Genomic DNA, 100,465 nt, shown 5'->3' on the forward strand with positions numbered 1-100,465 from the left:
TCACCAAACCACCATCTGCAGAGCTGAAAGAAAATCAAAAAGATGAAGATAATTTACCACCCTATTCTATATTAGATGAAATTTTGCATCTTCGAATAGACGAAGGTTATTCCCCACGTGAAATAATCGCCATGGGAAAAGATCCAGAACTAGTTCGCCGAATTGAAGAGATGTACACGCGAGCAGAGTTTAAACGCGCCCAACTTGCACAAACAATTAAAATAAATAAAAAGACATTCGGATCAGGCAGAAAAATTCCAGTTCTTAAGCGATCATTCTATTAAATGTTCTATTCTCTTTTTTTAAATTAAATATTAAGAGTATTAATGAATATTGCAAACTTATTCGCACCAGTTGTTTTTATTCCAATTGTCGAATTAAATGAGATATTATGGTCTCAATCTGTAGTCGCGTCAAGAAAGTATATTGCTGCGATAATTCGGAGATTATCTGAGAACGCATAATTTTACTGGATGATTTTGATTGTTGTTGAAGACTATTAATATATTCCTCGACTTTAGAAACTATTTCATCCATAACTTTTTCTGAAACATAGAGGTATTGCTTTTTAATTAACAAAACTAGGGGAGAAATCATCCATGCTTTTGCCATCTCATACAAAGCTTTATGAAGTTTCAGCTTATCAATTGTTATTTTGTTTTGAATTTCTGATTCAGTAATTGAAATTTGCGTTTTTAATAATTGTATAATTCGTCTATATTTTATTTTAACTAACATCCCTGGTGTTGTAAATAATAAATATACTAATATTAGAATAGTTCCCGCAAAGACGGTAAAAATTCCCCAAAAATTATTTACAAGAAGATATAAATAAAGACTAAGTCCTACCACAACTGCATAAAGAAGATAATCAACAATAGATTTCTTGATATTCAAAGTATTTACCTCAAGTATATAATAAATTATTATGTATTACTCTACTTTATTCTTTTTATCTGCATTAGTGATTAAGTGCGAATAAATTCAGAATGTTATTAATCAAGATCAAAGAGATTAAGATCAAGAGAGATCTATCAATCAACCAATCTATCAATCAATCAATCTATCAATCAACCAATCTATCAATTAATCAATCGACCATCAATCAAGATTTTAGAATAACAATATTATTCAAACTAGATGGTTGTTTTTTATGCAATTTAATCCATAATATAACACCTAATACTATAGGTATTGACAGCCCTCCATAAGTTAAAATTGCAAGCAGCTGCCAAATTACAGGTTTCTCCACAGAAATATTAAATATCAGATTAGGATATGAGCAATACCAATTTCCCACACGATCCAAAACAATAATCGCCGCTTGGTAGACAGATATGTTTGTGAAAACCAAAGATAAAGTATATTCACTTGAATTCGGTGTAGCTTGATGCATTATATAACTTTGCCAAGATTTGGAAGAAAAATTATCTGAACTAATAAAAATCCAAACTTCATGTACACCTGAATCTGAATCATATGGAGTTACAAAAAAGGAAGTTGATCTCCCATATTCAACCTTATTGGGATTTGTGCGTAGACTTGATTCCAATTTAGGCATTTTTGTATCCACCTTTAATGTAATTGTTCCATTTTTCATCTGCATGTTATGACCAACTAAGCGATAATCTATAGATGAAGTATTAAAAGGAAAAATAACTTGAACAGTACCATTTTCATCAGCAGTAAAAGTTTTATATATTCCATTGGATTGAAATAGGATTATCCGCCCATAGGGAACTGGGACACCTTCTTCATCTGTAATAGTAACAGGAGATACTGCTCCAGCATAAGGAGATTCAACAGCATTTGTTTCAATAAGTGAACTAAAATGGTGTGGAAGATCGGTGTAAATATCTACAGATGGATCCCCCAAAAGCATGTATGAAAACAATGATTTCCGTTCCATTTCAAAATATTTAAAATCAGATGATTTATTCACTAATTGGAACCAATCGCTGTTCACATATGCCACTTTTGACTCATATAACGCTTTACCTTGTTGATACATATGTTTTTCAAACATTTGCTGCATGAATAGCTTTAGTAAACCACGGTTATCTTGTGCTAATGCAGTATCGTTAGGATAATACCATGATATTCGCATAGATCCAACATATCCGATCCCACCAGTTGATGGTGCTTTAATAAATGCTTCTCCTAAGGATAACGGCGAATCAAAATCAAAAGCATTTGTAGAACAAGCATCAGCATATAAAAATGATGTTTTATTAAAATTCGTCAAATTGGGTATATCACTTGTCGTAAGCGCTGAAGCTGAAAAAAATGAAGTGGGACTTCCATGTCCAGCATATGCAATAATCGATTGACCTTGATTAACTGCATCAAGCACTGCTGCTTTTGATAATGGCTCAATTCGGCTATCATTAGGTGGAGTATAAGCTGAAGTATGCTCTTCTAAGTGGCGCCAATCCATTTGATCTTGAATAAAATTATCTAAAATATATTGATTCAAAATTGCTTCATCTTCACCATCTCTATCTCCTGAAAATTGACTAACGGGATCAGAAATACCTGAAATCGCCAAATATCTCTGCATCCACTCTCCAGGATTTAATACTTGTTCATAAATCATCGTTTTTTTAACAAGATCTTGTAATTCAGTGACATTATCTACGGGAAATCGCCCAACATATAATTCAGGAAAATAATCAACTTCAGGTATACCATTGTAATCATTATGTATTCCATCTTCTCCCCAATATTGATCTCCGTCAATATTCCAATCACCAGTTAAGTCTGCATAATAAAAATCTGTGGGTTTTAAATAGGCATTTCCTACAGCTTCGTGATCATTAACGATAATTCCATCAGGATTGTAAATATACCGAATGGGAATCAACTCTGTATCTCCCATCAACAACAACCATTTGATCGAATACTGTTGAGCCAACGAAATTAATGCATTACGAAGCTTCTCTGGAGTATCACGACCAGTATAAGAAGTATAATTATCTAAAATTATTACATGATATCCTAAAGTAGCTTTCCAATCTGCAAATTCTTGCGCTATGGGTAAAAATTCAGGATGCTCCGGAGGAATGACAAAAACCATATCATAATCCACCGTTTCCCATGGATTAGTGGATTGATTTATACTGGTAATTAACTCAGAAGCAGAAATTGGAGAAGAAGCACTATAAATACTTTGAGGTATTTCAAATTCCATTATTTTATTAGAATCAGTCGATATGGTGTCAATATAATTCACAATAATTAAAAAGAAGACGAATCCAAAGACAAACACTAATTTTTTTCGATTTTGAGCACTTATTCTATTAATATTTCTTTCATTCCACCATACCATCTTAAGTAATTCATTTCATTCCTTTCTTATAAGTTCAAGCCTTATATTGATCAACATTCTGCTTTTAAAAAGACCGGCATCTTATTGCATTTCGCTTTCACATTCAGCATTCATATCGAAAATTTTTAATGGTTGGGCATGTTATGAATTCTTGGTTTTAGCTAACTTATTTTAATCATGCCAGTGTGGCTTAGTGGCTATTGCCTTTTGGTAGCTTAAGCGGCTGACTTGTAATCAGCAGGCCAAGGGTTCAATCCCCTTCACTGGCTTAACTTTACTCTATTTTCTGAATTCTGATGATTTTAGTAAAATCTTTGAATTATTTATGATATAGTGTAATAGATCTCAACGTATTTTTATATGAAAAATTATATTTAAATAAAAAACTTATTAGCACAATTAAGAATGATCAAGATAGAGCGAGAGATCTTTTCGAACTTGTTCCTCTTCAAATAAAGCAGATAATACGTACTTTAAGACAAATTCTCTAATTCCTACTTGCAGCGGGATACCACTATAATATCGAGATCCTATCCAAAGTTGGGGAAAAATTTTAATAATATCTAAATATCTGGCCGCTAACGCTCCGAAAAGTAAACGATTTTCCCAATGAATAAAACGACGATTATGATTAAAGATATTCTGGTATTTTTTTATTGAATTTGATAGCTCATATTTCTTCCATTCGATTTCTCTGTATTTTATTGAAACAATACGAGATGCTAATGCAATATTTTGGTCAATTTGCGAGAGAAAAAACTCCGATTTTTGAGAAACAGTTAATTCCAAAAATTTTTGTAATCTATACTTGAATTGAAGATTTATGGAAGAATTTGTGGAAATTGGGAAAAATATGAATGCAATACGTATATTAGATAATTCAAACAATTCAGAAAGTTCAGGAATATCTTGAGAATTAAAAATATCGAGAAAAACACGAGACAAATTCCATGATTCAGCATTCAAAAATGATCCAAACACCCTAATTGGAAAACGCACTTCCAGAGCAGTTCCTTGATGATTATGCAGCTGGTGCCACTCACTTAATAAAAATATTTCATAATTACGACTATTTATCAAAATTGATGAAAGCTTATCGTTTTTCTTTACCACCTTTTTCTCCCTTAGGAAGACATAAAAACTCCGCATATTTGAAAATGCACACCCTAAAGATTTTTTGCTTCATTTGTCAATCTTTGATTTTTGTCGATACCAAACAGATAAAATAACGATATATCTTATTCACTTATCTATGAAATCCATGAAACTTTAAAACTCTTAAAAAAATATTCTTTTGAAAATATGGATTAGCGACGAGAGTTTTCTTGAAAATTGGCAATATATTCTTGAATCTGTTCCCATATTGCCTTTTTTTCTGAAAATTCTGGTAAAGTTGCATAAATCATCTCCAAATACTTTCTTTCTTGGCACATTTTTAATGAAACAGCAAAATTAAAATCAAACACCCAAGCTAATTGCAGGATTTTAAAATCCGTCATCGACCGTATCGCCGAAAATGGAATAGGAATTTGCTGTAAGAATGATGAGACAACAGAAGAAGATGGTTGACCTGTTGAAGGTAAATGTAATTTCAGTCTCTCACCCAATTCTTGGGGATAATCACGATAAATTGGACATGCTAAGTGAAAAACATCCAATTTATCTGCATCTCGAATCATTTTTGTAAAAAATAGTTCTCTATCATGCAAATCTGAGGGAATAGAAATTTTGTTGTGATATTTCACAGCAATGCATATTTCTCTTTGAATTGATTCTGGATAATTTTTCACAGGAGACTCAAATTCAATGATGTTTGCACCTAAATCTCCGTGATCTTCAGAAAGGGAATCATTCATAGTATGGTATTTGATGTATTGAGAAAAACGCGCCACATCATGCAATAATCCAATTATCTTTGCCTGCTCAAGATCATTAGAATTAGTTCGATTTGATTTGGCTAAAGATGTCGCAATTATTTCCATTTCTTTCATCACGCGATAAGAATGGGCATATTTAAGTTGAATAGCATCAAGATCATCCCCATTTAGAGGGTTGTCATGAAAAAATTGTTGATAATATCCATCAAACCATTCTTGAATGATATGAATCGAAAGGATATCAGATGTTTCAATACTTTTATTCTGTGGGTGCAATTCGTCTATACTAATCTTATCCATTAAAATAATTAAGGAACCATTCACCAAAAAGTTAACCTTAAGAATAAATGTAAATATCTGCAAAAAGCAGCAATTAGAAAAAAAAGTAATTAGCAATAAAAAGTAGTAATTACAAAAAAATGCGTTATCAACATCAAAAAGCGCGATTAAGAAAAATGACAATCAAATTTCGACTGATGAAAAATTTAATAATATAGAATTCTAAAAAGAATTAAAATCCATATAAGGAAATAGAATCCCAATAGGGAAATAGAATTAAAAAAAGAGAACAACATGTGTGTTTTTTAAAAATCATCCAAATCTAAAATCATAATTCCAATCATGGAAAGGATCAAGATAACTTTTTGCATTGGTGGTAACCATGACTCTACACCAAGAAGTGCCAACACCAAAAAAGTGATCGAAGCAGCTAAAATTAAAAAGACAAAATACTTATCAAATGTGATTGGTTTCGATTCTCCTGTATCAAGTGTAATTTTTCGATTCTTAAATCGCATGAATTGACAAAAGAAAGTATACAAATCCAATCCAACAACAAAAAGCGTAGCACCAAGTGGATGGATAAAGTGATTCTGAACTAAATCGTATGGATTCATTATCCCTAATGTACCTACTGCAATTGTAAGTAAAGATAATCCTTTGATAATATGTAAAATAGACTTTTCATTCTGAATGAAGTAAATCAGCGCCATAATAAATGCAATCATGCCACATCCCATGATACCTAATCCAAAAATATACATTGATGTGATATTAGGATGTCCTAGTAAAGTTTCTCGAGCACCAAATTCACTGATGAAATACTGCCAAAATTTATACTGATCAGGATAAAATACCCATGCTAAACCAATGGTAATAATAAAAACAATCATTATCAACCATATTAAGACTCGTAACAATTTCCGATTTATTGGTTTCATATTATAAACCTCATCACTATATTACCCGCTTTCTTGAAAAAGATTTCAGTTCTAAAAACATTTTTCTTGTTAATTTCCCTATAATGTAGTTATGGATTCTGAATTAGGTTCATGATTGCAAAGGCATCAGGTTTATTTACATCTCTTTTCGTATCTTTTTATTTTTACATCAATACAGTGATTTTATTCACCAAAAATTATTCAAATACATGGAGATTGTTTTATAATCTTTTGTTCTATGAATATTCCACTCTTTTGGAAACAACTCGGCATAATATGGAGCAGCAAATCGTTCACCGATCAACACTATTACTCCTCGATCTTGTGAAGAACGAATAATGCGTCCTGCAGCCTGTATTACACGAGTCATTCCGGGATTTCGATATGCATATTCAAATCCTTTATGTAAAGTTTTTTGAAAATAATCTTTTATCAATTCTTGCTCGAAATTATAAGAAGGGAGTCCAGGACCGATGATAAAAACACCTATTCCCATATCTCCTTCATAATCGACTCCTTCACTGAAAATCCCTCCATGAACCCCACAAAGTAGGATTCCAAATTTACTACTATTTTTTCTTAAATGCTTCTGACTTTTTTTAAAATTTTGTATTGAAAGCTTAATCAATTGATTTTGAGCACGTTTTTGAAGCAATTTTAACGTTTTTTTACGTTCACGTTCAGTCATATTCCTTCCTTGTTTTATTATTTCTACTGGAAGATTTCTATTTTCTAAAATAGAAAAAACTTGATCTAAATAAGAAAAGCTAGGAAAAAATGCCAAATAGTTTCCTGGATGAATATTCACAGTGGTTATAATTAATTCTGCGATTTTTTGTAGTGAGTTTTTTCGATGTTCATAACGGGTTGACAATCCTGTATAATTCAAGATGAGCATATTTTCTGGAGGAAAGGGAGAAGGATAAATAATTTTTTTTGTTGTTTTTGGTAAACCAAGCATTTTCTGATAATATTCAAATGGTGTTAAAGTGGCAGATTGCATAATCACTGCATAAAATCCCTGTATTTGTTGAGCCAACTTACGATGTGCAGATATGCAAAAAATTTGAAGTCGATACTCTTTTGGATAATATAGTAGTTGGAATTCGGGCTTCTGACGTTCAGATAATAAAGAAGTAAAGAAAGTGAATGAACGAATGAATATTAAAAATGGATTATCAGGTAACAGTGAATGATCGGAATCTTTCGACAATTCTTGCACATATTGATATACTAGCTTGTCTAATGATTTAACCCAACTAGAAAAGCGCTTATTATCAACCTTTACAGGAACCACACGCTGATTAAATCCTGATAATTCATGTTTAAGCATTGAATGCATTTTTTGAAGATAACCTAATATATCTTTCAATTGATCTTCAAGTGTTTTTCTTGTCTCGAATGATATTGGCTGTTCATGAATAAAAACAATTATTTCTTCAATTTCTTCCTTCAATAGGGAGGGAGAATAATACTCCCGAGCTCGATCAGGAAGATTATGCGCTTCATCTACAATTATCAAACAATCATTGTGAATGTCATCAAAATATCTTTGCAGACGAATACGGGGATTAAATACATAATTATAATCACCCACAATTACATCGCACTCTAAAGAAAGATCCAATGCTAACTCAAATGGACAGAGGCGCTCTTTTTTTGCAATTCGTCGAATAAATGGTGCTTCTAAAACAGAATTTTTTAATAAATGTACAACTGCACCAGCAACCTTCTCTTCAGAATAATCCGAAATATAAGGACAGAAATGAGAATCACACAAATAGGTGTCGTTGATGCACATTTTCTCTTTGGCTGTTAGCACAACGGCATGAAATTCGGCCTTTCGTTTACTCATAATTCGCAACGTATCAGCATAGATTTTCTGCTGCGTGGTTTTGGAGGTTACAATAAACAAACGTAAGTTATTTGCAACTGCATGGCGTAGGGCAGGAAATAAAGATCCTGCAGTCTTTCCCAAACCAGTCGGTGCAACCAACATAACGGATTTGCGATCGCTTAGTGCAGAATCAATTTGCTCAATCATTTCTTTTTGATGCGGTCTATAGGTAGAAAAAGGAAAAACAATTGAAGATTCGCGACCACGCATTTGTTCCTTCTTCATTTCGCCTTCTTTCCAAATATTGAGAAGAATATCGCACTGTTTTTCTAAATATTTAGTTTGAGATTCGAATGGAACATCAATAATCTTGATTTGAACACTTCCTACCTCCATAATAACCAATTGGGGCAAAATTTCATGAAAAGGATACTCTTGCTTAAAATAATGAGCATAGAGAAGTAATTGCTGACAATATCCCACAAAAAGCGGTGAATTTAATGAGTATTTCTTGATATTTATAATTGATTTAATTTCTTGCACAATAACCTTTTTTTGCATTATCTGGACAGAATCAGCTCTACCAGTTATAATGAAATGCCAACCCTTATGAAATACTGATAATTTTACAGATTTTTCATTTATAACAGATATTCCTGGAGTTGAATCTAATTTCATGACCAAAGATTGAAACTGTTTGTGTAATTCTTGTCCCTTAATTGCGCGTGATTTCCTGGAAATAAGGGCCACTCTTGGTCGCTCTACTTGTTGTTTAGAAATAAAAACAAGATCTTTCACTGAAAGATAAAATTCTTTTTTTTGTGGATCAGTACGTATACCCATTTTCTGCCAGCTATAATTATTGATAAGGTTATAAATGGAATATTGTTCTTAAGCAGATTGGATGAATAATTTTCTAAATCATACTAATATAGTAATAAAAGCCCTTCTTTTTGAAGAAAGTCTTATAAATTTCTCAAATTTGGAGATAATTGATGAAATCTTTTAAGCATATAATTGTACCATACAACAAACTGAGCCATTTTCGTAATTTTTTTATTATATGACACTTTATCATTTTTAAGGAATAAATGAAAAAAAATTTCAATTTATTCATATCTTGAAAGTTAACAGAAATTTTTGAATCATTTTATCCATGGGAGATTGGTCTAGCTTGGTATGATAGCTGGTTTGGGACCAGCAGGCCGGGTGTTCAAATCACTCATCTCCCACCAATCTTTATTTTTCTTTATTCTACATTTATTTGAAACAATTTTTTTATGACTTTTGATTTTTCATAATTTAATTAAATTCACTTCTAAAGCTTTTCATTACTTATTTCTTACTTCTTCTCTTTTATAGTCGAATTTCTACAATAAATAGAGTAATATCAAAATATAAAGTAAAATCCTTAACTATAATACTATTAGTGCGAATAGGTTTGAAGATAAGATTGAAAAATAATCAAAAACAAAAAATTGACAACTTATTAAGAATTGGGTAATCATTTTCTTTTTTTTCTTTCAGATTTAAATACTGATAAAGGATCTTTATGTTCTTTGTAAATTGCAACGACTTTTTTTAATTCTTCAGGGATCTGAATACCTTGGGGACATTTTTCTATACATACCATGCATTCTACACATAACTGTGCTGCGCCATTATTCGGTTTTTCTGCTAATTCTTCTGGTGTTTGGGCAAAAGAATCAAACCAACTTTTCATCGAATCAGCTGAACCTGTCCATGCAGCTTCATTTAATACCCGCAAATTCATAGGAATATTTACTCCAGAAGGACAGGGCATGCAATATTCACATCTTGTGCATGGAACAGCAAAAAGGTCTTGAAAAGTAGAACGCAGGTTTTCAATAACTTCAAATTCAATGGGGTTCATAGAATTTGGACAAGATTTATCCGCACTAATTACATTTTCTATGAGTTGTTCTTCAGTGTTCATCCCACTTAGAACAACTTTTACTTCTGGATAATTCCAGACAAATTGAAATGCCCATTCGGCGAGAGTTCTATGAATTGGGGCTCCAGCAATAATTTCTAAAGTTTCCTTTGTTTCTCTAACCAATTTTCCACCTAATAATGGTTCCATCACAATTACAGGTATATTCTTAGTTCCAGCATACAGCAATCCTTTTTCAGTAGCTTGTGAATTGATATCCATATAATTAAACTGAATTTGGCAGACATCCCAAGAATATGCATCTAATATCTCGCAAAATACATCATAATTTCCGTGAAAAGAAAATCCAATATAATTAATCAAACCTTCTTCTTTAGCTTTTTCAGCTGCTTTCAACACATTTAAATCTAAAACACGTTGAAATCTCATTTTGTTTAAGGCATGAAGCAGATAAATGTCGATATGATCAGTGTTCAATTTTTCTAACTGTTTTCTTAAATATTTCTCAAAATCTGCAGGCTCTTTATACTCCCAAATCGGAGCTTTAGTAACCAACACCACTTTCTTTCTATATCCATCTTGCAGTGCCTTTCCTACTACATACTCGCTTTCTTTATTATGATACGGCCATGCAGTATCAATGTAATTTATACCCAGATCTATGCCCTTACGTATTAATTTGATTGATTTTGCTTCGTCAATATGTTTTTCATCCCCTTCACCAATTGTGGGCAAACGCATGCAACCAAATCCCAACACTGAACATTTCTTGTTCATCGTCTGTAACATTCGATACTTCATTATAATCATGTTTTAGTAGAAAAAGCAGTTCAAAAATTTTTTGCTTTCAATAAAATAGACATTGAATAGCAAATGTGGAGCACATGGAGCTAAATTCTGACAAAAATTCAATGAAAAAAAGAAAATATGATAAGATCAAATAATTACAATCAAAAATAATTCTTTTAAATAAAAATGTATAAGTACAAATCAGTTAAAGAAAAATAATAATATTTTTATTTAGATCAAAAATTAATTAAAAAACTTATTCGCACCAATTTTTAGTTATTAAATCTGAAATTAATAATTTAATCAAAAATTTCAATATCAAGGTGATATCTCTCTTTTACAAACTTTTCGATTGTTTGGGCAGCCTCCATAATATTTTCAAGGGCACCTGATATAAATTTTCGCATATCAATTACAACTCTTTCACCGAGACGTTTGACAATTAAAATTTCTAACCAATATTTATAGTCTTGTATCTTATGTTTTGCATTAGTATTATTAGCTTTACTGCTATCATCTGTTTCATTAGCGTTTATTATAGATTTTCGAATATATATTTCAAAATTATCGATGTCATCTAATAATATTACATCTTTTGGCATAGCGGATTTAGATTTTTCTAAAAAAATCCCTGCTTTTCCAAATTTAATTCTATCATAAGATCCATACTTTAACACTTGGGATGTAATATAGATTAATCCAGCACCTCCTGTTAATAAAGCCCAAATCTGGAGTTGAGGATTTTTTATAAATATTACAATTAAAGCGACAATGATGATTACTCCAATCGAAGCTAAGTAGTAATTTATATTTTTGAAATGTGAATCAAATGATAAATCTGCTGTTTCAATCTTATTTTCCACGCTGATTACACCAACTTAATTTTCCTAGTGCACCATATGAATATAAAAATTCATAATTTTTCAGTTTTGAGATTCATTTAATTTAGCTCGAAGGCTTTTTTTTTATTTTTAATAACAATAAAAAATATATAGTTAAGTCCGTACTTAATCTTATGAAGATTAATCCTCATACCATTTCCTCTTTCTTTTCGGTGCTTGGAGATGAAACTAGGATCAAAATTTTGCTACTTCTTTTCGTTAGAGAGAGATCTGTTAAAGATATTCAAATGAACATTGGTGAAATAACACTTCCAGGAATAACCTATCAATTAAACATTTTAAAAGAGAACCATTTGGTAAAATTCCAAAAAGATGGACAACATCGATACTATTCACTGGCTGATACTCATGTTTTGCACATATTGGCTGATGCGATTCAACATATCCGTGGAGGAGATGGTTGTGATAAAACACTATCATGTTTGGAAGAACATCTTCACATATTACAAGGAATTGAGATAAAAAATGAATAGACAATTGCATAGTGAGCCGAATGAACATATAGATGGAAATTCACACGAACACTCACTTGAACACTCACACGAACATTCACACGAACATTCACACAAAAATTCACATGGAAATTCACACAGACGTTCGCACGGACATTCGCACGGACATTCACATACTCAAGATTCTGTTGATTCATTAGGATTACCCTTTTTCCTAAATCTTTTCTTTACAATATTTGAATTTGTTGGAGGTTGGTTCACAAACAGTATTGCCATTATAACAGATGCTTTTCATGATTTTGGAGATAGTTTATCATTGGGCTTGTTATACGGCTTGGCAAAATATAGTAAAAGATCGCCCGATCGTCGTTATACTTATGGATACCAGCGTTTTCAGACATTAGGAACAATATTTACTGCAATTTCATTAATTGGAGGCTCTGTATACAGTATATCAGAAGGAGTTAAACGTATATTCGCACCTGAAGAAGTTCTACCAACAGGAATTTTCATTATGGCAATTGTGGGTGTGGCAGTAAATTTCTTTTCAATGTGGCGACTGCGAAAGCGAAGTGGATATTCAGAAAAAATAGTGACACTTCATCTTTTAGAAGATATGATTGGGTGGATTGCAGTCTTAATTACTGGTGGAATTATGATGTTTATCTATATTCCCCTTCTCGATACCATCCTTTCATTTATCTTGGCCGCTTTTATTCTTTATCAAGCTGCTGGTTATTTAATTGAAATTTTTCGCATAATTTTAATGAAAAACCCATTCGACGAAGAATCTGCTGAAATAATTGCAAAGCTTAAGACCATTCCTTTAGTTTCAGATATTCATGACTTTCATATTTGGTCGCTTGATGGAGAAAATCATATAATAACACTTCATGCAGTTACAACATTGTGTAATCCAGAAGAGATAACAACTTTGAGAGAAACTATTCGTAATAAGCTTGCTCCATACAGTCAACATTGCACAATTGAGATAGAACAAGAAGGATATCGATGCATTTTCGTAGATTCATGTTATAATGCTTGTGAAGATGAAGAACCAACAAATCAATTTACAGTTTAAAGATGAAAGTAAAAAATTAAATTTTTTTTCATATTTTTCTTTCCAAAAACCTTTGAATTTTAAATCTTTTAAATGAACACGATTTTTAAAAAAACTTAATTATTTATTTATGAAATTTATGTTATTTATGATTAACATAATCATTTGTTTTTTGTTAAATATATCTAACACAAAATTAGAAATTATGTTAACTATAAATAACACAAAAATAAGAATTATAAAACCAATAAATATTCCGTTTGATTAAAATGATTGAGATCTCAGAATATATGATAAGAGCAAATCCTTGGTGGAAAGATCCATCCAATTTCAATATTGAATTTAAATACAGAGAAATATTTCAAGAAATTGAAAAATTCCTTCCAATGAAGCAGATAATTGCGTTGATCGGTCTTCGTCGTGTTGGGAAGACCATGATAATGAAGAAAATAATCCAAAATGAAATTTCTAAAGGGTTTTCGACTCGGCATATACTGTATTTCTCGTTTGATGAATTTCAAAACAAAAGCTTAGAAATAATTATCTCAGAATTTGAAAATTTAACAGAGATTGATTGTCAAAATGATAAAGTTTTCTTAATCCTGGATGAAATTCAGAAAATGAAAAATTGGGAAAATCAAATTAAAACATTCTACGATCTCTATCCAAATATAAAAATAATTCTATCAGGTTCAGAATCTCTATTTATAAAAAGATCATCAAAAGAAACTTTAGCAGGGCGACTTTTTTTATTTAAGATTGAACAATTATCATTTAGGGAATATTTAGCTTTTAAAGGAAAAAAAGTAGATGATTATTCTCCAATTTCTTTATATTTTAATGATTTACAATCACTATGGCAAGAATTTATGCTGTCACAAGGATTTCCTGAACTTGTGGGAATTACAGATAAAGACATAATAAAAAAATACTTAGAAGAGAGTTTGTTAGAGAAAATTCTGTTTAAAGAAATACCTTACTCTTTCAATATTCGAGATATTTCTCTTTTAGAATCATTACTAAAGTTAATATATTACAACCCAGGTCAAATAATTGAACCAAGTAACTTGGCAGCAGATCTTGGACGAACAAGACAAACAATTTCCCAATACCTTTCATATCTCGAAAATTCCTTCTTAATTAAAAAAATTTACAATTTTTCTCAAGATCAACGAAAAATCGAAAGAAAAAAAAAACGCTATTATCCCAGTATAGCTTCTGTTGATCTTGTTTCTCGTAAAGATATCTTATCAAAATCTAGAGTATTTGAATGGATCATAATTAAATTGCTTCAAGCAGAATTTTTCTGGCGAAATTCACAACAAAATGAAGTTGATGCAATATTAATTAGCAAGAATAAAGAAATTATGCCATTTGAGATAAAATTTGGGAATATTCACACCAAGGGAATAGAAAAATTTATGAAACAATTCAATCTTGATAAAGGATTTATCATATCATGGAAAGAAGAAAGAACAATAGAATTGGCGCAAGATAAGAGCCACAAAAATGGTAAAAAGGAGATATTAATTATTCCAGCAATTAAGTATTTTCTTTTAAAGGATAAATATCATAGTTCTGAATAAATTCTTATTTTGAAATGCAAAAAGGAATTAAAACGAAATGTTTTTTTCATCTTTTCAATTATAGAATGTCATGTACCAATCAAAATCAGTAATAATACGAAATGGAAAGACTTTAATTATTAGGCCAGCAATTTCTGATGATGCTAAAGCAATTCTCGATTATATTAATCAAATTGCTGGTGAATCCGACAACTTAACCTTTGGACCAGGAGAATTTGATAAAACTATCGATGATGAAAGAAAATTCATTTCAAAAATAAATATAACACAGAATAATATCTTTGTAGTGGCATTAATTGATAATGAAATCGTGGCTTTGGCAGATATTCATTGTGGAAATCGACCTCGAACTAAACATACAGGAAATTTGGGAATTTCAGTTAAGAAAAAATACTGGCGTTTGGGAATTGGCGAAGCTTTAATGAAATATTTGATAAAATGGGCATATAATAGCAATATTGTTAAAAAAATCAATTTAGAAGTGCGTGAAGATAATACTGCAGCAATTAATCTCTACAAAAAGATGGGATTTATAGAAGAAGGTCGAATTTCACGTGTTCTTTATATTAAAGGAAAGTTCTATTCAACCATTAGCATGGGCTTAGAAATTGGAGAATAATCTTTATCTTAGAGAGCCCTTTTTTTAATTCTCTACTGATAATACATATAAATTTAGAATTTTCCAAAGAGATTTATGCGGCGTGTAATTAATAATCATATGGTTGAACCCAAAGATGTCTCAGATGTTGACGATATCGGCTTAAGTCGAGATATTTTAAAAAAAATTCATGAAGACGCAGCTAAACTTAATCGATCTATCACTATAATGCATATCTGCGGAACGCATGAATATACAATTGCAAAAAATGGGGTCCGCAGTTTACTTCCTTCTAACATTCGTGTTATTTCTGGTCCTGGCTGCCCTGTTTGTGTGTGCCCTGCATCTGATATTGATATTGCTGTTGAGTTATGTAGGCGTGATAACGTTATTTTAACCACTTTTGGTGATATGATGAGGGTTCCTTCATCAAATTATTCACTTCTTGAACTTAAAGCTCAAGGTGCCCAAGTAGAAGTAGTATATAGCCCTCATGATGCTGTAGAGATGGCCAGACAGAACCCATCAAAAGAAATAGTGTTTTTTGCAATTGGATTTGAAACAACTGCTCCACTAATTGCTTTTGAAATTGCAATGAAACCGCCTAAAAATTTTAGTATTATTTGTGTTTACAAACTTGTACCACCAGCCATGGATGTTATCTTGTCAATTCCTCATTTAAATATTGATGCATTTATTCTTCCAGGTCATGTGTGTGCCATAATTGGGGCAAAACCCTTTGTTCATTATGCATCAATGTATCATTCCCCAATGGTGATAAGTGGATTTGGTGTGAATGATATGCTCATATCAATCCATGGAATTCTTCAACAAATTTTAGAAAATCGAGCAACTGTTGAAAATACATACACACGGGTTGTAAAATATGAAGGAAATATTAAAGCTCAGCAATTTCTATCTCAAGTTTTTCAAGTAAAAGACAGTTTTTGGAGAGGTATAGGCAAAATACCACAAAGTGGATATGAACTACGCAAAGAATATCAAGAATATGATGCAGTGCGTAAATTCGGAATTAAAGTGGAAAGTAACCCTAAAATGCCACTTGGATGTTCATGTAATGAGGTATTAATTGGAAAAATACCACCAAAAGCATGTTCATTATTTGGGAAATCTTGTACTCCACAACACCCGATCGGTCCATGCATGGTTTCCCATGAAGGCGCATGTAAAATTGCATTTACATTTAAAGAATTATAACACGATCAATATATATTGAGAATTCTCAAGAAGTTAATAGGAATTTAAAGATTATTTTAATGAAATTCTTTTTTTTTTGAATCTTTTGCTTCTATAGGGATAAAACCCCATGGATGATCAGCAGGATTTCCCAATCCAAAATAATCATTAGAAATAAAAGCAAGTGTTCTCGACTCTGCTACATTAAGCGAATTTCGACAAATTATGGGTTTTTTACTAAGAATTTCCAAAATACTTTTTATATGAACACCAGATTGGTAAGTTTCTTCAGCCATTAGCTCTGCTACGCGCTGACGTTCCTTTGAATAATTTGGTAACAGCAAATATTGCTGAAATTTTGCATCAATAAAGGTATTTGAGGTAACAAACCAGGATTCTATATCATATCGATTATGTTCTTGAGGTAGTGTTTCACATACTACTAATTGCCGAAAATCACCAATCATTAAGTTGTATCCATTAGAAGCAGGTTGTTGATAAGCCATTTTATATGCAGATTCAGTATCAAAGCAATATGTGAAGATAAGACGAGCTAAAACACCAGAAGGAATAGTATACCCTGCAGAAACGGTAGATTTAACAACATTTATACATGTACGGAGTCCCCATTCATTCAAACCAGTTGGCAATGCTAACATGCCTCCCATCCTTAAACTAAAAATGCGTGGATGATGAGCCACCTTATGCAACACAAAAGAAAGGGTTGGTTTGAAAGTAAGGTTGAAATCAAAGTTCTGACCAATGAAAATAGAAGGTTGCTCAATTATTTGCTTATTTTGATAAAATCCAATAGATGTACAACCAAACTCGTAATCTTGAGGAATTTTCGCACCGAATGGAATCAATTCTCCATAAACAATATCAATAAAGCAATTCTGTAAAAAAACATCTTCAAAGGTAATACCTTTGAGTGCGTCAGCCATTCCTTGAACTTCATCTATAAAAGTACCGATTTTTTCACTGTCCCTCAAATATTCATCTGGAATAGAATTTTCATATTCGTGCGCCATTTCTAAGAATCGATTATAATCATAGCCAGAATGTCGGGTTTTTGCAGCAATTGCCTTTATTATAATTTTTAAAGCGCGAATTTTAGAACCTAATTCCGTTCCTTCAATAAGACCAAGAGAATAATAATCAGATGCTTTAATTTCCAAATATTTTTGACTATTGCTCTCGTGCCATTCTGCAGAATTGTGTTTTTCTTTAGAAGATAAAAAAGATTTAATAAGCAGTTGATTTAATTGCGCGTGAGTATGCCGCCATCCTCTACGAAAATGACGTTTTCTTATCCGAGGTGGCTTTTCGGCTTTTTTACGCATCTAATCACCTTACATATCTCTTTTTTTTGTTTATTTGATTTTATATTTTTTATTTTAAAATTTTTTAATTTCTGAATTATCTTTTTTCAAAATTATCTATTTCATAATATTTTTGAAAGAGTTCAGCAAATATCTTCACCAGATTATCACATATTTCCCTCATTTCTTTAGTCAAATTAAAATCATAAAAGGGAATATTTGGATTTGCTTCTTTTTCATCCAAATCATAGATATCTTCTTTAAATAAAGAGTAATGATCTAAAAATTCTAAAGAATAAGGCTTAATACCTAATAATTTCATTTGAATCTCTGGAATATATTGTCGACATCTATCTACAAACACAGGAAGTGGCATACTGTGGGATGAAATTGGCAAATAGTTTTGCATTCGTGATTCTTCAAATAAATCTACAGTTCCGGCAGGTGCAGGTAAATCAATGACATCCAAAATCAACATGAATTCGGGTTGAAATTGAATAATTTCATCCAACCGTTCTTCTGGAGTAATACCCCCATTTATTATTGCAATCTTGGAATATTTGTTATATTCATCAAGATAAAAACTAATATACTGTCCTGCACCATCATCTCCCATCCTATTCTCTCCGATTCCTAGTAACAAAAACTTGGGCTTGTTCTCGAATATAGAAGATAATTCTTGGCGAATGTGGGAATATTTTTCAGATATATCCATAGTTAATTTTAAGGTTATGCCATTAATAAAAATGCGGTTATCTGATAATAAAACAAGATATTAAGAAAATTTTTTCATGAGTTAACTTTATCTCTATTATTAACATAAGGTGTAAAAAACTTGGAAAAACAAAAAATAGACGAGATTGTTCAACTCGGACATGGGGGTGGTGGAATTATGCAAGACCACCTTATTCATTTTATTACTGATAGAATCCTCATTAAGAAAATTGATAATGGAATTGGTGTTGATTCATATGATGATGGTGCGACTATTCCTTTAAAAAATTCAACTGAAGAGATTGTGATCACCGCAGATGGTCACACAGTAGAACCACTTTTCTTTCCTGGAGGAGATTTGGGAAGTTTATCTGTGGCTGGCACAGTAAATGATTTATTAATGATGGGAGCCCATCCATTAGCAATAACATCAACAATATTCATTGAAGAAGGAACAAAATTTAGATTACTGGATAAAATAATCAAATCATTTAATCAGACTGCAAAACAGGCAAATGTTGCAATTATAGCGGGAGATACTAAAGTATTACCTAAAGGTGCGTTAAAAGATATTATTATTGCAACAACTGGAATTGGAATAAAACCTAAAAATCGCCATATTTTTGATGCAAATTGCAAACCAGGATCAAAAATAATTCTTACGGGCAGCATTGGGGACCATGGAGCAGCCCTTATTGCACAACGGCAAAATTTTGCATTGGAAACACCTCTTGAATCAGATGAACGTTGTCTTATTGATCTTCTTCCCATTATTGAAACAACTTCAGGTATTCAAGCCATGAAAGATCCTACACGTGGAGGATTAGCAGCAGCATTAAATGAGTGGGCATATAAATCGAATGTAAGTATTTGGATTGAACAGAATAAAATCCCCATAAAAAGGGAAGTTCAATCTATTGCAGACATTCTTGGCTTAGAACCACTAGAAATCGCAAATGAAGGAAAAGCTATCATCTGTGTAGAAGCAGAATACGCTGAAGAAGTCCTTACAAAATTACAGCAAACAACTTCAGGACGTGATGCTGTATTGATTGGAGAAGTTAAAGCAGAGAAACCAGGTATGGTAATTATGGAAACCCCATTAGGGGGTAAACGTATTGTAGAGAAACCCATGGGCGAACTAATACCCCGTATTTGTTGAGTGTGAATAGAATACTATGAGCACAAAAGCATTTTCACAAGCAGATTTTGTTGATATTGTAATTTCAGGGATAGTACAAGGTGTTGGATTTCGACCCTTTCTTTTTAATTTTCTTTCAAAATATCCAATTGCAGGAACGATTCAGAATACTGGCAATCTTGGGATTACATTACATTTAAAACGATTGAATAAAAATGTTCAATTTGAAGAATTATTCCAAAACCTTAAGAAAAATATTCCACCAATTGCTTTTATCGAACAGATTAAACTGATGGAAGCAGTTCCACATCCAAATATTGATTACTCACAATTAAAAATTATTCCAAGCAACCCCGGAACAGGAAAAGGATTGACTTTACCTCCAGATATCGCAATTTGTACATCTTGTCTAAAAGAATTCAAAAATTCCATATCTACTAGATTTTATGAATACCCTTTTATTGCTTGTGCAGAATGCGGACCTAGGTTTACAATTATGCGCGCACTCCCCTATGATAGAGAAAATAGCACGGTGGATATATTCTCTTTTTGTGATTTTTGCAACAAAATATATAATGATCCAGATAATCGAAGATTTCATGCACAAACTTTCAATTGTACTGAATGTGGTCCATTCTATTATCATTATTTTCCCAATACTCCAATCGTAAAGATCTCGCAACAAAAAATAATGGATGAAATTGTGGAGCATATTAAAAACTCGAAGATAATTGCTTTAAAAGGAATCGGCGGGGTTAATTTAATTTGTCGTGCAGATGATAAAAATGCTATTGCTTCTCTAAGAGAACGAAAGCGGGATCGCAAATTTAAACCGTTTGCAGTCATGTTTCCCAATGAATCAACAATTCACAAATATTTTAATGTTTCATCTTCATCTTTACAAGCACTTAGATCTTTTCGACGACCAATCGTATTACTACCTAAATTATCATTAAATACACAGACACATCATCTTCCTGAAAATATTGCTCCAGGTTTGCCAAATATTGGAGTAATTCTTCCTTATATGGGAATTCATTATTATATATTTGAAAAGATAGGAAATATCCCTCTGATTTTCACAAGTGGTAATGTAAGTTCACATCCAATGGCTATTACAAATGAAGAAATAATTCAAGAGATAGGAATACTTGCGGATGAAATTTATCTTCATAACCGGGAAATTTATCAGCGTTGTGATGACTCGGTTATCCGGCCTGTAATGAACCACCATCTTTTAATTAGAAGATCGAGAGGATATGTCCCAGAATACTTTAAATTACCCTTTCCAACAAAAAAAGGAAGTATTTTAGCACTTGGTGCAGAATTAAACAGCACTGGAGCAATTTCAAGGGGAGACCGTATATTTCCCACTCAACATATTGGTAATGTAAATAATTTGGCAACTTTTGAGTTTTTAGATAAAGCTCTCTCACATATGCAAAATTTACTACAGATAAACCCAGATGAAATCCACACCATTGTTCATGACCTTCATCCATTGTTTCAATCCACTAAATTAGCAAAAATTTACCATAATAAACTGAGTAATTCAATAATTTCAGTGCAACATCACCACGCACATTTGGCTTCATTAATGGTTGATCACAAATTACCTCTTAATGAAGAAATAGTCGTAATTGCTGCTGATGGAATTGGATATGGCATAGATGGCAATGCATGGGGGGGAGAAATACTTCTTGGAGGTTATCTTTCTGTTTCTCGAATGGCTTGGATAAATCCAATTCCAATGATCGGTGGAGATCTCTGCGCGAAATACCCAGATAGAATGTTAATGTCGCTTATCTTGAATGTAGCTGCTAAAAGGGGAGAACTTGATAATTTAAATAAATGGGAATCCCGTTTTCCTTTCTCACATTTTCTTTCACATGGAACTATGGAAGCAAAATATATATTTCGACAAATTGAACAAATTCACCAAACAAATAAGAATAAAACTCAAGATTTCAGAAAAGTACCACTTACTTCCAGTTTTGGTCGCTGCCTTGACGCTATTGCCGCTGGATTCGATGTTTGCCACTTAAGAACATACCGCGGAGAACCGGCTATGCGTTTAGAAGGTTTCATTTGGGATAAAAACGAAGGACATGCAAAGAATTTCGATTTTCTTCAAGATCTTTCTAAATATACAGATGGGAATAAATTAAATATAGATGAAATGATTTACGATACAATGTTGTTCGTCTGGAGTCAAAAAAATAAGTTACATGAAGCAGATAAAAGAAAAATTGCTCGATATCTGGTTGAAATGATTGCTCGTATTTTTGCTCGAAAGGCAACCAAAATAGCCTTATCCAAAGGTATAAATAAAATAGGATTTACCGGAGGAGTTGCTTATAATGAAATTATTACCCGAATATTAAATGAAGAAATATTAAAAGCAGGTCTGGAATTTTTGATGCATAGGATGGTTCCACCTGGAGATGCAGGAATTTCTGTTGGTCAAATAGCTATTGCTGCGGCAAAATACCAAAAAAAATGAAATTAGTAAATTTAGATCGAATTTAATAAAAAAGAATCAATATAAATCAACATAAATCAGATAAAATCAAATATAATCAAGCTGAATTAATTAAAATCAGACATAATTTGATTTATCTATAAGACCATCAGAGATCATATTTCGCCAAAGCGCAATGGATTCCGCCGCGGCCTCTTGGCTGATTGTTTCAATAGCATAGCCCGCATGGACAATTACATAATCGCCCACTTTTACTCGGGGTAACAAGGCAGTAACTATCTTTTTTTGGGTACCATCAAAATCCGCAAGCGCACTTGTACCTTCTAGTGTTAAAATTTTCCCGGGAATAGCTAAACACATATTATATCAAATGTTACTATATATGATCTCTATTAAAAATTAGGAAAAAATACAACATGAATTTTTCTTTTATCTTTTTTAACATTCAACTGATTAGATTTCAACAATAAAAGGATGATAGAAATCAAAGACTAATTTTTGGATTACATCTTCAGATGGAATTCCATCATCAAAATCTTCAGGTTTTAGAGGAATTAATGCATATGAAAAATTACCATTTAGAGTTTTAAAGAAATTCTTTTCAACATTAAAAATTACTTTAGAATTTTTAGTGTTCTTAGAATTTATTTTCGATAGATCGATAACTTTTTTGATGTTTTCATGTAAAAATACTAATCCTCTTTGAAGATCTTTATTCCAAAATATTGCATATTTTTCTTTCAATAAATATTCACATGCAGTAAATGGAATTGGATTAAATACAGTAAATTTAAGTGAATTCACCAAAAATTCTTCTGGAATGGTGAAAACAAAGCTAATATAAGGAGATTCACCCTTTTGAATCGAGAATTGCATTTTTATCGGAATAAGACGTTCATTAATATTTTGATATTTATATTTTACTTCAATTTTTCCGACAAAATCGCTCGCTTCGATTAATTTTGAATCAGTAAATTCTCTTATCGCCATAGAATTTATTGAAAATTGGTTCATTTGCAAAAAGTTATAAAATGATTCACCAGCCCAAATAGATCCCTCAGTTAATTCTTCTCCCATTGCATATATTTTTTCAGCAGACTCACTATCATCTGACTTATCTTCTCGATGCATTATGGTAATATATCCTTCTTCTTCAAGAACCACGCGCATAATATCATTTTCTAAATAATAATCATTACCATCAAGTAATCCTTCATCAGGAGGTAGAAATATTGCAGATCGATCCATAGGCTTTATAATGTAATTGATTGTTGAAAGGGAAGGGATATTTTCAGCGACAAATCTAAAAAACCACCTATTTGGTGATTGTTCTTGAATTTGTGCCGTAATTTCTTCATTATTTTCGGTATATACTTGAAGATTTTTTAATTCTCCATCCCACTGGATGACACATTGAACAATAGCAGTTCTTTCCCATTTGCTTGGATTAAAGATTTTTAATACGATATTTTGGGAATTATTTGAAAAAGAACGATTTGATTTCTGCTTGGATGAATTTTGCATATATTATATAATATTCAATTTAAAAAAAAGTGCACGAATCCAAAGAGAGCAAAAGATCAAGAATAATACGATTGAATCTGGTGTCATTAATCTTGACCTTTTAAGTGAAAAAAGATCTTCGTTTTTTTAAAGCGCTCCATGAAAAGAAAATAATGCCAATAATACTGATTCCACCTATAACATAGGCGCGTTCTGGAATTTCAGATATAACAGAATTAGAAGGATTGTTTGTAGTTCCTGTAGTTTCTGTTAAATCATCATTAATAGGATCTTCTTGTAATATTTCTTCACCTTTTACAGGATATATTGTGATATTTACTATGCCAAAGCCTTGTATTGAAGATAAAGTCAAATAAGTTCCTGCTGGAAAGCCCGTACCCAATTCAACCAAACCCAATTCTGGTTTATAAGGAAGTAATCCTGAGATATTTTCAAAATTATTAGAATTATTTACTGCAAAATCAAGAATTGGTTCAGAAAATGCTGATTTCTGACAAGCCCATTCTAATGTTTGCAAACCAGGGTATTTTTGATTATTTACTTTTACTAAATCTGTTGGATTGGTAAGTTCATAAGAGTCTTCATATACTAAAAATGAATAAAAATTATCGCGTTCTAAGTATCTGGTACTATGAAAAATAGTTAGGTTTTGAAGAATTAATGAATTAGGATAATCTAAACAGATGCCCCCAAAATCTTGATCAACTCGAAAGTATAGCGTAGAATAATTTTCTGATGTTGCATTCATAAAAAATTGCATTTTAGTTCCAGAAAATACCATATTTTGCCGTATATACAGCAATCCTTGTGCGATTTCAGTGGAATCTTCTATAGGATGAATAATTTTAATCACAATATTCTCATTTTCATTCGGAGTAAATGTGATGAATTCATTATACCCAGCATAATTTGAAGAATTATATAATAATTCTCCAGTTGACGAAAGAATATAAAGATTCAAATCACCAATTTCTACTTCTATGTATACATAAACTTGTCGATCAGCTAAAACACCAAAGGTAAAAGAACTATTTTCCGCTTTATCGAGTAAAATGGGAATTCCAGCAGAATTTAAAGGGGGTGCTTGTTTTAATCCAGGATGTTCAATCCAATTTGAATCATTATTTAACCGATCTTTAGAATTCCAATATTTCCATGCAATTTTTGGTGAATCATCTTCTGTTAATTCTGAAATTGCAGCCACGGGATAGATTTGTGGAATTAATAACATCGAGATGAAAAAAATATACCAATTCTGGTTTCTTTTTATAATCATCATCGCCCAATTATAGTTATGTATTTCTTATATTTTTGGTTTCTGATATTACTATTTTATATCAAAATGATTTTTTTATTGTTATTATATACTAAATCATGAAAATAATGAAAGATTCGTATTTTTATTTAATAACGAACATTAGCTAATATTGAATCAAATTGAACTTTTTGAGAAGTTTTTAATGCCAATTTTAGAAGATTTTCGTCATACCCATATTTTTGGAAGAGGCATGCAATTCTACTAATCCGATCCATCATTCTACGAAAGAATAAAGAAGAAAGCTGAATTTCTAAAGGTACAACATTAAGCTTAAAATCAAAAAAAAACACTTTCTTTACATGTGGATACATATCAGGACCGTTTTCCCAAATATAACCCGCTTCTCGAGATTCATCTAATGTTGTTTGCGATTGAATATAAGCAACTTCAACTTTCATATCTTCAATAATCCAACGACCCATATGCCACATTTCATTTCGTTCTTTGTTATCAAATACAAATACTCGATTTTTGCAAGAAGACAACCATTGAGTCGAATCTAAAAATGATTTCTCATTCATTTCAAAGCAAATCAATTGATCAGCAATAAAATTAACAGATTCTGGATTTTTAACAAGAATATCAATGTTTTCAGGTTTTAAGGAACAATTTTGAAGGGCTGAAGCCGTAGAACCAGTGATTATCCATTCCACATTATGTTTTTGACATGGCTCATAAATCTTTTTGGTAATAATATGAAGTACATTTTGCCAGTGCTCTAAAGTTAGATTAGGAGAGGAATGTGACACGATTCGTCATTTTTGTAAATAAAAGGAAACATATTAGCTTTACTTTCAATAAATTTCACTTCGCTAAACAAAATTTAAAAAGATGAAAAAAAGGTTTTCAAACCAAAATTTGATTTTTTCGCCCAACTTGGACAAGTCTCTTCTTCTTCTCCCATGTTTGTGAGAAAAATGCATTGAGTAGGGCGATTAATGTTTTATCCACAATCCACTTCGAGTTTCCGAATAACACGTTCAGTGCCATCAGAATCTACAATGGTTATATGAGCTGCACATGAAAGTCAGCAATCATAGCAGCGAATTACCATTTCGAGCAGATTGAGAATGTTATCAGTAACTTCTACCATAATATTACCTCATTTTATAAGTTTATAAAAGATCTGAGTTTATTTGAGCCAAGGATCAGGCAATTTTATTTTAGATAATGCATCTTGCTCAAAGATCTGCTGGGCGGCGTGTTTCACGCTCTTTTCAATACCCGCAATGTTGTGATTTGTGGCTACAAGAATATTCAACTTGCGACAAATTCCTTCTGCATCTGTAGTCATGTCATAAATTAAATTACCACGCGGTGCATCCACCATTCCAACTCCACGCCCTGCTTTTGGTTGCACGTCAAGAGTTTTAATGTCAGTACTTAATATTTCAGGATCCTTAAGATATTGAACACATAACTCAAAAGCTTCGACAGTTTCTACAATACGTGCCCAATGGTAAGCAAATGTATTGTGGATAACCTTTCCATTATCTCCTAAACATGCTTTTATCATTTCCTTTCGAGCATCTTCAGCTATAGGTGTTGCCATTCGATCACATGCATTAATCATAGCTAAAGAATTCGTTCGATAAATCCCGTCTGGATACCCAACTGGTTTATAATAGGTATGAGTAGCATATGAATGGGAAGGAACATGTTCTCCAATCGCTTCAAGATAATTTTGAGGATCATATACTTTTTTCTCACCTTCAGGGGTAACAAAAATCAAGTCTCCATCATAAATCTCATGAACAAGCTCACCATTTACCTTTTTTGCTACACCACAATAATATGTCTCAGTAACAGCTAAATTTGCAATTACATCCCAATAATCAGTAACTACCTTTTTAGCAATTTCTACAGTTTTTTTAACATATTCCAATTGCTCTGGAATCTGTGCAATAAAACCATCTCGCAGATCTGACGAAAGAGGATTGCGCATACCACCAACAATTCCAGCTATTGGTCCAACAGCTTTTCCTCCAATTGCAGCACAAATATTTTGTCCAAAATCCATCATTTTCAATGCCATAGCACCAACTTCAGGCATATCCTTAATTACTGAAACAACATTTCTTTTTGCTGCAGGAGCAAATGGGCCATATAGAAAATCTGGAGCGGCTAATGCATAAAAATGAAGCAAATGTGAACTATATTGTTTAGCATTGATAAATAATTGCCTCAATTTATATGCTGCAGTCGGAATTTCTACGTCCCATGCTTTTTCTACGGATTTGGTAGCGGCTAAATGGTGTGGAACGGGACATATCCCGCATATCCGATTTGTAATTCTGGGAACATGCTCAGCAAAACGACCTTCACATAGTTTTTCGAAAAATCGGGTGCTAGTAATATTGAATTGTACATCTTTTACTGTTTTTCCATCTTCTGACATTACTAATCTTAATCCACCATGGCCTTCTAACCGAGTAACCGGTTCAACTTCATAAACTTTATCTGGACTCATTATAATCCCACCTTTCCTAATGCTTCTTTTCCTTTATTTCGGTGAAAATTCACACCAATTTCTTTTGGACTTTTTCCCATAGCCATTGCTAATAATTCTGTGATATAGAACGTGGGAAATTTATATTCTTGACCTTCTTCTGCTAATTCTTTCAAATTACGCTGTTCAGCATCCATTTGCTGGAAACATGCAGGACAATTAACAGCAAAACAATCTGCACCTGCTGAAAGTGCCCCATCTATTTTTGCTTTAAGCATTGTATTTGCAGTATAAGGATCTGAGTTTCGAACTCCATTACCACAACACAAGTCCTCTTGTGGATAATCAACAACTGTAGCACCTGTTGCTTCGACTAAATCGCGAAGATAAGTCAGATTGAATGGATCTTCACCATGCAAAATATGAGAAGGTCGCGCGTAATGGCAACCGGGGTGAAGTGCAACTTTTAACCCAGTTAATGGACGAGTTATTTTACTTTTAATGAGATCTAAACCCGCTTCATCATGTAGAACTCTCACAAAATGCTCAATTCTCGCAGTCCCGCGATATTCTTTTCCAATTTCAGCTAAAATACCGTTTACATCATCTTTAAGTTTAGTATTGTGTTTTAAATCATGGTCAACAACAGATAATGATTGATAACAACCATTACATAGCGACATTATTGGTTTTCCTTCCATTTCTGCTTCAACAATATTTCTAGCGCCAAGAGCTGCCCAAGTTTTTTCATCCACAAATCTTAATCCGACAGGATTGGGACAGCACCCAAATTTAGCAGCAGATTGTTGAATTCCTAGTTGTTCAAAAACAAATTTAGCCGAAGCTTCGATAAAAGGAATTCGATTTTGAATAAAACATCCAGGAAATAGTAAATATTCTGTCATTATGCACTTTCCTCCTTTTTTACAAGTTTTTCAATCCCAGTTGCCTGCATGATTTTCTGAACCTCAGAAACAGGGATTTCTGGAGCAACACCAATTCCTAGCTTTTCTCTTCGTTTTTCAACTGCAGCTTGTACTGGAATTGCCATACCATGTTCCATTATTTGCAAGGTAGAACTTGGATAAAAATCAGGAGTAACACCAAGAGATACTGCAAGATTTTTCAACATAGAAATGATATCTGTAATTGGAATTTCTGCTGGGCATTTTTCATCACATGTCTCACATGTAGTACAGCCCCAGAGAATAAAGGGATCTTTGACGACTGCATTGACTAATGCCTCTTTATATCCTAATGCTGAAAAAAGAACTATATCGCGAGGATTGTATCTAGAACCCCAACGTGCTGAAATCGGGCACACATCATTGCATTTTCCACATTGAAAACAATAGCCTATTTTGTCACCATCAACCAATTTATCCAAGACGGCGCGTTTAAAATTAAGATCAACTTTTACCATGAGAATTTCACCTTTATCTATTTATCCTCCATTTTTGAATCAGATATTTTATGCCCAAGTTTGCTGGTTGGGATACAGAAACGTCCAAATAATCCGGCAGTATCTTTAAAGAATGCAGTAATGTTTTCAGTAGTATCTGTACAAATTGATGGGAAATAGCTGGTAGCTTTACTAATATAATCATCAACATTTGCAGCAGGGCCATAACATCCCAAACACGGTGAATTTGCTCGAATACAAGTCGCACCACACCCTGTTGTAGTTAACGGCCCCATACAGACATACCCCTGTAATAAGAAACAAGTTTCCTGATCAGGAAAACCTTCATAATCACGTTTATAACGAACAACTTCTTTATCCTTTAAGTTTCTTTCACATGAACTGCAAACTGTTTTTGCAGAATCATCATATTCTGGATTCTGTTTGAGATCAGCCATAACAGCCCCAATAATATGGTTAACAATTTCCGGATAGCCATTTGCAGTGAAATCAACTATTTCCTTATCTAAAACTGATTTCATGGAAAGACTTTCAGGATCTAATCGGATTTTTCGTATAGGATCTGCTTTTTTAGCTAAAAATCCTAAAGGATTACTGCCAAGTATGAACATAAGCGCTTCAACAGATTGACGAACTTCTGAATGATCCATTGGTTTGCTAATAATTCTTGAAAATAATTTTTCAGCGTTTGCTTGATGTACAGCATGGGTCAGGCCAAATTCACCCAAGACGGGATATCCTTCTGCAATCCGTCCAATTGGATCAGCTGCAGCTGTAATTGGCCCATAGCATAACTTGTTTTCATTTAATAAACAATTTTGTAATGGACAAACATCGCACATATTTTTAGAAGTATCCACTTTTGTATCAATTTCTCCCAATACTGCTGCAATAAGGCCAACAATATTACCTGTTTTAGGTGGACAACCAGGTAAATCAATATCAACTTTTATAACATCATGTGTATCAGGAATTGCATCTAGTATTTTAGGAACATGCTCTGTTGGAACCATTGAACCTTTATCTACAAATTCTTCATCCATAAACTTTCGGGCTTCTAACTCTTCTCGAGAAAAGAGATTTGCCATCCCTGGCGCTCCTCCCAATACAGCACAGGAGCCCATCGCCACAATAATTTTACATTTTTGCCGCATTAATTTTGCATTGGCAACATCTGCTTCAGTCCGGCAAAACCCTTCTAAGAATCCAACATCTACTGAACCGTCAGGATATCTTTTCAAATCATCTAATTTGAAATCAACCACTGCAGGCCAATAAACAAATTCTAATTCAGGAAGTACATGTAAAAGGGTCAAGTGGGCATCAAGTAGTGACTGATGACAGCCCCAACATGAAGCGAGTTGCATGAAAGCTACTTTCGCCATAATTCTACCTCATTTTGCTGATAAAAAAGAATATATCTCTTTAGACACCCCTAATTAAAGGCACTAAAGTCAGCTAGTACTGTTTAATAAGGTAATATGCTATTAAATACCTTTTTTTCATTCTTTTACACAATATGAATAATTACGCAAAAAGAATATATTTCTACGAAAAATGACGAATTTCTAACTTTATTCTTGATCACTCATTTAAAAATTCTCTGTTATCTCTATCTTTAAGGTGCCAATAAGTGCGGATAAGTCTAAAAAATTTTTAAATGATATTTCAAACCTAATAATTACCATGAATGTATTCAGTCGATCGTGGGAATTTACAAAATTAAGTTTCCGCGTTATTAAGAAAGATAAAGAACTACTTCTTTATCCTCTACTATCAAGCTTTTTCTCATTATTATATTCTGTTGCACTTTTAGTGCCATCTATAATAATACCGATCTTAAAGGCGACAAATCCTGACTATTCCGCTTTAATTGGAACAACTCAATATATTTTCGTTTTTATCACGTATTTGGGTTTGGCATTCATTTCAACTTTTTTTAATGTATGTGTTGTGTATACAGCAAAAGTTAGATTTGAAGGAAAGAATGCAAAATTCGGAGAAAGTTTAGGATTTGCAATTAAACGAATACCAACAATATTTATGTGGAGTTTACTTTCTGCAACTGTAGGATTATTCTTTTATTTTCTAGATAATCTTGCTCAAAGCTTAGGAAAAGCAGGCCAAATCATAGTATCTATTTTAAGAGGTATTTTAGGTATGTTATGGAGTATTTTAACAATTTTTGTTGTACCTGCAATGGTGTATTACAACCTTTCACCGTTTAAAGCGATTAAAAAGTCAACTCAAACATTAAAGAAAACTTGGGGAGAATCAATACTTCGATACTACGGTTTGGGAGCATTAAGATTCCTTTTTGTCTTTTTAGGAATAATTATTGCAGGCGTTTTATTGTTTCTCTTTTATCAATTAGGAATTACTATAATTCTTATAATTGTTGGTGCGTTGTTTGTTTATATAATGATTGTGTCATTAGTCTTTCAAGTAGCAGAAAAGGTATTTAATACAGCATTATTTGTATATGCAGATAAAGGAAAAGCCCCTACTGGTTATAAAAGCAGTGCACTCCGAGAAGCAATCAAAATAAAATAACAATAGAATTATTTTTGTTATCTTATTTCTCTTTTTTTTCTTCCATGTTGTATATTACTTTTTATGGCGTAGATTTGTTTTTTTATTTCTTGATCTTAAATATCAATAAGAGTACGCATATCTTCTTTTGATTTTGCCATAACAATATGTGTTTTTAGATCTTCAATTCCGACGATTTGCTTTATACGTTCAAGTACCTCAATTTGATGCATTTTATCGCTGCATTTCGACATACAATATATTGGATAATCTCCTGAAATTTGATAAATTACATTTATTTCTTGAATTTGCAATAAATCATCAAGAATTTCCTTTATTGGGCGATTAAAATGAACTTTGATAAAAATAAGAATCATTTCTCTATATCCTAATTTAGAGCAATCAATTACAGTTGTTGGATATAATATTATACCATTTTCCTTCATAAACTTAATACGTTTACTAATTGTAGAAACACTTGGAGGATTTTTGTTATCTCCAAACACTTGAGGGAAATCTTTTTTATATTGTTCTAATTGTGCTTGAATATTTCGTAAAGACATTGAAACAGTATCAGGATTATGAAATTGAATTACTTTTAAGATCAGTTTATCTAAATCTGTTAATATTGGATGAGAAGAGGAATGATCATAAGCCATATTCATCAAATCTGGGAATATTTGAAAAAATTTGAATTTTGAGAAAAAAGGATTTTTAAAATTAATATGTTCTATATAATATTGATATTATAAAGATCATGAAATCAACTTTTTCTAAGAATTTGAGCAGCTATCCTTTCCCAATATGGAGTTGTAAAGTTTGGATCGGTTAAAACAACCTTCCCTACTTTCAATTCTTTAAATTTTGGGAGAATACCCCCTTTTACTAATTGTAGATCTTCTTTCTCGATGAAATTTTGATTTATTTTTAGTTTTATCGCATTAAACGGACACACATACATACAAGTTCCACAAAAAATGCATTCATTCGCATTTTTCATTTGGGGTAAACGATCTATTTTCATAGTTGGAGAATTACGATTGAAAACACCTTTTTCAAGCACTTTTTTTGGACAAGCTTTTATACATTGATTACAAAATTTGCACTCACTACTATCAAATTCAAGATAAAAAATTTTTTGAATATATTCAACACATGTAGATCGAATAGTTCCCCTTATTGTTGTCTTAATAATTGGCCACTTCATTAAGATTCCTCCATGTTTTCAAGTTTAGGTGTTTTATCAAAATTATTTATTTGCGATTTTATAAAATAATTAAGTTTCTTTAATTTCATAGGATTGGGTCCAAGCTTGCGCAAATGTGAAACATATTCTTTAATTTTTTCGGTAAATTCTGCACCTTCACTGGCTGAAATATGCCAAAGTTGAATGCGATCAGGATGAATCCCAAATTGCTCTAATAATCGATGAACAACTGCAAATCGTCGAACTGCTTTATAATTTCCTTGTAAATAATGACAATCTCCTAAGTGACAAGCCCCGATAACGACACCATCTGCACCTTGTTTTAAGGCCTCAATTGCATATTCAATTTCAACTCGACCGGAGCACATTAATCGAATAATTCTAACATTTGCGGGTCTTTGAAGGCGACTTCTTCCTGCTTGATCGCTTCCTGTATAAGTACACCAATTACAAGCAAAACATACAATGTATGGTTCAAAATTCGGAAAATTTTTTTCTGAAGAACTCAATATTTGATGATTTAATTGATCAGTAGATTGGTTCACTTTTTTTTTCACTCCAAAAGATAATTAATTGTTGATTCATTATTTTCCTCCAGAAGATGAAATGGTTTTATTATTACTTGATAAATCTAAATTCCATGGATGTAATGCTTGTAATTCGGCCATGATTTGTTCTCTACTGAAATGATTCTGTAGAATTGCATTTGAAGGACAAATTGCTGCGCAAGCCCCACATCCCTTGCATTTTACTGAATTTATTTCTGCTTTAGAGACAAGCTCATTAAATGTTATAGCATCAAATGGACAAACTTTAATGCACGATCGACAACCAGAGCAGTACTCTGTAAGGACTTGAGAAAAATACGGGACGATCTCTACTTCTCCAGCACTCATAAAATTATTTGCACTTGAAGCAGCTGCTTTTGCTTGAGCAACAGAATCAGGAATATCTCGAGGTGATTGGCAAGTACCTGCAACAAAAATTCCATCAGATAATGAATCAACTGGGCGCAATTTAGGATGTGCTTCCATGAAAAAGCTATCTTCTGTTTGCTGAACTCCAAATAGGTGCCCAACTTCGGAAGCATCACGCCGTGCTTCAATTGCTGTTGAAAGAATCAGCATATCAACCCTAATTTCAAATTTTTCTGCTAATAATGTATCTGTTCCTTGTAATAATAAAGAACCATCATAATCTTGGAATACTTCACCAATTCTACCTCGGATAAACCGAATTCCATAATCTCGAGAAGCAATTTCATAAAATTCTTCATAACCTTTCCCAAAAGCGCGAATATCAATAAAAATAATTGAAACATCAATATTCGGAAATTTCTCTTTTAATTGTCGTGCTTGTTTAATAGCATACATACAACATACACGAGAACAATAATGATGTGCACCTTCATGGAAGTCTCTGGAGCCGACACATTGAAGGTAGGCAACACTTTTTGGAGGTTTATGTGTTTGTGGATTGATAACTTTCCCTAAAGTTGGACCTGTACTGGATATCACTCGTTCCATTTCGATACCTGTTAAAACGTTCTTATATTTTTTATAACCATAGCGTACAAAAGAAGTTGGATTATAAATATCATTTCCTGTTGCCAATATCACCGATCCAACCGTGCGTTGAACCAACTCGTCTTTTAGTGACAAATCTATAGCCTTAACCTCACAATTCACAACACAAAGTCCACATTCAATACAAGACTTAGAATCAATTGTATACTGCTCTGGTACGGCTTGTGGAAATGGAATATATGCTGCACTTCGATATCCAAGATTCATGTCCCATTCATTTGCGGTTGTGACGGGACAAACACTTGCACAAACACCACATCCAGTGCAAATTTCATGATTTATTTTTCTAGCCTTTTTTCTAATGGTGATTTCAAAATTTCCTACATTTAGATCAACATTTTCTATTTCACTATATGTTAATAGTTCAATATTTGGATGTCGACCGACTTCAACCATTTTAGGTGTGATAATACAAGCAGAACAATCCATTGTAGGAAATGTTTTATCCAATTGAGCCATGTGACCCCCAATTGTTGGTAATCTTTCTACTAAAGTAACAGGATAATTATTTGCTAGATCAAGAGCAGCAAACATTCCAGAAATACCTGCCCCAACAACAAGAGCTCTTTGTACCACTGGAGCTTTTTGACGAATAAGAGGTTTATCATGAACCACTTTGGCAATTGCCATTTTTGTATGATCTAAAGCAACCTTGAGGGCTCCATCTTTATCAGCCATATTAACCCAAGATACATGTTCTCTAATATTAGCCTGTTCAAAATAGAATTCATTCAATCCTGTATTTTTTAAAACTTGCCTGTATGTTTCTTCATGCATCAATGGACTGCATGCAGATACAACAATGCGATTAACTCGGTGTTCTCTAATGTCTTGAGCAATTAATTCTTGGCCAGCTGTACTACACATAAATTTATAATCTCTAACGACAGAAACAAAAGGTAAATGTGAAATTTCTGAAACTAATGCATCAATATCAACTACATCGGCGATATTTTTTCCACAATGGCAAATATATACCCCAACTTTAGGTTCTTTTAAGCTATTCATATTAATCATCTTTTTCCATAGACTTCTTTTCTATTTGATTTGGGGTTTTAATTCGGTTTTCATGATACAATTTTTGTAAAAGGTTATCAAAAGGAATAAAGGGAGAAATTCCTTTCATATCAAGGGGCTTTATCATACCTAAAACAATAGGATCTAATCCCATTGCAAGTCCAAGTAATTGGCTGATATATATAACTGGAATATTGAAGGGATCTTCATCCGGATCTAACTCATTTTTTACTTCCAACTGTCCCAAGTCAAACTGCAGCTGGCAAAATGGACAACAGGTTACGATACAATCCACGTTTGCTTTTCTTATACTCCGAAGTTTTGTTAAGGTAAATTTTAAACTGTTTTCTTTTGAGCCTGTTCTCAATGATCCACCTGCACCGCAGCACATTATTTTATTTCTATAATCAACTGATTCTGACCCGGTAATTTCAACTAATTCATCAAAAAAATGAGGATCTTCAGGATCTTCTGTAAAAGGTTTAATTGAAGAAGGTTTAAGCAAATGACAACCATAATGTACCGCTACTCTTAACCCCAGGGGATTTGTAATCAATTTTTTAAGATTTTCAAGCCCATAATCATAATAAAGGACTTCAACAATCTGTTTAACATCAATATTACCTTCAAATTTTCTTCCAATTTTACTTAAAACAGTATTAATTCTGTTTTTTAAAGTATCATTATGCTTTATCTGATGGTTAACTTCATGTAAAGTACCATAACATCCATTACAAAGACTAATAATATCTGTGTGATGTCTTTCTGCAATCGAGATATTTCGTGCTCCAACAGTAAGCCATAACGCTTTGTCTACTGAGCGAAATACACCTGGAGCGGGACAACAAGAAGCACCTTCCATTTCATTAATTCCAATATTCAAATGGTCGAAGAGCTTACGAGAAGCGCGCTCAATCATGGGATAACGATTTGGAATAACGCAACCTAAAAAAAGTGAATAATTTAATTCAAAATTAGGTGTAGAGAATGATAATCTATCTGGTTTTTCAGTCATATTTAAAACCTCAACTTAATCGCTTACCGAAATGGTATCCTCGTTGTAAAACGGATTTCGGATAATATTATAGATATTTCATTAAGTGCTTCAGGAAATTTAGCAATTGTTGGTGGAATTGGATCTAAGCCTAATTTATCTCGCAGTATACTCCACTTTGTGTCAAGAGGAACAGCGTGTCCTTTTAAAATCAGATTATTTATCACAACTTTGAGTGGATCAATTAAATACCCTTCCTTCACCGCCATTTGTCGGAGTTTTAAAATTATTTCAGTAACAGGAATTGTTCGAGGACAACGTTCTAAACAAGTAAAACACGTACTACAAAGCCAGATATCTGGGTCTTCCAACACCTTATGTATTCCAAAAAGCGCTTTTCGTATAACATCACGCGTTCGTAAGGCAGTGAAATTGCCAGAAGGACAAGCTGCTGTACATTCCCCACATGAAATACAAGCGCGAATCTTGCCTAAATTTTCTTCGATCGAAATTTCATCTACTATGTCAGTAGAAAAGTTAAGAAGTTGAGAATAATGGGGCATAGCAAGCCACTTTTTATAAGGAAATAATTTTTTTCCTATTTTATGAGAGATCAAATTTGGTAAAATCATCTATTGTAAAATGATTTTTACCTAAATACTAATGTTCCTTTTTAGTATATATATCTTAACATTCATCACCATCCTTTTTATATGATCAAAACAAATGCGAATTATTTAATACAAAATAGAAACAAAAAGCAAACAATTATAAAAGCAAATACCTATTGTTAATTATCCATTGGAAATTTGGAGATGGGTATTTTATAATGGTTATTATTGCAGATGGAAGATTTAATCTTCCAGATCATCTTTATTATACAAAATATCAACACATCTATATCGATCCAGTACAAAAAATTATTGGAATTGATCAAATTGGGTTTGCTTTTCTGAAAAACCCAGTGGAATTAAAATTACTTACAGAAAAAGAACTTAAAATAGGGGATCCTTTTATTGCAATTACAACTGATTCAGGAATCGCCACTTTAAATTCTCCATGTTCAGGTATCATTGAAGAAATTAATCATGATGCCCTTAGTAAAATGGCAACAGATCCATATTCAGAAGGATTTATTCTTAAATTAAAGCAAATTGATGAAATGGAATCAAATTTAATTTCAGGACCATCGATTAAAGAATGGGCAGAATCCGAAGCACGTGCATTAATTAGGAATAATTATTCATGGAAAATTATCGAAATTGGAGATACTACTGTTGGAAAAACCGCAATCAAAGTTCGTTTCACAGATAATTATTTTAAAAAAGATTTAAAGACCACTTTAGGTGTGGATTTCGGAAGCAAAGAGATTAAAGGTCAATATATATCAAGTGATATACTTTTTGGAGGAACATACAGATTTACCGCTAAAATTAACGTTTGGGATGCTGCAGGACAAGAACTCTATGATCGAATCAGAGGTATGTATTATCGAGATGCCCGTGCAGCAATTTTATGCTATGATGTTAGTAATAGACGAACCTTCGAAAATCTGCCAAAATGGATGCAAGAATTAGACGATAACTGTGGTAAAATCCCCACATTACTTGTAGGCAATAAAATCGATCTTGGTAGAGAAGTAAGTAGACAAGAAGGATTAGACTTTGCTATGAAACATGGTTTCTTATTCATGGAATGTTCAGCTAAAACAGGTGAAAATGTTGAAGATATGTTTTATAAACTTGCAGTGGAGATTTTTAAACAAGAAGAAGGATTGTAGAAAGAATGGAAAAATCAACACCTATCTTAATTTTTGATCGATATAAAACAAATATTCCGAAAGAACAATGTAAAATTATTAAAGAAATTTTAAAAAAGTATGTTCTTGGCATTGTTATCTCACGATCATCCGGTGATGTGTTGTACAATTTCCAAGTCGATCCAGGAATTCGTGTAGATTTAATTTCTCAGTTCATTGCAGCTTTGGCTTTATTTGGTGAAGAAAATGTGGGGCAAATCAACAGAATCTTTATTGGGGGGTTGAATATTGAACTTAGTATAATTCAACGAAATGAATTAATATTAACTACGTTTTTTCGACCCAACATGGTTAAAAATTATCTAGAAGAAGAGGCAATTAAAGGCTTGGATTTATTTTATAAAAAATTTAAAATCCCACTTGAACAAAAAAAAAGCAATCAAGCAATTTATGAATCGTTTGATGAAGAAATCTGCCATATAATCACAGAATACTTAAAAAAAATAGGTGTTTTGAAAGAAAAAGACCTAAGATAACAGAAGTTATTATCATTTAAATATAGTGTAGATTAGTTTACTTGAGCATATTTTTTAATCGAATTTTTCGATTATCTTTATTAATTTTATGTGCTGATTGGCTCGTCTAGAAATGATGGTTGCTGAATTGATATTTTTTTCCTGTTTGGTATATTAAATTTTCTCTGAGCGAGATAGACAAAATGCTTACCATATGAATAATAAATAGTATCATTAATTACAGGCATATAGCTGGTAACATAAACTCTTGATGATATGTATTCAACCTCTTTCAATGAAACATCCCAAATTACAGCAAATGGTGGTCTTATCTTAAGCATTTTATTAATAAAATCTTCTAAAGCAATTTCAGAGGGTTCACCTACTACTCCAGGAGCATAAAAACGAATTTTCTTGAATTTTTCGCCAGCAGGAAGATATTCTCTCCACTCTTCATCAGATTCAACATAAACAATTTTTTCAATACTGAATAAAGCTTTAGCTCGAGTGGCATAATGCCGAGCTTGAGAATAGTATACAGTCTGGCCTTGTATAACTACATATTGTGTAACCCAAACGCGACGATTAAATTCGATTACATCATCTCCAGTTACATCCCAAAGAACTGCATATTCTGGTCGTTTTTTCAGCATAAGCGCTAAAAATGTTTCTTTATCTGTTTCTTGAGGATTATCCATAAGTTGAGGGCAGAAAAATCGCATGTTGAAATCACTTCGTAAGTTGAATATGAATATACCTTTTATTTTTTTTATGTCTTTTTAAGAGAGCAAGACATTAACAATTAATAATGACCAAGAAAAAATCAAAATTGTTTTTTCAATTCATTATTCCATTAAATATTTTTTCGATTTCTTCGACAAGTTGGGGAATTCGATGAGTTGAGACCAAATTTCCATTTTCAATTGCTTCAATTAGAAGATTCCATATATGTTTGCTTTTTTGAATTAATTCAAGCAGTTGAATAAAATTTTGCTGTGCAAAGTAAGATTGACCTTTATATATATAACATATTAAAAAAGGAGAGATTGTCTTTAAAAGGATTTTATATTCTCCAAATTTCGCCCGTTCCAGCATTCCATTAAAAATTTCAGTACTAAAAGATTCAAAAGCTGCTAAAATCCCACCAAACAGTTGCTCATTAAACTTTAATTCTCGACCGAATGAATGGGAGAACAACGTTGGTCCGTTTTCATTCATAATAACAATCATAATTGGTTCTTCAGGCAGCACAGGCGAATTTTCAATAATTCCTTGTCTTTTTATTCTCTCCAAATTTTCATGTAATCTAGCCAGTTCAAGTCTTTGATCATATTTCGGAGGGTGACTTTTGAATTGTTCCCATATTTGTTCTTGTTCTAATAAATAATCATGTTCATTGGAAATTTTAATTGCAAGCTGGCTTAAACCTTGTTCTTGGGCCAACATTTGAGCTTGGCTGAACATTTTCCTGGCTTTAACGATATCAAAATTCATTAATGCCAATTTTGCTTTAAGGAAGTTAATTTCAGCCCATAAATAATAGGAACGAATTTCTTTAGCAATAGAGAGAAGATTTGATATGCTACTGTTAATTTCATCTAAAATTTCTGGATCATTAGAGATTTTTAATTCAAAAATTAATAAATCGCAAAGATTAATTAGAGCTTCAACAGTTAATTCATGTTTTACTATTGCATCATGTGCAATTTCACGGAAAATATTCTGGGCTCGATATACATTTTTAATTCGTGGATTTTTCTTTAGATATAAAGCATAACAGAGCAAAAATCGTTGATGAATTTTTTCATTTCCTGTTTTTTCGCTTAAAATTTGTAATTCATCAATAAATTTTTTGACATCACTGATTCTATTTTGATCCAGCATTAAATGAATAATGTAATATAAAAATATTGCAATTTCAACAGGATTTCCTACTTTTTTTCCTAATAGTAGAGCTTGTTGAAGATTTCGCTCAGCTTCTTGAAATTTACCCATTTGATGTAAAATAACACCAAGATTAGCAAATTCAATTCGGAAATTAATATCTGCCCCAAGATCTTTTCTAATCTTAATGCTTTCTTCTAAATAATGTTTGGCTTTAATCAGATCACCTTGAAGTCGAAACACCCATCCAAGATTGTTATACAAAATTCCTAAATAATGTATATTATGTAATTCTTGTTGAAGAACTAATGATTCCTTTAAAAAATTTATTCCATTTATGATATCTCCCATCTCACAATAAATCATCCCACCTAATGCAATTGCATTTGCTATTTCTAAATCAGATGAGAATTTTTTGCGAATTTCAATAGATTTTAATATTGAATATAAAGCTTGTTTTAAATCTCCAATATGCCACAAAATAGTTGTTCTAACTAAAAGAATATCACTAAGAAATTGCTGAAAAATACATTGATTTGATTGAAAATGAGATTGATTTAAGATTTCAAGATCTTCTAAAAGATCCATACTTGATTGGAAATCACCCATTCTATCTAATATATTTGCAAGTTCAATTCCAATTTTAAGACTTAAATAAAATTCCCCTAATTCAATAGAAGATGAATAAGCTTCATTAGCAATTCTTATCCCTTCTTCAAAATCTTCAGTAAATCTTAATAATTTGATTTTTGAGAGTATAATTCTTAACTTATTTTTCATTGAAAGAATGGGAACAATTTCAATTTCTTTCATCAATTCTTGTGCTTTAGGAAATTGCCCTTTATTAAGAAGTTCATCCATTTCAGTCAAAAGTCTTTCTATCTTATCTTTTGCTTTTTCTGGAAAAATTTTCGGAAGATTTGACATGAACATTACCTTAAATGAATTGATAAAAACGATACAAAAAAGTATTTCAAACCAACTTTTTTGTTTATAATTATAATCAATTTATGTATTTCTAATCATACGATAACTAATTTTATGAGACAGTCTAACTTGCACATCAATGCATCATTAAATAAAAATTAGAGTAATTTTATAAGATTCTAGCAATATTTAAAAAATGGACTAATTTCTGAAAACTTATTCGCACTGGCTGAAATTGCTCCCAACTCCATCATTTGCATTCATTTCTATTCTGTTGTACCAAAATTTTACAAAAAGATATTAAAATATGTTAAGTATCCTACGACATAGATATAAATATGAGATAATTACCAGATCTCAGATTATTGAACATATCCACTCATTTAAATGTAGTAAAAGCAATGGATAAAATAGTGCAGATAAATTTTTGCAAGAGAATTAGTGAATATTATTAGAATTTAAGTTACCAATCTATACAAAGGTGCAAGATACTCCTATATAGATTTAAATTTTAATTTTCAACAAAAGAAGTAGATTTCGAAATAGAAGAATATTCCGATAACAGAATATTATCACAAAGACTATCTACAAATCTTATATGTGAAGCTGTACTTGGCACGATATCTTGGTTATCTTCAAAAAAACCAATTAAAATATCTTTATGTTCGATAAATTCTTGGGAAATTTGGTGGATCTTCTTTTGAGCATAAAATGAAGGCCCTTGATAAACATAACCTAACATAAATGGGGTAATTTTATTTATGATTACATTAAAATCTCCAAATTTTGCACGTTCCAAAGTCTGAGAAAAAACTTCCCCACTCATTGTATCAAATGCAGATAAAAATCCTGCTAACATCTCTCTATCGAATTCCCAATATGAAGTAAAAGACCTAAAAAATAGCACTTTTCCATGATCATTTAGTAAAATAAAAGCAACTGGAATATCGTTTGTCATTTGAGGGAGATCGATCCCTTTTTGATGAACTATTGTCTGCAAATAATTATCAATTTCTGCTAACTCAACTCGTTTTTGAAGTGGGACTTCATTTATTTGATAAGAATTCCAAATTTGCTGTTGTGCAATAAGTTTATCGTGTTCTTCACTAATTTTCATTGCGATTCTTAATAAACCACTATTTTCTGCATAAATTTGAGCTTGACTTAAAAAATTGCGAGCTTCTGAAACATTTAACTTTAGCAATGCAAGTTTTGCTTTTAACAAATAAGTTTCTGCATACAGTAAATGTGAGTGTTGATCTTTCGCTTGGAGTAGTAATTTTTCAATAACATCATCTAATTCTTGGTAAATTGTGTGATCATCTCTTAATCGCAACTCTACCAGAAAAAGTTCACATAAATTTAATAAAGCAATTTGGGAAATTTCTTCTTCAACGATAGGTTCTTTGACAATAGATGAAAATAGATTTTGTGCTTGAAATAAATCTTTTGCTCGACCTTTATATTTTAAAATCAAAGCATTAGCTAATCTATATCTCAACTCAATTTTCTTATTTGCTGTAATTAATTGTAAATTATAGAGTCTTGCTAATGTAATCTCTGCATTTTCAACTGCATCCATTTCTAAATATATTCGCAACAATTCGAGCAAAAATCGAGATAATTCATTAGGATTGCCAATTCTTTCTGCAATGGCCAAACTGCGCCTAATATAGTTCAAAGCTTGATGATAATCCCCTTTTTGCCGATAAATTATTCCTATATTTACTAAATTAAAACGAATTTGAGAAAAATCACCTAAATTTTCCCAAATAAAGATTGATTCCTGCAAATAGTTTAGTGCTTCATCCAGATGTCCTTGTAGGTGTGATATTCTTCCCAAATGCCCTAATATATTGGCAAGAGTGACATCATCTCCCAGATTACGCTCCAATTCTAATGCAAGTTTTAAGTTTTCAATACCGCCTTTATAATCTCCCTTTTCGCACAAAATCATACCATAATTTGTAAGAACTTGAATATATTGATCTGATCCTTTTTCATGAGGAATTAAGCTTAGTACTTCTTCTAATTTTTGAGCAGCTTCATTTATATTTCCTTCATACCAATGTTGAATACCTTCAAGAAAAAGAATTTTCTGTATAAATTTCTGATAAATTTGAGAATTTTTTGCTTGATTTAAGTGAATAATAGTTATATCATGGGCTTCATTTAACGCTTTATCTGCTTTCTGCAAATAACCGATTTGTTGCTGAAATTGTGCTTCTAAAATTAACCATTCTATTTTTAAATCAGGAAACGAATCAATTTTACTGCTTTTTCTCAGCTGTTCCAATTTTGGACTAATATCCTGTAAAAATCCTGCTTTTAAAAGAATTTCTATATGAAGTAATTCTACTTCAATACTTTCTCGAGCAGTCAGTTCTTTTTTTCTCTTATATAAAATGATATTTTGGAGAGCCTCATTATAACGCCCAAAACTTAACAATTGTCGGATTTTATCTATGTCATAGTATTCCCACATCTTGTTCGGCTCCCTTCCTTTAATAATATTTATCCTTTAAATGTAATAAAATTATGGCATTTTTGTAATTTGTTCATGATGGATAGTTCATTCTAAATTAAAAATCTTTAAACAAAAAATTTATTTTAAATCGTTTTATTTCAAAATAGGGATTATTTTAAATAATTCCACGCGATTTTTGGTTACATCTCGCCATTTCTGGTAATTAATGTTGATAATTTATAGTGTAGATTAGTTTTTGGTTATTTTTTTTCATTTTGTTAGTGTAAAAAGTTCCTCATTATATATTATTTTACTTTTCATTTGATTTTTAAGGTTACCAAATTTTATTTGAATGTAATATTATTAATAATGTGCCATCCCGTGTTATTGGAATAAGAATTACTCCAGATGAAAAATTTTTATGGGAAACATTCGCCCGAACTCAAAATCGACCTATCGGACAAATTATCACTCATGCAATTTCGTTATTTCTCAATCCATATTCCATATATAGTCATGATTCCACTATTTCAAGTTTTATTTCATCAATTGAGACTCAATTAAAAAAAAAAAAATCGATTTTAAATAAAAAAAAAGAAAAAAATACAGAAAAGAATAAAAAAAAAGATAATAATTCGAACAAAAACTTAAGTAAAAACTTAAATAAAAACTTAAATAAAAATTCAGATAAAAATCTAACATTAATTCCTTTTACATTTCGAGTTGATTCAGGAGAATTGGCCGAATGGGATGCATTTGCTAATCAAAATTTCTATACGCGCTCCAGTCTCATTCGTCAAGCAATGCATGCATATTTCTCACCTGAAATTCAATTTCAAATAAAATCAATTCAAAAACCTCAATTAAATGTTATTAAAGAACTTCTATATAATATAATTCACCGCTTAGGACAAACATCATACGATGAAATTGTTGATTTGTTTACTCCTATCGATAAAGCTATAATTCGACAACTATTACAACAGCTGGAAAATGAAGAAAGAATTTTCAGGACATGGCATGATGAATATATTACCTATGCAAAGCATGAAAATGTAGAAAATGAACTATTTGATTAAACATAAATAAAATAAAGAACTTTTCGCAGTAAAGATCAATATTCTTATAGAATTTATGATTTTTAATCCAATTTTTGATATTTATCTTTTTTTATTTCTTTCTATCTCGTTTTTATAGCCATTTATTTCGTTTTTTAGCCATCTATTTCATTTTTATAGCCTTCTATTTCGTTTTTATAGCCATCTATTTCGTTTTTTAGCCATTTATTTCGTTTTTATAGCCTTCTATTTCATTTTTATAGCCTTCTATTTCGTTTTTATAGCCATTTATTTCGTTTTTATAGCCATCTATTTCATTTTATTTTTTTAATCTTCTATAAAATCTATGATTAGATTAATACGCATAACTGATTTTTGAGAGTGAAAAGGCAATAAATGAAGAAAATTCGCAAAAAAACATGAAGTTTCACGATAATCTTTCTCCCTCATCTAGCACTCTGACATAATATCACTCATTTAGATGGTGAAGATTAATGTGAAAGGTCATGAAAAAAAAAGAATAATTAAACAAAAATGGAATCAGATTGTTTAAATCTTTTAATTTTTTCGATATATTGATATAAGAAAAAACCAAACAAAACTATTCCATGCAATCGCAAATAATCCAATAAATATTCTTCCAAATAAATCCAATCCCCCCATTGAAGGAATGGCATTGAATACGATAGAGATAAGAAAAATTCCAACTGCAATGAAAGGTAAGAGAAATATAGTAACAATTACTCGTTCCCTAGAATTTCTTCTTATAAATGGCCTTACTTGATTCTCTGGGACATATTGTGAATCATTTCGATACATGCTATCATAATCATCCATTTGATTATATTTGTCAGTGTTATCATAATTATCATCTTCACTCCAAGCATTTTCTTGATAATCTAATGAAGAATTATCCATTGGATTATCATTGTTACTTAATTCAGGATTATAATCCATTGGTGGTCTTTTCTTTCGAAATATTGCTGAAATAAATATAAAAATAAAACTATTCCACAAGACAGCAAAAAAGGCTATCGGGATTCTTGCAGTATAATCCATCTCTATGTTAGGAATTTTATTAAAAGCCAGAAGAATTAAATAAATTCCTACACCAACAAATGGAGACATAAAAAGTGCTATAAAAATCTTAAAAGACTTATTATTTCTAGCATCTTGACTTCTAATAATCATAATAGTGAACAAAAATGGTACGCTTAAAAATTTTTTATATAATTTATAAACGAGACCATTTAGATTTCTTTCACATACATTGATTTCACACACGTTTCACTCTTCAAACTTATTAGCACTGGCAAATAATATGATTGTACTTGTGCTTAATTGGCAGACGGAGGTATTTACAGGGAATGTTCGGTCTTTTCGGGCGCAATGCGGGATAAATCAAATCTTAGCCTTAGATATTTTGCAACGATACAGAATTAATTACTCTAACGAAAATTACAAGTCTGAGTTCATTGAAGAGAATTCAGAATTAGAAAGTTGGTGGAAAGATCGTGAACAAATCATTGAAGCACTAAAAACGGGTCAAGTACCTTCTTCTGAATTCAATCGTTATTACAAAATTATGATGTGGTCAAGCTAAATTGAAACATAAACTTATTCGCATTAATCTCATATTTTTGACATTTCTACGAAAAATTTTTTTATTATACAATAATAAAATATTTGAAAAAAAAGTGAAAACAAATGGAAGATAGTAGAATAACAATCGATTTTAGTGATGATTTCTATGAAGAAAAAGAATTACGGAGAATACTACGAAAACTACGCCTAAGACCTCCTTGGGACCCTGATATGGGTGTGCCAGAATATCCATTCGGATATCTCTATCGCTTTCCTCTTCCATATGACTTAGAATTGGACGAAGATCGAATTCCTGTTGATCCGTTTTGGCGGGTTTTTTTTTATCGTCGCTTATTCGAACCGAGTTGCCCTCTGCCAGAATATTCAGGAGGTTTTGGGGATGAATCAATAATGCTGTATTCGAGTGTGGCTAATTATTATCATATTTTAATGAAATTTTATGAAGAAACAGGTATAGATCTGCGCCAATATCGATCAGATAACTCAGGAACATCATTTAATATACCATTACCACCAGCTGAATATGTACCTCGTGATAAAAAAGGATTCCCGATAAATAATTATTGGTTACTTTTATATTGTATACGTATGAACGATCCAAATTTTCTCATACCCCCGTATGATCGCCAAGGAATTCCTTTCAGGAGCCGAAAAATCGAAATTTATCAATTAATAAGTAATATCGAATTCGATCGAGTTAAATTTTTAAAACTCTGGGCTCGAGGTATTCCAATGGATCATCCAGACATGATAGTCCGTTCATATATTCATTGGTGTTTCGATTCAGAGATAAAAAAATACGAAAGAAAACCCTACGCAGTTTGGGAGTCTATAGCATATAAAGCTAAAATGCCTTTGGCAAGCCCAACCCTTCCTGATTTAGCGCTCGCTTACATTGAAACAAAAAACTCTCCGCATCCCAAATTGCCCGAAGATAAATTCCCAAATGGTTTTACCGCATTTCATCACAAATGCTTAGTGAAATGTGCAACACCCCGCATATTACGACTGCTTCAACATAAACTTCCTTATTCAGACCCATTAATATCTGAAATATTGCTAAAATTCAAGAAAACATTACCAAATTCCCCGTATTTTCTCATCTAAAGCCAAGATAATTCAAGAACTTGTTGAAATTTTACATTTTTTAATTAATATATTAGAAAATAAAAATAAATTAAATAAAAATACTAATTTATATCTCTGATCTCTTCTATTAATTTCATAGCAGTCGCAACCTTTGAAAAATATCACTAAAAATAGACTTGAAGCCCGCTTATTGATACATTTCATTAAATAATAAGTAAACTTATTCGCACTATTGAGAATGTTGAAGAATGAACCTATCGAGAATTTTCAATTACAATTTAACCATACAATGCTTACATCCAATATTCCCTAAATTTAGCCACTTACCACTATTTTGTTTTCTATTACCTTGTAAAAACACTATCCATCTTCTAAACCACCCTGTCAATATTGTGATACAAATTCTTTAATATTATGATTCATTTGATATCATACTGTCGAGGAAATAGTTTCCATCAGGATAAAGGCGTTTTTGTTAAGGATTTCGCCATATTCCCCTCGAAGTTATAAAATATTAATAGAATGATTATTATGCCAAAAGAAAAAGAACATATGAACCTAGTTATCATTGGTCATATCGATAACGGAAAATCAACGCTTATGGGCCATTTATTAATAAAAACAGGTGCTGTTTCAGACCGTGAAGCCCGTGAAATGGAAAAGATGGCAAAAGACTTAGATCGAGAATCTTGGAAATTTGCTTATTTCATGGATCGATTAGCCGAGGAACGAAAGCGTGGAATTACCATTGATTTGGCTTTCCGCAAATTTGAGACGAAAACCAAATACTTTACTATTATTGACGCACCTGGACACGCTGATTTCGTTAAAAATATGATTACTGGAGCCAGCCAAGCCGATGCAGCCATTTTAGTTTTCTCTGCAAAAACCAGTGAATTTGCAGCAGCAATTTCTGACAACGGTCAAGGTCGTGAACACGCATTCTTAGCCAAAACTCTTGGTGTAAAGAAAATTATATTAGCCATTAATAAAATGGATGATGCTTCTGTAAATTACTCTGAAGAGCGCTATAATGAAGTAAAAGGTGAAATCGAGAATTTATTAAAAGTAGTCGGCTACAACACCGAAAAAGATGTCACCTTCTTACCAGTATCTGCTTTTGTTGGAGATAACTTAGCAGAACGTTCTGAAAATATGAAATGGTGGAAAGGTCCAACTTTAGTAGAAGCATTAGATCAATTACCTGTTCCAGAAAAACCAATCAGCAAACCCTTACGCTTACCTGTTCAAGATGTCTACAAAATTAAAGGTGCAGGAGTTGTACCTGTAGGTCGAATCGAAACTGGAATGATGAAAGTTGGAATGCAAGTTGAAGTAGCCCCAACTAACTTTAAAGGAGAATTACGATCAATTGAAATGCACCACGAAGCTTTACAATCAGCACAGCCTGGTGATAATGTTGGATTCAACATTCGTGGTATTACCATGAAAGATGTTTATCGAGGTTGTGTGGTTGCTGATGCAAAATCACCATGTACAGTAGTTACTCCAAAAGACACTATGACTGCTCAAATTATTGTTATTTGGCATCCAACAGCATTAGCTTTAGGATATACTCCTGTTATTCACTCTCACACTGCCCAAATTGCTTGTAAATTTGTGGAACTTTCCAAAAAGCTTGACGGAAAAACCGGACAAGTTTTAGAAGATAATCCTCAATTTATCAAGAAAGGCGATGCTGCTATTGTTAAACTCCAACCAATCAAGAAATTCCCACTTGAAAAATACAAAGATTTCCCTGAAATTGGTCGGATTGCAGTACGAGATATGGGTAGAACCGTATCTGTCGGTGTAGTTTTAAATATTGAAAAAGGTGCATAATTCTTTAATAATGTACTTAATACTTTTTTTTATTCTTATTTTTATATGCGAATAAGTCCTGAAGAAATTCGTTATTTTGTGTTAATTTAACTACAAAAATGAAGAATATGTTAAAAAAAAGGACTCTTCATATTTTTTGTTTATAAAGACAAGAAAAAAAATATCGTATTAAATACAAATTTATCCAAAAATTCCATAGAATCTTGATTATTTAATTTGACGTTATTTTATAGTATTTTTTTTCTTGATTTACTCCAAATTACTCCAATATTTATCTAATTAATTCATAGAAACAGGAGATAAATTAATAAATATGTATTTATATTTATATAAATAATTTTAAGGCACATTGGCAATGACAAAAAACACATAATGGAAATATATGATTTATCAAAATTATTGCATTAAAAATCAAGAATTCAAACAAAAATGCGATAAATAGATACACAATCAAATCAAGAAAAAATCTTCAATTTTTTTAATTCTTTACGAATGATAATTATTTAGGCAGATATCTATTAATTTATATTGGTGATTTGTTGAAAAAAATGCCAATAAACGAATCATTTTCACCGACATTAAAATTTTAGAAATTTGTGATTTAAATGATAAAAAGACACAAGCGTCAACGTTCATCTTTTCATAGTATTTTTTCTAGATTGCCATTGATGGAACGTTTTGTTATTTTTGGATTATTACCAATTCTGGTTACAACTCTATTGACTCAAATTTTCTATATTAATAGAGTCCAAGATTTAACATGGCAAGGAAAAGAACAAGAAATCAACGAAGTATTGGATAATTATGTGAAATCAATTGATGAACTGTTGAATCGTGTTGGGAAAATTTCTAAAAATTTAGCATTAAATCCTTTAATAATTAATGGAAATGAAAGTATGTTTCCAGATTGGTTTCCAAAAATATTAGAAATTAATCCTGAGATTCATAATATCTATGTTGCATACAAAACAATTGGTAATTTGACAGTTACATTTCACAATAATTCTGTAATTACCACGCAAATTTATCCAAAAAGTGTGTATCAAAACACCAATCAAAGTTGGTATGATCTTCCATTAGAAAGAGGAGAATTTTCTATCACAAAAGCATATTTCGATCAAGATTTTATGCAAATATGGATGATTTCTTTATTGTGTCCTATTTGGAATGAATCAGGAGAGATAATAGGAATTGTGGGTACAGACATTGCATTAAGTCAGATTAGTTCATATATTTCGCAAATTGGCGTAAATTCCAGTCGATCTGCATTTGTTATCGAAAATATCGATCACACTCAACGTATTATTGCAACTGATAATAATAAATATATTGGAATGACATTTTCACAATTTACTAATGAAACAGGTTCTCAAAGCTTAAAAACATTAATTGACTACAATATATTAAATTTCTCTTACCAAAATTCTCAAAATCATTTTGTTGGGAATTATTATAATAATCAAAGTAATTCTTTTTTTTTAGTATTTGGTAAAATAATATCTGCATCAAATGTTAATTGGTCCTTATATATTCAAATACCCTATTCAGAAATTCAAAATGAAATTCAAAGAATATTGCTTATAACAATTGGAATTAGCGTATTATCTTTACTTCTACTCACCTTTCTTTTTTTAATTTCAGCAAAATCAATATCACGTTCAATAAATTCTTTTATCGAACAAACAAATGCTATTCAGAAAGGAATTTACAAACCAATCGCTGTTTCATCAGGTGGAAGAGAATTACATCAACTTCGAAAGAATTTTAATTCCATGATTAGTTATATCCAAGAGCAAATTATGGAATTCCGGGCTCTTGCTGATTTATTACCTTTTCCTATAGCATCTGTGGTATTACCAAATAAAGTGGTTTATATCAATCAAGCATTTCAACAATTATTTGGATATGACAAAACAGAAATCAGCACAACTGATGATTGGTTTCATTTAAGTATTTCAGATGAGGATTTTCGAGAAAAAACTAAAAAATATTGGAAAAATATACTTTCAAGTGAAATTAAAGAAAATAAAGTCAAAAAAGGTCAAAAAACCATTATAATGGAAACAAAAAAGGGTGAAAAGCTTGAAATATCCATTCATTTAATTATGGTGAATGAAAACACCTCTTTTATTATTTTTAAAAACATATCAGAACAAAAACTTGAAGAAGAAAATCGCCTTCGCCAGCAAAAACTCGAATCTCTTGCAATCATCGCAGGTGGTATCGCTCATGATTTTAATAATATTTTAATGGGCCTACTTGGAAACATCAACTTACTGCAGATGGAAGAAGATTTGACCCCATTTTTAAAAGAAACATTAGCAATGCTTGAGAAATCAGTCATCAGAGCACGTGGAATAACAAACCAACTGCTAACATTTTCAAAGGGTGGCGATCCAGTAATAAAATTTACAGATATGGAAAAATTAATCCAAGAAGTAGTAGATTTTACAATGCATGGAAGCAATTGTCAAGCAATAATTGAGTTGCAATCACCTCTTCCTTTAGTTAAAATTGATGAAAGCCAAATTTCACAAGTTTTGAATAATTTTTTAATTAATGCCCAACAAGCGATGCCATCTGGAGGAAATATTACGATAAAGGCATATAAAGAGATAATAAATGAAAAATCAAAAAAACCTCTTCCTGCAGGAGATTATTTAAAATGCGAAGTAATTGATGAAGGATGTGGTATTAATCCTCAATATTATGAAGAAATATTTACTCCATATTTCACTCTAAAACCAAGAGGAAATGGATTAGGATTAGCAACATGCTATTCTATTATCCAAAAACATAATGGTCACATTGGATTTACTTCTGAAGTAGGAAAAGGTAGTGTTTTCTATTTCTATTTACCATGTAGCACTTCAATTTCACTGAATTCTATTTTTGAAAATGAAACTGAAGATTTTTGTACCTTTAACATCCTAATTTTAGAAGATGATTTAGCCATTAGAACCACATTGAGTAAAATATTGACAAAATGGGGTTGTACAATTAGTATTGCCAATGATGGTCACGAAGCAATTAAACTTTTTCAAGAAGCATGGATAGAAAAAAAGCCATTTCAATTAGTAATTTTGGATTTAACAATTCCAGGAGGAATGGGAGGTAGAGAAACTCTACCACACCTTAGAGAGATTGATCCAAATATTATTGCAATAGTCGCAAGTGGATACTCAAATGAAAGAATTCTTAGTCGATATTTAGAATATGGATTTAATGAAGTTCTTCAAAAGCCATTTACCATGACAGAGTTACGAAAAACGATTCATAATGCAATAAAATCCACAAAAAGCAATCAAAATCCCGCCAGTTCCAAAAAGTCTGAAAGTAGATAAATAGTATTGACTAAATTCAAATTTTTTAAAATTTTACTTTTAATTTACTTTCCCAAAAATTTTTTCCATCAATTATCAGACTTATATGAAGAAAAATCGGATGGAAATTCATGTATTGCCTTCTTTGCGTATTTCTGGGCTGCGCGTTTTGCACGATTTAGGGGTGCTAACGTTCCAGGCCCCCCTATACAGCCATAAGGACATGCCATACCTTCTACTAAAAGTGGAGCAGGATTAAGACGATTCTGCTTTATTTTTTTTAATATAGCCATGCATTCTTTTAGTGTATCAACTGATACATGAGGAATGTTAATATCTGCTTCAAGCATCTTTTTTGCTTGTTTAATAACTGCTTGTGCTACTCCTCCAGCTACTGGAAATCCGCGACCAAGAGTAGATGCATCTTGAAGATCATTATCTGGAGAAACTTTGGTAGGATCTATCTGAAAGGCTTGAAAAACTGCAGCCAATTCTTCAAAAGTCATAACAAAATCGACAACTTCAGCAACTTTTGGAATAAAACACTCTTCTTTTTTTGCTATACAAGGGCCGATAAAGACTACAACGGCTTCATGGTCTTTTTCTTTGATTATTTTAGCTGCTTCTACCATTGGTGCAAATGATTCACTGATATTTGCAGCGGTGATTTCAGGAAAATTCTTTTCTGCTGCCAATGTCCAAGAAGTGCAACAGCTTGTTCCGACAAAAGTCTTGTTTACAGTATTATCTATTGGTGAATTCATTATTTTTTTCGAATCTTTATTTAAATTCCAATCTACATTAACCGGTAGATTCTGATGGAGTTTATTGCTTGTTTCTGCTCCAGATGATTCATGCCTCTTTATAAGTTCTACTAATTCATGCGCTTCTTGTAAAATAACCCTATCTGCACCCGCAGCCACTTCAACTACATCTATAAATCCCATCTTTTTTAAAGAACCTACAATTTTAGGAGGAGTAACTAACGGTCCAAACTGATTGACGAAAGCAGGTGCAATTTCAGCATAAACTCTTTTTCCAGCTTTTAAAGATGAAATAATCTGAGCAATTTCTGATTTTTCTGCAATTGCTCCAAATGGACATGAAACAATGCAAAGACCGCATGAAACACATTTCTCATAATTGATTTCTGCATAGCCTTCTTCATCAGAACCAATAGCATTGACACCACAAGCAACAGCACAAGGTCGTTCGCGATAGGCAATAGCATTATATGGACATACCTGTGCACATCTCCCACACCGAATACACAAATCTTGATTAATAACTGAACGACCATTTTGAATTGAAACTGCATTTTTAGGACATACTGTTACGCAAGGATGAGCAATACAACCGCGGCAGAGATTTGTTACCCAGTAGGATTCTTCCGGACAGCGTTCGCAGCCTATTTTGATCACATTAACAATGGGACGCTTAAGGATTTTGATGGGTTTCATGCATTCAACAACTTCATCATCATGAATTGGTCCATGCGCCCCGTATTCTTTTAAATCCATTCCAAACGCCAATCGTACCCGCTCTCTAACAATTGCCCTTTCTTTAAAAACAGACTCGCGATAAGTTGGTGTTGATTTAGGAATTACTCGGTAAGGAATTTCCTCAATGTAATGTGGAGGTCTTCCTTCAACAACCATTCTTCCAACTTCAGAGAGAACGTGACGCCTAATATTTATTACAGGGGTATATAATCCCCGCATTTTTTCAAAAATATCCAAAGACGGTAAAGGCATAAGAAAGCAGCTCCTATATGGTTAAATTTAAGCATTATGTTTGATTTTGAATCAATTATTTAATTATATTAGATTGGATCAATTGATCAAGCAGCTCCATTAGTTTTTCAGCAGTTATATTTGAGTAGATCTTGCCATTTAATTCCACAACTGGTGAATTGTAGCCGCAATCTCCACATGTATTTAAACATTCAACACATGCTAATTCAACATTTGCTGTGTAAGTAGGAGAACCTTCCACTAAGTCAAGAAGTTCTTGTCCTCCGTGTGTCAGACAATTCATTCCACAGCAAATTTTTAACGAAATTTTCGCCATAGATTACATTAAAAAAGAAGCAGAAATAAAAAAAGATTTGTAATATCATAATCATAGATAGATAATTGTTTTATAGAAATACGAGGATTAAGCCTGCTAATGAAATTCCCACTGCTAATATCAAGACAGGAATCGCAATTCTATCCGATTTGCTTGAAATTAACTCTTCATTATGATAAATATCTGCCCTAAGTCGATCCACAGTGGCAAAATATTTCTTTTGTTCGATTCGATTTGACATGGCTGTTGATAATACAATTGCTACTGTGGTTACAGAAACACCCAAGGAAACTTTATTTAATAAATCCTTTGCAAGAATAGATTGATCTCGATATAGAAATGCTTTTTCACGTTCATTTAAGAATATATCAAATAACAAGTCATGGAGCTTGCCTATTTCAAAACGAAAAACATATTCTGGGGCATCACTCAAAATTCTCTGTAACATATTTGTTTCAGGAGGAAATCCACAATCAACCAAAGTTGTGTTTAAAAATTGTTCCATTGGCTCAATAGAATATAAATTTTTGCTTAACCAATCAGAGTATGGAATAACAAATTCATATCCTTCCACAATTTCAGAAGCGAGATAATAATCTTCTTCAGGTTCAAGAAAGGTAAAACTCATATAAAGATCATGAACTAAAGAATCATTCAAGTATCCTATCGCTCGAAATAGAGCCGTCTGAATAGGAATAAGATGAGTTGTATTTATTATATACATTTGTTCACTGCTAATATTTAATGCAGGATTAAGCAGATCGAGCCATTCGAGTGAATTAACATATACTTCCTCAAATGCCCTAGATGCACTATCATAAAGCGCTCTATCATGTTCTATCCAGTATTGCATCAAATCATACATTTGATCCGAGTTTTGTTCAGCTTTCGTCGCTAAATCATTATAATATTTTACTTCTTCTCCGTATTGATTTTGAAAATAACCAGCTATAAATCCACTTCCTGATATAATGATAATTATAATTACTGCAAATAAATCAGCCTTACTTCGGTGAACTTTGTGATTATTCCCACTAGAAGAGATATTTGGTGGTTTAGATTCAAAAGGAATTCTATTTCCATTGTGAATGTTTTGTTCATTCATTATTTCTTTTACCTCGTATCATATTTTACAATATTTTGATTATCCACTTTTTTAATTGAAATACAAGTAGGTAAAAAAGCTAAATAGTCCAAAGAATTAATTCACACCAAGCACCTAAATATTTGTGCGAGTATAAACTTATTCGCACTAATATACACAAGATGATCTGTATATCATCTCGATCATAACTGTCACTTTATACTCGTTTTTAGAGTTTTCTCTTGAGAGTTATGAATATAATTTCAGATAAATTAAATCGGATTGAACAAATCCCAAAATCCATAAGATCCAATAAACAAAGCCAAAATGTTCAATCGAAAAAAGAACTTTACCTTCAAATTAAAAATGCATTAGATAATAAAGCGAAAGAAGAATTTATTGCAAAATCTTACGCTTTTACTCGCTCGATCTTATTAAAAATCGGTGTTCTATGGAATTAGGAAAGATCTGATTACCTTTTATTCAGATATTAATATAAACTAATCTACACTTTCATTTGCGAATAAGTTTAGGATGTAGTATCAATTTTTTACAGATTTACATAATTTAAAATTCGAAGAAGTAAAAGAAAATTTCATTATCAAAATTAAATCCTATGGTAGTTGAAAAAATAAAGAAAAAATAAAAAAGAATAAAAATAAAAGTGGAAAAAAAGGGTTTTGTTTGTTGGTTGAAGAAAATTTGCTTTTTATCGCTTTTTGTTTGTTTTTTGTTAATTCCTTATTTTGGATATATGGAGGGTATTATTTTGGTGATTATTTTTGGATTTTTTTTTAGTAGTGCGAATCAGTTTTTTTTCCGATTATTTTTGAAGATTATTAAGGATAAATTTAGGATTGATTGGAAATTAGCATTTACAGGGCAATTTGGGCGAATTGTGTTCCTAAAACTTTATCAATTCGATTTGAAACATAACGAACTTCAGATGTTCTCTGCATTAATAATTCTTTTGTCTGAATAAAAAGGGTGGTTGCTATTTTACGTAATTCGCTAATGTTTTCATTATCATCAGCAAAGAAGACAAAATAAATTTTCTTTTTTACCTGCAGGAGTTCTTTTGATAAAATTATTATGTTATTCAAGTTTCCGTGCGACCCGAATGAAATTGAAGCAACATCTTTATTAAATAATAGATGACTCATATTTCCTATCGCAGAAATTAATCCAGATAGAATTGTCCCTTCAAATTTACCCAGATCAGATCCAAATTTTGTATAAAACGGAATTCCGCTAGAGTCAGAAATCTGTATTCCTTTAATCATATATTACTCAATAAAGAACTTCTGTTTATTTAAAAATAAGCCCAACTATATCTAAAATTTCGCATGAAGAACGGGAACATATAACATTTTCTACCTTTTCACACGAAATCATGGAAATTGGGGAATTATTTTAATATTCAGTTCACCAAAAAAAAAGTCGATTGGAAAAAAATACTTCTCACTCATTATTTTAGTGTATATTAGTTTATCCTTTCCTTCATTCTGAACTAAAGAGAACAATTCTTATTAAATAATATTAAAAAATGCAAGAAAATGGAAAGAATGAAAAATTAATCATTTTTATATTGTAATACTAATAATCTGATTTACATTTGAAATGGGCATTTCCTCTAACACTTCTCCTTGATTTTGTCAAGATTTATGAAGTGTTTTCATTGATGTAAATCAAGATCTTTTTATGAATGACATTATTTCTATAACATGGACTTATTTACACCAATAGACTGTTTTTTAAATTGAATTCAACCAATTTTTCAAGAACATTTATTTATCCAACGCTTGACGCTGAATTGCGATTCAAGGAACATCTCCAAAAGTACAATAGATTCAAGGTCATCCATGATGATTCATATGTCCTTTAATTAATTTCCCACAACTTTTACACAGGATTTGTTGAATTCAAACAGATTCTGAAAGTGCAAAAGTTTCATTTGCTCCACAGTGGGGACAAGTGACCGTGCTTCGCATAATGATTTCGGCCATAAATTAATCTCAGAACTAACAAATAAATATATTCCGCTTATTTCAAGTAAATAAATGTATGAAACTCAAAAAACTTTAATTTAATGCCATCTTGATTTTTAATATTAAGAAAATATCTGAACTTATTTTTATATACCAGGGATGCTCGTCTAGTGGCTAGAAGTTTCTTAAAAACTGGCTTAGATGAAGGGCTCCAGACCCTTTGATCATGCGTTCAACTCGCATGCATCCCACTTTTTTTCGATTTTTTTACTCTTAAAATATAAAAAAAAATACTAAAAAACTTAGCGCTTTTTATCACTGTTAATTGCCAGCGATTCAATTCTCAAGCACCAGAGCCCTTACTTGTTCCATATAATCATTCCACGTTTTTAGTGCGTCGGGATTGAAACTTTCATAATATTTCTGAAAATTGCCGTTAAGGTTAAGAATAGTATTGATGCATTCGCAAATCATCCTGAATTTACTGGGATCGGCGAAATTCTGCATGGAGTTTTCGATGTTTTCATACCATTGGTCGAGGAGGCTGTTAAACATTATTTCGCCGTTTTCGTCTACCATTGGAACTCCTTCTTCATCGAACATTACTCCGAACGCATCAATTATGTTTTTTATTCGAGTTTGGCTGGCAATATTGGCAGGTTTATTATCTTTATATCTTTTAATGTGATATTCTATTCCTAAAAAATTTGTTCTTTCATGTCCTGCTAATTTTTCAGCCCTCAGCTATTTGGCCATTTTTGTGATCGATTCTTTTATGCTTAAACCTTTCATTTCAGGTTGATTTCGCAGAAAGAAGAAACTGCGGGCATCGTCTATCAATATTCGGACCAACATTTCGGGAATTCCTTTGGTTTCCTTTTTATTTTTAATTAAATTGAATTTTCTTAAATTTTTATCAAATGCTTTTTTTTCAGTGCTACTAGGAAAAATGTTGATAATAGACAGCCCATTTTTGAAGGAGATCCAAATTTTGGAACGTTTATTCTCCTAATAGTTAGCATCTATTGCATCAACACCGTGTACACCGATCCCGTAAATGCCTGGAAATCGCCAAGAATCCCCTTGCTCTGGAGAATTATGCAACCAAGCCATGTTTTCCATCACCAGAAAATCCATTAGATAACCTTCAATTTGCTCAGTTTTTTCCGTTTTGAAATATTCATTCGTGACCGGATTCCAAAGTTTCATCAAAAACTGCGGCAAAATCAGAGAATAAGGCGAACTATAAGAGCCTTCAGTCCCAATTTTATTAAAATCAAAAGTGTTATCCCCTGTTAACACAGCTAATAGGGATTGAACCACTAATTTTTCTAACTTTGAATCTAAAACAGAAATTAGAGCCATACCAAACTGTATGAAACTCACAATATTACTTATTTTTTTGGCACCGATGATTATTTCGGGGTCGGGAAGCATATTCACAGGCTGATAATAATAAGAATTGCCGATCTTATAGTTTATGTATGAATTTCTTGCATCTGTTTGTCTTTTTGAATTTACAGCATCAACTTGCATTTTGTTCTCAATAAGAAAGTCTATTTCTGCAGTAATGCATCATTTCGAGATATCACACCGAATTTCACTCTTTTCTTCCGATTGTTATTCTTTTTAGAAGACTTAGGTGGAATCTTGAGGGATTTCTCAGTGATTTCGGCTTGTGACAATTTTTTACTGCTTTCATCAGTTTCTCCTGCATTTATTTCTTTTTTTCGAATGGAAGATTTTTGGTTTAAACTTACAAGTTCTCCACACAGATTAGTGGTCCAATTAATTTTCTGCACCGATTCCCCTTGTGTTAAAATTAACTGCATTTTGAACTTCTTGCGATGGCGCACTAGCTCAAATTTACTTTGATCAGTAGTTTTCAATTTAATGTAAAATTTTCGCTCTCCTACTATACATTTAAAATATTCTCTGTCAAAAATCTCTGCAAATTTCACAGCTTTACCAAATATCAAAGCATATTCATGATTGAAGAGTAAATTTGCAAATTCATTTAAGCTTTTAAGAGGATCGATCATATATATCGAGTAGTATTCCAAGTAATCTTCCTGTAATTGTTCTAAAACAGTAGAAAAATTCTGATTATTGTTTTTTTTGTTATTTTCTTCCAAAGAGTAAATTTGTTTTGTGTTTCGATCAACAATCTCGGCTGCTTTCCCTTCATAACCATTAATTCGGAGTTCAAATTTTGATGTAAGCATTCGAGAATAGCGTTTGGTTGGATGAGTCATTAATTCTGCAAAATCTTGGACTGCATCCTTAATTTGCAAATCTCGACTATGTTGAATAAATCCTGCCCAATTTTGCATTTTGATATCAAAATACAGCAGTTGAAGTGCTTTTTGTTTATGAATGCGATTTGATACAGATAATGCCCATGCTTCTGGTAATGGGTCTTGCAGAATTGGAATGCAATTTCGTCTTTTTGTAAGACTCCATCCAGATAGAATGTTGATTGAAAGATAAATGGTCAATATTGCAAATAATATTGGTTGTGTTAACAAATGATGAAAAGAATCCCAGTAAAACAACCATGCTAAAGAACTAAAAATAAAAAGCTGTAATATGAAAAAAATACTTTTTTTGTGCTTGTATTTGGGCATAATATTATCTTCGAGACAAACTTTTTAAATCTCCATTTGAATTTAAATGGTGCTAATCAAATCAAATATGAGCATCTTTATCACTCATTAATTTCTCGTTGAATGGTACAATTCTTGCATTTAATTTCACAAAATTTTTATGAAATCCGTTATTAAATTACTTGTAAAGATCTGTGAGTAAATGTTTTTAAATCATCATTACTTGCATCTCCTTACTCAAATGCCTCCGTAGTCTAGCGGTTATTACGCCACCTTGGTAAAACGATGAAATTTTCACCGTTCTATACAGGTGGATGTCGGGAGTTCAATATTATTCTGGATATCCCAGATACTGAATAAATCTCCCCGGAGGCTCTATTTCCTTTTCAAGTTAATTATTAAGAACATCAAGAGAGATATTTTCATTTCCCTCTTAAAATATACTTTCATATCTTCGTTATATTTAGAAGCCTTGCTAAGGATAATTATAATTCTGATTTTCTGATTGCTATATAAATATTAATTTAAAATTTTCTTTTAAGGTTAATCTACATTCATTTTCCCAATTGAATGCTAATACCATATAATCTCCAGAAATCTAATTAACACATAATAGAACAGAAAATTAATTATTTTTCAGGAAAAATTCAAAAATTAATCATTGAAAGGAGTCATTTTTAATCGCTTTGAAAAAATTTAATAAGCTTTTATTGATTCTATCTAATTATGGAAGAAAATATGCGATTACAATTCAAAATGATTGTCTTTGCAACCGAAAATGGGCTTCCATTAGTGTCTGTTAAAATAGATAAAAATCTAGACGAAAAATTCCTAACACCCTTCTTTTCATCGATACATCAATATTCAGATCGAGGAGGATTAGAAACTAATGAAACCCGAATTCTTATTAAAGATTTAGAAATAGTGGTTAATCGACGAAATAAAATAATGCTAATAGGGGTTTTTAGTGAAGATCTTATAAAACTTCCTTCTATACAAGAGAATATGTATCGAATGCTTGAATTATTTGAGGAGATGTACAAAGAAGAATTAATGGCTATAGATAATGGTGAGGCTGTTGATATGTCAATTTTTAAAAAATTCGAGGTTTTAATTGAACATCAAATTCAAATGTATATTGATGAAGTTAAAAACACTGAGAATAAACCCCAACTATCTATTTTTGGAAAACTTATTAGTATTATTAAAAATCATGCAAAGCGTTAACAATAGAAGCATTTCTAAGGCCGAATTTTATTTATATTTCATGAAGTGACAATAAATTCAATATTTTTTTTTACTAATTAAGAAAGTTACTTAAAATCATATTCAATAATCGAAATAAAATCAACTATTAATTCAACTGTTGGATATATGATTCCATTTTTAACTGAAGCGCTTGAAACTGTTCTGCAGTTAATTCTACATTTGATCGGATATTCTGTTCACGAAGATATAATTGAGCAAACAAATTTGCATAAAGTTGTTTTATTGTAGGCTTACGACCCTTTTTTAATATTGTTTTTAATCGAGAAATGTGTTTTTTGAAAAAATCAGAAAGTAAAATAGGCACAAATCCATAAAGACCATAAGTGTGCTCTTGAATTCGCTTAAATCGGTTATATGTAAATCCTCTAGAACCAACAAGCTCCTTAAAAATGCTTTGGATGATTGAATATCGAAATTCGACAATATCTTCTTCTGCAATTGCGGCTTTCATAATTAATTTTAAATGTAAATCTACAATTGGGTTCCCAAGTAAATTTAGAAAAAAGGATAATTCAGGACCTTCAGCAAAAAGAATTTTCTTACATATCTCTCGGGTTTCGTCGTTAAGTCTATGTGTGCTGGCAATTAATTTAGTTCTTAATTCTTTATACATCAATTCCGAAATCCCTGAAGTACTTCCGCGATAAATATGTTCTAATTCTTCTTTGAGATGAAGTGCCCCGAAAACAAACTGAAAATCAATACATTGCTTAATGGCTAAGGATATTCGTCCACCAGGAACATAAATTCCGGAGTAAAATTCAGTTAAGACACTCCATGGAAGAATGTTAGAAATGACTTTGATTCCCTTTTTTACAAGTAAAACAACTTGATCAGGCATTAAAATTAATTGGGGATAGGTTTTCTTTTTATTAGGAGATAAGGCAATAAAATTGGGCGCACAAAGAGTCATATCAAAGGGTTGTAGAGATGATGCAATTGGTGATTCATTATCAATGATCAGCATGATATTATTTTCAAATGCAGCTAAAAATTCAGAATGATGCAAAGAAGCGTTCACATCCCATTGAACAATTACACCTGTAGCGGGCAAAACGGAATCCAAGCAACGTTCCCTGGGTTTTTCAATCCATTCAGAAAAAGAATTTTTATCATGATTTCCTTCTAAATTATTAAAAAGAACGAAATATGCATGATATTCATCATATGTTATATATTCTCTCCCACTTTGTTTAATATGGGAAAAAATATAGTCCAAACAAGGGTTTCCTTGAACGGTTTTAGTTGAATAACGAGAATACTCTTCACCATAATCGAAATTTAAATATATTCGATCAGTATTTCCAGTTGATTTTAACAGATATATGAAAAAAGAATTCACTTTCTCCAGCCGTTTTTGATTATGAATAGAATTATCAATTGCTGATGATGATTTAACCAACCAATGTAATAATCCTTTTAGTTCACTGTTGTGATATTCCAACATTCGATGAAGAATTAATTTACGTTTATGAAGAATGGGAGAATCTAAAAGAATTCCTTTAAGGTATTTTTTAAAATTAGAATTAACTTTCTCGAAAATTACTTCCTGGTTGGAACCAAATGCCAACTCGCAAAGAATCAAAATGTCGAGTAATTCAACAGAGTTAACAGATGATGGCATTTTAAGAGATTTAAAGGAGAAAGGTTTTTGTAAAAGATTTGATGCACGTACGAGATAATGTAGTAATTCTAAGCGGTTTGTGATATGAGAAATCCAAAATGTGGATAAAAAGTGGTTGAGTGCGATTTTAAAAGCATTATTAAAAGGTTTAGAAACAACTTGAAGGAATTTCTCTTTAAGATCTTTGGATACAAGGGACATAATGTCAAAAATGCGAATTAACTTAGCAGTGGGAGGTAATTCGAATAACTCACCATCGATTTGAGAAATAATAGATGGAATAATCCGATTTCGATGAATTTCAGAATCAAAATTCTGGCATAGCAAAAAGATACGATCTTTAAGTGAAATTGACTCATTATCTGGATTCTCAAGTAATATTTGCTGCTTTACTTCATTTAAATAATCATCAATATTTCGATTTCGAATTTTTTGGAGCTCGTTGCGAACTTGATATATACGATCAACTTGTTCGGATGATAACATAAGAAGTAATTTGGCAATATGTTTACAATTTCCATATCCACTCGCATAATCATAGCACCAATGGGCGATATACATCTCTTCGCAATTGATGATGATGATGTAGGGTTTGCTTTCACTACCTTGAATAACACAGTACGCAATTACAGGATTGTCTTTTACAACTTGAAATTCGAGAACATCTTTAGATTTTATCCGTTTTGCTCGAGATAGTCTCGCGGAATCAACGAATCTTCTAACCATAATATTTGCCTAATTTTCTTTTTATATATTTATTTATTATAATTTTTATTTGAGCAAATAAGTGACTTTTTTTTTATTGATCAAACTCTACTTAAAATTTTTGAAACAATATTAGGAAAATTTTTCCAATCTTCTACTGGAATTAGAACTGCATTAGCAGATTCAACCAAAGCTTGAACATTTCCAAAATTTCCCATGTTTGGGGGGACAACTAAAGCGCTACTCGCACCCATATCAGAGATTTTAACCAGACTTTTTTCAGCTTTCAGAAAATCTCCAAGCATTGCATCAGTGACCATTATAAAAACTCGATCTTGACTTCTGGAGAGTTCAAATTGTTTTTCAGCCCATTCTAAGGCACGACTCATTTGAGTTCCCCCTTGAGCAGTGAGTTCTAAAATTTCATCAACAACTTCATCTAAATCAATTGATTGGCCAATTTCACAAATAACATGAGTATTACTTTCAAAAAGTGCAACACCTAACTCATCCCGAGAAAAAGCAAAGAGTAACATCGCTGTAGCTAAAGCAGCACTAGCTAAAGGAGCTCCAGACATTGATCCCGAAATATCAACTAAGAAAACCACACAACGTCGTCCAGAGACTTCCTGCCGGACAATGAAATCATCTGTAGTAATATCTGCTAAGCTTTTTCCTGTATCGAGAATATTCTCAACAGTTTCATCCAAATCTATCGAATCAGGTTCATCACCCAATACATATGGTCGAGTTGTTCCTTCAGGTAAAGGTCCTGCTTCTGAGGATCCGATTAAGCTGGCGGCACGCGCTTTTGCCAAATCAATTATAATTCGCCTGGCATGATCTTTAATTATCTGCCTAAAACGATTAGGAATATGCCTTCCACTTAAAAACCAATTAAAAAGTAAATTTTCACCTGTACCAGCACCTAATGCTTGATCAAGAAGTTCTTCACCTTCATCATTATTAGGAAGTTGCGTTAAAACTAATTCTAAATTGATGTGTGCAATCGCTCCTAAAGCATTAGTACGATGCATTTTAATCGCAATTGGAATCAGATCTTGAAGTTCTTGATCTGAAAGCATTCCCTTTTCGATATACGCTTGCAATTCATTAAAATTTATATCAGATGCTTTCATTTGTGCTTTAATGTAATCAAAAATACTACCAATTAATCTGGCAATTTCAGTTGATGTCATCCCGAATTGTTTTCCCTTAGTCCGTACAAATTGCAGATCAAATTCAAGCTGATTATCACGGGCAAATTCAACACTATCTTCTAATTCTTCTCTTATTTTTGAATTTGCAATCAATTGATTATTTAGCTTTTGCAGTAGCTCTTGAATCACATCTTGAAGATTTGGTTCAGAAATATTATCAAAAGTTTGTGCGAGTTTATTCCTTAAACGTATTTGATCCAACCAATCAGGATAAGTTTCAGATGAAGAAGAGTCAACTGATGAAGAAGAATCGACTGATGAAGAAGAATCGACTGATTGAATCAATTCAGCATATGAAGATCCATTATCATCAATAGAGAAGGGCAGTTGAAAAAAATCTTTTAATGTATTCCTTAACAATTCTTCCCATTCTGCACTAGGAATTGGATTATCTAATAGATCATCGTAATTTAATTCTTCAAAGAAGTCAGGAAATCTATCAAGACCTTGGCGTAAAAAATTCGTTTGCAATCTATCATCAACCGCTTTGGACTTCTGTAAAAACTCTTGAGCGTCAAATAAATCTCGGGATTGTTCCAGAATTTTATCAAAAAATTTTCTATCTAAATGCTCTGTAAAAAGTTCAGGAAATCGAAGAAGATCATCAATAGTATGAGTATTTTCTCGCAAATATGATTCAACTTGGGAAATTACATTTTCAAGATTTCCTGCTTTTGGATGTTTTTGAAGATCATAGCGATCCACAAAATTTCTGTATTTGTATAGAAGTTCAAGATTATTTGATAATTCTTTATGAGATATTTGATTTAATAAATTATCTATCGCTGATTGATGCGAAAGGAGATCACTTGAATGTGATGATTCTGATTTTTCAGTTAGTGATAAAAGATCCAAGGCATTATGCACTCTGGATTCATGAGATAGTTCACGAACTTGATCATTCAAATTTAAAATATGAGATTGAATAATACCTTCATCATCAATATATGGAACAGATTGAAGAATGCTGTTTCGCGCCAATTCCATTAATGATTTTTCAGATGAAATTTTTCGATTTAATATCTCCGACCTTCCACCTAATCTTTGGTAAGAAGTAAATTTTTGAATTCGCTGAAGCCATTGATCTTCTTGTTCTGAAAGTGCGGATGATTTTAGTGAACTCAATGATGAATAAGATTTTAAATCAAAAATGGATTTTTCAAATTCATCAATGAATTTAATTGAATTCAACTCTTGATTTGCATCAACTGATTGATTCAATTGAAGAAAATCCAATATATCTTGTAATAATAACGCCTGTTGAGAAAGATGAACTGGAATGGAACTTTGGCTATGATTAGAAATTGGTAAAGTGTCGATAGTTTCTTTGGTTTCAAACTGTTCAAAAAAGATTTCTTTTGAGGGATCAGGTATATCAAGCAAAATTCTTAATGCAATCATCTCAGCATATGATTGAGCTTCAGGAGGAGTAGTTATAACTGCTAAATTTACCAATTGTTTTATTTCTAAAGGTTTACCTTGTCGTAAAATACAAGCAATCCCCATAGAACAGATGGCTTGAGATTTGCGTGAAGTAAATAATTCACGCTTAATTCCTGGGGCCTCATCAATACAATCACGGGCAGTTTCTACAAATTCTGCTGCGAATTCAATTAAATCGATCGATAAACTCATTTTCCATTACTCTATCTTGATAATTTAACCTTGTTAGTTACTATGCTTTATTTAATTAGGTTGCTCTATTTTGCTACAGTTGAAACAATATTTTTTATTATTTTTTCAGCATCTTGGCCAGGTCGTGGTTTTATTCCTCCAGAAAGAACTAATTGAGCAATTTCTTTGAATTTCTTCATTTTCAAATTTTTGTTTTTTTGCTGATGCAGACCTGCCATTTTTGCAATAGCAATTGCAGATCGAATTGATGCAGGACGTTCAATATCACGATTCTTTCTAGTTGCTGCAATCAATTCATATGTGAGATTCAGATAATCTTTGCTTAATTTTGAATGAGGAATATTAGCATGAATAATATCCATCTCAACAGCCCTTGAAGGATAATCTAATTTTATCCAAACCTTAATACGGTCTTTTAAAGCTTCAGATAATCGATGAGTTCCTGCCATATCGCTTGGATTCGCAGCACAAATAAGAAAGAAATCATCTTTTGCCTTTATTCGTCCTAATCTAGGAAGAAGAAGACTGCGTTCTTCTAATGGTTCTAAAAAGGAGTTTTGACAATATTCAGTAGCTCGGTTTAATTCGTTTGCAAGAAAAATACCCCCAACAACCATCATTTTAGTCAACGGTCCAGGTAAAAATGCTTCTTTAACAAATCCACGCTTTAAAGTTTCACCCGGATCAAAAGAACCGACAAAATGTGTCGGTTTAGTGGCTTCATCCATAGTCATCCATTCAAAATCGCGATTTTGTGCAGCTGCAAAACTGCGGGCTAACAAGGTTTTTCCAGTTCCAGGAGGGCCGATTAATATTGGCGTTAATTGGCATGCTTGAGCATCTTCTAACAAATCAAAAGCAATTTTATACTGCCCCTTATTAACCAATTCCACATCAGGGCTATGATCACAAATAAAAGAAGATTGAAGCAACTTATAAAAATCTACAGATGATGGAGCAGATTTCTTATTACCAGACTTCGTAGTTGATTTTGTGGTTGATTTTACAGTTGATTTTGCAATTGATTTTATTGATGATCTTGTTGTTGATGGTTTTACAGTCGAAGTTTTCTTCTTTTTAGTTGATTTTACTTTTTTTTGCGTAGTATTTTTAGTAGGCATAGAAATTATTCCTCAAAATTTTGTCACTAAGAATCTAATGAAAATGAACTAAAATCATTCCCACTTGATGATATTACATAACTCCTACAAATATTTTAAAATATCGAATGTTGTAAGGTTTTTTAAAATTATCAAACTAATCTACACGAATATACACATCCATCTTTTTACTTTATTATCTTCAAGATACATAATCTCGCAAAAAATGTAAAAATAAATAAAGCTTCATGTTTTTATTCAATCTCGATTTCAATATTTTGATAATGGAAGAAACGTCCTCAAATAACACTTCATCATTATTTCCCACAGATTTTGTAGGGGAAAAAGAATGGTTCTTTCTCTATTTGATCGCTCTTCAAGAAACTCCCCAGCAGAAAAATGTTCCTACTCCTATATTATATAAAAATCTTCCTTTTAGTCAAACAACTGTATCTCGCCGTATAATAGAATTAGAACAACAAGGTTATCTCAATCGTTCATACGGAATAAAAGGAGGAACTGTTTCTTTAACCCAAAAAGCCTACTCTGCACTTGAATCAGTTTATTTAAACCTTCATTTAATATTTGAAGAGAAAGAAAGATTCGATCGTTTTTCTGGAAAATTACAATCAGGAATGGGTGAAGGTGCACACTATATTAAACATCCGAAGTATTTACCCCAGTTTTATCAAAAAGTTGGTTTTTTTCCATATTTTGGAACTTTAAATCTTCAAATCCTTCCTGTTTACGCAAAATTGATCGAACAACGCTTGGAACATTTCCAATACGTACAAATAGAAGGATTTACAGACAAATCTCGCACATATGGTCCCGTAAAATGCTACCTTGTTCATTTGTGGTCAGAAAAAGAACCACAAAAGCGCGTTGAAGGTGCTTTTTTACGAATACAAAGAACATCTCATAAACCTTTTACTTTAGAATTCATCTCAGAACAATACTTGCGCGAATTTTTTCATGTTAAAGATGGAGATACAATATATTTTGAATTTAAAAGAAATTCTAAAGAAAATTGATTACATGAAAGGATCATATTTTCTATTTCCTAACATGTAGCAATGATTGGAGATATCCAATTTTCAATATTATCTTGCTCCATTTTATACTCTTGAGTAAATCGATCTAAAGATTCGTATCGCGCAGTTATAGATAGTTGATTGAGCTTATTAAAAGCACTTCTTAAATTTAACATTGCAGTTCGTTCTGATAATGATGAATTTGAAATAAGTTCATTTAAAAGTGCGAATACGTTTAAATCTCTCTTCATGATTTTCTGGATCTTTCTTTGATAAAAATGTTGAGGTTTTCCTAAAAAAAGAATCTATTGCGTGAACACATTCATAAAATAAAGCAACAATTTGCCAATCTTCATAAGAATGAGGATTCTCTGCTAATTCAATATATTTACTAAATTCATAATTTCTTTTGATTTTTTCTCGATGTTTATCAGCAGAAGGAATTATTATTCACCTTTTTGAATTAAAGCAAACTTAAGATATTATTTTTCTTATTCGGTAAAGAATCTCCTTTTATTATCTTAATATTGTAATTTATCAGATTATATTGTGATTCTGTAATGATTGATAACAATTTTTCTTCAAAAAACATATAATTTTCTTTATTTTTTTTTGGATCTGATGAATATTTTAGCAATACAACAATTTCTAAAAAATATGGTTTTAAATCAAAATATATATCAACAATCCTTTCATCTTTAAGAGATCTAAGTCTTTTTATGAATCTTTTATTCGAATCTTGATTTAGTATTTTTTTCAATTTTTTGCTTAATTCCATTTTAATAAAAGTGTTAGTAAATTTATTCAAATTTGAAATTGTATCAGAAAAGAGATTATTAAATTCTAAAATTTCTGAAATTGTACTTACATCATCTAACTTTTTTGAAGCTTTTTCAATTTTATCATAAAATTCTTTATACTTTTCCGGCTTTGTAAATTTAATTTCTTCGAGTACCCATTTAAATTCATTTAAAATTTTAATCAACTCAGTGATAGATTCAAGAACTATATCTGGTTCGGATTCAGTTTGGACTAACCTTTCAAATGATGACTTTGAGTCAATTATTTCTTCATAATTTGAATAATGGGGACACATAATTAGTTCTCCTGCAATAAAACGTCAGTAATTAATTTTTCTTTAATTGATTTGAAAAAAGTTTTTTTTTCTATTTTATATAAATCCTGAAGTATATCTATCATTGAAGAACTATCAAATGTAGCAGAATACTCTGCTTTTAAGTCAATAAGATAATAAAAGTCTGGTTTTTCTTGATGATTGATTTTATTTTGGTCATACACTAACCGTGTAATTAGAAGATATTTATTTTCAATGATTTCACGAAAATCAAGTAAATAAGATTCCAGGATTTCAAAGTCTTCTAACTCAGGATTAAATTTTATACTGGAGAATATCATTTGGTAATTCATGATTATTTATACCAATTTGCTCTTTTGAAGTTGGTTTAACGCATCTTTTGCATGATCAGAGATACTTGAATATAATTGCGATTTTTCAGATTGAATCCATGAAAGAAATTCACGAATTCCCTCTTTAAAAGGTATTTTGGGTTCAAATCCTAATTTTTCCGAAATTTTTGAGATATCAGCAAAAATATGACGAACATCACCAGCTCGAAATTTATAAAGAATTTGATTATCAACTTGAATATTTAAAATTCTTTTTATCGCATTTGCTATTTCAATAATTGATACAGGAGTGCCAGTCCCCACATTAAAGATTTCATAATTTGCTTCTTGTTTTTTCATTACGAACTGTAATGCTTGACAAATATCAGAAACATGAATCAAGTCTCGAGATTGATTTCCATCTTCATAGATTAAGGGTGAATTTCTTGCTAATATTGAAGTAGCAAAAATAGCACAAACACCTGTATAAGGATTAGAAAGTGCTTGATGTGAACCATATGTTCCAAAAAACCGAAGAATTGAAACGGGAATACCGTATGTTTTTCCAATTAACATACATAAATTCTCTTGCTGTAATTTTGTATATGCATATACTGTACTTGGATTTGTGGGAGCTCGTTCTGAAGTAGGTTTAGGAATGAGAGATTTACAGCATATTGGACAAACAGGATCCCAAATATTCTTATGATTGAAGAAAATTTTTGATTTTGATCGATTTTCAGGATATACTATTCCATGATCCTCACACCAATAAGCACCTTCACCATAAATTGACATAGAAGAAGCAATAATTAATTTTCTGACATTATTTGGTTTGTTTACCAAACTATCCAATAAAACACTTGTTCCTGTCGTATTATTTTGAACGAAATCGGCAATTTTATACATGGATTGGGCAACTCCAACTTTAGCTGCCAAATGATAAACAATATCAACATTATTCAAAACTTTTTGAAGAGTAGAGGCGTTAGTTATATCACTATGTATAAATTCTACACGTGAATCTAAAAACGGAGGTGTTTGTGGTGAGTAGGAATGAACTTGAGGATCTAAATTGTCAAAAACAATAACATAGTGCCCTTGGTTAAGGAGTTCATGAGCTAAATGACTTCCGATAAAACCTGCTCCACCTGTGATGAGAATTTTATATGTAACCATTAGAATAATTAAATATAGAATACTCATCCTAAAAAAATCGTTAAATTATTTCAAATCAAATAATAATAATAAAAAGGTTTTTAATCTTGATAAGAAATAGGTAATATCGGATCTCATGACCCCAATCAATTCCTATTCTCTAGAAAAATCCGCTTTTGGCCGACATTTTCAAAAAGCTCAATTAACTCAATTTGTAATGTTTTTATTTTTAACAGTTACTATTCTTATTTCACTCTTTTTCTGGAATCAAATTTCTAAGTATTCTTATTTGTCTGAAGATGAATTGATACAATATATCCAGGCAAATAATCTTTTGAGTTATATAATAATGCTCTTAATTTTATTTCTTGGTATTGGAATTTTAGGGTTATTCAGTTCTATTCTTTCAATAAAATATATTATTGCACTAGAAAAGGTTAGTAGAATAACTGCAAGTCGATTTCTGCATAATATATTTTTGATCCAGACCGTTATCCATATTTATTGGTTCTTTGCATTATTTCTGATAGATGCAAATAATTCAAGATCGATTGCTCTTATTATTTTAATTTCTAATTGTTTACATATTCTATATTATTTACAAATGAAGAAGTGGGTAAAAGACTTTCCTTATCAAGGCGTAAATTTAAATATTGAAGATTCTTTTCAACAATTTATTTGTTTACGCCAATTATTAGCATTAATCTCTATTGCCTTACTTGTTTTGACTTTAATTTCAAATTCTGCTCCACTATGGAAATATCTACTTCTCTCAACCATCGGTTCAACAATGACGGGAATATCTTGGAGAATTGGAATACAAATTGTTGAAATTTTTACATAACTAAATGAAGTGAATATGTATCTAAATTGTACTAACAAAATTTTTAATATATGCCAGATTTATTTTTTTGAATTTGAATCGATTGACGGTGGAGTTTACCCCCATTTCTACCCAAGATTCGTCCCATTTTTCATGCCGGAGTAGCTCAGTTGGTTAGAGCGCAGGACTCATAATCGCCATCCTAAAATAGGGTCAGATCGCGCATTTCGCGCTCGTTTTGTAATCCTGAGGTCGGGAGTCCAATCCTCCCCTCCGGTACGATTTATTTTGGAAAAAAAAAATAACAGAAATTTGTTTTCAAATAAAAAAGATCGACTCAATTTTCGGGGAGAAAGCAATTTAATCTTCAAATTAGGATATTTCTTTTCATTTTTCTGAATTAATTGAAAAGAACTTTTTTCCTAATCTCAAATTTCCAAAACTTATTCGCACTTATTCACACCAGGCAATAACATTCATTCAATTCCAATTAATTTAAATTCTTGAAAAAGAGTATCTTAAGAGAATTTATCTTTAAGCTTTAATTCATTAAACTGTTTCTCAGAAAGCTTAGGCTGTTTTTCCAATAATTCAGGATTTTCCATAAAAAGTTTAAGCAGCTCAACCGCTTTAGCCAAGTAAATTTAGCTTCTTCAATTAATTATTTCTTTTCAACAAAGGAAAACTTATTCGCACTCTAATTCGCATATGAACGAATAAATAAAAAAAGTGCAATTTTGTGCAATTTTTTCTTGTTCTTTATTTAACCAGAAAAAATTTGCAGAACTTGTATTTTTCATTTGAATTTTGGTAGAATATTCTTCAAAATATAAAAACGAAAAATTTTTATACAATTTTCTGCAACTAGGAGTAACCTTTTCTTGTGGTTCAGATCATAAGATCTCGGAAATAGAAAATGGAATGTGTGTTGTGATGAAAAAAAACTTTCGTTATGCAATTCTTCTCACCATTGGTGTGCTGATTGCTGGTAATATAGCAACATTTGCTTCAGCCTATCCAAGTTCATCCGTCTATGAAGGTGAAATTACATATCCCCTTGAAATCACAAATGCAGTTTATGCAGATTTAGATCAAGATGGCTTAGAAGATGATGTAATAGTCGATTTTGTCTTGAAATCTCCTACCGGGGAACTCTGCTATTTTGATGCCAAGTTTGATATGTTTTTAACACTTCCCTCAGGTTATACTTACTGGATGCAATTTAGGATAACTGAAGTATTTACTGAATTGCCAGTATCCTTATCACTCTATAACACAGCAACTGAATCTGGTTGGTATGATCTCGATATATTCGCAGATGTATGGGGATATGACGTTAATGGAGTAATCTTTTCAGGTACAGTTTCTGATTCATTAACTTTTGATCCTCGCGAATATAAAGATGGCGGATTACCATATGGAGTAATTTCCTACTAAAAAAAAAACTCTGTCAGAAATGCATGGAAACCAATGAAGTCAAGGAGTGAAGGAATTAAAGGGAGACAATTTATTTGAAATAAGATTGAAGGTGAAGAACATCTTCATTTTTTTCTTTTCATTAATAGTCAAAATTTAATTGATAGTAAATTTTCTATTATAAATGTTCTGTAAACCACAAAACCAAAAAAAAGTTTCAAAAAAGAACTAAGAGAGCTAAGGAAAAAGTTAATCAAAGTAATATTAATTATTTAAATCTTATATATTCGCAAATTGTTGTCAGAAAAAGAATAAAAAAGGGGAAAATAAAGCGATTGTAGTAATGGGGGGAGCAAATTCTTTGAATATGACTATTTCGCAAAAGAAAATATCAACACGAGAAATGCAAGTTTTAATGGCGCTAGAGCAAAAACCATTAGGCACATATGAAGAACTGGCTAAAATATCAAATATTTCAAAATCAGTGGTATTTGGAATTTTACGTAATCTTGAAAATCCAGAAAATCTTGAATCTCCTTATTTTACAGTTACTGCACATCCTAACTTGATCAATTTAGGTTTAGAAATAGTCGATGTCATAGCGACAATTAGCAATCGTCGCCAATTAGTTGATTTAATAAAAATTGGAATCGCCCATCCTTATACAGTTTATCAGGCATTAATTTATGGGTCTTCAAATGGAATGTTAAATCAATTTCGTATTCCGATTGGAAGTCATCAATATATAGATAAATTATTTAGTAAATTAGAAAAAGAAAGAAAAATTGAATCTTATTCTTATCATAGATATAATCCTAAAGCGCTGTATAACGCAACAAAAGTTTCAAGTTGGAACCCTGAAACAAATTCATGGGATTTTTCATGGAAAAATTGGTTTGAATCAGATATTTCAAAAATAAATAATGAAAAAATAGATCTTTCATCCCAATATCCCCCGACACTTGGAAGATCAAAAAAATGGATAAAACGAAGTGATCTTGCCATATTATCTGAATTAACTGCAAATACACGACGTAAAAATATTGAAATCATGGAAGCTTTAGTAAAAAGAAATCCACAATACGAGTTTACACCTCAGACTTTTGGACGTCATTTAAAGCGTATTAATGATGAATGTATTTCATATCATAGAGTTTTCTTTCATGCATTAGAAAGCGATCAAACCAATGCAATCTTGATTCAAGGATATGCCACACAATCAAAAATAAAACAACTTATTCGCAGGATACGTTCGCAATCTATTCCATTTAATTCTGTTTTTAAATTTAATGAAAATGAGATAAATTGGTTTGTAAAACTTCCTGCTTCGAAAATTCATCCATTATTACCCCGTTTACTTTACTATGTTAAAGATTTACAATTTTTCATGGTCGATTCCAATAGTGCTTATGCCTACCAGCTCTATCCTGGAACATTTGATGAAAGTAAAAAAGATTGGATTGTAAATGAAAAATTTATGGTAGATAATGTTATTGATGATATAAATATAGATAATTTCTTCCATGATAAAGAAAAGCAAAAAATCTATGAAATTTTTGGGCGCCAACGCATGTTTCTTTAATTGCAACTAATCAATTATTTTTTAAAAAATTGTCACTAATCTATAGCTAGTCGATTCATTAGAGAAAAAGAATCACTTTTTATTTTTTGAAACTAATTTACAACACAATTATTTACAAATTATTGATTTAAAATTTGTTAATACACGCATTTCTCCATCTTCTAACCAAATAACCGCTTGCTTTTCTTTGTTCCCAAAATTTATTGATTTAACATTGTTAAAGATGGATATTTTTCCATTTTTTTTATATATTTGAACAATCATCTAATCTCATCTGGAATCATTGGAAATTAAACCATTTAAATATTACTTCTGATTTTTACTTTTACTTTTATCATCTTTTGGTATTTTTAACTCTTGATTTTTTAATTTTTGGTTTTATTGATTAATTCTTTTAAATTACTTTGAATCAATGCATATAGAATCTACATTTCTGAACGATTTAATCCCTATACCTAAGATATGTACTGTAATTTCGGATGTTTGAGTATTTATACCAAAAGATTCAACATTTGATAAATAGTATTTCAAATTATTATCCTTATAAAGAAAAACATTCATTTTAATCGAGTTTATTCAATTGTTTGTTTGATTATTTCAATTTTTATGCCATAATGGTTGAAATTGATGCGTTTTTTTCAGGTTTTGTTTGGTTTTTTTAATGAAAGAATAGTGAATAGCGAGTATATAATAATAATTACTAAAAAAAATATTAAAGAAAAAAAAATGAAAAAAGGATAAGCAATTAAAATAATAACTATCTTTTATCCTATAATGTGAAATAACTGCCTGTGTTTCCATCAAATTCTTGTGGAGTATCTCCACCACTGTAGGGATAGGCAGCTAAAGCATGATCAAATGCATTTTCCATGGCTGTTGTTGCACTACTTCCATAATAATTAATTAAAGTATATTCTAAGAAATAGTATGTCCAAGCACCATTTTGGTGTGTGCTGTCATCATAACCATATCCATTTTCGGTGCATGTTGTGGTGCAGTAAACTTTAGCAGCATTTCCCATTGCCATTAAATCAGGACCAATTCCTCCTGAATAACAATGATCAATAAATACAAATATATCATCTGCAACAGCAGTTTGTAAAATTGCTGCGATTTCGGTATCATATAAATCACCATCTTCACCATTTTCACCACTAGCACAATCCCACGCACAAATATACGATGAACCTGAACCATCACCAGAACCATGACCTGAAGTAATATATGCAATTTCTCCAGTTTGATCTGCTAACCAGTTCAAATAGTATTTAATATTATATTCAGTGGCAATTCCATCATATTTTGGATAATTAGCAGTATTACCATCACCTAATACAATAATATTGCTGGATTCGTAACCAATTGAGATTAAATAATTATACCAATCAGTTGCATCTTCATCACAATAGGATAAATCATTAATTGCTTTATAATCAGAAATTCCAACAACTAATGCATATTTTCCTCCAGTATTTGGAACATTATCAACAGTAATACTGATTGAATCTTCACCATAATTTCCTGCTTCATCATAAGCTTGAACTGTTATTGTATGGCTTCCTTCACTTAGAGTTGTTGTGTCAACACTCCAAGAATATGGACTGGTTGAATCAGTTGTCCATGAGCCACTATCAATTTTCATTTGGGTGTAACTAACACCAACATTATCGCTGGCAGTTGCAGTAACTGTAATTGTTCCGCTTACTGTATCACCATCAGAAGGTGCAGTAATTGAGACTGTTGGAGCAGTGTAATCGCCATTTGCATCCGTATAATAAGATACTGTTGCAGTATAAGGAGTACTACTTGCACCAGATGTATACATTCGAATAGCAACATAATAAGTTCCAGCTGTTTGAATATCATAAGAACATGTCTCAGGATTATTGGTTGTATAACCACGAGCTAAATAGCTTGTATAATCAGCAGTTTCACAGATATAGCAATCAATATCATTTGATCCAGTCCAACTGACTGAAACACTCATTGTACCTGGTTCTACACCAGTGATTTCAAAATAATCAACTTCTAATCCAGCAACTGCATCATTATATTCTTTGGTGACTAACTGGGTCTGACTTGGATTATTATCGACTGTAATGGAAATGGAATCTTCTCCGTAATTTCCAGCAGCATCAAAAGCTTGTACTGTGATTGTATGACTACCATCAGTCAATGTTGTAGTATCAACACTCCATGAATAAGGGCTTGTTGAATCAGTTGTCCATGAGCCACTATCAATTTTCATTTGGGTGTAACTAACACCTACATTATCACTAGCAGTAGCAGTAACAGTTATTGTTCCACTTACTGTGGCGCCATTAGTTGGTGCAGTAATTGAAACTGTTGGTGCTGTGGTGTCAGCAGTTCCACCAGTATAGTAATTCACAGTTGCTGTATAACTTGTACTTGATGCATACCATGTATACATACGAACAGCAATATAATAAGTTCCTGCAGTTTGAATATTATAGGAACATGTTTCTGGATTACTGGTTGTATATCCACGTGCTAAGTAATTGGTATAATCAGCAGTTTCACAAATGTAGCAGTCGATGTCATAGCTGTTTCCCCACGAAACAGACAATTCCATCAATCCAGGTTCAACATTGGTAATTTCAAAGTAATCAACCTCATATCTCGCCACAGCACCGGTAAAGGTATCTGTAGTTTGAGTTGCACGCATACTTCGAGCATTTTGTGTAGAAGAAGCGACAACATTTGATGAAAATGCGAGAAAAAGGGAGAAAACAATTGTAAATACAACCCCAAACCCAATTATTTTTTTATTATAACCCTTCATAACTTCATAACCTCACATGTAACAAAGATTCATCAATGACATAGCAAAAGATACTATACAGATGAATATATAACAATCTTCGTTACATTATTTGATATTTTATTCATATCTATATAAAGCTTTCTGAACATAATACTAAAAATTTGATAAAATTTCTTCACTTTTGTTAAAAAAATGTTTTATTTACTAGCTAATAACTTAAAATCGCGAGTTATTTATTCCCAAAATACGGAGAATAATGTGACGCAACCCCTTCTGAATTTATTTTTTTTCTTTTTCAAATAGAAATAACTATTAAGAATAACCAATTAAGTAGAGATTTTATTTGGTGCGAATAAGTTTATTAGGCAAAATAAGAGATTTTGAGATAAAATCAAAAAAACAATAATGTAAAAAGAGAGACGAACAAAAAATTTGAAAAATGAACTTCACGTAATTTTATAGGTATTTTTTCCCATTAATTGATTATGGTAGATACAAATACTATTCTTAATTTGATAATCTCATGCTTATTTGAAATACTTTTACTACTTTTCTTAATTCAATCGATTCATTTTAAAAGATCTGTTCCTTTCTTTATTGGAAACCTTTCATTTGGATTCATAGGAGCTATTTTTGCAACTTTACGAGGATTTGGGCTTTCGACTCCAGGTCAAATAGATAATATTTTTCTCGCTGTTCAACTTTCATGTTATGGCTTACAGATATTCTTATTTTTTTTATTTCTAAGAAGCTTAGAATCAATAGACCACCATCTATTGTTTCTTTTAATGAGCTTTGGATTTTTGCTTTTACAAGTTGTTGGACTATGGTCTATTGTCATTTATGATGCATATCCTGATGTAAAGAATAACATGTGGCTTTTAGCCGATATGGGCTATAGCCTTAATGCCTTGTTAGTATATGCGCTAAATGGAATCCCTATCTATTTACATATAAGAAAGAAAACCAATGAGCAAAAGCCGTTGTTCTTTGCAATTTCATTAACTGTAGTATCATTGGGTTATTTTTATTTGCTCTTCTTGGATTTACAATCATATTTTGGTGTTACTCCAGAATGGTACGGTGCGATATCAGTAATTGGGGATTTATTTCCACTTTTAGGATTATTTGGGTTTTTAATTCTCTACCTTACTGATTTTAACTATCTCTATCGCTTGCCTTCACAAAATTATATTCTTATTGTATCTATGAAATATGGACCTGCAATCCATGCAGTCGAATTTGAAAATAATATGCAAATTTCGTTGCAAAAGGATTTAATCGCTGGGCTTATTAGCGTGATAAATAATCTTTTTAAAATAAAATTAAAAGCAGAAAAGCCACTGAATTTGATTAGAAGCGATGAAGTAAGCATATTACTTAAATCAGGTGAATATGTTACTGTATTTATTATCACAGAATCTATCTCTGGTGTATTAAAACGCGCTTTACGTCGTTATGTTGTAGAATTTGAAAAAAGATTTCAAAATGAATTAAAAGAAGATACAAAAAGAGTAGAAATTTTCAATAATGCAGAAAATTTAATTGGCAGTATTTTCCCATTTTTGAAAGTAAAGCGAATAATAACAGGATTTGGAAAAAACATATGAATAAATTACCAGATTATACTTTTTGATTCTTTTCTTTATATTTTTTTTACCTTTTTTGAAATGAAAAAAAAAATATAAAACTAATTCGCACATTTAATCTATTTTCTTTAACGTTATTCCTATTCACGCACAAAATGGCCAATGAAACGCTCATAGCGACCAGGTAGAATACCTTCTGATGCTAAGTAAATCAACCAGGCATGAATCTCTGTTTGCCATTGGTAGAACACATCAGCGTCAGTGCTCATTCGACCAGTTATTTTATACGGCCGAACTTCATTCATATACCCTGCTTCAGAAATTATAGCAGTAGCTAAATCTTTTAAATAAATATCATTTTGAACGCTTAGAATTGCTCTACTGAAGGCTTGAACTAATCGATTTATAAGATTTTCATACAAATTACCTGCAAAACCTTTAAATAGATTTCCAAGCATCCCTATTTGGCTTGGATCTGTTCGTTTTCTAGCAAAAGGTAATAAAGCAGATTCTATTTTTTGAATTTCAGATTCACTCATAATAATCATTTTAATCTTATTCTCTTTATTTAAAAATTTTCAGCAATGTTTAAAAAGAAACATTAAAGTAGTATAAAAAAAAGTCCTAAATAGGATAATAAAAGTAGTGCGAATAAGTTTTAGTAATCAACTAGCCTTGATCAAAAACTTATCTACACATAGATACGAGCTTACTAACATGCGTCATTATAATCGAAATTTTATTCCTAAATCATTACAACGGCTCATTGAAAATCCTGAAGCCTATACGATAATGAAAAATGTATCCCCACTTTCACTTTTTAATATTGGAAAAATATGGTTAAAATATCAATCCATAGCACAACCCATTCCAAATGTAGTAAATTTATCTGAAATCAGCAACCATTTTAATAATGTACTTATTGTAGGTGATACACATGGTGATTTTCCTTCTACTTTACGAATAACCCGTGCATTTTTTGAAAAAAAAGTAGATGCATTAGTTTTTATGGGAGATTATGTTGATAGAGGCGAATATGGCTTTTTAAATTTAATGTATCTTATCGGTTTGAACCTAGCATGGCCAGATCGAGTTATTTTACTTAGAGGAAACCATGAAGATATGGCAATTAATTTAGTTTTTGGATTTTATCAAGAATTACAAAGATACTTTGAAAATCCTGATATATTTAAAGCAGTACAATCCACTATTGAAGCAATTTATGATTTAATGTCTTTAGCAGCAATTACTCCATTAGACTCTTTATGTATTCATGCAGGTATTCCTAAGATAGCTTTTCTTTTAAATATTTTAAATCAAATGCCAAAACCTCATTCAGAATTTTATTTAATAAAAGATATTCAACTAAAAAAAGAACTTAAAGAGATTTTTACACAAATTCGATGGAACGATCCAACCGAAAATGAACAAGAACATCCTAATGCGCGCTCTTATCACGGTTTCTTCTTTTTTACAGAGTCAGAACTTAAAAATTTTTTAAAGATGAATCATTTAAAGCGAATCTACCGCTCACACGAACATCCAAGAGGTATTTTTCAAGAAATTTTCCCAAATCTTCTATATTATATATATTCTTCTACACCTAATTATGGAAATATTCCTATCGGCCATGTTATTCATGAAAAAGGGGACCGTATTTATCTTAGGGATATTGATTTTAATTTGATAAAAAAAATTCAATAAAAAAACTTATTCGCACTTTAGTAATGATCCCACACTTGGCGTAAAGGAATAAGGGATATTTCTTTAGATTTCAACTTTAACCGTGTTTTTATTTCTCTTAAGACCCTTAAATCTTTGATTTTTAAATATATTGGAATTTTCAGGCTTTTTCGTTTTGCAATATAGTAGGGAAGATGAGGAACATCAATTTTCAGATAATCTCCACTAGGATTTCGCAGAAATTTCAGCTGAAGAAATAATAATGTGCTCAATATTTCCAAAATTGTTATCTCAAATGAAGTTGTTGCAAAAAAAATGATGATATTTTTGTTTAAGGTTAAAAATGTAATATAAAGGAACATAAGGTCTAATATAGAAGCAATTGCCAATAAAAATATTAAATATTGATGTTTCTTCTTGGCTTTTCTTGAACATTTTCCACAGAGATAGTACTTTACACTTAAAAGATTGCTTCCTCTTGATTTTCTTAAAAATTCAAATTTCCTGTGAATAATTGGTACAAATTGAGCAGCATTTAATCCATTCCCTTCTCTTAAACAACCCACACACAATTTAGGTAATTCTATTACTTTACTTGATTCATTTTTCATCATTTTTACCTCCATTTTTGTTTTGTTTTTTTTCAATTTAGAAAAAATAATATTGTTTACAAATTAATAATAGTTTGATGAAAAAATCCGAATTCAAAAATCTGGTAAATTTTTTTTTCTTCTCCAAGCTTAACATCGTTTATGGTTGTTTTTTTTGTTCTCCAATATCTTCTCAAGTATCCATATGGAAAAATGAAAAACAAATGAACCACTGGTATCAAAATTCATCACCAGCTTAATAATAATTAAAAAGTATATTGAAAAATAAGAAAAATTATAAAACAATTAAAGAATGGTGTTCACAATTAATAAGAGATTACTATATTTGGATGTATTTCGTGGTTTTGTTGCCCTTTTCATTATTGTAACACATGCATTTTCTCATTTAATTCTTTGGGATTTTACAATAATTCAATTGGATGAATTTCCTATTTGGATGGTTATTATATTCTCACCAATAATCTTATTATCAACTTGTGCACCTGTTTTTCCACTGATTTCAAGTACAGCCTTAGGATATAAATTAAAATCTATTTTGAATTCAAATAATAAAAATGATTCACTAATAATTACTCATAGTCATCCAAATTCTTATATTATGCCACATATTTCACAAAAATCGCTGAAAAATACCTTTTTAGTTTCTGCAATAAATTATTTACTTCTATTAGGAATATCATTTATACATGTTTCATTATTTCATTATGGATTGCATTGGAATGGCTCAATTCAGCGAACATTAATCACAGGTTCTTTAGAAACTGAGCATTTAATGTGGACAGATATCCAAGTTCTTTTTCAAACTGATGCTATTGGATTGATTGCGGTAAATGGATTAATTAGCTTGGTTACTCTTATGTTTTTATGGCGAAAGAAAGGATATCTCAAAACTAAACGTAATTTAATTATTCTTACCTGCATTGCTATTGGATGGTTTTGTATTTCTCCTTTGCTTCATTCTCGGTTAGATACGGTTTTTTTTAATGCTTTGGATGAAAAGAATTATTTAATAGCCTTATGTTTAAAATTTATCATAGGTCCACCAAATAGTACCTTTCCAAATGTAGCATATGGCTTTTTAGGTTTGATTTTTGGAATTTCAATGGCTGAAAAGAAAAGTAATAGATTTTTCCATATTATTGGGTTTATAATTGGTCCTATAATAATGCTTGGTGCAGGAATTTACATTTCTATTTATGGTTTAAATTTAACTCCAGAAGCTTTAGGATATTTTGTTCCTTTAGAAATACAAATTCTCGACATTGGATATATTCTTTTCATTCAAGCAATTTTTATTGAATTACTTGAATTTCGTGGCTCCAATAATCTAAAAAAGCGGGTTAAAAGGACAAAATTCTTAGTTAGGTTTGGAATAATTACCATGACAATATATGTATTCGAAAGTATAATCTGTGTAATAAATCTTAAATGGTATATGCCTCTTTGGAATCTAATACCAGAATTTCCAGGAGATCGATTTTTACAATTATTTCTGTTTATTGGAATGCAAATTTTTATATGGTGGGGAATATCAAAAACATGGGAAAAATCCCAATATAAATTCAGTTTAGAATGGATATTAATAACATTACGAGCAATGATAACACAATATCATTCATCCCGATTAAATAATGCAATTATTGAAAGAAAATATATTGAATCTTCAGAAAACCTTGAAACATTTGAAAAAATATAACATATTGTGATTTGTGATTTATTTATAAATTTTTTTCCAGGTATTACATATTCTTACATATTCTTACAAATTCTAACAATTTTTTGATATTTTTTGATAATCTCTTTATTGATATATTCCCATGATCGATTTTCTGAGAAATTCAAAGCATTTTGGCAGAATTTATTATATAAATCATCATTATTGATTAATTGTAAACAAGCTTGAAAAAATAACTCTGGTTTTTTTGCTTGAACAACTAGACCTGCATTGGATTTTTTGATAATTTCTTGACAACCTCCAATGTCAGATACAATTGCAGGTATTCCTGAAGCCAAAGCTTCTTGAACAACTTGCCCAAATGTTTCTGTTGTTGAAGGAAATAAGAAAATATCTGCACTGGCAAACACTTGACTCAACATTTTATCTTCAATATATCCCAAAAAAATTGCTTCTGGCATCAATTCTTCTAATTCATGGCGAATAGGTCCATCACCTGCTAAAACAAAAAGAGATTTTGAAGGGAATTTAGATTGAAATAAACTATATACCTCCGCAATCACCATTAAATCTTTATACCATACTAATCGACCTGTATATAGAATTACTTTCTTTTTTCTGACCTTCCATGAATTTCTAATCGCGCGATTTCTGAATGAAGGATGAAATTGTGTTCGATCAATTCCTCGAGACCATAAAAATACGCGATGAATACCCAATTTTTCTAAATCATCTTTAATTTTAAAAGTTGGTGTAAAAACTGCGCAAGCCTTATTGTAAAACGTACGATACATCCAATTAATTGATCTTTCCAAAAAACCCATTTTGTAATATTGAAATACTCGAACAACATCAGAATGGTGAATAAAAACATGTGGAATATTCCGAATTCTAGCATACAAACTTAAAAGAAGACCAATTAAATCAGGAGTGGCAATATGGATGATATCTGGTTTGAATTGATTCAATTTTCGGAAAAACCTTCCAATGGGAATACCAAATTTATATTCTGGATAAAAAAAGATAGGAATAGATGGAAATTGAAAAAGAGTTAGATTTTCCCGTATTTGAGGTGTGATCAAAGGGGAGGCTACAAAAACTTTATTATTATTTGCCAGAAAAGAATCAACAAGATGATAAGTTGCTCTTGCTACCCCGTCATGGTTCTTTTTAAATGTTCCTAAATAAATTGCTATTTTCATAATGTTTTTGCCACATTAAATCAATACATTTTGATAATATTCACTAAAAGATAATCATTTGCAATATTAGTTGGAAGAAATCAATGTGATTAATTTCACAATGTAACTTATTTTCACAAATCATTTAATTAATCTGTAGGGGCATAGGAATTTAAATCTCATAAATAAATAATAATTGAACAGGAAAAAATTATCATTATTATTGTTATTATTTATACATAATATTTTTACAAATCAAAAGGATAAAACAAAGAAATGGAAAAAAAATCATCATCTCATAAAAACCAATCATCTTCATCAGTAATCGATTTACAAATAATTGATAAACGTTCAAAAAGTGAAATTGAGAAAGAAATTGAAAATTCAATCAAAATTCCCAAAACATTTAGCAAAAATTCCTTAAAACGTCTTATTGAAGTTAATTGTCTTCGCCAAACCTTTCTTTACCTCCCAAATTCACCATTATGGCGGAATCCAGTGGAAAAACCAGAACCTCGGATTCCAAAACGAGCAGGCTCAGAATTTTCCATGAAACAAGGACATGAATATGAACAAAAAATTTATTCACATCTTTCTACTCTTCCTTTTTGTTTATGCATTAAGAGTAAAGTTAACAAAATGATCTTAAACCGAAATATAACACCAGAGTTATTTAAAAATCTATATTTTCTTGCTCAAAAAAATAATTTGGATGAATTCATTATTTTGGAAGGTGAATTTGATACAGGTGAAGAATTTTTTGAAAAAATCTTCTCTCCAAAACATCCTCAAGATCCACTTCCTATAAAATACTCAAAATTTCGTCCTGATATAATTACAATTCAACGGATTATTTCACAAAAAAACCAATCTTCAACGATTTTAGCACTTAATGAATTAGGTCTCCAAAAAACTATTTCAATTAATCAGAATTCGCCACTATTCAAAATATCCATCATCGATATAAAACACATCTCAGAAAATAATATTGGAAAACCCCATTTTATAGAAATTCTTTATTACATGCATGCAATGGCATGGTATATTCATTCTCATGCATTGGATGATATGTATTTTGTTTCATTGGAAGATAATGGGATTTTACCCTTAATAGATGATAACTTAATAGTACAAATAAATAATATTGAACATATCAACTTAAATTTAGTTAAGGTTGAATGGAAAAACCTTTCCCGATTATATAAAAATGCGATTAATGCATTTAAAGAACTTTGGAAAAAAGCACCATGCAATATTAATTCAATACCACTAAACATTCAACCACACTGTGGGAGTTGTCAATTTTTAAATGATTGTATAAAGCGTTTAGGGGTTATAAATGGAAATCCTCCAAAAAATTGGTCTTTAGAATTAATTCCATACACCAATCCTTCTGTAATTATGCAAATGAAGGAGTATGGCCTAAAAACAATTGGTGATGTTGCTAACAAACTTCAATCAATTCCGATAGGAACAACACCACAACCACTTTATGCTGAGATGCCATTTCTTCAAAATAGAGCAAAGGCAATTATCCAGCAATCACCAATTTATCCATCTACAGGGCGAATATATAGTTATGCTATACCCAAGTATTCTTCTATGAATCTTATTTTTACTATAGAGTCAGATCCTTTAAATGAACGCGTTTTTGGAATTGGTCTTCGACTTGAAATGATGATTGCAAAAAAATCTAAAAATTATCCTTTGTTTCATCAATGGTGGAAAATTTGGAAAGAATCTCTGACTAAGAATATAAATCCCGATAAAATTCTTCAAGAATTACAAAAGAATAATCCATTTTACAATAAGTTCCCGCTTAAAGCGATTGAGTCCTTACATTATATTATAAAAAATATCATTCCTTTAGAGATAACTTTAGAAGGTCAGCCAAGACCAGGAAAAAAACCTTATCAGAGAACGAAAGTAAATTATGAATATAACATTGTCAATCAAAGTCTGAAAGATCCTAATGATGAATTAATAATGCTGTTAAAAATAATCGACAAACTTATTGCGATTATTGAAATATGCACTATAATTGAAAATTACTTGGTGTATGAATATAGGGTTATAATTAAAAAGAAAAATTTTTTTCGGAAAATAAGGTTGCATCTATCTATCTATTACTGGGCTCAAGATCAAATAGAAAATATGCGCGATTTGATGGAACGAAATTTAGATAAGTTGTTAAATTCATCTGGTTATCATCAAAAATTACTAAAAATCATTCAATTCTTTACTCCAGCAGAATCGGAAGTTTCTCATCCTTATCAGCACAATAAATTATACGATCTTCTCAAATTTGTTGAAAGTGTAATTGGATTCCCTTCTTTAATTAATTATACTTGGCATGAAATTGGAAAAGAGATATTTAATACAAAATTTAAGCAAAAATTCTGGATAACTCATTTCAATTATATGGATTATCAAGTTTGGTATGAATTTTTAGAAACAGAGGACCCTACTTTAAAAAAAGAGCGTGAAGAAGAAATTAAATATCAATTATCAAGAAAAACTAAAATAATTAACTTAATCAGAAAAAAGTTTCAAGTAGAAGCTACAGAATCAATCCCACTTGAATCAAATCCTGTTTCATTAGATTCATTTTCTCAAGTATTAGTTCCTCAATCTTTTCATAAAATTGCTCATCTTTGGTATTTTTTTGCTAGACTAACAGGTGCTATTGATGAACTTGAAAAAGAAGAAATAAGAACTATGTTTCCTGAGTACAGTATCGGTAAGCTAAATGCAGCTGAAGTTCAAAATCTCAAATTCATCCAAACAAATCCCCAAAAAGATTCATATTATATTTTTGAAATTAGAGATCTGTCAAGTAATATGAAATTAAAGGAAAAAGATAGGATATTACTAATCCCAGATGAAATGAGGGATAAAAAAATTGGAAATTGGATATATAATTGGAAATTTTCTATAGAAAGATTAATTTGGAATTCAAAAATTAATGGTTTTATTATCAAAACCTATCCACATAATGTTGATTTATTCAAAAATTATCAAGCATTTGTTTCTAAACCAAAAAGCGAACCGATATGGTATATTTTTCCTTTACCCTTAGATGTCTGGAGCAATAAACTATATAAAGGTAATGGAAATGGATTACTTGAAAAACATCATTTTGGAGATAGTTGGTTAGGTTCACTTCTTGCTTATTTGTGGGGAATTGATTCACAAACAAACATTTCATTTCCATCATCATGGAAATTTCAATTACCAGAAATATATCTGTTCTATCCAAAAATATTATCTACCCTTCCATTTGAACCTAAATCATATAAACCGATAACAAAGGGTAAATTTCCAAATTTACTATCTAAAGCTTATCCAAAACCAGATCTCTCTCAAAAAGAAGCAATTTGTTTAGCCCTCAATTCTTATATTCATGCAATACAAGGTCCTCCCGGAACAGGAAAATCGCAAACAATTACAACATTGATTGATGAATATATTTGTAGAATTAAACAGAAATTTGGAAAAAACATCCCAATAAAAATATTAATTACTGCTTTTTCTTATGCTGCCATTCGAGTTTTGATTGATAAAATTCGCTTAAGTAAAGATCAACTTGGAAATCAAACTCAAGCTGCTTCAATGCAATTAATTTTTTTACATTCTGAAATGATAGAACCAATTGAAGATATTCCCGGATTACCACATATTGATGATCTAACACATAAATCAGGGGGAGGATGGCTTTGGAATGGACAAAAAAGAATTATAACTAAGAAGAAACCTTTGCAAAATGTTCTTAAAGATAAATTCATCCTTTTTGGAAATGCACATCAATTGTATCATATTCCAACTTGCACAATCCCACAAATTTCTTTTGATTTAATAATTGTGGATGAAGCGAGTCAAGTGCCTACAGATCATTTTTTAGCATCTCTACAATTTGTACATCCGAGTATTCTCTCGATTTCACCAATATCCTCTTTGAATTCAATAAAAAATGTACCTTTACAATATTCAGATGATGAGATTGAAGAAATTAATTCAAATGAAATCACCCAGATAGTTATCGTTGGTGATTATTTTCAATTACCTCCTGTTCAACCAGTAGAGCCCCCGAAAAAAGTTGAACAAATATTGGGAAGTTTATATTCATATTATGTCCGTCATCACGGAATTTCTCAAACTCAATTACAAATAAATTATAGATCACATCCTGATATTGTAGAGTTTACAAGACAATTGTCTTTATATCAAAATTTAAAGGCACATTTCAAAGCAATTAAATTATCTTTATCAGGTAAATTACCATCTTCATCACCTAAATGGATTGAAGAAGTATTCAAGCCAGAACGGGTAGTTTGCACAATTATTCACGAGTACGATTTTGAGATAGCCATCAGTCCTATTGAAGCGTTTCTAATTAGTAAAATAGTTTTATATTATTGGAAATCTCTTAATATCAAGACAGTTGACGAAGAGAGAAAATTCTGGTTAGAATCAGTTGGAGTTGTTTCTCCCCATAATGCACAAGGGCGACAAATTCTCAGACAAGTTTTTCTAGAAATGACAGATAAAAAACATCGCCTAACACTCTTGTCTGATGAAGAGCTAATGAGATGTTTACAAGCAACAATTTATTCTGTTGAGAAATTTCAAGGTTCAGACAGAGATATGATTATAGCTTCAGTTGGAATTTCGGATAAAGATCATTTAAAGAAAGAAGAAGAATTTATCTACGATTTAAATAGATTTAATGTTTTAACATCGAGAGCAAAACGAAAACTAATATATATTTGTAGCCGAGCTTTTTTGGAGTATATTCCTCATGATAAATTACTAATAAATTATGCCGCTCAAACATACAAATATGCATTTGAATTCTGCAATCAGGAAAAAACATTATTCTTTAAGAATCATTTGGGCTATCAAGATTTTTTCTATTTCAGATGGCATGAATATCAAAATTCTTTACCAAAGGAAGTTAATCCTTTTTCCACTTTTTACTATGATATTGAGTTCATCAAGCAGAAAAAACTATCAATTACTGCAACCTCACAAAAGTTTTTTTTGGATATAATTAAATCTATTCCAACAAAACAAGTATCAAAAATTTTTCTTGATAATGGAAAAAAGATAAAGATTGAAATGGATATTAATAACCCAAAGAGAATTGCAAAAATTTTACCTATACCGCAGAAATTTCATTATATATTTTTCAATTCTACTTTAAATTCAAAAACAAAAAACATATCAGCAAATAAAATAAAAAAAACATTAGCAGATAACAAATCTACAACTATTGCAAATAACAAGAAAAATTTGCCTACAAATAAAGTTTCATCAAAAATAAAATTAAAAAAAAGTGAAAAAAAATCAGAAAAGATCAAGAAGAAATTACCAGAAAAAAAATTGTCGATAAAATTACATGATACTGACGATGATCTTTTTTAGATAGATTTTACCTTATAATAAACCTTATAATAAAATTAAAAAATAATTAATGAGCAAATATTTTTACTAAAATCTTGTATAATATATCAATTATATGGTGTTTCTTTATGAAATCATTTAAATTTATCCACATGGCAGATACACACTTAGGAAATGTACAATATCACCTTTTTGAGCGATTTCGTGATTTTAATCGTGCGTTTAATGCAGTTTTACAAAAAGCTCTTGAAGAACATGTCGATTTTATTTTACATTCAGGAGATTTTTTTAATTCAAATCGAATTAACCCAGAAACGTTGTCTGCATGCTATTTGATGATAAAGCAATTTCAAGATAAAGCCTTAGAACTTTTTGGACATAAAATTCCAATTATTGTAATTGAAGGTAATCATGATAAACGAAATTATTTTGCAAAACGTTCTTGGTTAAAATTTTTGGCAGATTTAAATTTAATTTCATTATTATCAATTAATTTCCAAGAAAAAGATAGCACGGGAATTTTCCAGCCATATTCAGCAAAAAAGAAAAGGGGGAATGTAGTATCCATTGGTGATGCAAGAATATACGGTATCCCTTATTATGGTGCAATTACAAAAGATTTACTCCCTAAAATCTACAATTCTTTACCTTCAGAAAATGATACTTTTAATATTTTAATGATGCATTTTGGAATTCAGGGTCAGGTAAAAGGTAAATTAGGATTTGAAATAACACCTGAACTAGAAATAATTCATGAAAAAATCGATTATTTAGCATTAGGACATTATCACAAATATTATTCACTTCCAGATAAAGATTCTTGGATTTATAATCCTGGATCAACAGAGATTAATACTCCAAAAGAATTATATGGAGACAATGGAGAACCATTTCAAAGAGGAGTTCTTTTAGTTGAAGTCTTTGGAAAAGAAACAGAACAAAGACGAGTTCAACTTATTGAATTTGAAAATGGAGAGAATGAAGATTTTAGTACTCTTCCAAATAGAGCATTTTATAATGTAAAAATGAATGTAGAAGGAATCCCATTAAATAATTTTGATGATTTATCAGATTTTATTATAGAACAAGTAAAAAGGAACGGAATTCCACTCCTTTCAGGAATTACACGGAAAGATTTGAATTTTCGAGATCTTAATCTTCCCTTTGTATATATATTCATTTTTGGAACAATTCCCTTTTCAAAATTAGATTTAAATTTCTCCAAGTTGCGAGAAAAAATACTAGAAACCTTTCAAATTTTTGAAACACGAATTTTCGCACAAGGTTTAGCTTCAGAAATGGATGAAATCTCAATTACAAAGAGTAAAAACCGCACAATTAATGATATTGAAACAGAAATTTTCACAAAAATAATTTCAATTCATCCAAAATATCAATTATATACTAATGAAATTGTAAAATTAATGAAAGATTTAAAGAAACCATTGTTATCAAAAAAAAGTGGAAATTCTGTTTTTCATGAAATAATCACATGGTGGAATTCTATTTTTCCAAAGAAAAATGTAAGAATGAATTTTCATAAAGATCAAAATACTTTAGCGGATTTTTTGCCTAATTCATTAAAATCAACACCATCTAAGACAGAATATAAAGGAGAAAAAATAGATGAAGAAGAAGTCAACAATGATGAAAAAGATGAAGAAGAATTCGGCGATGATGGCATTGATGAAGAACAAGTTGAAGAAGAATTGGATAATAATTATGAAAAACTAAACATTGAAGGGAGGTAAAAATAAATGATTCAAAAAATACAATTAACCAATATAACAACTTATAAAGACAGTATTATAGAATTTAGACCAGGTATAAATTACCTTATGGGAAATAATGGATCAGGAAAATCTACAGTTTTACAAATGATTGGTTATGTTTTATTTGATTTTTTACCAGGAAGAAATCAAAAACAATATGTCCGAATTGGTGGTAAAGAAAATTTTGGAGAAATAAAATTATGGATTTTAGGTAGGGATGAAGAAGAATATATGATTTATCGAACAATCGGTAAATCTAAAAATGAATTATCAGTTACCCACACACAAACTGGATTAGTCTTAAAGGATATAAACTCACTACAAAATTTCCGTGAATGGGTCCATTCAATATTAGGAATTCGATACGATTTACCCTTAAAAACAATTTTTGAAAACGGAATTGGTGTTCGACAAGGAACTTTTACAGAACCTTTTTTACGAAATCCTACAGGAAGAGCCATTGTTTTTGCACCACTATTGAATGTCGATATTTATTCAAAACTTTTCAAAAATTTCTTACATACAATTAAAGATTTTGAGAATGAAATCCACGAAAAAGGGATTCAGAAGAGCGGTCTTGAAGGGGAATTAAAAATTAAGCCAGAATTAGAAGAAAGAGAAAAAGAATACTCAAAAAAGATAAAAAAAATGAAAAAAGATATACAAATGCTTAATTCAGAGTGGGAAAAAGTGCATAAACACTTTGCTGAACTTGAAATAATTAAGGAAGACATCACAACAATTCAAAAGAATATTGATATTTTAGAGCAAGATATTTCGGGACAAGAAAAACTGCAAAAAGAACTCTCAATTAGTCTTGAAGAAGCAAAAAATGCTCACGATATTTGCTTGAAATCAGAGGAAATTTATCAAAAATATATAGCACTTGAAAAGAAAAATAAAGAACTCTCTTCCAAAATTCGTGTTTGGCGACAAAACAAAGATAGATTATTTAATTTTGAACGAAAACTGGCAGAATACCAAACTCAAAAGAAGCAATTTGATAAAGAGATTGCCAAAATTGAAGAATTAAGGGCAGAGCTTCCAAATTTAGAAAAAGCACATCAAGATTTCGAAATTTATACGCAAAATGCAGAAAAACTTCGAATACAGAGAGACAGAATCTGTGAGAAGGAAAAATTATATGCTCAATTAAAAGAAAAATTAAGTTTATTAAATATAATACCAAAAAAACTACAAAAAGTCAAAGAAGAATATAAAAACATTCAAAATCAAATACAAGAATTAGAAAAAGTTGAAAATTTAGTAAAGCAAAACCAAATTAAATTGAAAACCCACCAAAATCAGATAAAAGAATTGGAATCATATATCGAACAAGCAAATAATGGAATTTGTCCTGTTTGTGATCAACCATATAATAACCCTCATAAAGATCTTAAAAGTTATTTTGCAGAGAAAATCGAAATTCATAAAAAACACATAAAAGAATTATCAAGTTTAATTAAAAATCAAAATACAAAATTAAAACAAGAATCAGTATTACAAAAACGTAGAGATCGTTGTCTCGAACTTATAAGTCAATTTCAGGAACAAATTGAAGAATTAAAAAGGAAAGAAGAAGAATTAAGTGAAATCAAACCAATCATTGATACAAAACCATCCATTCTAAGTCAATTATCTAAAATAGAACAAAAAATCGAACAATTGAAAGATCAAAGCCAACAATACAATTTTATATTAATGAAAGTCCAAAAAGAACTTATTAATAAGCAAGCTTCTGCCTATAAAATTACTGAAGCAATCAACAAATTAATGAAAAATATGGAACCTATTAAGCAAAAAGTCGAAGAAGGTAATAATTTGGAGATAGAACAAATTGAGACTCAAAGAACATTAGAAAAATACAAATCTTCTTATGATCTATATCAAAAAAATCAAAAATTGGCCACTAAATTGCCGATAATCAAACAAAAATTGAAAGAAAGTAGAAAAAAGTTAGAACTCTCTATAAAAAATCGAAAAGATTATTCAATCAAGCTTAATTCTCTATTGAACAACTTTAACGAAACAGAATTTTCTGAAGTAGAAAAACGTAAAAATCAAATTCAAACAAAATTGATCCAAAAAGAAGAAGAATTAAAACATTTGAAATATGATTTAGAAGATCTGCAGAGAAATCTAAGCGCTTTAAGAATAAAAGAAAAAGAACTATTACAAATAAAGAATCAATTAGAAAAATTAATAGAAATCAAAGAATTTTCAGAACTTTTAAGGACTTGGTTTAAAGAAGCAGGCCCAAAAATAACTGAGGCTTTGATAGCTAATATAAATCAAACAGCCACTACAATTCTAAGACAAATCAAAGGAGATTCAAATTTGTACATTGAATGGCAAAAGGATTACGATGTTATTCTTCAAAGTGAAAAAATTCCAAAGAGAAACTTTTCCCAACTCTCTGGAGGAGAACAGATGGCTGTAGCTTTAGCAATTAGACTTTCTATTCTCAAAATATTAACGCAAATCGATTTTGCTTTTTTTGATGAACCTACAACGAACCTAGATGAATCAACTCGCAGAAATTTAGCTCAAAGTATCCAAAACGTTCGTGGATTTGAACAAATCTTTGTAATATCACATGATGACACTTTTGAAGAATATGCAAACCATGTTATTCGACTCTCAAAAACAGATGAAGAAGAAACAAAAATTGAAACATTAACGATTTAGCAATGAATTTAACATAGATTTGATTAAAATGACTGGCATTTAAAAAAGGAAAAAATTGGTCAATTTTTAAATAATATATCACTAAAAACTGATCAAAGAGATAAATACTCCTAAGTGAGTGATTCTGTTTCATCTGTTAGTTGTATATTGAAAGGCCCAAATTCTACTGGTTGAAATATTGGGTTTAGTGAGAAATCCCATAATAAAACAATTGGATATGATATTGTCAATCTTGTAATATGTTTTTTCCAGAAAATAAAATCAATGCTGGTTGTTATTTGTGCCCATGCAAAAGGTTCGAATTTTATATCAAAAGACTCAATTACAGGCTCTCCTGGGGGAGGGGAAGTATTAATAACAACACCAAATGAAAAATCTAGACCTATAGCAAGAGCTGCAATTTCCCAATCCCATATTCTAGTTATTTTAAGCCCACCTCTTATTTCTATAATTACATCTTGTGTGGTATATATATATTTTATTGCCAGAGAACCATAGATTTCTAATCCCACTGATTTAACATATTTTGCCCCTGGTATTTTTTGTTCTTTAAATAAATCTTCAAAATTAATTTTTAAAGCAATCGACACCTCAGCATATGTCAATTGGATCGAAACTGCAAATTCTCCTGAAATTTTGTTATCTGGATCTCGATCAATATCTAATTTTAGAAGATCTGGTAATTCAACATCAGCAAGGGAAGGTAAAATATAATTCCACAAGAAATTAACACCTTCATCTTCTTGTTGAATTTCAGGGGGCCTGGGTAATGACATTGCATCTAATGGATCTGAAGGATATGTTTGATCAAACAATTCTTCATAATTAGAATAACCATCACCATCAAAATCTTCTTCTTGATCGTGTATACCATCTAAATCTGAATCAACAGATGATGGATTTAGATTCATTTGATACTCCATTAAGTTATTTAAAGAATCTCCATCCTTATCATTTAAAGCATCATTAAAAAGAGGATTTAAACCAAAACTGATTTCAAAATTATCAGGTATACTATCAGAATCAGAATCATAGTTTCGTGGATCGGTGTTATATATCATAATTTCTTCATAATCATTTAATCCATCAAAATCAGTATCATTAGATATTGGTATAGTATTATATACTAAGACTTCATTATAATCATTTATTCCATCAAAATCAGAATCAATTTCCTTAGGATTAGAAGCATATCCATAAATAGCAATAATTTCTTCACCATCAGTTAAGCCATCATTATCGATATCTGGATTGGTCGGATTGAGATTTAAGGTTTCTTCATCAACATTTAATAATCCATCTAAATCGAAATCATATATATAATTCAATTTGTGAGGAAATATTGACCTTGTTATATTGCTCAATCGTATATCGTCGTATTTTTCAGTTGCAGAAATTTTATTTTCATTAAATATATTTCCTGCAACTAGTGAACATGAATCTTTATATGGATCATAAAACAATCCATGAGTATCTGATATTTTAGATCCTTCTTTAAAACCATTGATATAGAGTGCTTTTCCATTTTGTCCGAATGTATATGCAATATGATATATATTCCCAACTTCAAAATGCGTGGTACTATAAATTATTGAATCAAAATTCAAACCATTTTCGCTCATTGTTGCATAAATCCTACCATCACTACAAAAACCAATAATCATTGACTCATATAATATCGGAGTAGGATATCCAATAGAATATCCACATTGTAAAATTACAGCATCGGTAGATATTGAATAAGGTTGAAAATATAATTCAATAGTTCCTTCATTATAAAAGTCATAGTATCTCCAAAATACGTAATCATTATTACTTAACTCTAGTGAGTTCGTTCCTGTTATTGCATCTTCAGTTAGTAAATCACGGAGAGGATCATGAAATCCTTCGTTGCTTAAAATAACATCATAATATTCATGTTCAAAGTCAAAATCTACTAATATTTGGGTATGTGGAACAATTGGTAATGGATAAAAGTCTGTAGCATCATATTTTACATTACTAACTCGAAAATCATCGACATATCCTATTGCACTTCCCTCAAATTGAGTCAGAGATCCAATATTTCCAACTCCACAAGCTGTGTTTGCAGGAAGTCCCCAAAAATTTGTGGTAGACACAGTATCATCAATTTTTCCATTTAGCCATAGCGTTGCACCAGTTGAATCAAAAGTAAATAAAATATGATAAAAATGTCCTATAGTTAATTCTGTATCTCCATATAATGTACCCACTCCATCGATATAAGCAACCAAATAACCATCAGTCGAAAACCCAACAAATAATTCTAATTCACCATCAAAATTCGCCGCCCCCATAATAATTGACCAATCGGTTATTGCTTTTGGTTGAAAAGAGCATTCAAATGAACCTTCAGAATAAGGAGCAGAATAACCCCACGGATAATAGACTTGAGCAAAATCATTCTCGTCATCCAAATTTAAAGCTTGATTTCCAGACACTGGATCAATTACTGTATATGATATAGCAGAACTGCTAGAATATGCAGCATCATGTCCTTCATCATTCAAAGACCCTTCAAAATGGAACATATGCATAGTTTCTGAAACCACATCAAGATGTGTAATTTCTTTCTCTCCATTAGGATCCCAGTAATTAGTAGGATCAGAATTATAGATAGTAATTTCATCATAATCACTAATTCCATCATCATCAGTATCCGAATCCAAGGGATCTGTAATAAAGCCGTCAGAACCTAATGTCACTTCTTCATAATCACTTAAAAGATCATCATCACAATCAGGATCATTATCACTTGTTCCATAAATTGCTTCATTATTTATTGGCAATCCATCTTTATCTACATCATTATCATAGAAGAAGGTAACAATCACATAGTCAATAGTATATTTATATTGATTATAAATCACCATTTTATAGGTATAAGATATACTTTGTCCAGGATTTATCGAGGGAAAATCTGCAATATAATTTAAAGGAATATAATCATTCCAATTTGACCAATATTTTATTTGGACATAACCATTTCCTTTATCTTCATATAATCTTGCATTTGTTAGTGAATTATCTCCAAAAACATAAGCTTTCCAAGTCAAAGAAGTTAAAGAAGTAACTGTCCTATCTGCTGGTCGAACAACAAAAGTCGGAGAATAGACAATTCCACCACCAGGAATAAAAACAGCAGAAGCACTTTGAGGAAAAAAATTCAAGCAAATAAAGATAACTATTGCAATCTGAACTGATTTCCATTTTCTTTTTATTATTTTTGTCATATTAGCACCTATAATTTTCTTAAGAAATAACCTTCTTTTTTTTTCAAAATTACTTCTGAAATCAAAATAATATTGATTGAAAATATTTGGCTGATAAATTACCTAACCATTTACTCTCTTTAAGGTTAATATTTAATAAAAAAAAAGGATATTTAAATTCAGTGATGGTGAAATTTATTAAAACACTCTTTTAGAAAACAAATTGTTCTTGTTTAAGAATCAACAATCTTTAAGGTTATAGTTCCACCGACTCAAATTGTCAACAATTAAGTACTGAAGCAATTTTTAAGGAAAAGGAGAATATATAATTGACAGATTATGTCATCTCTTACGGGAGCAGCGATCTCTCAATCGACCATCCCAACTTTCCTTCAAGATTTATTTCTCAGCGGAGAATTTAAACCTTATGTCGAAAATTAAATGAGTCAAACAGGAATCGCGAAAAAATTCAAACCTAAACTTTATTCGCTCAGATTTCATTCTTGTTAATCTTTATGCGATGGTGACTAAGCAATCTACAATATATGCTTCAGAATTTCTTAATAATTATTTCGTCCGATATTTCTACAAAGAAATTTTTATGAATTTAAAATATATTTATAAAGACTATAATAACAGTCTTCAAGTTTATAACTATACCGACTTAAATCGCCAATAATCGAGAACCGAAACAGTTTTGAGGGGAAAGAAGAATATTTATTTGAAATAATATGTCTTCTATAACAGGAGTGGCGATTCCACTATCGACAATCCCAACTTTCCCCAAGGATTAATTTCTCTATGGTGAATTTAAATCTTTTGTTAACAAATTAGTTGATCAATCTGAAATCGCCCAAAAATTTCGTCCAAGATTGTATTCATACTATGATTACATCTTGGTCAAACTATACGCCTTAATTACTAAGCAGTCGACTGATTTTGCCTCAGATTACTTGAACAAACTTTTTACCAAGCATTATCAACAGAAATTCAAATTAAAAATGAAATTCTATAGCGATGGGGTTCGTAAACGGAGATTAGTGCCTCATCAAACGGAAGTCGATAAATTTTTCAGAAAATTATCAGAAAAAGATGTTCATTTTATATTCGGAAACATTCTAAATCGTTTAAATCAAGAGATTCGAAGATTAGGTATATGGGGTTCGAAGATGCGTCTACTGGTCGATAACACGGAATATCCATACTCTGGGAAACCTAAACCACCATTTGAGGTGGAAACTCATAAACAACAAGGAACCCGTAAATCTAGGCTCTTTCAAGGCATGGTACTTCACGGATGTGGTATGACTTTGTTTTCTGAGTTTCGATTGCTTCGTTATAAACAATACAGGGCAAAACATATAGGACTTTTTGCGAAATGGCTCAAATTTCAAGGATTTAATCTGAGCTACGCATTAATGGACCGTGAATTTTACCGCGCCTCGCTGATTAAAGAACTAAAAGATCAAAAGTTACCAATTCTAATGCGTGCTAAGAAATTTCAAAAAGTAAAGAGCTATTATGAGCAGCTTTTACTCGGAAATCGAAAATTAAGCGACATTTATCTATTTTCACAAGCTAAAAAAACTAAACCATGGCCGAGTTCGGTTCATGTGCACTTAGTTTTAACTGCACATGGGAGTAAATCCGCTTTACAAATTCGTGAAAGATTTCGAAGAAATCAGATTAGTTTTGATAAGGCAGTTAATGAAATTGAGGGATTTTTCACTACTCTAAAACCTCGTAAAAATTTGGCGCGATGGAGCAGATGGCTTTCACGAACATATAAAAAACGGTGGTTTGAAGAGACGGGATTTCGCATGCTGAATTCCATTCATGAATCTTTCAGAAATCATCATCCAACTGTGTAATTAACTCAGTTATATCTACGCGCATATCTTTTTAATTGTTAGCAATTTTACCGCAAACAACAAATTAAAAGCGGCATAAAAATTTGGAAAACAAACTTAACTATGTATCAATCAAAGTTGAGAGCATACATTGAAAAGGAAATGCAAGAAAGTATAAGAGAAAAAGTGTGGTTTTTACAAAAAGAAAAAAGGAGGTTATTCTTTGTGAGATAAATCATAACCTTAAAGACTGATAAAAAAAGAAATATATAAAAAAATATTTTTTTAGATTTAGATCTATGGATTAATTTCATTACGTTGTTTTTCAAGTTCAG

The 100,465-nt window shown here is 31.1% G+C and carries 78 protein-coding genes and 5 tRNA genes (1 of these 83 running past the window's edge); 34 read left to right on the top strand and 49 right to left on the bottom strand.

Features of this window, described 5'->3' with window-relative positions:
- Positions 1 to 284, top strand: partial view of an NAD+ synthase gene (locus tag ACXLDF_RS12615; protein WP_457558891.1) — the 3' end only. Its footprint begins 1,489 nt before the window's first position; 284 of the gene's 1,773 nt are visible here — the last part of the coding sequence; its start codon lies beyond the left edge, outside the window; the stop codon is at positions 282 to 284.
- A 76-nt stretch (positions 285 to 360) separates the two neighbouring features.
- Here ACXLDF_RS12615 and ACXLDF_RS12620 read toward each other — a convergent pair whose 3' ends face one another.
- The gene (locus ACXLDF_RS12620; protein WP_457558892.1) at positions 361 to 897 is read right to left on the bottom strand and encodes a hypothetical protein; all 537 of its coding nucleotides are present in this window, start codon (positions 895 to 897) and stop codon (positions 361 to 363) included.
- Between the two features lie 208 nt (positions 898 to 1,105).
- Positions 1,106 to 3,328, bottom strand: a complete 2,223-nt coding sequence (locus ACXLDF_RS12625) for a C25 family cysteine peptidase (RefSeq protein ID WP_457558893.1) — start codon at positions 3,326 to 3,328, stop codon at positions 1,106 to 1,108.
- 179 nt (positions 3,329 to 3,507) lie between these two features.
- On the opposite strand from ACXLDF_RS12625, the gene ACXLDF_RS12630 reads away from it, so the two are divergent.
- Positions 3,508 to 3,597: transfer RNA gene (locus tag ACXLDF_RS12630), tRNA-Thr, on the top strand.
- Positions 3,598 to 3,727: 130 nt separating this feature from the next.
- Here ACXLDF_RS12630 and ACXLDF_RS12635 read toward each other — a convergent pair.
- The 4 genes from ACXLDF_RS12635 to ACXLDF_RS12650 form a co-directional block, all read right to left on the bottom strand.
- Complete coding sequence (locus ACXLDF_RS12635; RefSeq protein ID WP_457558894.1) at positions 3,728 to 4,441, bottom strand: hypothetical protein; 714 nt, start codon at positions 4,439 to 4,441, stop codon at positions 3,728 to 3,730.
- 194 nt (positions 4,442 to 4,635) lie between these two features.
- Positions 4,636 to 5,505, bottom strand: coding sequence for an HD domain-containing protein (locus ACXLDF_RS12640; protein WP_457558895.1), 870 nt, complete (start codon positions 5,503 to 5,505; stop codon positions 4,636 to 4,638).
- Positions 5,506 to 5,789: 284 nt separating this feature from the next.
- Positions 5,790 to 6,425 carry a hypothetical protein gene (locus tag ACXLDF_RS12645; protein ID WP_457558896.1) on the bottom strand — a complete coding sequence of 212 codons (636 nt, stop codon included), beginning with the start codon at positions 6,423 to 6,425 and terminating at the stop codon, positions 5,790 to 5,792.
- Positions 6,426 to 6,612: 187 nt separating this feature from the next.
- A complete protein-coding gene (locus ACXLDF_RS12650) occupies positions 6,613 to 9,105 on the bottom strand; it encodes an ATP-dependent DNA helicase (RefSeq protein ID WP_457558897.1) in 2,493 nt (830 codons plus the stop codon).
- Between the two features lie 315 nt (positions 9,106 to 9,420).
- Between ACXLDF_RS12650 and ACXLDF_RS12655 the strand changes: the two genes are divergently transcribed.
- Positions 9,421 to 9,497, top strand: a tRNA-Pro gene (locus ACXLDF_RS12655).
- A gap of 269 nt (positions 9,498 to 9,766) precedes the next feature.
- Here the strand turns inward: ACXLDF_RS12655 and ACXLDF_RS12660 are convergent.
- On the bottom strand, positions 9,767 to 10,987 hold the full coding sequence (locus ACXLDF_RS12660) for an aldo/keto reductase (RefSeq protein WP_457558898.1): 1,221 nt from the start codon (positions 10,985 to 10,987) through the stop codon (positions 9,767 to 9,769).
- A gap of 278 nt (positions 10,988 to 11,265) precedes the next feature.
- Positions 11,266 to 11,829, bottom strand: a complete 564-nt coding sequence (locus ACXLDF_RS12665; protein ID WP_457558899.1) for a hypothetical protein — start codon at positions 11,827 to 11,829, stop codon at positions 11,266 to 11,268.
- 152 nt (positions 11,830 to 11,981) lie between these two features.
- Here ACXLDF_RS12665 and ACXLDF_RS12670 point away from each other — a divergent pair, with 152 nt between their 5' ends.
- The 5 genes from ACXLDF_RS12670 (at position 11,982) to hypD (ending at position 16,782) form a co-directional block, all read left to right on the top strand.
- Positions 11,982 to 12,341, top strand: coding sequence for an ArsR/SmtB family transcription factor (locus tag ACXLDF_RS12670; RefSeq protein ID WP_457558900.1), 360 nt, complete (start codon positions 11,982 to 11,984; stop codon positions 12,339 to 12,341).
- Positions 12,334 to 13,401 (top strand): cation diffusion facilitator family transporter, encoded by a 1,068-nt coding sequence (locus ACXLDF_RS12675; protein WP_457558901.1) that lies wholly within the window; start codon positions 12,334 to 12,336, stop codon positions 13,399 to 13,401. The genes ACXLDF_RS12670 and ACXLDF_RS12675 overlap by 8 nt, the downstream gene beginning before the upstream one ends.
- A gap of 248 nt (positions 13,402 to 13,649) precedes the next feature.
- Positions 13,650 to 14,966 (top strand): ATP-binding protein, encoded by a 1,317-nt coding sequence (locus ACXLDF_RS12680; protein ID WP_457558902.1) that lies wholly within the window; start codon positions 13,650 to 13,652, stop codon positions 14,964 to 14,966.
- A gap of 70 nt (positions 14,967 to 15,036) precedes the next feature.
- Positions 15,037 to 15,585 (top strand): GNAT family N-acetyltransferase, encoded by a 549-nt coding sequence (locus ACXLDF_RS12685; protein WP_457558903.1) that lies wholly within the window; start codon positions 15,037 to 15,039, stop codon positions 15,583 to 15,585.
- A 75-nt stretch (positions 15,586 to 15,660) separates the two neighbouring features.
- Positions 15,661 to 16,782, top strand: a complete 1,122-nt coding sequence (gene hypD / locus ACXLDF_RS12690; RefSeq protein WP_457558904.1) for a hydrogenase formation protein HypD — start codon at positions 15,661 to 15,663, stop codon at positions 16,780 to 16,782.
- Between the two features lie 56 nt (positions 16,783 to 16,838).
- Here hypD and ACXLDF_RS12695 read toward each other — a convergent pair whose 3' ends face one another.
- Positions 16,839 to 18,104 carry a C45 family autoproteolytic acyltransferase/hydrolase gene (locus tag ACXLDF_RS12695; RefSeq protein ID WP_457558905.1) on the bottom strand — a complete coding sequence of 422 codons (1,266 nt, stop codon included), beginning with the start codon at positions 18,102 to 18,104 and terminating at the stop codon, positions 16,839 to 16,841.
- A 76-nt stretch (positions 18,105 to 18,180) separates the two neighbouring features.
- On the bottom strand, positions 18,181 to 18,798 hold the full coding sequence (locus ACXLDF_RS12700) for a hydrogenase maturation protease (protein ID WP_457558906.1): 618 nt from the start codon (positions 18,796 to 18,798) through the stop codon (positions 18,181 to 18,183).
- 120 nt (positions 18,799 to 18,918) lie between these two features.
- Here ACXLDF_RS12700 and hypE point away from each other — a divergent pair, with 120 nt between their 5' ends.
- Together hypE and hypF are read left to right on the top strand one after the other, a co-directional pair.
- Positions 18,919 to 19,959: a hydrogenase expression/formation protein HypE gene (gene hypE, locus ACXLDF_RS12705; protein ID WP_457558907.1), complete on the top strand. Its 1,041-nt coding sequence runs from the start codon at positions 18,919 to 18,921 to the stop codon at positions 19,957 to 19,959.
- 16 nt (positions 19,960 to 19,975) lie between these two features.
- Positions 19,976 to 22,441: a carbamoyltransferase HypF gene (hypF, locus tag ACXLDF_RS12710; RefSeq protein WP_457558908.1), complete on the top strand. Its 2,466-nt coding sequence runs from the start codon at positions 19,976 to 19,978 to the stop codon at positions 22,439 to 22,441.
- 96 nt (positions 22,442 to 22,537) lie between these two features.
- Here the strand turns inward: hypF and ACXLDF_RS12715 are convergent, their stop codons facing one another.
- The 8 genes from ACXLDF_RS12715 to ACXLDF_RS12750 form a co-directional block, all read right to left on the bottom strand.
- Complete coding sequence (locus tag ACXLDF_RS12715) at positions 22,538 to 22,780, bottom strand: HypC/HybG/HupF family hydrogenase formation chaperone (protein ID WP_457558909.1); 243 nt, start codon at positions 22,778 to 22,780, stop codon at positions 22,538 to 22,540.
- 93 nt (positions 22,781 to 22,873) lie between these two features.
- The gene (locus tag ACXLDF_RS12720; protein ID WP_457558910.1) at positions 22,874 to 23,944 is read right to left on the bottom strand and encodes an alpha-mannosidase; all 1,071 of its coding nucleotides are present in this window, start codon (positions 23,942 to 23,944) and stop codon (positions 22,874 to 22,876) included.
- A 100-nt stretch (positions 23,945 to 24,044) separates the two neighbouring features.
- Positions 24,045 to 25,223, bottom strand: a complete 1,179-nt coding sequence (locus ACXLDF_RS12725; protein ID WP_457558911.1) for a hypothetical protein — start codon at positions 25,221 to 25,223, stop codon at positions 24,045 to 24,047.
- Between the two features lie 125 nt (positions 25,224 to 25,348).
- Positions 25,349 to 26,011, bottom strand: a complete 663-nt coding sequence (locus ACXLDF_RS12730; protein WP_457558912.1) for a nucleotidyltransferase family protein — start codon at positions 26,009 to 26,011, stop codon at positions 25,349 to 25,351.
- A 383-nt stretch (positions 26,012 to 26,394) separates the two neighbouring features.
- Entirely contained in the window at positions 26,395 to 27,732 is a 1,338-nt protein-coding gene (locus tag ACXLDF_RS12735; protein WP_457558913.1) for a Ni/Fe hydrogenase subunit alpha, read from the bottom strand.
- Positions 27,732 to 28,616: a CoB--CoM heterodisulfide reductase iron-sulfur subunit B family protein gene (locus tag ACXLDF_RS12740; RefSeq protein ID WP_457558914.1), complete on the bottom strand. Its 885-nt coding sequence runs from the start codon at positions 28,614 to 28,616 to the stop codon at positions 27,732 to 27,734. The genes ACXLDF_RS12735 and ACXLDF_RS12740 overlap by 1 nt, the downstream gene beginning before the upstream one ends.
- Positions 28,616 to 29,134: a 4Fe-4S dicluster domain-containing protein gene (locus ACXLDF_RS12745; RefSeq protein WP_457558915.1), complete on the bottom strand. Its 519-nt coding sequence runs from the start codon at positions 29,132 to 29,134 to the stop codon at positions 28,616 to 28,618. Before ACXLDF_RS12745 ends, ACXLDF_RS12740 begins: the two co-directional genes overlap by 1 nt.
- 17 nt (positions 29,135 to 29,151) lie before the next feature.
- Complete coding sequence (locus ACXLDF_RS12750; RefSeq protein WP_457558916.1) at positions 29,152 to 30,519, bottom strand: NADH-quinone oxidoreductase subunit B family protein; 1,368 nt, start codon at positions 30,517 to 30,519, stop codon at positions 29,152 to 29,154.
- Between the two features lie 301 nt (positions 30,520 to 30,820).
- Between ACXLDF_RS12750 and ACXLDF_RS12755 the strand changes: the two genes are divergently transcribed.
- The gene (locus tag ACXLDF_RS12755) at positions 30,821 to 31,687 is read left to right on the top strand and encodes a DUF6159 family protein (protein ID WP_457558917.1); all 867 of its coding nucleotides are present in this window, start codon (positions 30,821 to 30,823) and stop codon (positions 31,685 to 31,687) included.
- A 95-nt stretch (positions 31,688 to 31,782) separates the two neighbouring features.
- Here the strand turns inward: ACXLDF_RS12755 and ACXLDF_RS12760 are convergent, their stop codons facing one another.
- The 6 genes from ACXLDF_RS12760 to hdrC form a co-directional block, all read right to left on the bottom strand.
- Positions 31,783 to 32,325 (bottom strand): Lrp/AsnC family transcriptional regulator, encoded by a 543-nt coding sequence (locus tag ACXLDF_RS12760; protein ID WP_457558918.1) that lies wholly within the window; start codon positions 32,323 to 32,325, stop codon positions 31,783 to 31,785.
- 104 nt (positions 32,326 to 32,429) lie between these two features.
- Positions 32,430 to 32,873: a 4Fe-4S dicluster domain-containing protein gene (locus ACXLDF_RS12765; protein ID WP_457558919.1), complete on the bottom strand. Its 444-nt coding sequence runs from the start codon at positions 32,871 to 32,873 to the stop codon at positions 32,430 to 32,432.
- Positions 32,873 to 33,418 (bottom strand): hydrogenase iron-sulfur subunit, encoded by a 546-nt coding sequence (locus ACXLDF_RS12770; RefSeq protein ID WP_457558920.1) that lies wholly within the window; start codon positions 33,416 to 33,418, stop codon positions 32,873 to 32,875. Before ACXLDF_RS12770 ends, ACXLDF_RS12765 begins: the two co-directional genes overlap by 1 nt.
- A gap of 39 nt (positions 33,419 to 33,457) precedes the next feature.
- Positions 33,458 to 35,467: a 4Fe-4S binding protein gene (locus ACXLDF_RS12775; protein WP_457558921.1), complete on the bottom strand. Its 2,010-nt coding sequence runs from the start codon at positions 35,465 to 35,467 to the stop codon at positions 33,458 to 33,460.
- Position 35,468: 1 nt separating this feature from the next.
- A complete protein-coding gene (gene hdrB / locus ACXLDF_RS12780; protein ID WP_457558922.1) occupies positions 35,469 to 36,491 on the bottom strand; it encodes a CoB--CoM heterodisulfide reductase subunit B in 1,023 nt (340 codons plus the stop codon).
- A gap of 23 nt (positions 36,492 to 36,514) precedes the next feature.
- Entirely contained in the window at positions 36,515 to 37,033 is a 519-nt protein-coding gene (gene hdrC, locus ACXLDF_RS12785) for a CoB--CoM heterodisulfide reductase subunit C (RefSeq protein ID WP_457558923.1), read from the bottom strand.
- A 266-nt stretch (positions 37,034 to 37,299) separates the two neighbouring features.
- On the opposite strand from hdrC, the gene ACXLDF_RS12790 reads away from it, so the two are divergent.
- Together ACXLDF_RS12790 and ACXLDF_RS12795 are read left to right on the top strand one after the other, a co-directional pair.
- The gene (locus tag ACXLDF_RS12790) at positions 37,300 to 38,250 is read left to right on the top strand and encodes a GTP-binding protein (protein ID WP_457558924.1); all 951 of its coding nucleotides are present in this window, start codon (positions 37,300 to 37,302) and stop codon (positions 38,248 to 38,250) included.
- A 5-nt stretch (positions 38,251 to 38,255) separates the two neighbouring features.
- Positions 38,256 to 38,765: a hypothetical protein gene (locus ACXLDF_RS12795; RefSeq protein WP_457558925.1), complete on the top strand. Its 510-nt coding sequence runs from the start codon at positions 38,256 to 38,258 to the stop codon at positions 38,763 to 38,765.
- Between the two features lie 86 nt (positions 38,766 to 38,851).
- Here the strand turns inward: ACXLDF_RS12795 and ACXLDF_RS12800 are convergent, their stop codons facing one another.
- From ACXLDF_RS12800 to ACXLDF_RS12810, 3 genes are all read right to left on the bottom strand, one after another.
- Positions 38,852 to 39,466, bottom strand: coding sequence for a hypothetical protein (locus ACXLDF_RS12800; RefSeq protein ID WP_457558926.1), 615 nt, complete (start codon positions 39,464 to 39,466; stop codon positions 38,852 to 38,854).
- A 115-nt stretch (positions 39,467 to 39,581) separates the two neighbouring features.
- A complete protein-coding gene (locus ACXLDF_RS12805) occupies positions 39,582 to 41,555 on the bottom strand; it encodes a tetratricopeptide repeat protein (RefSeq protein WP_457558927.1) in 1,974 nt (657 codons plus the stop codon).
- A 511-nt stretch (positions 41,556 to 42,066) separates the two neighbouring features.
- Complete coding sequence (locus ACXLDF_RS12810; RefSeq protein ID WP_457558928.1) at positions 42,067 to 44,040, bottom strand: tetratricopeptide repeat protein; 1,974 nt, start codon at positions 44,038 to 44,040, stop codon at positions 42,067 to 42,069.
- Between the two features lie 353 nt (positions 44,041 to 44,393).
- On the opposite strand from ACXLDF_RS12810, the gene ACXLDF_RS12815 reads away from it, so the two are divergent.
- The gene (locus ACXLDF_RS12815) at positions 44,394 to 45,101 is read left to right on the top strand and encodes a hypothetical protein (RefSeq protein ID WP_457558929.1); all 708 of its coding nucleotides are present in this window, start codon (positions 44,394 to 44,396) and stop codon (positions 45,099 to 45,101) included.
- A gap of 537 nt (positions 45,102 to 45,638) precedes the next feature.
- Here ACXLDF_RS12815 and ACXLDF_RS12820 read toward each other — a convergent pair.
- The gene (locus tag ACXLDF_RS12820) at positions 45,639 to 46,271 is read right to left on the bottom strand and encodes a hypothetical protein (protein ID WP_457558930.1); all 633 of its coding nucleotides are present in this window, start codon (positions 46,269 to 46,271) and stop codon (positions 45,639 to 45,641) included.
- Between the two features lie 130 nt (positions 46,272 to 46,401).
- Between ACXLDF_RS12820 and ACXLDF_RS12825 the strand changes: the two genes are divergently transcribed.
- The 4 genes from ACXLDF_RS12825 (at position 46,402) to ACXLDF_RS12840 (ending at position 52,960) form a co-directional block, all read left to right on the top strand.
- Entirely contained in the window at positions 46,402 to 46,683 is a 282-nt protein-coding gene (locus tag ACXLDF_RS12825) for a hypothetical protein (RefSeq protein WP_457558931.1), read from the top strand.
- Positions 46,684 to 46,787: 104 nt separating this feature from the next.
- Positions 46,788 to 47,792, top strand: coding sequence for a hypothetical protein (locus tag ACXLDF_RS12830; protein WP_457558932.1), 1,005 nt, complete (start codon positions 46,788 to 46,790; stop codon positions 47,790 to 47,792).
- Between the two features lie 513 nt (positions 47,793 to 48,305).
- Positions 48,306 to 49,616: a translation elongation factor EF-1 subunit alpha gene (gene tuf / locus ACXLDF_RS12835; RefSeq protein WP_457558972.1), complete on the top strand. Its 1,311-nt coding sequence runs from the start codon at positions 48,306 to 48,308 to the stop codon at positions 49,614 to 49,616.
- A 605-nt stretch (positions 49,617 to 50,221) separates the two neighbouring features.
- Positions 50,222 to 52,960 carry an ATP-binding protein gene (locus ACXLDF_RS12840; protein ID WP_457558933.1) on the top strand — a complete coding sequence of 913 codons (2,739 nt, stop codon included), beginning with the start codon at positions 50,222 to 50,224 and terminating at the stop codon, positions 52,958 to 52,960.
- Between the two features lie 68 nt (positions 52,961 to 53,028).
- Here ACXLDF_RS12840 and ACXLDF_RS12845 read toward each other — a convergent pair whose 3' ends face one another.
- The 3 genes from ACXLDF_RS12845 to ACXLDF_RS12855 form a co-directional block, all read right to left on the bottom strand.
- Positions 53,029 to 54,693 carry a 4Fe-4S dicluster domain-containing protein gene (locus ACXLDF_RS12845; RefSeq protein WP_457558934.1) on the bottom strand — a complete coding sequence of 555 codons (1,665 nt, stop codon included), beginning with the start codon at positions 54,691 to 54,693 and terminating at the stop codon, positions 53,029 to 53,031.
- A gap of 55 nt (positions 54,694 to 54,748) precedes the next feature.
- Positions 54,749 to 55,009: an NAD(P)H-dependent oxidoreductase subunit E gene (locus ACXLDF_RS12850; RefSeq protein ID WP_457558935.1), complete on the bottom strand. Its 261-nt coding sequence runs from the start codon at positions 55,007 to 55,009 to the stop codon at positions 54,749 to 54,751.
- 70 nt (positions 55,010 to 55,079) lie between these two features.
- Positions 55,080 to 56,114: a hypothetical protein gene (locus ACXLDF_RS12855; protein WP_457558936.1), complete on the bottom strand. Its 1,035-nt coding sequence runs from the start codon at positions 56,112 to 56,114 to the stop codon at positions 55,080 to 55,082.
- Positions 56,115 to 56,344: 230 nt separating this feature from the next.
- Here ACXLDF_RS12855 and ACXLDF_RS12860 point away from each other — a divergent pair, with 230 nt between their 5' ends.
- On the top strand, positions 56,345 to 56,554 hold the full coding sequence (locus tag ACXLDF_RS12860; protein WP_457558937.1) for a hypothetical protein: 210 nt from the start codon (positions 56,345 to 56,347) through the stop codon (positions 56,552 to 56,554).
- A 414-nt stretch (positions 56,555 to 56,968) separates the two neighbouring features.
- On the opposite strand, the gene ACXLDF_RS12865 is transcribed toward ACXLDF_RS12860, so the two are convergent.
- Complete coding sequence (locus ACXLDF_RS12865) at positions 56,969 to 57,376, bottom strand: hypothetical protein (protein ID WP_457558938.1); 408 nt, start codon at positions 57,374 to 57,376, stop codon at positions 56,969 to 56,971.
- Between the two features lie 861 nt (positions 57,377 to 58,237).
- Between ACXLDF_RS12865 and ACXLDF_RS12870 the strand changes: the two genes are divergently transcribed.
- Positions 58,238 to 58,332: transfer RNA gene (locus ACXLDF_RS12870), tRNA-Trp, on the top strand.
- An 85-nt stretch (positions 58,333 to 58,417) separates the two neighbouring features.
- Here the strand turns inward: ACXLDF_RS12870 and ACXLDF_RS12875 are convergent.
- The 3 genes from ACXLDF_RS12875 to ACXLDF_RS12885 form a co-directional block, all read right to left on the bottom strand.
- Positions 58,418 to 58,636: a hypothetical protein gene (locus ACXLDF_RS12875; protein WP_457558939.1), complete on the bottom strand. Its 219-nt coding sequence runs from the start codon at positions 58,634 to 58,636 to the stop codon at positions 58,418 to 58,420.
- A gap of 453 nt (positions 58,637 to 59,089) precedes the next feature.
- Positions 59,090 to 59,617 carry a hypothetical protein gene (locus ACXLDF_RS12880; protein ID WP_457558940.1) on the bottom strand — a complete coding sequence of 176 codons (528 nt, stop codon included), beginning with the start codon at positions 59,615 to 59,617 and terminating at the stop codon, positions 59,090 to 59,092.
- Between the two features lie 20 nt (positions 59,618 to 59,637).
- Positions 59,638 to 60,708, bottom strand: coding sequence for a hypothetical protein (locus tag ACXLDF_RS12885; RefSeq protein WP_457558941.1), 1,071 nt, complete (start codon positions 60,706 to 60,708; stop codon positions 59,638 to 59,640).
- A 222-nt stretch (positions 60,709 to 60,930) separates the two neighbouring features.
- Between ACXLDF_RS12885 and ACXLDF_RS12890 the strand changes: the two genes are divergently transcribed.
- Both ACXLDF_RS12890 and ACXLDF_RS12895 read left to right on the top strand, forming a co-directional pair.
- Positions 60,931 to 61,062 (top strand) — tRNA-Thr (locus tag ACXLDF_RS12890).
- A gap of 351 nt (positions 61,063 to 61,413) precedes the next feature.
- Positions 61,414 to 61,914, top strand: coding sequence for a hypothetical protein (locus ACXLDF_RS12895; protein WP_457558942.1), 501 nt, complete (start codon positions 61,414 to 61,416; stop codon positions 61,912 to 61,914).
- Positions 61,915 to 62,041: 127 nt separating this feature from the next.
- Here ACXLDF_RS12895 and ACXLDF_RS12900 read toward each other — a convergent pair whose 3' ends face one another.
- From ACXLDF_RS12900 to ACXLDF_RS12910, 3 genes are all read right to left on the bottom strand, one after another.
- On the bottom strand, positions 62,042 to 64,306 hold the full coding sequence (locus tag ACXLDF_RS12900; RefSeq protein ID WP_457558943.1) for a hypothetical protein: 2,265 nt from the start codon (positions 64,304 to 64,306) through the stop codon (positions 62,042 to 62,044).
- A gap of 80 nt (positions 64,307 to 64,386) precedes the next feature.
- Complete coding sequence (locus tag ACXLDF_RS12905) at positions 64,387 to 67,140, bottom strand: vWA domain-containing protein (protein WP_457558944.1); 2,754 nt, start codon at positions 67,138 to 67,140, stop codon at positions 64,387 to 64,389.
- Positions 67,141 to 67,205: 65 nt separating this feature from the next.
- Positions 67,206 to 68,261, bottom strand: coding sequence for an AAA family ATPase (locus ACXLDF_RS12910; RefSeq protein ID WP_457558945.1), 1,056 nt, complete (start codon positions 68,259 to 68,261; stop codon positions 67,206 to 67,208).
- 263 nt (positions 68,262 to 68,524) lie between these two features.
- Here ACXLDF_RS12910 and ACXLDF_RS12915 point away from each other — a divergent pair, with 263 nt between their 5' ends.
- Positions 68,525 to 69,274: a DUF120 domain-containing protein gene (locus ACXLDF_RS12915; RefSeq protein ID WP_457558946.1), complete on the top strand. Its 750-nt coding sequence runs from the start codon at positions 68,525 to 68,527 to the stop codon at positions 69,272 to 69,274.
- Between the two features lie 29 nt (positions 69,275 to 69,303).
- Here the strand turns inward: ACXLDF_RS12915 and ACXLDF_RS12920 are convergent, their stop codons facing one another.
- The 4 genes from ACXLDF_RS12920 to ACXLDF_RS12935 all read right to left on the bottom strand — a co-directional run bounded on the left by ACXLDF_RS12920 (position 69,304) and on the right by ACXLDF_RS12935 (position 71,860).
- Positions 69,304 to 69,525 carry a hypothetical protein gene (locus tag ACXLDF_RS12920; RefSeq protein WP_457558947.1) on the bottom strand — a complete coding sequence of 74 codons (222 nt, stop codon included), beginning with the start codon at positions 69,523 to 69,525 and terminating at the stop codon, positions 69,304 to 69,306.
- 212 nt (positions 69,526 to 69,737) lie between these two features.
- Entirely contained in the window at positions 69,738 to 70,370 is a 633-nt protein-coding gene (locus ACXLDF_RS12925) for a hypothetical protein (protein WP_457558948.1), read from the bottom strand.
- A 2-nt stretch (positions 70,371 to 70,372) separates the two neighbouring features.
- Complete coding sequence (locus ACXLDF_RS12930; RefSeq protein WP_457558949.1) at positions 70,373 to 70,702, bottom strand: hypothetical protein; 330 nt, start codon at positions 70,700 to 70,702, stop codon at positions 70,373 to 70,375.
- A gap of 6 nt (positions 70,703 to 70,708) precedes the next feature.
- Positions 70,709 to 71,860, bottom strand: a complete 1,152-nt coding sequence (locus tag ACXLDF_RS12935) for an NAD-dependent epimerase/dehydratase family protein (RefSeq protein WP_457558950.1) — start codon at positions 71,858 to 71,860, stop codon at positions 70,709 to 70,711.
- Between the two features lie 115 nt (positions 71,861 to 71,975).
- Here ACXLDF_RS12935 and ACXLDF_RS12940 point away from each other — a divergent pair, with 115 nt between their 5' ends.
- From ACXLDF_RS12940 to ACXLDF_RS12955, 4 genes are all read left to right on the top strand, one after another.
- Positions 71,976 to 72,683 (top strand): hypothetical protein, encoded by a 708-nt coding sequence (locus ACXLDF_RS12940; RefSeq protein ID WP_457558951.1) that lies wholly within the window; start codon positions 71,976 to 71,978, stop codon positions 72,681 to 72,683.
- A gap of 134 nt (positions 72,684 to 72,817) precedes the next feature.
- A tRNA-Met gene (locus ACXLDF_RS12945) sits at positions 72,818 to 72,941 on the top strand.
- A 654-nt stretch (positions 72,942 to 73,595) separates the two neighbouring features.
- Positions 73,596 to 74,099, top strand: a complete 504-nt coding sequence (locus ACXLDF_RS12950) for a hypothetical protein (RefSeq protein WP_457558952.1) — start codon at positions 73,596 to 73,598, stop codon at positions 74,097 to 74,099.
- Between the two features lie 346 nt (positions 74,100 to 74,445).
- A complete protein-coding gene (locus ACXLDF_RS12955) occupies positions 74,446 to 75,660 on the top strand; it encodes a hypothetical protein (protein WP_457558953.1) in 1,215 nt (404 codons plus the stop codon).
- 108 nt (positions 75,661 to 75,768) lie between these two features.
- On the opposite strand, the gene ACXLDF_RS12960 is transcribed toward ACXLDF_RS12955, so the two are convergent.
- Positions 75,769 to 75,924: a hypothetical protein gene (locus tag ACXLDF_RS12960; RefSeq protein WP_457558954.1), complete on the bottom strand. Its 156-nt coding sequence runs from the start codon at positions 75,922 to 75,924 to the stop codon at positions 75,769 to 75,771.
- Between the two features lie 505 nt (positions 75,925 to 76,429).
- On the bottom strand, positions 76,430 to 78,463 hold the full coding sequence (locus tag ACXLDF_RS12965) for an Ig-like domain-containing protein (RefSeq protein WP_457558955.1): 2,034 nt from the start codon (positions 78,461 to 78,463) through the stop codon (positions 76,430 to 76,432).
- A gap of 467 nt (positions 78,464 to 78,930) precedes the next feature.
- Here ACXLDF_RS12965 and ACXLDF_RS12970 point away from each other — a divergent pair, with 467 nt between their 5' ends.
- A complete protein-coding gene (locus ACXLDF_RS12970; RefSeq protein ID WP_457558956.1) occupies positions 78,931 to 80,055 on the top strand; it encodes a hypothetical protein in 1,125 nt (374 codons plus the stop codon).
- A gap of 119 nt (positions 80,056 to 80,174) precedes the next feature.
- On the opposite strand, the gene ACXLDF_RS12975 is transcribed toward ACXLDF_RS12970, so the two are convergent.
- On the bottom strand, positions 80,175 to 80,573 hold the full coding sequence (locus ACXLDF_RS12975) for a hypothetical protein (RefSeq protein ID WP_457558957.1): 399 nt from the start codon (positions 80,571 to 80,573) through the stop codon (positions 80,175 to 80,177).
- Between the two features lie 178 nt (positions 80,574 to 80,751).
- On the opposite strand from ACXLDF_RS12975, the gene ACXLDF_RS12980 reads away from it, so the two are divergent.
- On the top strand, positions 80,752 to 81,738 hold the full coding sequence (locus ACXLDF_RS12980) for a metallophosphoesterase (protein WP_457558958.1): 987 nt from the start codon (positions 80,752 to 80,754) through the stop codon (positions 81,736 to 81,738).
- Positions 81,739 to 81,755: 17 nt separating this feature from the next.
- Here ACXLDF_RS12980 and ACXLDF_RS12985 read toward each other — a convergent pair whose 3' ends face one another.
- Positions 81,756 to 82,331, bottom strand: coding sequence for a hypothetical protein (locus tag ACXLDF_RS12985; RefSeq protein ID WP_457558959.1), 576 nt, complete (start codon positions 82,329 to 82,331; stop codon positions 81,756 to 81,758).
- A 289-nt stretch (positions 82,332 to 82,620) separates the two neighbouring features.
- On the opposite strand from ACXLDF_RS12985, the gene ACXLDF_RS12990 reads away from it, so the two are divergent.
- The gene (locus ACXLDF_RS12990; RefSeq protein WP_457558960.1) at positions 82,621 to 84,024 is read left to right on the top strand and encodes a hypothetical protein; all 1,404 of its coding nucleotides are present in this window, start codon (positions 82,621 to 82,623) and stop codon (positions 84,022 to 84,024) included.
- Positions 84,025 to 84,077: 53 nt separating this feature from the next.
- Here ACXLDF_RS12990 and ACXLDF_RS12995 read toward each other — a convergent pair whose 3' ends face one another.
- Positions 84,078 to 85,205, bottom strand: coding sequence for a glycosyltransferase family 4 protein (locus ACXLDF_RS12995; protein ID WP_457558961.1), 1,128 nt, complete (start codon positions 85,203 to 85,205; stop codon positions 84,078 to 84,080).
- A gap of 255 nt (positions 85,206 to 85,460) precedes the next feature.
- Between ACXLDF_RS12995 and ACXLDF_RS13000 the strand changes: the two genes are divergently transcribed.
- The 3 genes from ACXLDF_RS13000 (at position 85,461) to ACXLDF_RS13010 (ending at position 95,047) form a co-directional block, all read left to right on the top strand.
- The gene (locus tag ACXLDF_RS13000; protein ID WP_457558962.1) at positions 85,461 to 90,608 is read left to right on the top strand and encodes a DEAD/DEAH box helicase; all 5,148 of its coding nucleotides are present in this window, start codon (positions 85,461 to 85,463) and stop codon (positions 90,606 to 90,608) included.
- Between the two features lie 107 nt (positions 90,609 to 90,715).
- A complete protein-coding gene (locus tag ACXLDF_RS13005) occupies positions 90,716 to 92,338 on the top strand; it encodes a metallophosphoesterase family protein (RefSeq protein ID WP_457558963.1) in 1,623 nt (540 codons plus the stop codon).
- Between the two features lie 6 nt (positions 92,339 to 92,344).
- The gene (locus ACXLDF_RS13010; protein WP_457558964.1) at positions 92,345 to 95,047 is read left to right on the top strand and encodes an AAA family ATPase; all 2,703 of its coding nucleotides are present in this window, start codon (positions 92,345 to 92,347) and stop codon (positions 95,045 to 95,047) included.
- 110 nt (positions 95,048 to 95,157) lie between these two features.
- On the opposite strand, the gene ACXLDF_RS13015 is transcribed toward ACXLDF_RS13010, so the two are convergent.
- Together ACXLDF_RS13015 and ACXLDF_RS13020 are read right to left on the bottom strand one after the other, a co-directional pair.
- Positions 95,158 to 98,301: a LamG-like jellyroll fold domain-containing protein gene (locus ACXLDF_RS13015; RefSeq protein WP_457558965.1), complete on the bottom strand. Its 3,144-nt coding sequence runs from the start codon at positions 98,299 to 98,301 to the stop codon at positions 95,158 to 95,160.
- 643 nt (positions 98,302 to 98,944) lie between these two features.
- Complete coding sequence (locus tag ACXLDF_RS13020) at positions 98,945 to 99,067, bottom strand: hypothetical protein (RefSeq protein ID WP_457558966.1); 123 nt, start codon at positions 99,065 to 99,067, stop codon at positions 98,945 to 98,947.
- Between the two features lie 109 nt (positions 99,068 to 99,176).
- Between ACXLDF_RS13020 and ACXLDF_RS13025 the strand changes: the two genes are divergently transcribed.
- Entirely contained in the window at positions 99,177 to 100,151 is a 975-nt protein-coding gene (locus tag ACXLDF_RS13025; protein WP_457558967.1) for a hypothetical protein, read from the top strand.
- The last annotated feature ends 314 nt before the right edge of the window (positions 100,152 to 100,465 follow it).

The sequence above is a fragment of the Candidatus Harpocratesius sp. genome (assembly GCF_054039255.1).

Bases quoted from the DNA above. Each gene is read 5' to 3' on its own strand.
- ACXLDF_RS12860 (WP_457558937.1), top strand. From the start codon at position 56,345: ATGAATATAATTTCAGATAAATTAAATCGGATTGAACAAATCCCAAAA.
- ACXLDF_RS12905 (WP_457558944.1), bottom strand. From the start codon at position 67,140: ATGAGTTTATCGATCGATTTAATTGAATTCGCAGCAGAATTTGTAGAA.
- ACXLDF_RS12850 (WP_457558935.1), bottom strand. From the start codon at position 55,009: ATGGCGAAAATTTCGTTAAAAATTTGCTGTGGAATGAATTGTCTGACA.
- ACXLDF_RS13015 (WP_457558965.1), bottom strand. From the start codon at position 98,301: ATGACAAAAATAATAAAAAGAAAATGGAAATCAGTTCAGATTGCAATA.
- ACXLDF_RS12900 (WP_457558943.1), bottom strand. From the start codon at position 64,306: ATGGTTAGAAGATTCGTTGATTCCGCGAGACTATCTCGAGCAAAACGG.
- ACXLDF_RS12775 (WP_457558921.1), bottom strand. From the start codon at position 35,467: ATGAATAGCTTAAAAGAACCTAAAGTTGGGGTATATATTTGCCATTGT.
- ACXLDF_RS12930 (WP_457558949.1), bottom strand. From the start codon at position 70,702: ATGAATTACCAAATGATATTCTCCAGTATAAAATTTAATCCTGAGTTA.
- ACXLDF_RS12980 (WP_457558958.1), top strand. From the start codon at position 80,752: ATGCGTCATTATAATCGAAATTTTATTCCTAAATCATTACAACGGCTC.
- ACXLDF_RS12745 (WP_457558915.1), bottom strand. From the start codon at position 29,134: ATGGTAAAAGTTGATCTTAATTTTAAACGCGCCGTCTTGGATAAATTG.
- ACXLDF_RS12720 (WP_457558910.1), bottom strand. From the start codon at position 23,944: ATGCAAAATTCATCCAAGCAGAAATCAAATCGTTCTTTTTCAAATAAT.
- ACXLDF_RS12855 (WP_457558936.1), bottom strand. From the start codon at position 56,114: ATGAATGAACAAAACATTCACAATGGAAATAGAATTCCTTTTGAATCT.
- ACXLDF_RS12625 (WP_457558893.1), bottom strand. From the start codon at position 3,328: ATGGTATGGTGGAATGAAAGAAATATTAATAGAATAAGTGCTCAAAAT.
- ACXLDF_RS12995 (WP_457558961.1), bottom strand. From the start codon at position 85,205: ATGAAAATAGCAATTTATTTAGGAACATTTAAAAAGAACCATGACGGG.
- hdrC (WP_457558923.1), bottom strand. From the start codon at position 37,033: ATGCCCCATTATTCTCAACTTCTTAACTTTTCTACTGACATAGTAGAT.
- ACXLDF_RS12915 (WP_457558946.1), top strand. From the start codon at position 68,525: ATGGAAGAAACGTCCTCAAATAACACTTCATCATTATTTCCCACAGAT.
- ACXLDF_RS12640 (WP_457558895.1), bottom strand. From the start codon at position 5,505: ATGGATAAGATTAGTATAGACGAATTGCACCCACAGAATAAAAGTATT.
- ACXLDF_RS12750 (WP_457558916.1), bottom strand. From the start codon at position 30,519: ATGGCGAAAGTAGCTTTCATGCAACTCGCTTCATGTTGGGGCTGTCAT.
- ACXLDF_RS12715 (WP_457558909.1), bottom strand. From the start codon at position 22,780: ATGTGTTTAGCTATTCCCGGGAAAATTTTAACACTAGAAGGTACAAGT.
- ACXLDF_RS12960 (WP_457558954.1), bottom strand. From the start codon at position 75,924: ATGATTGTTCAAATATATAAAAAAAATGGAAAAATATCCATCTTTAAC.
- ACXLDF_RS12820 (WP_457558930.1), bottom strand. From the start codon at position 46,271: ATGATTATTAGAAGTCAAGATGCTAGAAATAATAAGTCTTTTAAGATT.
- ACXLDF_RS12925 (WP_457558948.1), bottom strand. From the start codon at position 70,370: ATGTGTCCCCATTATTCAAATTATGAAGAAATAATTGACTCAAAGTCA.
- ACXLDF_RS12680 (WP_457558902.1), top strand. From the start codon at position 13,650: ATGATTGAGATCTCAGAATATATGATAAGAGCAAATCCTTGGTGGAAA.
- ACXLDF_RS12875 (WP_457558939.1), bottom strand. From the start codon at position 58,636: ATGTTTAACAGCCTCCTCGACCAATGGTATGAAAACATCGAAAACTCC.
- ACXLDF_RS12955 (WP_457558953.1), top strand. From the start codon at position 74,446: ATGACTATTTCGCAAAAGAAAATATCAACACGAGAAATGCAAGTTTTA.
- ACXLDF_RS12880 (WP_457558940.1), bottom strand. From the start codon at position 59,617: ATGCAAGTTGATGCTGTAAATTCAAAAAGACAAACAGATGCAAGAAAT.
- tuf (WP_457558972.1), top strand. From the start codon at position 48,306: ATGCCAAAAGAAAAAGAACATATGAACCTAGTTATCATTGGTCATATC.
- ACXLDF_RS12660 (WP_457558898.1), bottom strand. From the start codon at position 10,987: ATGATTATAATGAAGTATCGAATGTTACAGACGATGAACAAGAAATGT.
- ACXLDF_RS12830 (WP_457558932.1), top strand. From the start codon at position 46,788: ATGGAAGATAGTAGAATAACAATCGATTTTAGTGATGATTTCTATGAA.
- ACXLDF_RS13000 (WP_457558962.1), top strand. From the start codon at position 85,461: ATGGAAAAAAAATCATCATCTCATAAAAACCAATCATCTTCATCAGTA.
- ACXLDF_RS12950 (WP_457558952.1), top strand. From the start codon at position 73,596: ATGAAAAAAAACTTTCGTTATGCAATTCTTCTCACCATTGGTGTGCTG.
- ACXLDF_RS12755 (WP_457558917.1), top strand. From the start codon at position 30,821: ATGAATGTATTCAGTCGATCGTGGGAATTTACAAAATTAAGTTTCCGC.
- ACXLDF_RS13005 (WP_457558963.1), top strand. From the start codon at position 90,716: ATGAAATCATTTAAATTTATCCACATGGCAGATACACACTTAGGAAAT.
- ACXLDF_RS12725 (WP_457558911.1), bottom strand. From the start codon at position 25,223: ATGATGATTATAAAAAGAAACCAGAATTGGTATATTTTTTTCATCTCG.
- ACXLDF_RS12650 (WP_457558897.1), bottom strand. From the start codon at position 9,105: ATGGGTATACGTACTGATCCACAAAAAAAAGAATTTTATCTTTCAGTG.
- ACXLDF_RS12645 (WP_457558896.1), bottom strand. From the start codon at position 6,425: ATGAAACCAATAAATCGGAAATTGTTACGAGTCTTAATATGGTTGATA.
- hypD (WP_457558904.1), top strand. From the start codon at position 15,661: ATGCGGCGTGTAATTAATAATCATATGGTTGAACCCAAAGATGTCTCA.
- ACXLDF_RS12935 (WP_457558950.1), bottom strand. From the start codon at position 71,860: ATGGTTACATATAAAATTCTCATCACAGGTGGAGCAGGTTTTATCGGA.
- ACXLDF_RS12810 (WP_457558928.1), bottom strand. From the start codon at position 44,040: ATGTGGGAATACTATGACATAGATAAAATCCGACAATTGTTAAGTTTT.
- ACXLDF_RS12790 (WP_457558924.1), top strand. From the start codon at position 37,300: ATGGTTATTATTGCAGATGGAAGATTTAATCTTCCAGATCATCTTTAT.
- ACXLDF_RS12895 (WP_457558942.1), top strand. From the start codon at position 61,414: ATGGAAGAAAATATGCGATTACAATTCAAAATGATTGTCTTTGCAACC.
- ACXLDF_RS12865 (WP_457558938.1), bottom strand. From the start codon at position 57,376: ATGATTAAAGGAATACAGATTTCTGACTCTAGCGGAATTCCGTTTTAT.
- ACXLDF_RS12840 (WP_457558933.1), top strand. From the start codon at position 50,222: ATGATAAAAAGACACAAGCGTCAACGTTCATCTTTTCATAGTATTTTT.
- ACXLDF_RS12735 (WP_457558913.1), bottom strand. From the start codon at position 27,732: ATGAGTCCAGATAAAGTTTATGAAGTTGAACCGGTTACTCGGTTAGAA.
- ACXLDF_RS12845 (WP_457558934.1), bottom strand. From the start codon at position 54,693: ATGCCTTTACCGTCTTTGGATATTTTTGAAAAAATGCGGGGATTATAT.
- ACXLDF_RS13010 (WP_457558964.1), top strand. From the start codon at position 92,345: ATGATTCAAAAAATACAATTAACCAATATAACAACTTATAAAGACAGT.
- hypF (WP_457558908.1), top strand. From the start codon at position 19,976: ATGAGCACAAAAGCATTTTCACAAGCAGATTTTGTTGATATTGTAATT.
- ACXLDF_RS12825 (WP_457558931.1), top strand. From the start codon at position 46,402: ATGATTGTACTTGTGCTTAATTGGCAGACGGAGGTATTTACAGGGAAT.
- ACXLDF_RS12670 (WP_457558900.1), top strand. From the start codon at position 11,982: ATGAAGATTAATCCTCATACCATTTCCTCTTTCTTTTCGGTGCTTGGA.
- ACXLDF_RS12700 (WP_457558906.1), bottom strand. From the start codon at position 18,798: ATGGATATATCTGAAAAATATTCCCACATTCGCCAAGAATTATCTTCT.
- ACXLDF_RS12765 (WP_457558919.1), bottom strand. From the start codon at position 32,873: ATGAAGTGGCCAATTATTAAGACAACAATAAGGGGAACTATTCGATCT.
- ACXLDF_RS12675 (WP_457558901.1), top strand. From the start codon at position 12,334: ATGAATAGACAATTGCATAGTGAGCCGAATGAACATATAGATGGAAAT.
- ACXLDF_RS12990 (WP_457558960.1), top strand. From the start codon at position 82,621: ATGGTGTTCACAATTAATAAGAGATTACTATATTTGGATGTATTTCGT.
- ACXLDF_RS12800 (WP_457558926.1), bottom strand. From the start codon at position 39,466: ATGCGATTTTTCTGCCCTCAACTTATGGATAATCCTCAAGAAACAGAT.
- ACXLDF_RS12795 (WP_457558925.1), top strand. From the start codon at position 38,256: ATGGAAAAATCAACACCTATCTTAATTTTTGATCGATATAAAACAAAT.
- ACXLDF_RS12760 (WP_457558918.1), bottom strand. From the start codon at position 32,325: ATGGCTTATGATCATTCCTCTTCTCATCCAATATTAACAGATTTAGAT.
- ACXLDF_RS12975 (WP_457558957.1), bottom strand. From the start codon at position 80,573: ATGAGTGAATCTGAAATTCAAAAAATAGAATCTGCTTTATTACCTTTT.
- ACXLDF_RS12740 (WP_457558914.1), bottom strand. From the start codon at position 28,616: ATGACAGAATATTTACTATTTCCTGGATGTTTTATTCAAAATCGAATT.
- ACXLDF_RS12685 (WP_457558903.1), top strand. From the start codon at position 15,037: ATGTACCAATCAAAATCAGTAATAATACGAAATGGAAAGACTTTAATT.
- ACXLDF_RS12805 (WP_457558927.1), bottom strand. From the start codon at position 41,555: ATGTCAAATCTTCCGAAAATTTTTCCAGAAAAAGCAAAAGATAAGATA.
- ACXLDF_RS12940 (WP_457558951.1), top strand. From the start codon at position 71,976: ATGACCCCAATCAATTCCTATTCTCTAGAAAAATCCGCTTTTGGCCGA.
- hdrB (WP_457558922.1), bottom strand. From the start codon at position 36,491: ATGACTGAAAAACCAGATAGATTATCATTCTCTACACCTAATTTTGAA.
- ACXLDF_RS12965 (WP_457558955.1), bottom strand. From the start codon at position 78,463: ATGAAGGGTTATAATAAAAAAATAATTGGGTTTGGGGTTGTATTTACA.
- ACXLDF_RS12985 (WP_457558959.1), bottom strand. From the start codon at position 82,331: ATGATGAAAAATGAATCAAGTAAAGTAATAGAATTACCTAAATTGTGT.
- ACXLDF_RS12885 (WP_457558941.1), bottom strand. From the start codon at position 60,708: ATGCCCAAATACAAGCACAAAAAAAGTATTTTTTTCATATTACAGCTT.
- ACXLDF_RS12920 (WP_457558947.1), bottom strand. From the start codon at position 69,525: ATGAAGAGAGATTTAAACGTATTCGCACTTTTAAATGAACTTATTTCA.
- ACXLDF_RS12695 (WP_457558905.1), bottom strand. From the start codon at position 18,104: ATGCGTAAAAAAGCCGAAAAGCCACCTCGGATAAGAAAACGTCATTTT.
- ACXLDF_RS12970 (WP_457558956.1), top strand. From the start codon at position 78,931: ATGGTAGATACAAATACTATTCTTAATTTGATAATCTCATGCTTATTT.
- ACXLDF_RS12910 (WP_457558945.1), bottom strand. From the start codon at position 68,261: ATGCCTACTAAAAATACTACGCAAAAAAAAGTAAAATCAACTAAAAAG.